At 69.7% G+C, this 115,343-nt stretch carries 85 protein-coding genes and 10 pseudogenes (1 of these 95 running past the window's edge); 40 read left to right on the top strand and 55 right to left on the bottom strand.

Annotation, left to right across the window (positions count from 1 at the left end; all coding sequences use genetic code 11):
- The 4 genes from ACIHCQ_RS34515 to ACIHCQ_RS34500 form a co-directional block, all read right to left on the bottom strand.
- Positions 1-645, bottom strand: the 5' portion of a protein-coding gene (locus ACIHCQ_RS34515; RefSeq protein WP_399671580.1) for an AlkA N-terminal domain-containing protein. 804 nt of this gene lie to the left of the window's left edge; the window shows 645 of its 1,449 coding nt (coding positions 1-645); its start codon is at positions 643-645; its stop codon lies off the left edge, out of view.
- A 68-nt stretch (positions 646-713) separates the two neighbouring features.
- Positions 714-1,949, bottom strand: coding sequence for an NAD(P)/FAD-dependent oxidoreductase (locus tag ACIHCQ_RS34510; protein WP_399671577.1), 1,236 nt, complete (start codon positions 1,947-1,949; stop codon positions 714-716).
- Entirely contained in the window at positions 1,946-3,385 is a 1,440-nt protein-coding gene (locus ACIHCQ_RS34505) for an FAD-dependent oxidoreductase (RefSeq protein WP_399671573.1), read from the bottom strand. Before ACIHCQ_RS34505 ends, ACIHCQ_RS34510 begins: the two co-directional genes overlap by 4 nt.
- The gene (locus tag ACIHCQ_RS34500; protein ID WP_399671570.1) at positions 3,382-4,860 is read right to left on the bottom strand and encodes an FGGY family carbohydrate kinase; all 1,479 of its coding nucleotides are present in this window, start codon (positions 4,858-4,860) and stop codon (positions 3,382-3,384) included. Before ACIHCQ_RS34500 ends, ACIHCQ_RS34505 begins: the two co-directional genes overlap by 4 nt.
- Before the next feature lie 321 nt (positions 4,861-5,181).
- On the opposite strand from ACIHCQ_RS34500, the gene ACIHCQ_RS34495 reads away from it, so the two are divergent.
- The 3 genes from ACIHCQ_RS34495 to ACIHCQ_RS34485 all read left to right on the top strand — a co-directional run bounded on the left by ACIHCQ_RS34495 (position 5,182) and on the right by ACIHCQ_RS34485 (position 8,758).
- On the top strand, positions 5,182-6,180 hold the full coding sequence (locus ACIHCQ_RS34495; protein ID WP_399671567.1) for a hypothetical protein: 999 nt from the start codon (positions 5,182-5,184) through the stop codon (positions 6,178-6,180).
- Between the two features lie 112 nt (positions 6,181-6,292).
- Entirely contained in the window at positions 6,293-7,822 is a 1,530-nt protein-coding gene (locus tag ACIHCQ_RS34490) for an amino acid permease (RefSeq protein ID WP_399671564.1), read from the top strand.
- 144 nt (positions 7,823-7,966) lie between these two features.
- Positions 7,967-8,758 (top strand): SDR family NAD(P)-dependent oxidoreductase, encoded by a 792-nt coding sequence (locus tag ACIHCQ_RS34485; RefSeq protein ID WP_399671561.1) that lies wholly within the window; start codon positions 7,967-7,969, stop codon positions 8,756-8,758.
- On the opposite strand, the gene ACIHCQ_RS34480 is transcribed toward ACIHCQ_RS34485, so the two are convergent.
- On the bottom strand, positions 8,755-10,134 hold the full coding sequence (locus ACIHCQ_RS34480; RefSeq protein ID WP_399671558.1) for a hypothetical protein: 1,380 nt from the start codon (positions 10,132-10,134) through the stop codon (positions 8,755-8,757). The genes ACIHCQ_RS34485 and ACIHCQ_RS34480 overlap by 4 nt on opposite strands.
- A 502-nt stretch (positions 10,135-10,636) precedes the next feature.
- On the opposite strand from ACIHCQ_RS34480, the pseudogene ACIHCQ_RS34475 reads away from it, so the two are divergent.
- Positions 10,637-10,810, top strand: a pseudogene (locus ACIHCQ_RS34475) (hypothetical protein); the annotation flags it as partial.
- Positions 10,811-10,941: 131 nt separating this feature from the next.
- Here ACIHCQ_RS34475 and ACIHCQ_RS34470 read toward each other — a convergent pair.
- Positions 10,942-11,736: a hypothetical protein gene (locus tag ACIHCQ_RS34470; protein WP_399671555.1), complete on the bottom strand. Its 795-nt coding sequence runs from the start codon at positions 11,734-11,736 to the stop codon at positions 10,942-10,944.
- A gap of 6 nt (positions 11,737-11,742) precedes the next feature.
- Positions 11,743-15,471, bottom strand: coding sequence for an HPC2 multi-domain protein (locus ACIHCQ_RS34465; protein WP_399671552.1), 3,729 nt, complete (start codon positions 15,469-15,471; stop codon positions 11,743-11,745).
- Between the two features lie 186 nt (positions 15,472-15,657).
- On the opposite strand from ACIHCQ_RS34465, the gene ACIHCQ_RS34460 reads away from it, so the two are divergent.
- Together ACIHCQ_RS34460 and ACIHCQ_RS34455 are read left to right on the top strand one after the other, a co-directional pair.
- The gene (locus ACIHCQ_RS34460) at positions 15,658-16,521 is read left to right on the top strand and encodes a hypothetical protein (RefSeq protein WP_399671549.1); all 864 of its coding nucleotides are present in this window, start codon (positions 15,658-15,660) and stop codon (positions 16,519-16,521) included.
- A gap of 145 nt (positions 16,522-16,666) precedes the next feature.
- A pseudogene (locus ACIHCQ_RS34455) lies at positions 16,667-16,842 on the top strand (nucleotidyltransferase family protein); the annotation flags it as partial.
- Here ACIHCQ_RS34455 and ACIHCQ_RS34450 read toward each other — a convergent pair.
- Positions 16,836-16,922: pseudogene (locus tag ACIHCQ_RS34450) on the bottom strand (short-chain dehydrogenase); the annotation flags it as partial. The pseudogenes ACIHCQ_RS34455 and ACIHCQ_RS34450 sit on opposite strands and share 7 nt — an antisense overlap.
- Positions 16,923-17,029: 107 nt before the next feature.
- Here ACIHCQ_RS34450 and ACIHCQ_RS34445 point away from each other — a divergent pair.
- The gene (locus ACIHCQ_RS34445; protein ID WP_399671546.1) at positions 17,030-17,869 is read left to right on the top strand and encodes an alpha/beta fold hydrolase; all 840 of its coding nucleotides are present in this window, start codon (positions 17,030-17,032) and stop codon (positions 17,867-17,869) included.
- An 86-nt stretch (positions 17,870-17,955) separates the two neighbouring features.
- On the opposite strand, the gene ACIHCQ_RS34440 is transcribed toward ACIHCQ_RS34445, so the two are convergent.
- From ACIHCQ_RS34440 to ACIHCQ_RS34430, 3 genes and pseudogenes are all read right to left on the bottom strand, one after another.
- Entirely contained in the window at positions 17,956-18,294 is a 339-nt protein-coding gene (locus ACIHCQ_RS34440; protein WP_399671543.1) for a hypothetical protein, read from the bottom strand.
- 599 nt (positions 18,295-18,893) lie between these two features.
- Positions 18,894-19,853, bottom strand: coding sequence for an alpha/beta hydrolase (locus ACIHCQ_RS34435; protein WP_399671540.1), 960 nt, complete (start codon positions 19,851-19,853; stop codon positions 18,894-18,896).
- Positions 19,854-19,872: 19 nt separating this feature from the next.
- Positions 19,873-20,169: pseudogene (locus ACIHCQ_RS34430) on the bottom strand (sensor histidine kinase); the annotation flags it as partial.
- On the opposite strand from ACIHCQ_RS34430, the pseudogene ACIHCQ_RS34425 reads away from it, so the two are divergent.
- From ACIHCQ_RS34425 to ACIHCQ_RS34415, 3 genes and pseudogenes are all read left to right on the top strand, one after another.
- Positions 20,162-20,755: pseudogene (locus tag ACIHCQ_RS34425) on the top strand (oxidoreductase); the annotation flags it as partial. The pseudogenes ACIHCQ_RS34430 and ACIHCQ_RS34425 overlap by 8 nt on opposite strands.
- 10 nt (positions 20,756-20,765) lie before the next feature.
- Positions 20,766-21,167: an FMN-binding protein gene (locus ACIHCQ_RS34420; protein WP_399671537.1), complete on the top strand. Its 402-nt coding sequence runs from the start codon at positions 20,766-20,768 to the stop codon at positions 21,165-21,167.
- A gap of 4 nt (positions 21,168-21,171) precedes the next feature.
- Positions 21,172-21,900, top strand: a complete 729-nt coding sequence (locus ACIHCQ_RS34415) for an FAD:protein FMN transferase (protein WP_399671534.1) — start codon at positions 21,172-21,174, stop codon at positions 21,898-21,900.
- 9 nt (positions 21,901-21,909) lie between these two features.
- On the opposite strand, the gene ACIHCQ_RS34410 is transcribed toward ACIHCQ_RS34415, so the two are convergent.
- Positions 21,910-22,338 carry an ATP-binding protein gene (locus tag ACIHCQ_RS34410; RefSeq protein ID WP_399671531.1) on the bottom strand — a complete coding sequence of 143 codons (429 nt, stop codon included), beginning with the start codon at positions 22,336-22,338 and terminating at the stop codon, positions 21,910-21,912.
- A 321-nt stretch (positions 22,339-22,659) separates the two neighbouring features.
- On the opposite strand from ACIHCQ_RS34410, the gene ACIHCQ_RS34405 reads away from it, so the two are divergent.
- The 9 genes from ACIHCQ_RS34405 to ACIHCQ_RS34365 all read left to right on the top strand — a co-directional run bounded on the left by ACIHCQ_RS34405 (position 22,660) and on the right by ACIHCQ_RS34365 (position 34,554).
- Positions 22,660-23,490, top strand: a complete 831-nt coding sequence (locus ACIHCQ_RS34405; RefSeq protein ID WP_399671528.1) for a helix-turn-helix domain-containing protein — start codon at positions 22,660-22,662, stop codon at positions 23,488-23,490.
- Positions 23,487-23,678: a DUF397 domain-containing protein gene (locus tag ACIHCQ_RS34400; protein ID WP_399671526.1), complete on the top strand. Its 192-nt coding sequence runs from the start codon at positions 23,487-23,489 to the stop codon at positions 23,676-23,678. Before ACIHCQ_RS34405 ends, ACIHCQ_RS34400 begins: the two co-directional genes overlap by 4 nt.
- 181 nt (positions 23,679-23,859) lie before the next feature.
- A complete protein-coding gene (locus ACIHCQ_RS34395; protein ID WP_399671523.1) occupies positions 23,860-27,615 on the top strand; it encodes an HPC2 multi-domain protein in 3,756 nt (1,251 codons plus the stop codon).
- A 22-nt stretch (positions 27,616-27,637) separates the two neighbouring features.
- Positions 27,638-28,051, top strand: a complete 414-nt coding sequence (locus ACIHCQ_RS34390) for a hypothetical protein (RefSeq protein WP_399671520.1) — start codon at positions 27,638-27,640, stop codon at positions 28,049-28,051.
- Positions 28,052-28,601: 550 nt separating this feature from the next.
- Positions 28,602-29,831 carry an MFS transporter gene (locus ACIHCQ_RS34385; RefSeq protein ID WP_399671517.1) on the top strand — a complete coding sequence of 410 codons (1,230 nt, stop codon included), beginning with the start codon at positions 28,602-28,604 and terminating at the stop codon, positions 29,829-29,831.
- Between the two features lie 65 nt (positions 29,832-29,896).
- Positions 29,897-31,708, top strand: coding sequence for a S9 family peptidase (locus ACIHCQ_RS34380; protein WP_399671637.1), 1,812 nt, complete (start codon positions 29,897-29,899; stop codon positions 31,706-31,708).
- A complete protein-coding gene (locus ACIHCQ_RS34375) occupies positions 31,683-31,808 on the top strand; it encodes a hypothetical protein (RefSeq protein WP_399671514.1) in 126 nt (41 codons plus the stop codon). The genes ACIHCQ_RS34380 and ACIHCQ_RS34375 overlap by 26 nt, the downstream gene beginning before the upstream one ends.
- A gap of 86 nt (positions 31,809-31,894) precedes the next feature.
- Positions 31,895-33,889: a RiPP maturation radical SAM C-methyltransferase gene (locus ACIHCQ_RS34370; protein WP_399671511.1), complete on the top strand. Its 1,995-nt coding sequence runs from the start codon at positions 31,895-31,897 to the stop codon at positions 33,887-33,889.
- Complete coding sequence (locus ACIHCQ_RS34365; protein WP_399671508.1) at positions 33,889-34,554, top strand: DUF5825 family protein; 666 nt, start codon at positions 33,889-33,891, stop codon at positions 34,552-34,554. Before ACIHCQ_RS34370 ends, ACIHCQ_RS34365 begins: the two co-directional genes overlap by 1 nt.
- 13 nt (positions 34,555-34,567) lie before the next feature.
- Here the strand turns inward: ACIHCQ_RS34365 and ACIHCQ_RS34360 are convergent, their stop codons facing one another.
- From ACIHCQ_RS34360 to ACIHCQ_RS34260, 21 genes are read right to left on the bottom strand one after another with little or no spacing between them, the layout of a single operon-like run.
- Positions 34,568-34,918 (bottom strand): hypothetical protein, encoded by a 351-nt coding sequence (locus ACIHCQ_RS34360; protein WP_399671505.1) that lies wholly within the window; start codon positions 34,916-34,918, stop codon positions 34,568-34,570.
- Positions 34,899-37,019, bottom strand: a complete 2,121-nt coding sequence (locus tag ACIHCQ_RS34355) for an ATP-binding protein (protein WP_399671502.1) — start codon at positions 37,017-37,019, stop codon at positions 34,899-34,901. Before ACIHCQ_RS34355 ends, ACIHCQ_RS34360 begins: the two co-directional genes overlap by 20 nt.
- 15 nt (positions 37,020-37,034) lie before the next feature.
- On the bottom strand, positions 37,035-38,780 hold the full coding sequence (locus ACIHCQ_RS34350) for a hypothetical protein (protein ID WP_399671499.1): 1,746 nt from the start codon (positions 38,778-38,780) through the stop codon (positions 37,035-37,037).
- On the bottom strand, positions 38,777-39,334 hold the full coding sequence (locus tag ACIHCQ_RS34345; RefSeq protein ID WP_399671496.1) for a hypothetical protein: 558 nt from the start codon (positions 39,332-39,334) through the stop codon (positions 38,777-38,779). The genes ACIHCQ_RS34350 and ACIHCQ_RS34345 overlap by 4 nt, the downstream gene beginning before the upstream one ends.
- A 2-nt stretch (positions 39,335-39,336) precedes the next feature.
- Complete coding sequence (locus tag ACIHCQ_RS34340) at positions 39,337-40,476, bottom strand: hypothetical protein (RefSeq protein ID WP_399671493.1); 1,140 nt, start codon at positions 40,474-40,476, stop codon at positions 39,337-39,339.
- Positions 40,473-42,494 carry a hypothetical protein gene (locus ACIHCQ_RS34335; RefSeq protein WP_399671490.1) on the bottom strand — a complete coding sequence of 674 codons (2,022 nt, stop codon included), beginning with the start codon at positions 42,492-42,494 and terminating at the stop codon, positions 40,473-40,475. The genes ACIHCQ_RS34340 and ACIHCQ_RS34335 overlap by 4 nt, the downstream gene beginning before the upstream one ends.
- Positions 42,495-42,496: 2 nt before the next feature.
- Positions 42,497-43,825, bottom strand: coding sequence for a hypothetical protein (locus ACIHCQ_RS34330; RefSeq protein WP_399671487.1), 1,329 nt, complete (start codon positions 43,823-43,825; stop codon positions 42,497-42,499).
- 12 nt (positions 43,826-43,837) lie between these two features.
- Entirely contained in the window at positions 43,838-45,820 is a 1,983-nt protein-coding gene (locus ACIHCQ_RS34325) for a phage tail protein (protein WP_399671485.1), read from the bottom strand.
- On the bottom strand, positions 45,817-47,871 hold the full coding sequence (locus ACIHCQ_RS34320; RefSeq protein WP_399671482.1) for a putative baseplate assembly protein: 2,055 nt from the start codon (positions 47,869-47,871) through the stop codon (positions 45,817-45,819). Before ACIHCQ_RS34320 ends, ACIHCQ_RS34325 begins: the two co-directional genes overlap by 4 nt.
- On the bottom strand, positions 47,868-49,865 hold the full coding sequence (locus tag ACIHCQ_RS34315) for a putative baseplate assembly protein (RefSeq protein ID WP_399671479.1): 1,998 nt from the start codon (positions 49,863-49,865) through the stop codon (positions 47,868-47,870). Before ACIHCQ_RS34315 ends, ACIHCQ_RS34320 begins: the two co-directional genes overlap by 4 nt.
- Positions 49,862-50,275 carry a GPW/gp25 family protein gene (locus ACIHCQ_RS34310; RefSeq protein ID WP_399671476.1) on the bottom strand — a complete coding sequence of 138 codons (414 nt, stop codon included), beginning with the start codon at positions 50,273-50,275 and terminating at the stop codon, positions 49,862-49,864. Before ACIHCQ_RS34310 ends, ACIHCQ_RS34315 begins: the two co-directional genes overlap by 4 nt.
- The gene (locus ACIHCQ_RS34305) at positions 50,272-50,973 is read right to left on the bottom strand and encodes a phage baseplate assembly protein V (protein WP_399671473.1); all 702 of its coding nucleotides are present in this window, start codon (positions 50,971-50,973) and stop codon (positions 50,272-50,274) included. Before ACIHCQ_RS34305 ends, ACIHCQ_RS34310 begins: the two co-directional genes overlap by 4 nt.
- Positions 50,970-52,151 (bottom strand): phage late control D family protein, encoded by a 1,182-nt coding sequence (locus tag ACIHCQ_RS34300; RefSeq protein WP_399671469.1) that lies wholly within the window; start codon positions 52,149-52,151, stop codon positions 50,970-50,972. The genes ACIHCQ_RS34305 and ACIHCQ_RS34300 overlap by 4 nt, the downstream gene beginning before the upstream one ends.
- 10 nt (positions 52,152-52,161) lie before the next feature.
- Positions 52,162-52,833 carry a LysM peptidoglycan-binding domain-containing protein gene (locus tag ACIHCQ_RS34295; protein WP_399671466.1) on the bottom strand — a complete coding sequence of 224 codons (672 nt, stop codon included), beginning with the start codon at positions 52,831-52,833 and terminating at the stop codon, positions 52,162-52,164.
- Positions 52,830-53,015, bottom strand: a complete 186-nt coding sequence (locus tag ACIHCQ_RS34290) for a putative phage tail protein (protein ID WP_399671463.1) — start codon at positions 53,013-53,015, stop codon at positions 52,830-52,832. Before ACIHCQ_RS34290 ends, ACIHCQ_RS34295 begins: the two co-directional genes overlap by 4 nt.
- 5 nt (positions 53,016-53,020) lie before the next feature.
- A complete protein-coding gene (locus ACIHCQ_RS34285) occupies positions 53,021-53,551 on the bottom strand; it encodes a phage tail protein (RefSeq protein WP_399671460.1) in 531 nt (176 codons plus the stop codon).
- Positions 53,548-55,041 carry a phage tail sheath family protein gene (locus tag ACIHCQ_RS34280; protein ID WP_399671457.1) on the bottom strand — a complete coding sequence of 498 codons (1,494 nt, stop codon included), beginning with the start codon at positions 55,039-55,041 and terminating at the stop codon, positions 53,548-53,550. Before ACIHCQ_RS34280 ends, ACIHCQ_RS34285 begins: the two co-directional genes overlap by 4 nt.
- A 1-nt stretch (position 55,042) precedes the next feature.
- The gene (locus ACIHCQ_RS34275; RefSeq protein ID WP_399671454.1) at positions 55,043-55,498 is read right to left on the bottom strand and encodes a phage tail protein; all 456 of its coding nucleotides are present in this window, start codon (positions 55,496-55,498) and stop codon (positions 55,043-55,045) included.
- A 43-nt stretch (positions 55,499-55,541) separates the two neighbouring features.
- Positions 55,542-57,797 carry a phage tail sheath family protein gene (locus tag ACIHCQ_RS34270; RefSeq protein WP_399671451.1) on the bottom strand — a complete coding sequence of 752 codons (2,256 nt, stop codon included), beginning with the start codon at positions 57,795-57,797 and terminating at the stop codon, positions 55,542-55,544.
- A 10-nt stretch (positions 57,798-57,807) separates the two neighbouring features.
- Positions 57,808-58,536 carry a carboxypeptidase-like regulatory domain-containing protein gene (locus ACIHCQ_RS34265; RefSeq protein WP_399671448.1) on the bottom strand — a complete coding sequence of 243 codons (729 nt, stop codon included), beginning with the start codon at positions 58,534-58,536 and terminating at the stop codon, positions 57,808-57,810.
- On the bottom strand, positions 58,533-59,111 hold the full coding sequence (locus ACIHCQ_RS34260) for a DUF4255 domain-containing protein (protein WP_399671445.1): 579 nt from the start codon (positions 59,109-59,111) through the stop codon (positions 58,533-58,535). The genes ACIHCQ_RS34265 and ACIHCQ_RS34260 overlap by 4 nt, the downstream gene beginning before the upstream one ends.
- Before the next feature lie 186 nt (positions 59,112-59,297).
- On the opposite strand from ACIHCQ_RS34260, the gene ACIHCQ_RS34255 reads away from it, so the two are divergent.
- Both ACIHCQ_RS34255 and ACIHCQ_RS34250 read left to right on the top strand, forming a co-directional pair.
- Positions 59,298-59,507 (top strand): hypothetical protein, encoded by a 210-nt coding sequence (locus ACIHCQ_RS34255; RefSeq protein ID WP_399671442.1) that lies wholly within the window; start codon positions 59,298-59,300, stop codon positions 59,505-59,507.
- 148 nt (positions 59,508-59,655) lie between these two features.
- Positions 59,656-60,408, top strand: coding sequence for a BTAD domain-containing putative transcriptional regulator (locus ACIHCQ_RS34250; protein WP_399671439.1), 753 nt, complete (start codon positions 59,656-59,658; stop codon positions 60,406-60,408).
- 63 nt (positions 60,409-60,471) lie between these two features.
- Here ACIHCQ_RS34250 and ACIHCQ_RS34245 read toward each other — a convergent pair whose 3' ends face one another.
- Positions 60,472-61,473, bottom strand: coding sequence for a LacI family DNA-binding transcriptional regulator (locus tag ACIHCQ_RS34245; protein ID WP_399671436.1), 1,002 nt, complete (start codon positions 61,471-61,473; stop codon positions 60,472-60,474).
- Between the two features lie 157 nt (positions 61,474-61,630).
- Here ACIHCQ_RS34245 and ACIHCQ_RS34240 point away from each other — a divergent pair, with 157 nt between their 5' ends.
- Together ACIHCQ_RS34240 and ACIHCQ_RS34235 are read left to right on the top strand one after the other, a co-directional pair.
- Positions 61,631-62,305, top strand: coding sequence for a protein-L-isoaspartate(D-aspartate) O-methyltransferase (locus tag ACIHCQ_RS34240; protein WP_399671434.1), 675 nt, complete (start codon positions 61,631-61,633; stop codon positions 62,303-62,305).
- A complete protein-coding gene (locus ACIHCQ_RS34235) occupies positions 62,295-62,996 on the top strand; it encodes a DUF429 domain-containing protein (RefSeq protein WP_399671431.1) in 702 nt (233 codons plus the stop codon). The genes ACIHCQ_RS34240 and ACIHCQ_RS34235 overlap by 11 nt, the downstream gene beginning before the upstream one ends.
- Before the next feature lie 88 nt (positions 62,997-63,084).
- On the opposite strand, the pseudogene ACIHCQ_RS34230 reads toward ACIHCQ_RS34235, so the two are convergent.
- The 5 genes and pseudogenes from ACIHCQ_RS34230 to ACIHCQ_RS34210 all read right to left on the bottom strand — a co-directional run.
- Positions 63,085-63,362: pseudogene (locus tag ACIHCQ_RS34230) on the bottom strand (adenylyl cyclase); the annotation flags it as partial.
- Positions 63,363-63,450: 88 nt separating this feature from the next.
- Positions 63,451-67,659, bottom strand: coding sequence for a caspase family protein (locus tag ACIHCQ_RS34225; RefSeq protein ID WP_399671428.1), 4,209 nt, complete (start codon positions 67,657-67,659; stop codon positions 63,451-63,453).
- Positions 67,656-68,564, bottom strand: coding sequence for an antibiotic ABC transporter ATP-binding protein (locus ACIHCQ_RS34220; RefSeq protein ID WP_399671425.1), 909 nt, complete (start codon positions 68,562-68,564; stop codon positions 67,656-67,658). The genes ACIHCQ_RS34225 and ACIHCQ_RS34220 overlap by 4 nt, the downstream gene beginning before the upstream one ends.
- A gap of 229 nt (positions 68,565-68,793) precedes the next feature.
- Positions 68,794-69,504, bottom strand: a complete 711-nt coding sequence (locus ACIHCQ_RS34215; protein WP_399671422.1) for a hypothetical protein — start codon at positions 69,502-69,504, stop codon at positions 68,794-68,796.
- The gene (locus tag ACIHCQ_RS34210; protein WP_399671418.1) at positions 69,504-70,388 is read right to left on the bottom strand and encodes a hypothetical protein; all 885 of its coding nucleotides are present in this window, start codon (positions 70,386-70,388) and stop codon (positions 69,504-69,506) included. Before ACIHCQ_RS34210 ends, ACIHCQ_RS34215 begins: the two co-directional genes overlap by 1 nt.
- Positions 70,389-70,987: 599 nt before the next feature.
- On the opposite strand from ACIHCQ_RS34210, the gene ACIHCQ_RS34205 reads away from it, so the two are divergent.
- On the top strand, positions 70,988-71,149 hold the full coding sequence (locus ACIHCQ_RS34205; protein WP_399671414.1) for a hypothetical protein: 162 nt from the start codon (positions 70,988-70,990) through the stop codon (positions 71,147-71,149).
- A 95-nt stretch (positions 71,150-71,244) separates the two neighbouring features.
- Here ACIHCQ_RS34205 and ligA read toward each other — a convergent pair whose 3' ends face one another.
- Entirely contained in the window at positions 71,245-73,329 is a 2,085-nt protein-coding gene (ligA, locus tag ACIHCQ_RS34200; protein WP_399671411.1) for an NAD-dependent DNA ligase LigA, read from the bottom strand.
- Between the two features lie 374 nt (positions 73,330-73,703).
- Here ligA and ACIHCQ_RS34195 point away from each other — a divergent pair, with 374 nt between their 5' ends.
- Together ACIHCQ_RS34195 and ACIHCQ_RS34190 are read left to right on the top strand one after the other, a co-directional pair.
- Entirely contained in the window at positions 73,704-74,696 is a 993-nt protein-coding gene (locus tag ACIHCQ_RS34195) for a polysaccharide lyase family 1 protein (RefSeq protein ID WP_399671409.1), read from the top strand.
- 341 nt (positions 74,697-75,037) lie between these two features.
- Positions 75,038-75,865 (top strand): endo alpha-1,4 polygalactosaminidase, encoded by an 828-nt coding sequence (locus ACIHCQ_RS34190; protein ID WP_399671634.1) that lies wholly within the window; start codon positions 75,038-75,040, stop codon positions 75,863-75,865.
- Positions 75,866-75,966: 101 nt separating this feature from the next.
- Here the strand turns inward: ACIHCQ_RS34190 and ACIHCQ_RS34185 are convergent, their stop codons facing one another.
- Positions 75,967-76,443: a hypothetical protein gene (locus ACIHCQ_RS34185; protein WP_399671406.1), complete on the bottom strand. Its 477-nt coding sequence runs from the start codon at positions 76,441-76,443 to the stop codon at positions 75,967-75,969.
- 261 nt (positions 76,444-76,704) lie between these two features.
- Positions 76,705-78,621, bottom strand: a complete 1,917-nt coding sequence (locus ACIHCQ_RS34180; RefSeq protein WP_399671403.1) for an FUSC family protein — start codon at positions 78,619-78,621, stop codon at positions 76,705-76,707.
- Between the two features lie 408 nt (positions 78,622-79,029).
- On the opposite strand from ACIHCQ_RS34180, the gene ACIHCQ_RS34175 reads away from it, so the two are divergent.
- Both ACIHCQ_RS34175 and ACIHCQ_RS34170 read left to right on the top strand, forming a co-directional pair.
- The gene (locus ACIHCQ_RS34175; RefSeq protein ID WP_399671401.1) at positions 79,030-80,547 is read left to right on the top strand and encodes a hypothetical protein; all 1,518 of its coding nucleotides are present in this window, start codon (positions 79,030-79,032) and stop codon (positions 80,545-80,547) included.
- A gap of 196 nt (positions 80,548-80,743) precedes the next feature.
- On the top strand, positions 80,744-81,289 hold the full coding sequence (locus tag ACIHCQ_RS34170; protein WP_399671398.1) for a tellurite resistance TerB family protein: 546 nt from the start codon (positions 80,744-80,746) through the stop codon (positions 81,287-81,289).
- 321 nt (positions 81,290-81,610) lie between these two features.
- Here the strand turns inward: ACIHCQ_RS34170 and ACIHCQ_RS34165 are convergent, their stop codons facing one another.
- Entirely contained in the window at positions 81,611-83,185 is a 1,575-nt protein-coding gene (locus ACIHCQ_RS34165; RefSeq protein WP_399671395.1) for a carbohydrate-binding protein, read from the bottom strand.
- Between the two features lie 352 nt (positions 83,186-83,537).
- Between ACIHCQ_RS34165 and ACIHCQ_RS34160 the strand changes: the two genes are divergently transcribed.
- The 5 genes and pseudogenes from ACIHCQ_RS34160 to ACIHCQ_RS34140 all read left to right on the top strand — a co-directional run.
- Positions 83,538-84,989, top strand: coding sequence for a hypothetical protein (locus ACIHCQ_RS34160; RefSeq protein WP_399671391.1), 1,452 nt, complete (start codon positions 83,538-83,540; stop codon positions 84,987-84,989).
- Positions 84,990-85,050: 61 nt separating this feature from the next.
- Positions 85,051-86,313 carry an AAA family ATPase gene (locus ACIHCQ_RS34155; RefSeq protein ID WP_399671389.1) on the top strand — a complete coding sequence of 421 codons (1,263 nt, stop codon included), beginning with the start codon at positions 85,051-85,053 and terminating at the stop codon, positions 86,311-86,313.
- Positions 86,310-87,551 carry a VWA-like domain-containing protein gene (locus ACIHCQ_RS34150; RefSeq protein ID WP_399671387.1) on the top strand — a complete coding sequence of 414 codons (1,242 nt, stop codon included), beginning with the start codon at positions 86,310-86,312 and terminating at the stop codon, positions 87,549-87,551. The genes ACIHCQ_RS34155 and ACIHCQ_RS34150 overlap by 4 nt, the downstream gene beginning before the upstream one ends.
- A gap of 322 nt (positions 87,552-87,873) precedes the next feature.
- Entirely contained in the window at positions 87,874-91,803 is a 3,930-nt protein-coding gene (locus ACIHCQ_RS34145; RefSeq protein ID WP_399671384.1) for a glycoside hydrolase family 2 TIM barrel-domain containing protein, read from the top strand.
- A 92-nt stretch (positions 91,804-91,895) separates the two neighbouring features.
- Positions 91,896-92,349 (top strand): annotated as a pseudogene (locus ACIHCQ_RS34140) (TSUP family transporter); the annotation flags it as partial.
- 14 nt (positions 92,350-92,363) lie between these two features.
- Here ACIHCQ_RS34140 and ACIHCQ_RS34135 read toward each other — a convergent pair.
- A complete protein-coding gene (locus ACIHCQ_RS34135; protein ID WP_399671382.1) occupies positions 92,364-92,642 on the bottom strand; it encodes a metal-sensitive transcriptional regulator in 279 nt (92 codons plus the stop codon).
- A gap of 93 nt (positions 92,643-92,735) precedes the next feature.
- Between ACIHCQ_RS34135 and ACIHCQ_RS34130 the strand changes: the two genes are divergently transcribed.
- Positions 92,736-93,317 (top strand): rhodanese-like domain-containing protein, encoded by a 582-nt coding sequence (locus ACIHCQ_RS34130; RefSeq protein WP_399671379.1) that lies wholly within the window; start codon positions 92,736-92,738, stop codon positions 93,315-93,317.
- A 72-nt stretch (positions 93,318-93,389) separates the two neighbouring features.
- Here ACIHCQ_RS34130 and ACIHCQ_RS34125 read toward each other — a convergent pair whose 3' ends face one another.
- The 4 genes from ACIHCQ_RS34125 to ACIHCQ_RS34110 all read right to left on the bottom strand — a co-directional run bounded on the left by ACIHCQ_RS34125 (position 93,390) and on the right by ACIHCQ_RS34110 (position 98,368).
- A complete protein-coding gene (locus ACIHCQ_RS34125; RefSeq protein ID WP_399671376.1) occupies positions 93,390-93,515 on the bottom strand; it encodes a hypothetical protein in 126 nt (41 codons plus the stop codon).
- A gap of 36 nt (positions 93,516-93,551) precedes the next feature.
- Positions 93,552-94,241 carry a CAP domain-containing protein gene (locus tag ACIHCQ_RS34120; RefSeq protein ID WP_399671373.1) on the bottom strand — a complete coding sequence of 230 codons (690 nt, stop codon included), beginning with the start codon at positions 94,239-94,241 and terminating at the stop codon, positions 93,552-93,554.
- Positions 94,242-94,754: 513 nt separating this feature from the next.
- On the bottom strand, positions 94,755-95,846 hold the full coding sequence (locus tag ACIHCQ_RS34115) for a sugar ABC transporter substrate-binding protein (protein ID WP_399671370.1): 1,092 nt from the start codon (positions 95,844-95,846) through the stop codon (positions 94,755-94,757).
- Positions 95,843-98,368 carry a SpoIIE family protein phosphatase gene (locus ACIHCQ_RS34110; RefSeq protein ID WP_399671367.1) on the bottom strand — a complete coding sequence of 842 codons (2,526 nt, stop codon included), beginning with the start codon at positions 98,366-98,368 and terminating at the stop codon, positions 95,843-95,845. Before ACIHCQ_RS34110 ends, ACIHCQ_RS34115 begins: the two co-directional genes overlap by 4 nt.
- 750 nt (positions 98,369-99,118) lie before the next feature.
- Here ACIHCQ_RS34110 and ACIHCQ_RS34105 point away from each other — a divergent pair.
- From ACIHCQ_RS34105 to ACIHCQ_RS34095, 3 genes are read left to right on the top strand one after another with little or no spacing between them, the layout of a single operon-like run.
- On the top strand, positions 99,119-100,207 hold the full coding sequence (locus ACIHCQ_RS34105) for a sugar ABC transporter substrate-binding protein (RefSeq protein ID WP_399671364.1): 1,089 nt from the start codon (positions 99,119-99,121) through the stop codon (positions 100,205-100,207).
- A 39-nt stretch (positions 100,208-100,246) separates the two neighbouring features.
- Positions 100,247-101,029, top strand: coding sequence for an ATP-binding cassette domain-containing protein (locus ACIHCQ_RS34100; RefSeq protein WP_399671361.1), 783 nt, complete (start codon positions 100,247-100,249; stop codon positions 101,027-101,029).
- Positions 101,030-101,034: 5 nt separating this feature from the next.
- Positions 101,035-102,306, top strand: coding sequence for a sugar ABC transporter permease (locus tag ACIHCQ_RS34095; RefSeq protein ID WP_399671358.1), 1,272 nt, complete (start codon positions 101,035-101,037; stop codon positions 102,304-102,306).
- Positions 102,307-102,360: 54 nt separating this feature from the next.
- On the opposite strand, the gene ACIHCQ_RS34090 is transcribed toward ACIHCQ_RS34095, so the two are convergent.
- The 4 genes and pseudogenes from ACIHCQ_RS34090 to ACIHCQ_RS34075 form a co-directional block, all read right to left on the bottom strand.
- On the bottom strand, positions 102,361-102,735 hold the full coding sequence (locus tag ACIHCQ_RS34090; protein WP_399671355.1) for a DoxX family protein: 375 nt from the start codon (positions 102,733-102,735) through the stop codon (positions 102,361-102,363).
- Positions 102,736-102,972: 237 nt separating this feature from the next.
- A pseudogene (locus tag ACIHCQ_RS34085) lies at positions 102,973-103,365 on the bottom strand (pectate lyase); the annotation flags it as partial.
- A 321-nt stretch (positions 103,366-103,686) separates the two neighbouring features.
- Entirely contained in the window at positions 103,687-105,360 is a 1,674-nt protein-coding gene (locus ACIHCQ_RS34080; RefSeq protein ID WP_399671631.1) for a hypothetical protein, read from the bottom strand.
- 111 nt (positions 105,361-105,471) lie between these two features.
- A pseudogene (locus ACIHCQ_RS34075) lies at positions 105,472-105,588 on the bottom strand (MmcQ/YjbR family DNA-binding protein); the annotation flags it as partial.
- A gap of 126 nt (positions 105,589-105,714) precedes the next feature.
- Here ACIHCQ_RS34075 and ACIHCQ_RS34070 point away from each other — a divergent pair.
- Together ACIHCQ_RS34070 and ACIHCQ_RS34065 are read left to right on the top strand one after the other, a co-directional pair.
- A complete protein-coding gene (locus ACIHCQ_RS34070; RefSeq protein WP_399671352.1) occupies positions 105,715-107,718 on the top strand; it encodes a DUF4139 domain-containing protein in 2,004 nt (667 codons plus the stop codon).
- Between the two features lie 8 nt (positions 107,719-107,726).
- Complete coding sequence (locus ACIHCQ_RS34065) at positions 107,727-109,289, top strand: DUF4139 domain-containing protein (protein ID WP_399671350.1); 1,563 nt, start codon at positions 107,727-107,729, stop codon at positions 109,287-109,289.
- Between the two features lie 194 nt (positions 109,290-109,483).
- On the opposite strand, the gene ACIHCQ_RS34060 is transcribed toward ACIHCQ_RS34065, so the two are convergent.
- Complete coding sequence (locus ACIHCQ_RS34060) at positions 109,484-109,729, bottom strand: hypothetical protein (protein ID WP_399671347.1); 246 nt, start codon at positions 109,727-109,729, stop codon at positions 109,484-109,486.
- A gap of 538 nt (positions 109,730-110,267) precedes the next feature.
- On the opposite strand from ACIHCQ_RS34060, the gene katG reads away from it, so the two are divergent.
- On the top strand, positions 110,268-112,457 hold the full coding sequence (katG, locus tag ACIHCQ_RS34055) for a catalase/peroxidase HPI (RefSeq protein WP_399671344.1): 2,190 nt from the start codon (positions 110,268-110,270) through the stop codon (positions 112,455-112,457).
- A gap of 1,267 nt (positions 112,458-113,724) precedes the next feature.
- On the opposite strand, the gene ACIHCQ_RS34050 is transcribed toward katG, so the two are convergent.
- On the bottom strand, positions 113,725-114,267 hold the full coding sequence (locus ACIHCQ_RS34050) for a GNAT family N-acetyltransferase (RefSeq protein ID WP_399671341.1): 543 nt from the start codon (positions 114,265-114,267) through the stop codon (positions 113,725-113,727).
- Between the two features lie 56 nt (positions 114,268-114,323).
- Positions 114,324-114,823, bottom strand: a pseudogene (locus ACIHCQ_RS34045) (transposase); the annotation flags it as partial.
- Positions 114,824-115,343 lie beyond the last annotated feature (520 nt).

Below are 115,343 nucleotides of genomic sequence, written 5' to 3'. Positions count from 1 at the left end.
ACCCCGGTACGCCAGCCGCAGTGGCACTCCCGCTGCCGCGCCGGGTGCTACGGAGCCGAAGCGTGAGGCCCGCCCCGGCCGGGCGGAGCGGAGTTCGCTGGGGGTGGCCGCGTAGATCTCGCGGATGGTGTCGTTGAACTGCCGTACGCTCGCGAATCCCGCCGCGAAGGCAACCTCCGCCGTCTGCATGGTCGTGGTCTGGAGCAGTACGCGCGCGGTGTGGCCGCGCTGGGCCCGCGCCAGGGCGATCGGGCCCGCGCCGAGTTCGGCGTTGAGCTGCCGCTGCACCTGCCGGGCGCTGTAGCCCAGCCGGTGGGCCAGGCCCGCGACGCCCTCCCGGTCCACGATTCCGTCGCCGATCAACCGCATCGCGCGCCCGACGACATCGGCGCGGGCGTTCCACTCGGCGGAGCCCGGCACGGCGTCGGGGCGGCAGCGGCGGCAGGCCCGGAAGCCCCCGCTCTGGGCCGCCGCGGCCGTCCGGTAGAACGACACGTTCTGGCGCTTGGGGGTGATCGCGGGGCAGCTCGGGCGGCAGTAGATCCCGGTGGTGGAGACGGCGAAGAAGAACACGCCGTCGAACCTGGCGTCCCGGCTGCACACCGCCTCGTACCTGCTGTCCTGCCTGGTGTCCTCGCTCGTCATACGGCCAGTATGGGCACCTTGCCGACGGCGCGGCTGGCGGAAATCGGACGCGACATTCCGCTGAGCTCTCAGTACGCAGTGATCGTCACCGGGCCGCCGCCCGGGTCCGTCCTGCCCGTCCAGTCGGCGCGCAGATGCAGCGCCCGGCCCGGCAGCGCCGTACGCGGCGAGGGCTGCCGGTGCAGCACCCTGCCGTCCTGACTGACCACGAGGAGGGGGAGGGCGAGCGGCTCGGACGTACGCAGGATGAACCGGCCGCGCAGCGGGCGGGGGCCGTCCGGGGCCACGCGGTTCGGCGCCACCCACCGCAGCGGTCCCTCGCCCCGTACCGGCAGACCCGGGCCCGGCCACGCTTCCCCCGCGAGGTGGCGCTCCACCCGGCCGGCGGCGCACCGGCCCTCCTCGGCGGCCGTGGACGCCGACTCGACTCCGTGGAGCAGGTTGCCGACGGCGAAGACGCCGGGCTCCGCCGTACGGAACGCGGCGTCGACCGACGGGCCGCGGGTGCCGGGGTCGAGCGGAATGGAGCCGCGCCGGGCCAGTTCATGGTCGGGGATCCAGTCGCCCGTGAACACGATCGTGTCGCAGCCGATGGTCGTCGTCCTGCCGTCGCGGTGCCGCAGCGCGACCCCGGTCAGCCTGGACCGGCCCGCCAGGTCGCTCACGGTGGTGTCGGTGAGCAGCGGGACAGGGGGTCTCAGGCCGCTCAGTCGGTGGGACGGCTGGTCAGTGACCATGGCGGCGACCTCGACGCCGCCCGCCCGCAGCGTACGCACCGCGGAGAAGGCGATGGGCTCGGCGCCGACGACGACGGCGCGGCTGCCGACCCGCTGCCCGTACAGATGGACCGCCTGCTGGAGCTCCCCCGTGGTGAACACCCCCGCGGGCCGCGTGCCGGGCACCAGCCGGGCGCTGCGCGGGCGTTCACGGGCTCCGGTGGCAAGGACGACGGCCCGCGCGGTGATCCGCTCCAGACCCGCCGGTCCTGTGGTCTCCAGGGTGCGCGGGCCTGCCCAGCCCGTGACGGTGACGCCGGTACGCAGGTCCGCTCCGGCGCGCAGCGCTTCGGCGGCGAGGTGGGTGGCGTACCGCGGGCCGCTCATCGGGCGGCGCAGGTCCAGGTCTCGCAGGCCGAAACCGCCGTGGTGGCAGTGGCGCGGGACGCCGCCCGGGTGCTGCTCGCGTTCGATGACCTCGACCCGGCGGCGGCGCGTACCCTCCGCGGCCAGCCGGGCGGCAGCCGCGAGACCTGCCGGGCCCGCGCCGACGATCAGGACGTCGACCGTACGCGTGAGGCGGGTCATCGCCGTGCCTCGCGTGCCTGCGGTACTTCGCGCGCCTCGAACAGTTCGCGTACCGCCGGGCCGCAGTAGAAGCCCTGGCAGCGCCCGCCGCCCGCCCGCGTACGGCGGCGGAGTCCGTCGAGCGAGCCCGGCGGGATCGTGGCGGCCAGGGCGTCGCGGATCTCGCCTCGGGAGACCCGTTCGCAGTGGCAGACGAGCGTGCCGTACTCGGGATCGGCGGCGATGAGATCGGCGCGCTGGTACGGCCGTGGGAACGCCTCCCCCAGGTTCGGCATCCGTACGGGCTCCAGCTCGCGCGCCGGGCCCAGGTCGAGCCCCGCGTCCGCCAGCAGTCCGGTCACATACGCGGCGATCGCCATCGAGGCGGTCAGCCCGGTGGAGCGGATGGAGCCGACGGCGACGTACCGCTGTTCCGGGCGCGACCGGATCCGGTAGTCGTCGTGCTCGGTGGCGGCGCGCAGACCCGCGTAGACGGCGGTGATCTCCTCGTCGAGCAGCTCCGGCAGGATCCGGCGCCCCTTCTGCCTGAGGAGGTCGAGTCCTTCGGCGGTCGACGCGGTGGCTTGTTTGTCGTCCAGGTCTTCGGCGGTCGGGCCGAGCAGCACATTGCCGTACACGGTCGGCGCGACCAGCACTCCCTTGCCGAGCGCGGTCGGCACCGGCAGCAGGATGTGGCGGACGAGTTCGCGGGCGAGCTTGTCGAAGACGATGAGCTGGCCGCGGCGCGGGGTGACGGTGAAATCCGTGTGGCCGAGCTCCCGGTCGAGTTCGTCGGCGTACAGACCGGCGGCATTGACGAGGTAGCGACCGCGCAGCGGGCCGCGACTGGTGGCGATTTCGTGGTGGGCGCCGCCGGTCACGCCTGTCACGCCGGTGACCCGGCCGACCCGGCAGTTCAGATGCAGGCCGACGCCGCCGCGGACGGCCTGGGTGGCGTACGCGAGTGTCGTCGTCCAGGGGCAGATGATGCTCTCGCCCGGGACATGGAGCGCGCCGAGCGCGCCCGGACCGAGGTGCGGTTCACGCTCGCGCACCTCGTCCGCGCCGATCAGCCGCGCGTCGTGGTAGCCGTTGCGTTCGGCCTTGGCGGCGAGGCCGGGGAGCGCGGCGAGCTGTTCGCGGTCCCAGGCGACGAGGAGCGCGCCGAGCGGTTCGACGGGGATGCCCGTCTCGGCGGCGTACGCGGCGAGCCGGCGCTGTCCGTCGCGTACGAGCCGGGATTCGAGGGAGCCGGGGACGGCGTCGAAGCCGGTGTGCAGGATCGCCGTGTTCGCCTTCGACGTGCCGTTGCCGACGTCGTCGGACGCGTCCACGAGGGCGGTACGCAGGCGGTGGCGGGCGAGTTCGCGGGCGATGGCCGAGCCGACCACGCCCGCGCCGACGACGATCACGTCGTGGAGCGTGTCCGGCAGCGTCCCGGTGGTCGTGACGGTCACGGTGCTCCCGGGGGCGTACGGTCCAGCAGCGCGGCCACCTCGGCACGGAAGCGCCCGAGGCGCTCGGCCGCCGCCGTCGCGCTGATCCGCGGCTCGTAGACGGCGGCCGGTTTCCAGGGCGGCAGTACCTGCTCCGCCGTCAGCCCCGGGTCGATGCCGAGCCGTGCCACGGCGGCCACGCCCAGCGCGGTCGCGTCGGGCAGCGCCGATACCTCGACGGGCAGTTGGAGCAGATCGGCCTGGGTCTGCATCAGCAGCGCCGAGCGGGTAAGACCGCCGTCGACCCGCAGGGTGGTGAGCGGCGCGCCGAGGTCGGCGGCCACCGCGTCGGTGAGCGCGACCACCTGAGCGGCGATGCCTTCGCACAGGGCGCGCACCAGCTGTCCGGGGCCGGTGTCCAGGCCGAGGCCGGTCAGCGAGCCGCGCAGATCGCCGCGCCACCAGGGGGCGGCGAGTCCGGCGAGGGCCGGTACGAAGGTGACGCCGCCGCTGTCGGGGACGGCGGAGCCGACCGGGTCCAGGTCGGCGGCGCCGGAGATCACTCCGAGGTCGGTGAGCCAGCGGACCGCGGAGGCGGCCGTGTAGACCTGTCCGTCGAGGCAGTAGCTGGTGTGGCCGCCGAGCCGCCAGGCGACACAGCTGACCAGGCCACTCTTGGTACGGCGCGGCCGGGGGCCGGTCTGGGCGAGGAGGAACGCGCCGGTGCCGTACGTGCACTTGGCGGCGCCGGGTTCGGTGACGCTCTGGGCGAACAGGGCGGCCTGCTGGTCGACCAGCAGCCCGGTGAGCGGAATCCCGGGGCCTCCGGAGCCTCCCGGACTTCCCGAGTGACCGAATGCGGTGGTGATGCCGACCGGGGCGTCGGCGGCCACGACCTCCGGCAGCTGCTCGTCGGCCAGGCCGAAGATGTCGAGCGCCCGCGGCGACCACGCCACCCGGTCGAGGTCGAGCAGCTGGGTGCGCCCCGCGGTCGCCGCGTCCGTGACGAACGCACCGGTCAGCCGGTGGATCAGCCAGGCGTCGCTGGTGGTGACGACCCCGTCCCGGGTGAGCTCGCGGCGTATCCACGCCATTTTGGGCGCGGCGAAGTACGGGTCGAGGGGCAGCCCGGTCAGCTGCCTCAGGTCCTCGGCGTGCGGGGCGAGTTCCGCGCAGAGCGCTTCGGTCCGGCGGTCCTGCCAGACGATCGCGTCGGTCAGCGGCCGGCCCGTCGCGGGATCCCAGGCGAGGACCGTCTCGCCCTGGTTGGCGAGGCCCACGGCGGCGACCGGCTCTCCGGCCTCGGCCAGGGCCTGGCGTCCGGCGTCGATGACCGAGGAGAGCAGTACGGCCGGGTCGACCTCCACCCGGCCTCCTGGGCCGTAGCGGGGGTGCACCGGCGCGGAGCCGGTGCCGATCACGCCCCGCTCGGGGCAGACGACGAGCGCCTTCGTACCGGAGGTGCCCTGGTCGACGGCGAGCACAGGGCCTGTCATCGGGCCACCCCGCAGTTCGGATAGGAAGGTTCAGGAAGATCTGGCAGAAAGGTCCAGGAAGATCGCTCACGGATGCGTGGAGCAGGGTACACGCCGCCATCAAGGGTCTTCCCCGGCGCGCCTCCTCGCCCTATTCGTAACTGACATCTCATCACTTCCTTGCCGTCACTCTGTGGTTGGGTAAGATCAGCAAAATTCGACCATGCGTACGGCGCCAAACCAACGGTGCCGACCTACCCCCACCGTCCCAAGAGGACCCATGAAAATCACGATGCGGCGTAAGCGCCGCAGCAGACCGGGGACGGGAGCGGCGGCGGGCTGATGTCCCACGACGACTTCCGCCCGCTGTACCACCCCGCGGGTCACGACAACGAACTGCGCACCGCCATGCAGGACCTGCGCACCGGCCGCTGGGTGTCGATGCGGAACCTGCTGGCCGCCACCACCGACTTGACGCTGTGGACCCAGCGGACCCAGGTGCTCGCGGCGGTGGCCGCCGGTTCCGACGCGGTGCAGGCCTGGCGTACCGAGGAGCCGCGCTCCCTCGCCGCGATCGTGATGTACTGCCGGGTCCTGGTGGAGCGGGCGCTGCGCGCCCACCGCGAGAGGCACCGGCGCACCGAGGAGCTCTGGCACGAAGCCTGGGAGGCGTGCCGTATCGCCGCGCACCAGGCTCCGGACGATCCGGTGCCGTGGGTGTGCCTGCTGGCGCTGGCCCAGCTCGACGAGAAGCAGCGGATGGACGAGCACCGGTTGCCGCCGCCCGGCCCGATGCTGTTCCCCGGCCCGTGGGGTCTGCTGGCGGAGGCCGACAAACGCGATCCGTACAACCGCGAGGCGTACCACCGGATGCTGCAGTTCGTCTACGCGCGCAGGCCCGGCGGGCAGGTCTCGGAGGCGGTCAACTTCGTACAGTGGGCGGCGTCCTCGGCGCCCCCCGGTTCGCCGCTCCTGGCGCTTCCCCTGCATGTGCGGGTGGAGCGCTACCGCCGGGAGCGCGGGAACGAGAAGGCGCTGGACCTCCACTGGGTGACCGACGACGCGGCCCGGGACGCCGGGCGCGCTCTGCGCTTCTGGTTCGACCGGGTGCCCGACCCGGCCGGTGGTTCGCTGCTGGATCTCAACTACCTGGCGCACGCCCTGTGGGGTTCGCTCCAGTTCCCCGAGGCCGCGCCCGTGTTCGAGGCGCTCGGCCCGTACTTCACCACCTTGCCGTGGGCGTACCGCACAGTCGGCCCCAGTGACGCGGGGTCGGCGGAAGATGTGTTCCTCCGCGCGCGTGGGCGCTGCCTGGCCGCCGCGCAGGGTGCCGGTCCCTGACTCCGGTACGCCCGTACTTCCCTGTCCTGAGCACCTGCGCGCACCCGCGCTTCTCCCGCTCGTACGTCCCTGTCCCCTCAGTGCATCACCCTTTCCCCCCGGAGGTTCTTTGATGTCCATATCCCCGCCGAAATGGTCGAGTTCGGAAAAGGCTCCACCCAAGGACGAGGAGGAACGGCTACGGGAACTGGGCTATCAGCCCGTTCTGGCGCGCCGCATGGGAAGCTTCGGCAACTTCGCCATCAGCTTCTCTGTCATCTCCATCCTGTCCGGATGCATGACCCTGTACGGCTTCGGGCTGAACACCGGCGGCCCCGCGGTGATGCTGTGGGGCTGGCTGGGCGTCGGCCTGTTCGTCCTCTGCATCGGCATGGCGCTGGCAGAGGTGACGAGCGCGTACCCCACATCGGGCGCGCTCTACTACATGGCGCACCAGCTCGGCGGCCGTAAGTGGGGCTGGTACACCGGCTGGCTGAATCTTCTCGGCCTGCTCGGGGCCATCGCCGGTATCGACTACGGCTGCGCCCTGTTCACCGGCGCTTTCCTGAATCTGCAGTGGGGTTTCGATCCCACACCCGGCTCCACCATGATCATCTTCATGTGCATTCTGCTGGTGCACGCCACCCTGAACCTCTTCGGGGTACGGCTGGTCTCCGTGCTCAACTCGGTCAGCGTGTGGTGGCACCTGGGCGGCGTCGCCGTGATCGTCGGCGCGCTGGTCATCGTGCCCGACAACCACCAGTCCCCCGAGTTCGTCTTCGGTGAGTTCGTCAACAACACCGGCTGGGACAGTCCCATCTATGTGGCCGCGATCGGCCTGCTGCTCGCGCAGTACACCTTCTCCGGGTACGACGCCTCCGCGCACCTGTCGGAGGAGACCTCCAACGCCTCTGTCTCCGCCGCTCGCGGAATCGTGCGCTCCATCTGGGTCTCCTGGATCGCCGGTTTCGCCCTGCTGGCCGGTCTGACCTTCGCCATCCAGGATTACGCCGGCACCGTGGGCAGCACGACCGGCGTGCCGCCCGCGCAGATCCTGCTCGACGCGCTCGGCGAGGGCGGCGCGAAGGCGCTGCTGCTCGTCGTGATCGTGGCGCAGCTGTTCTGCGGCAACGCGGAGGTGGCCGCGGCCAGCCGTATGGTGTTCGCGTTCAGCCGGGACAACGCGCTGCCCGGCTCGGCGCTGTGGCGGAAGGTCAGCCGCTCCACCCAGACCCCCGTCAACGCGGTGTGGCTGTCGGTGATCTTCGCCTGCCTGCTGGCGCTGCCGTCCCTGTACTCGATGACCGCCTACAACGCGGTGGTCGCGATCAACGTCATCGGCATCACCCCCGCGTACGCGATCCCGATCTATCTGAAGCTGCGCGCCGGGGACCGCTTCGTGCCCGGCCCGTGGAGTCTGGGCCGCTGGAGCAAGCCGATCGGCTGGGTGGCTGTGGTGTGGGTGGCCTTCCTGACCGTGCTGTTCTGTCTGCCGCAGACGAGCCCGGTGACGGTCGACACGATGAACTACGCCTCGGTCGCGCTGGTCACGGTGCTGACGCTGGCCACGGTGTGGTGGTTTGTGGCACGCCGCTCGTACTCCACGCCGTCGTCGTACGGAAACGCCCGTGAGCAGGCGGAGATCGCGGATCAGATCGTCTGACGCGACGCGGGTCAGCGCAGGTCAGCGCTGGTCAGCACGTTTCAGCGCGCTTCAAGGGGCCCGTCTACGGACGGGCCCCTATGCTGTAGTCGGCGCGTTGTCCAGCCTTGACACCAACTGAGGCCCAACCGTAGCTTTCGGTGCATGGACAGGACCATCGGTCACATACAAGAACGGGTGGTGGGTATGGCTCCCAGGCAGATCGTGGTGTCGGGCGGCGGTACGGGCATCGGGCTCGCCGTGGCCGAGTCGTTCGCCGCGGACGGCGACAAGGTCATCATTCTCGGCCGCCGCGAAGAGGTTCTGCGCGCGGCGGCCGAGAAGCTCAACGCCGCCCATGGGGAAGCCACGGTGACCTGGTGCGCGGCGGATCTGTCCGAGCCCGAACAGGTGCGCGGCGCGGCGCGGTTCATCACCGACCGCACCGACACCGTGGACGTACTGGTGACCAACGCGGGCGGCAATGTCGCGTCCTCGCACGACGGCTCACTCGAATCCATCGCCGACGGCTACCGCCGTAACTTCGCGGCGAACGTGCTGACTTCGGTCCTCCTGACGGAGGCGCTGCTCCCCCGGGTCCGCCGCCCGGGCGGCAGGATCATCCATCTGTCCTCGATCGCAGCGCTGCGTGGCCCCGGTTCCTACGGCGGGGCCAAGGCCGCGGTCAACACGTACACCTTCGAGCTGGCGCAGCGGCTCGGCGCGGAGGGGATCACGGTCAACGCCGTGGCGCCCGGGTTCGTCGCCGACACGGAGTTCTTCGGCGACCGCGCCACGGAGGAGTTCGTCGCCTCGCGGGTGAAGCAGAGCTTGACGGGCCAGGCGGGCCGCCCTGCGGAGATCGCGGCGATGGTCCGGTACGTCGCCTCGCCCGAGGCGACGTATCTCACGGCCCAAATCCTCCACATCAACGGCGGGGCGGCGCTGGGCCGCTAGGGCGCTCGGCGGGGGCTGGGTTTGCCCTCATCACGTACGAGTTGGCGTATGAGTTGCCGTACCTCTCTCACGTGTCGATGGCGTCGGTATGGGCTCAGCGATTGGTACAGAACTTGGAGAGCTTGCCTGGCCCGGCTGGAGTTGAGGTGGGCGTAGTGGTCGACGCACTCTCGGCAGTGACTGATGGCCGCGTCGACGGCTCCGGTGGCGAGCAGCACCTCGGCGAGTTTCGCATGGGTGATGGCGATGGCTCTGTGGTGTTCGGGCGTGCGGCTGTGCAGGCAGGACGTCAAAGCGTCGACGGCGCCGTGCTGGTCGCCGAGGATGAGCAGGGTTTCGGCACGATGGTGGTGCAGAGCGGATACCAGCTCGAGGGAAGCGGAGGAGGCCTCCGGGATGCTGTCCATGGCCTGTGCTGGTTCGGCGGCGGCGAGGTCCGCCATGGCCCGGCTTCGTTGATTGCCGCGGGCGAGGGCGACGGCCCGGGTGGCGTGCAGGAAGGCTCGCACGTGCGGAGGAGTGTCGGGGCCGGAGGCATCCAGGGCAGCCTGAGCCCATTGCGTCGCGTGCGCCACATGGTCGAGTTGGTGTGCCAGCGAACTCAAGGCCCCAAGAGTGACCGCCCAGGTGGTCCGGTCGTGGGCCTGTCGGGCGAGGTCCAGCGCAACGCGGTGGTACTGGTAGGCCAGGTTGGGCAGGTGCGCGTCGACCGTCATGCGCCCCAGTCGGTGGGCCAGGTGGGCGACCGCTCCGAGTCCGGCTCCTTCGATGGTGTCCGGGGAGGTGCGTACGGTCCCCTGCAGCAAAGGACCGACCTCGTCGGTGATGTAGTGCACCAGGCAGGTTCTCGCATGTCCTCCGCCGTATCTCTCGGTCAGGTCGGCGAAGACCTCGGCCATGGCGGCCACACGCCGGGCCGTCGCGCCGGGCAAGCCGGCTCCTGGCCGTGGCGGCTCGGTGTCGTCCCACACCACTGCCTGCGGTGTCATGGTGATGAACACCGTCCGGTTGATCACCGCGCGGCGGGCCGGTTCGGTGTCGGCCTGGCACAGGGCGAGCAGCCGCTGCACCGGGTCGGAGACGGCCGGCGGGACACGGTGCAGGGGGTCGGCGCGGTGATTCCGGACCAGGCCGGTTTCCGCGGCGGTGACGGTGCGTCCGATTCGGATGCTGAGTGCCTGGGCCACAAGATCGGGTACGGGACGGCGAGGACGTGAACCGTCCAGCCAGTGGGCCACGGCGGTGCGGTCGTAGCGCAGTCGCAGGCCGTTCTTGGAACCCAGGGCGTTGACCGCTCGCGCCAGTTCGCCGGCGCTCCAGTCGGCTTCTGTGAGGAGCGCGGCTAGTTGGTCATTGGGGAGTCGTCTGGCCGCCATGGCGGTGTGCCATCCCATGTGATCGCGTGGCGTGCTCGTGCTCGTGCTGTGGTGAGAGACATACCCGCCAGTTGCTCAGCAGTGAGGAGGCGCCGCCTGATCCGGCCACGTGCCGGTGCGCGGTCGGCATGACGTCGTACCAGTACAGGCGCGCGGGGGGTGAGTGACACGAGGGCCTTGACTGGCGGCATACGGGCCGAGTGGCGATCCGCGACGCGCCGGTGCAGCTCGCGATGGTTCCGACCGCCATTTGGCTGGGGACTCGAAGGCTTTCGGCCGCCCTGGGCGCCGCCAGGGAGAACGTCCGGAAATGACACACGGATGGGCGCCGTGCCACGTAGCGACCTGGGGTCGGCCACCCCAGGTGGAGCTCTGCCAGACCGCGCTGGGCGAGAATCAGGACTACGGGTGGAGACGAGGCCAATTGACTCTCACAGACCGTTGTCAAGGACTGACCGAGGAGAACGATGTACGAGGCCTACTACGAGAGCGTGTCCCCCCGGCCGCGGACCACCTGACGGATCTGGTGCCCGGCGACACGGTGTGGGTGAACCTGGACCACGGCCAGCAGGGAATCGGCTCGCAGTCGTGCGGTCCGGGTGTGCTGCCTCAGCACCAACTCCACGCCGGGCCGACGGAGTTCTCATTCACCTTCGCTCCCTTGGAAGGTGCGTGACCGGCACGGTCATCACGCCACAGGCGGCCGGGCGGCTCTTCAGCCGCCCGGCCGCGGTCGCTTCGTGCGTGGGTTTCGCACCCCGCTCACCCCGCTCACCCCGCTCACCCCGCGTACCCCGCTCACCCCGCTCACCCCGCACCGTGCCCGGCGAACTCCGCCACGTGCGTGACCACGCCGTTCGCGATGACCGTAATCGTCCGTCGGCCGGGCAGATCCACGTACGGGCAGCCGTCCGGCCCTTCCCGCAGCGTCGCCGACTCGTCGCCCGGCGCGATCCACAACAGCGCGCCCGAGCGCAGCCAGTCGGTCAGTTCGAAGTCGTACTGCGAGACCCGGGGGACATCCCAGTCCCAGCCGTTCTCGGCTCCGTCCTCATAGACCGGATAGGTGTTGCTGCCCCAGAGATTGACCAGCTCGACGTTCTCGGGCGGCGGCCCGAAGTAGCTGATCGCCCAGCCGGTGTGCCTGCCGACCGGTACCTCGCCGAGCACCGCCCGGACGCCGGGGCTGTTGAGGATCCGTGGCACCACGAACGGCACCTCGGGGCCGGGAACGACGGCGAACGGCGGGTGCTCCACCGGATCCGACAGCCGCATCGCGCCCGTCATGGCGAGCCAGGTGGGCGGGAGCACATCCGGCGGACGGCGGGCGGGGTTCAGGTACTCCCAGAACCATGAGTCCAGGCCGACGGTGTCGATCGGCCAGCGCACCGGCACACCGCTGTGCGGACACCGGGCGACGGTGATCTCGGGCTGCGAATCCTCGTACCACCGGGAGATCTCGGCGATCCGGGCCCGGAGCCGAAGCGCTTCATCCATCCGGCCGGCCCGGTAACTTTCGCGTGCTTGCTCCCGCAGCCGGTTGCCTTCGGCCATCAGCCGGGCTCTCTCGGTGGTGTAGTCGTCGGTGCGGTCGTTGGACATGCGGCGTCAGCCGGCCTCTCCTGCCGGTGGATTCCACGGTTTCGGGTCAATCTTCAGCTCCGTCTCAGCGTAGACGAACCGCATGGGCTGGCCGGGCGCGAACCGGACCAGACCCTCCGAACCACCGCGCTTGTGCTGAGCCACCAGCTTGTCGCGCATCTCCCGCTCCTTGGGATTCTTTGGATTCCAACGCACGACTGCCCCGTGCATCACGCCGAACTCTCCTTCCTTCATGTCTTTGAGGATCTGATTGAATGCGCGCTGCGACAATTCGGAGCCGTCCTGGTCGCGGATGTCGTACAGATCGTGATCGCCGGCGATTGGTTTGAGCGGCCCGCCGGCCGTGTCATATCCGTGAACAATGTAATTGATCACCACAAAGCGGCCGGGACCCTCCGGCTTCTTGCTGAGCCTGCGCATCTTTGCTCCGTAATCTTCCCGCTCTTTGGCCCGGAATTCGCGCCGATCGAGAGCCGCAGCCTGGTTCTTCTTGTTCAGACCACGCAGCCTGGGCGCCGGCGGCGGGTCAACGAAGAAGCCGACCAGACCCTTCTTCTCCGGCGGCACGCCAAGCCAGACATCAGCGCGGTTGACGGTCTTGGCCTTGATGTTCACCGGCTTGTACAGGGCACCGCGTTCGAGGTGCCGAACCGAGTCCGGGTTGGTCGGCCGGACCTCGATAATCACTTTGCGATGGTCGGCAAAGTGCTGGAACACCTCCTGGTTCTTCAGCAGAATGCCGTAGTCCGCTCTGGCCCTCTTCGCGGTGAGCTGAGTGTTTTCTTCCGGGCTCTTCTTCGTGGGGTTGACGGACGCCACAAAGTGGACGACGCGGGTGATGCCTTGGACGCGGTCGACGACGACGGTCAGACCCGTCAGGCGGTGGCGGCGGCGGATTCCCGGCAGCCGGGTCTCGATCTCCTCGACGGGCAGGCCGGTCTTGACGAGGGCGTGGGTGTCGCGCAGGGCGGCGCTCAGGATGCGGTCGAAGTCCTGCTCCTGGCGGCGGTCCTTGCGTGGCTCGCGTTTTGTCGGCGGCCGGGGCTGTCGTGGTTTTTTGGGTTTGCGGGTGGTCTGGCGGCGCTTGGGTTTGGGGGTTGCCCCGGTCTTCGGCTTCTTCTTCGGCTTGGGCTTGGGCTTGGGCTTGATTTTGGCCCAGAGTTTTTTGACGAGGCCGACGATTTTGTCGATGACCCAGTCGATGGCGCGGTTGACGGGTTTGGTGAGGGCCTGGACGATTTGTTTGACTTTGGCGGCGATGCCGCCGATGCCCAGGAGGGCGGCGAGGAAGCCCAGCAGTACGGGGATGGAGCGGGCGAGGGCGCGTTCGATGAGGGCGGGTGCGCCGCCGCTGCCGCCTCGGGCGATGGCGATAATCGCGTCGAGGACGGCGTTGACGAATTCGAAGATCTGGCGGGCCTGGGTCACGATGAACGTGACGATGTCGATGATCAGCTTGACCGCGCGGACGAACGCGGAGGCAGGGTTGAGCAGCGAGAGGACCCACATGATCCCGGCTTGGATGATGGTGGGGGTCACATAGGCGATGACCTTGTCGATCAGTTCCCTGCGCAGATCGCCGACGCGGGTCTTGAGGTCCTCCCACATACCGGCGACGCCCTGTTTGCGGACCTGGGCGACCAGCGGCACCGCCGTCTCGGCCGCCGCCACCGCCTGTGCCGGTACTTTGCGGGTGAGGCGGGTGCGGATGTTGTTCCAGGTCACGCCGAGCAGGGAGGCGAGCATGGACACGATGCCCTGGGTGTCGAATTTCGCGGGGAGTTGCAGTCCTGCCTCGGTGGTGCGGCCCAGGAGCCAGGACATGATGCCCTGTTGCAGGTGCCGGCCGATGTTGCGCAGGAACTGCCGCAGACCCGCCCCCACGGCCGTGACGAGGTTGCGGAGGAACCCGATCGGATCCTTCAGGATCAGGAGTACTGCCTGCCCGGCTTTGGCCAGCACGGCAAGCAGGAGGCGTTTGAGTTCGAGGATGGTGTTGATGACGGCCTTGACCGCGTCGACGGCCTTGGCCACCAGGCCCTTGTTCTTCTCCTTCTCCGCGGCGATTTCGTCGTCGACGGATTTGAGGGCGTCGGTGTATTTGGTGGCCAGCGTGTCGACCAGAGCGGTGCCCTTGTCATCGACGGACTGGGTGAGTTCATCGAACTTGTCACTGAACTCGGCCGCTGCCTCGCGGCCGATGGTGCGCAGTTCGGCGGGGAGTTTGTCAACGGCGGTGTGGAGTTCGGTGCGGCCCTGGGCGATACGGCGCTTGGCCCGGTTGAGTTCGGTGCCGATGGTGGTGGCGACGTCGGAGATGACCTGCCGCATCCGGCGGATGTAGTTGTCGCGGGCCTGGGTGAAGATGGTGTCGGCCTCGGCGGGCAGCCCGGCGAACAAGTCCTTCGCCCACCGCAACTTGCCGACCGCACCGGAGTAGCGGCGGTCTTTGTATTCCTCCATTTTGCGCTGGTGCTCGGCGGTGAACGCGTCCCGCGCCAGTTTCTCGCCCCGGGTGAACTGATCCTCGACCAGCTTGTCCAGCCCGTCCAGGATGGCCTCGACATCCTGTTTCATGGTGTCGAAGACGCCCTGCAGGAGTGTGGTGACCTGCGCCCGTTTCTCCTCATCGCGGCTCTTGGCGCCGGTTTTGCCCGCGCCGACCTGCTGCCCGGTCCGCACCCGCTGAGCGCCCATCGCACCCATCGCGGCCGTACCCAGCCGCTTGGCCTGGGCGGTGGCGGTACGCAGCTCGGTCGTCTCGTGTTTACGCATCTGGCCGGGTGCGGTGGCGGAGTGGCGTTCAGCGGTCTTCTTCTCGCCCAGTGCTGTGGTGAAAGCCGGTTCGTTGGACTTCTTCAACTGTGGTTCGGTGACCTGCGCGTCCGACATCTGGCGCTCGACCTGGGCAGGTCCTGCGGACAGGTCGGTGGCCGCAGGCGGCAGCCTGTCGGGCACCGCGCCGGCCGGATCCGGGGCCCCAGGCGTGCCTGGTGGCCGGTCGCCGGTGAGCGGTACGACTTTCTTGGGCACCGCAGCTGATGTGTCCGGAGGCGCGGCGGTGGTGGTGGCGATCTGTTCGGCCGAGTCAGCTTTGCCCTGGCCGACCTGCCCTTGCACTTCTGCCTGGACTTCTTCGGCTTTGCCGGAGTCGGCGAACTTGTCCGCCTCATCAAGGTTCTTCGGGGCCTTGTCGGCGATCGCTTTCTCGACCGCCTTGATGAACGCGTCCTTGTCGAACTCCTTGGGTTTGGCCTCGTTCATCTTCTCCGCGTTGGCGGTCTTGCCCTGAGCCTCTTCATCGTCCTTGGGCGGCAGGGCCGCGTCCTGCGCCGCGACCGCTTCCGTCCGCGGTGGGGGATGCGAGGTCGCCAGCGTCCGTTTCTTGCGCCCCACGTCCTTCTTCAACGCAGTGAACTTCGGATCCGCGTTCGGCCCTGGCCGGGCCTTGACGTCCTGCTTCTCACCGGAAGCCGGTGCCGCTGGGCCGGCTTCCGTCCTGTCCGCTTTCGCGGCTGCCGCCGCTACGGCACTATTGCCGACCATGTCCTGCGCCCCGGGCGGCACCGGCCTCCGTCCGCCCGCCAGCACGGCCCCCACCACCGCGTTCGACGCCAGCACCTGAGGACGTACGGGACTGGGAGCCTCCGGCCGCTCCTTCACCGGCGCGACGACCGGCGCGACGGCCGGCGTCGACACCGCCGGCCGCAACGCGAAGGCCTTCGGCGCTGGCATCGAACGCCACCCCCTCCACGGCACATCGGCGGCGACAGGAACACACCGTGCCTGCACGGGCGTGGCCAGAACGTCACCCCGGTATTCCCCCAAGCGTCTCCATGCACAACAGCCTCTGCAAAGAGCAGTCGGCGTGTTCAGCTGGTCGCAGGGCGGTTCCGGAATCGGCGCGAGAGGGAACGTGTGATGGACCACGCACAGTCGAAGGGCTCAGGGGGCAGGACCCGGTTCGACGACACCTACAACCAGCCGGACCCGCGGGCGTACTTCCATGCACTGGGGCCCTGGGAATACCAGACCCCTCACCATGCTCAGGGCATCTTCCGGCGCATGCTCACAGCCTGCGAGCCCACACACCGCGCCGCAGATCCGGCCACGGTGCTGGACATCTGCTGCTCGTACGGCATCAACGCCGCCCTCCTCAACCATGAACTCACCTGGAACGACCTGTATGCCCACTACACCTCGCCGCAGGCCACCGCGCTGACCACCGCCGAGCTGATCGAATGGGACCGGGCCTATTACGCAGCCCATCGGCGCCCCGATCCGGCCCGCGTCATCGGACTCGACGTCGCGCCCCACGCCGTCTCCTACGCACACGCCGTCGGCCTGCTGGACGAGGCATTCGCCGAGAACCTGGAGGCCGCGCCTGCCACCCCAGCCCTGCTCCGCGCCGCACGCCCAACCCGCCTGATCACCATCACCGGCGGAGCCAGCTTCCTGTCCCCCCGCACCTTCCAGCCGCTCCTGAACTGCGCCCACGGCCCGGTGTGGGTCGCCGCGTTCGTGCTGCGCACCGGCTCCTACCGCCCCATTGCCGAATGCCTGGAGTCGTACGGCCTGAGCACCGAGAAAGCCGCCGACACCTTCCCGCAACGCCGTTTCACCAGCGAGCAGGAGCAGCAGTACGCCGTCGACGCGGTGACCTCGGCGGGCGAGGACCCGCTCGGCAAGGAGACCCAGGGCTACTTCCACACCACGCTGTACCTGTCACGTCCCGCAACAGACGCGGCAAAGGTTCCGCTGGCCGCTCTGGTGCAGTCTCCCTGACAGGCTTCCGTCGATCGTCAAGATCATGTGTGTTTCCCGGGCCGGGCAGGTCGACGGTGAACAGTGCAGGTCGCATGTCAGCAGTACTTTCGGTTGGCGAGGCGGGTCCGGTCCGACCCGGGGCGAGCTGTGGTAGGCAGGGCGGATGATCAGCCGACTCCCCCTCGACCAGCAACTCGCCTCTCTGCGCGCGGTGCTGTCCCGTAACGACGTTGGGATCTGCCCGGGTGGTATGTGACGGCAGGATGTCTGTTTCAGACCGTGTGGAACGTGGTCACGGGCAGGCCGCCGACCAGCAGCGACAGCCGTTCGCACGACATCGCCGACAGGACGTTGAGGATCGCTCCGCCGCCGTTGGCGGCCAGGACGGGCGCGAAGGCCCGGACCACGCTCAGCGTTCCGACACACCAACCGCTCCCTGACCGCACCCAGTGGTGGCCTGGTATCGGCGTCGGACAGTCGGTTATTCGGTTGCTCCGGTTCGAGCCGCGCTGAAAATATCGCGGCCATGCCTATCTTCTCCGCGCACGATGGAACAGACCTCGCTTACCACGTGTTCGGGGACGGTGCACCGCTGATCTGCCTGCCGGGCGGCCCCCTGCAGGATTCCGTCTACCTCGGGGAACTGGGCGGCCTGTCAGCCCATCGGCAGCTGATTCTGCTGGACCTTCGGGGCACCGGCCGGTCCGCCACCCCACAAGACGCGGCTTCCTACCGCTGCGACCGGCTCGTCGACGATGTAGAGGCTCTGCGTGAGCACCTCGGCCTCGGCAGGATGGACCTGCTGGGGCACTCCGCCGGCACGAACATTGCGGTGCAGTACGTGGCCCAACGCCCGGAGCGTGTCGACAAGCTGGTGCTGATCACGCCGAGCCCCAGTGCCGTCGCCATCGAGACGACCGGCGAGACCCGGCGGGAGACCGCGCGACTACGCAAGGACGAACCGTGGTTCGCAGACGCCTTCGCAGCCCTGGAAGCCATCACGTCCGGCCAGGCCACGGACGACAGCTGGCAGGCCATCGCGCCGTTCTTCTACGGCCGTTGGGACGCTGCCGCGCAGGCCCACAAGGCTGCCGAGGGCCGACAGCAGAACCAGGAAGCCGCAGCAGTCTTCGGTGCCGAGGGCGCCTTCGACCCGGACGCCACTCGCGCCGCGCTGGGCGGCTTCACAGCACCCGCCCTGCTGGTCGCGGGCGAGGTGGACCTGAATTCGTGCGCCCCTGTGGTCGCTGAGTACGCGGAGTTGTTTCCGAACGCCACGCTCGTCGTTCAGCCGGGCGCGGGCCACTTTCCGTGGCTCGATGACGCGGACCAGTTCGTTGGGACTGTTGCGGAGTTCCTGGGCTGAAGGCGGCTTCGAAGCTAGCTGGCTGCTGACTACAGGCAACAGTGCGCCGTGTGCGTCAACACGATCGGCACGGCTACCCCCTGTCGTCAGAGCACGGACAGAGGCCGGTCCGGAGCCAGGTGGTTGGCGATCGACACCAAGACGTTGGTGCTGGCATTCGGGGTGGTGCTGCCGGGCCCCTGGGTCGCCACCGTAGCGATCGCGATCTTCTTGGACGGCAGATAGGCGACGGTCCCCTCATAGCCGGCGAATGACGGATTCTGCAGGATCCAGGTGTTCTGCACGGCCAGTCCCAAGGCGAAGGAAGTATTCGGCGAGATTCTGGAGACGGGTGCAATCTGCACTTTGTGTGACTCCGGTGTCAGCAACTTCCCCTCGCCGATTGCCGCGAAGGACTTCGCCATGTCCTGCAGCGATGCCGTCATCACCGCTCCCGGCGCCAGTGTCCACGAAGGATCCCAGTACGTGGAATCCTCGAATACGCCACCGGCGCGGGAGCGCTGCAAGCGCTGCGGCTCGTCGGACCTACCGAGAACGGCGTAGCCCGCTATTCCTGGCAGGCCATCCCCAAGGCCATCGGCTACTACGCCGGAGCCGGACGGCAGCCGATGAGCCACCTGTACCTGCCCTACAACGGCTGGACCCCGCTGATCACCGGCGTCCAGAGCGGCTAGATCGTCACCATCCAGGTGGAGATCGCCGGACAGTACCGCTTCAGCTGCTGGGTCCACGGACGCTGGAGTGTCCCCTTGTTCGGACCCCTCAACGACCTGGCCTGCGCCGATACCGGTCAGATGGCCGGGGTGGGAAGGGTGTGCTACACGCGCGCCGGGGGCACGCTCATGCGCTACGACCTGTTGAACGTCGCGGCCCCGATCGCCATCGCGCGGGACGCCGAGAAGTTCGTCGTCTACCGGACCCAGACCGATCAGGGCCCGGATGTGGGATGCGTGTACCTGCACGAGTCCGGGGACCTCGTAACCTGGAACCCGGTCACCGGCAAGCCTGATCGCCGAGAGTGGCGTCAGTGTTTGGCCGGCGGGGCGGGGTTTGGCTCCGCGGCCCGCTTCACATGGCGCGCGATGAGGGCATAGACCTGCCGGGCCTTCTCGGCGTCCTTGCCGTCGTACCCGTGGTCGGCTTGGGGTACGTCGTAGTGCTCGACCAGCGCGCCGGCCTGGCGCAGGCGCTCGGCGTAGCGCGTTCCTTCCGCCTTGAGGAGGTCGAACTCCGCCGTGATGACCAGAGCCGGGGCGATTCCCTTGAGATCCGCGACGTCCGCCGGGTTACCGGGCGAGACCAGGCGGTCGGCACGCTCCCGCGGGTCCGGCACGTATGCGCTGTCGAAGACCTCTGCCATCCATGGGCGCAGCATCGGCTTGGGGATGGCGGCGCGTTTGTCCTTGGCGTTTGTCGCGAGGTCGAGCGGGGGGTAGTGCAGGACCTGGAGGCCGATCAGCGGTCCGCCCTGCTCCAGGGACTGGCGCGCCACGGCTGCGGCGAGACCGCCTCCGGCGCTCTGACCGCCCACGGAAAGCCGACTGCCGTCCCAGCCGTGCTCGGCGCCGTGCGAGGCGATCCACCGGACGACCTCGAAGGCCTGGTGGGGTGGGGCGGGGAACCGGTGTTGCGGGGCGAGGGCATAGTCGACGTTGATCACGGCCACGCCCGCCTCCGCGGCGAGATACCGGCAGATCGGGTCGTCCATCTCCGTCAGTGGCATGACGTAGCCGCCGCCGTGGAAGTCGACGTGGACCGGCGGAGGTTGGCCCCCGGTATCGGCGGCGGGCATATGGACCACGACCCTGGCCGGGGCGACCGAGGTCGGTACCGTCAGCTCGCGCGCGTTCCGCGGAAACTCCGGAAAGCGGTCGAGCGAAGAAGCCTTGCTGCCACGTCCAGTGCCTCGTTGGGCCGCCAGGACAGCACGTTGCATCGTCTTGGCGACGAGGGAAGCCACCGCCGGCCGGGCCAGAATGGACACGCGGCTCCGTTCTAAATCATCAGGTTTCCTGTTGATCGATGCGGGCGACGTTAGCACGGAGCAGCTCCAAGGGAACCCCCTCCCGGTCCGTCCGGGCTCCCCGGCTCAGCGGGATGCTGATGGTGAAGGTTGTCGAGCCGGGCCGACTGGTCAGCTCGATCGTGCCGTCGTGGGCCGCCACCAGTGACTGCACCACCGCCAGACCCAGGCCGCTGCCGCCGCGGTCGCGACTGCGGGCCTTGTCGACCCGGTAGAAACGGTCGAAGATCCGGCCCTGGTCGGCGGCCGGAATACCGGGACCGGAGTCGATGGACCGGCTGCCCGCGCGGGCCGGCCAGTTCTTTCTGTGGCGGTTCTTGACCCGGGACCGCTGGTGGCAGGCCAACCCGTTCTCGCTGTCGGCCGCGCCGGACGGCCGTACGCTCCGGCTCACCGTGAAGACGGCGGGCGACGGCACCGCGGCCCTGCGGCACCTGAAGGTGGGCACGCGGGTCTTCGCCGAGGGGCCCTACGGCGCCTTCACCACCCTGCACCGCACCCGCCCCGAGGCTGTGCTCATCGCCGGCGGCGTCGGCATCACCCCGATCCGGGCCCTGCTGGAGGAAGTGCACGGGCACGTGGTGCTCATCTACCGGGTGGCCTCGGAGCGGGACGCGGTCCTCTACGAGGAGCTGCAGGAACTCGCCTACGCCAAGCATGCGGAGCTGCACCTGGTGACGGGACCGGCCACCCCCGACAAGCTGGCGCCGCTCGAACTCACGCGACTGGTGCCGGACATCGCCGACCGGGACGTGTTCGTGTGCGGACCGCCCGGCATGACGAATGCGGTACTCGGCAGCCTGCGCGAGCTGAGGGTGCCAAAGCCGCAGATCCACTTCGAACGCTTCAGCCTGGCGGGATGAGAGAGACACGATGAAACGAGTACTGCCTGTTCTGGTCCTGACCGTCGCGGGACTGATCCCGGTGTGGCGCTACGCACCGTCGCACGACACGACGTCCACCACGGAGGTTGCCGCACCCGCCTCGACGCCTTCCTCGTCCTCGTCGGGTGCCTCGACCCAGGTCGTCGCGGGTTCGACGGTCGACACCGAGAAGGGCGCCGTGCAGGCCGAGGTGACCTTCGAGGACGCCAAGATCAGCTCCGTACGCATGCTCAAGCAGCCGAACCACCCGCAAACCACAGCCGCCGTGCCGACACTGATCGAGGAGACGCTCACGGCACAGAGCGCCGACATCGACGCGGTGTCCGGCGCCACCATCACCAGCGAGGGATACGTCGAGTCCCTCCAGGCCGCCATCGACGCGAAGGGCTAGTGAGGTGCGGCGCGTCGAGCACATCATGGGCTTCCCTGTCTCGGTCCTGATAGACGACGGGGACATCGCCGCGGACGCCGCGGCGGACCGTGTCTTCGCGTGGCTGCGCGAGGTGGACGAGCGATTCAGCCCCTTCCGCTCCGACAGCGAGGTGTCTCGGCTGGACCGGGCCGAACTCGAACCCCACGAGCTCAGCCCGGACCTGGTCGAGGTTCTCGACCTGTGCGAGCACTACCGGCTCGCGAGCCGTGGTGCCTTCCAGGCGCGGCTGCCGGGCCGCGGCCTCGATCCGTGCGCGGTGGTCAAGGGATGGTCGGTGCAGCGGGCGGCGGAGCGGCTGACGGCGGAGGGGACGGCGAAGTTCTGCCTCAACGCCGGTGGTGACGTGGCGACGGGCGGCGGGCCGTGGCGCGTTGGCGTGCGCCACCCTGAGCAGGCCGACCAGCTGTGTGTGGTGCTGGACGTCTCCGACAGCGCGGTGGCGACATCGGCGCGGTACGAGCGGGGTGACCACATCGTCGACGGGCGCACCGGCCGTCCGGCGAGCGGGCTGCTGAGTGTGACCGTGGTGGCACCGACGCTGACCGAGGCGGACGCGACGGCGACGGCGGCGTTCGCGATGGGCGCGGAGGGTGTCGAGTGGGCCGCCGCGCGGGAGGGTTGCGAGGTGTTCGCGGTGGACTCCGCGCGCCGCGCCTTCCGTACGCCGGGGCTCCCTGTCGTACGGCAGTAGACGACGTTCTTACTCCGGCTTCCGTGGTCTGCGAGGCGGTACCGTCAACTCGGCCCAGACGGTCTTGCCCACGGCAAGGGTGTCCACAGCCCAACGCGCCGCCAGCGCCTCCACGATGAGCAGCCCACGCCCGAACTGATCACCGGATGTGGCCGCCCTGGGCTCGGGAACGCGCTCGCCCTTCGGGTCGGTCACCGCCACGCGGAACACGGCCTCGGTAAGGAACGTCTCGACCCGGAAGAGCCGTTCGCGGAGGCATCCGTGCAAGAGCGCGTTGGTGCACAGCTCGCTCGTCAGCAGGGCCGCGTCACCGGCGAGTTCAGGATGCCCCCAGTCGGTGACGAGTTGGACGACACGCCTGCGGGCCAGGGGGATGTTCTGCAGGTATGGGGTGTAGCTGACTACGTCGTACTTGGCGTCGCTGTCGTGTTCGGACATGGACACGCACCTCCTCGTGCGGGTCGGTTTCCCGCACGGGCGAGGCGTCAATGGCGGTGGCATGCCGCGCCCGACCGGGGCAGGACGAGGCAGCGCACTTCCACCAACAGGTGCCACGGTGCGAGCGGTTCGCTACCGAACGTAAGCAGTTGCCCACTCCGAGAGCAAGTCGTCTGAGGAATATGTTCCCCAATAGTGTGACGTGGCCTCTGATAAGGGCGGAATCCTGCAACACTGTTCGTCGGTCAGCAGGAGGTGGTTATGCGGACGTCAGGAGCGCACGAGGGAGGCAACCGAGCTTCCACGGTGCTTGGTCGCAGGTTGGGCGGCGAACTGCAGCGTTTGCGCGTCGCGGCCGGTAAGACGCAGCAACAGGCTGCGGAGACGCTGAGCGCGACGGCGACGAAGGTCGTCAAGATGGAGCGTGGCTGGGTTCCCATGCGGGATCCGGACATCAAGGCTCTGTGTCAGTTCTATGGAGTGGACGATGCCAATGTCGTCGGTCAGATGCTGGACCTGGCGAAGGCGGACCGGGAACGGCGCAAGGTGAAGGGCTGGTGGAACGAGACCCAGATGCCTGCCACGCAGGTCGAATACATCGCCGTGGAGGACGCGGCGCTCAAGGTCAGGCAGTGGCAACTGGCGATCATCCCGGGCCTGTTCCAGACGCCCGAATATACGCGCGCCATGGCGGTGGCTGACATCTCCTGGGACAACATCGACCGGATCGAGGACATCGTCGCGGGACGAGCACAGCGGCAGGCGCGGCTGCATGAAGACGAACCCCTGCGGATTCACGCCGTAATCTGGGAAGCTGCACTTCGGCAAATGATGGGCGGCCCGGGTGTGATGGGCCGACAACTCGCTCATCTGTGTCATCTGGCGGAACTGCCCAATGTTCAGATCCAGGTGCTGCCTTTCAGGGCGGGAGGTCACCCGTGCATCTGTGGGTCCTTCAACATCCTCTCGTTCGGGGACGACGGGGCGGTGGATGTCGTGCACATGGACGTCCTTCGGTCCACGATCTGGATCGAGAACGCAACGGAAAGCGCCGTGTACGCGACACTCTTCGACCAACTGGCCAGGACCAGCCTGTCGCCCTACGACTCAGCGGAGTTCATCGACAGCGTCCGGAAGGAAATGAGCGAATGACAGCGTTCCGATTCAGCAAGTCGAGCTACAGCGCCACGGCTGGCGAGTGCGTCGAGGTGGCCCTCAATGTCCCCGGCACCGTCGCCGTCCGCGACTCCAAGGAGCCTGCGAGTCCCGTCCTCCGTGTTGTGCCAGAGAGTTGGGTGCGCTTCCTCGCGCTTGCCGGACGTATGTCGACGCGAGCGTGACGCCGACGTGACGCTGGGATCGCGGAGCTCTGACGCGGCGGATGGCATCGTGTTTCAGTCCCGATGGTAGGTGCGTCACCTGCCGGGAGCGCGTCATGCCCCGCCTGACGATCAGAGGACGCGACGGATGCCTCCGCCAGCGAAAGCCCCCAGGCCACTGTCATCCGCCTCGGCTCTGGCGATGGCGCTACCGGCGACGGACACGCGGCGGCTGGACGAGGCCAACACCTGGCGTGGCAGCGAGCGAACCTCACGTCCGGGTACGGCCGGCGCGGGCGTGACGCTGCCCCTGGTGGGAAACGCCGCGACAACGGCGACATTGAACAGCCTGCCGCCGGGTGTGCCGGGGTTACCTGGGCAGGGGTTCTTGGCCGGGCAGGGGACGGTAGGCAACGCGGCGGTCGCGAGTGGTGCCGTCGCCGCACCTCGGGGGCCGGTGGCGCCTGGCGCGAAAAAACCCACAGCGGCGGTGCCTCGGCCTGGTGCGGTCAAGGCAAAGGCGCCGACCGCACCGGCCCCCGAGAAGCAGGGCCGGGCGGACCAACCTGCCGAGCAGCAGCCCGAGAAGACCAAGGGCAAGGGCAAGGGCAAGGCGGATGCGGCTGCTACGCGCCGGTCGCCCGGGGCTGATCCGAAGTTTCAGGCGTTGAAGAAGGATGTGGCCACCAAGAAGCGGGTGGTGGGCACAACTCATCCGCCCGCCCGGACCGAGGCGGTGGCGGCGCAGGCGGCGGCAGTCCCGCCCGCCGATGACCAGGAGGCGCGGGGCAAGGCGGCGCATGCCGAGGACATGGATGCCGCTCAGCCCAAGGAGTTCAACAAAGAGGCCTTCGTCGCGGCGGTGGAGAAGGCGATCGCCGACCGTGCGCCCAAGAACCTTGACGAGGCCGACAAGTTCGGTGACTCGGGCAAGGCGGAGGAGGTCAAGCAGGAGGTCCAGGGCAAGGTCGGCGAAGGCAAACAAACCTCGGCGCAGGAAATCGCCGACACCACCGCACAACCGCCACAGCCCGCGCCCGACGCCAAGCCCGTGGTGGCGATGGAGCCCGACCGGCCACCGGGCAAACCCGCCGGGCCCAACGCGAACCAGGCGGTGCCCGACACACTGCCCACCTCGGCCACCGACATGTCCGCCGGACCCGAGCAGGTCGACCGGCAAATGGCCGACGCGAAGGTCACCGAACCACAGTTGGCCCGCTCCAATGAGCCGACATTCAAGGCCGCACTCGCCGACAAGAAGACGATGGACGAGCACTCGGCGACAGCCCCCGCCAAGCTGCGCGGCGCCGAGGCTCAGGAAATCAAGTCGGTCAAGAACAACGCGGCCGCACTCGGGCCACCCGCAATGACGTCCATGGCCGGTACGCGGATCGCGGCCGGGCAGCAGGTCGCGGCGGGCAAATCCAGGGCCAAGGGCAGCGACGAGGAGAAGCGGACCACCGTCACCGCGCTGCTGCAGAAGGTCTTCGACAAGACCAAAACCGACGTCGAAAAGATCCTGTCCGACCTGGACACGACGGTCGACTCCGACTTCACCCGGGAAGAGAAGCTGGCCCGCGAGAAGTTCACCCGCGAGCACACCCAGGGGATGGAGGACTACAAGGACCGGCGCTACTCCGGGGTTTTGGGGAAGGGCCGCTGGGTCAAGGACCTGTTCGCCGACCTGCCCGAGGAAGCCAACCGCATCTACGAGCGGGCCAAGGCCAACTACCTCACCGCGATGCGGCAGGTGATCACCGGCATCGCCGGCACCGTGGAACGTGAACTGCGCCGGGCCAAGGACCGTATCGCCGAGGGTCGGAAGGAGCTCAAGGCGGCAGTGGACAAGCTGCCCAAAGACCTCCAGGCCATCGGCCGGCAGGCCGCCGGAGAGTTCGCCGACAAGTTCGACGAGCTGCGCGACACCGTCAACGACAAGGGCACCGAACTCGTCGACACCCTCGCCACGAAGTACACCGAAGCGGTCCAGGAAGTCGACAAGGAAATCGCCGCGGAGAAGGAGAAGAACAAGGGGCTGGTGTCCAAGGCCAAGGATGCGGTCGCCGGCGCGATCAAGGCCATCATGGAGCTCAAAGAACTGCTGATGGGCGTGTTGAGCAAGGCAGTTCAGGCGATCGGGATGATCCTCACCGACCCGATCGGGTTCCTCGGCAAGCTCGTCACCGCCGTGGGCGGCGGACTGGAACTGTTCAAGAAGAACATCGACAAACACATGCAGCAGGGCGCGCTCACCTGGCTGCTGGGCACCGGCTCCTCCGCAGGCGTGCAGATCCCGGCCAAGTTCGACGTCCGCGGGATCCTGCTCATGATCGCCTCCCTGCTCGGGATCAGCTGGGCAAACATCCGCTCCCGCATCGCGCGCAAGGTGCCCGACAAGGCCGTGACCGCCGCCGAGACCTCCGTGCCGCTGGTCTCCGCGGTCAAACGCCAGGGCGTCGCCGGCGCCTGGGACGACCTCAAGACCCGGGTCGGCGACCTGAAAAAGGACCTTGTCGACCGGCTGATCAAATACCTGACGCCCACCATCGTCATCGCGGGCATCACCTGGATCCTCTCCCTCCTCAACCCAGCATCGGCCTTCATCCGCGCCTGCAAAATGATCATCGACATCGTCCGGTTCATCGTCACCCAGGCACGCCAGATCATCGACTTCGTCAACGCCGTCCTCGACGCGGTCATCGCCATCGCCCGCGGCGGCGCCAGCGGCGTCCCCGCCATGGTCGAACAAGCCCTCGCCCGCGCCATCCCCGTACTCATCGGCGCCCTCGCAGCCATCCTCGGCATCGGCGGCATCGCCGGCAAAGTCCGCCAGATCTTCCAGCAACTCGCCCGACCCGTAAACCGCGCCATCGACTGGGTCATCGACAAAATCACCGGCCTCATCAAAAAACTCTGGGCCAAAATCAAACCCAAACCCAAGAAGAAGCGCGAGAAGAAGTCCAAGCCGAAGACCGGCGCAACGACCCGCAGGCCCAAACGTCGCCAGCCCCCACACACACGCAAACCCAGGAAACCCGGGAAGCCCAGGGGAGCCGACGGCCCGGGGAACAACAAGTCAGGAAAGCGTCAGGACACTGCGGGTCAGCGGGTCAAGCGGCCCACGGTTCACGTCCCGTTCCAGATGGCCGGCGAATCTCACACTCTGACATTCAAGCCGAGCGGCACTGATCTCGCCATCACCATGGCTTCGCAGGAACTCCCCCTGACGAAGAAGTTCCAACAGGCCCACACCAGCATCGACAATTTCAAGCACTACATGAGCTCGATCGAGGATCCCACGGTCAAGGAACTGTACGAGATGGAACTGCTGCCCAAAATAATCCAGTTCCAGGCTCCCGCAGTCTCGCGCTTCAAAAAGATCTACGAGGATACTTTCCCCAAGGAGGCGCACGGCGTACCTCTGGGGAAAGCCGGGGAGAAGAGAGCGGCGGATCGCGTACGGCCGCTCATCACTCAGGCGGAGCAACTACTGGACGACATCAAGAAGTGGGCGGCCACCACGGGCATTCAGGACCTCAGCGCGGAGGAGTTCGACAAAGCCGTCCGAACCAAGGGTGGCGAGATCTGGCTGGCTGTCCATGCAGAACGGAAGGCCAAGGTGGAAGAGGTCATATCGACATTCGACTACAAGGGTGAGCCCATACAGTACCGGGGCAGCCTAAAATCTCGCTGGAAGGGACCGCACAAGGGTAAGGTCAGGTTCGACCCGCAGGACTTCGATGTAGACATGTATGTGATACACACTGAGGATTTCGAAAGGATCGAAAGGTCAAACCCGACCAGGGTGCAGGCCGGCAAGGTATTTCCGTCCGTACGCGACACCCCAGAGTTGGTGATCCTTACGCGGAACATCAAGCAAGCGCTAATAAAAGCACTGCCCGGCGTTGCCCGCGTCGGAGATTCAGATGTGGTACTGCGCAAGGTTCCACCGCAGTGACGACAAGACGAGGAAGCCACACGTGCCCGCGCTCACAGTTCTTCATTTCAGCGTCCGAAGCGAGGCGGACTCTTCACTCGAGAGCCTTGGGGGAAAGGTCTCCCAGGCCATCGGTTCCGAGCTCCGCGAGGGAGATTACCATAAAATACCGGCATTTAAGGGCAGCCTTCTGGGAATGAATGTCGGACTGTATAAATGGGGCAAGGCAGGTGAAGGAGTAGTCTTCCGATTTGAGGGGGAGGTAGAAGATCCCATTTTCCTGGAGTCACCTCAGGGCGACCTCAATGAAATAACTTCTCTGGACATAAGCCAACCGATGGCTGATCTTTTGACGACTCTCACCGGCTTCTCCTGGAGAGTGCCGAACTCCGCCGACATCCAATTCGACAGGCTCTACGGCCAGGAAGTCGAGAAGCGGTTCTCCGAGGATCTGTGACCCGTCGGAGCCGACGGCGACACACTGAACCACTTGGTCCGACGCGGCCTGCGCGAGATCCAGTACCGCAGCGACCTCACCGACGGCTGCGTCGACTGTCTGGTGTCGACTGTCTGGTGCTGGGTGGCGGGCCTGCGGGCCTATGCGGCTCGCGCGCATCCGCGCTCGATGGCACATTTCCGGCCAATGGTCGCTCCATTTCCCGTTCGCTTTCGTGACCGGGCACGGTCGGTCCAGCGATTGTTTTCCGCCAACAGTGGTCCGGGCAAACGGTTTCTATGTCCGGACTCGGTAGGGATTATGGGCGTCACGCGGAATGATCACAGTGCAATTTGGCTATTCCCGAGCAACCTTCCATCGGGCGCTCCATGCATCGAATCCAGCCGCGCGAGGACACCTCTTGTGGCTCGTGTCGAGGCGTGGCTAGGATCCCGCTCGTCTCGATTCCTACACACTTTCCGCACGGTTTGACCAACCGGTGAGGTGACTGGGCGTGGAACGGCCTGCGTTATCCGAAAGACCGGCCCGGCCGCTGCCGTCGGCCAGGGACATGCGGCTCTTCTGGTGGGCGAGTGCTGCCGACGCGGTCGGAAGTCAGGCGTCGGGGGTTGTTCTGCCGCTGCTGCTCCTGGGGCTCGGTTACTCGCCGGCGATGGTGGGGCTGATCGCGGGTGTGTCCACCGTGGCGGGACTCGTGTTGGGTCCCCTTGCCGCGGTTCCGGCCGATCGTGGGGCGCGTAAGCAGGTGATGTTCTGGTCCGCGGTGGTGTCGGCGCTGGCCATGGTGTCCGTGGCGGTGTCCGTGGTCGGCGGGCGTCCGTCGGTTCTGTTTCTTCTCGGAGCGGTGCTGGTCGAGAGGTTCGCCACGACCTGTTACGAGGCTGCCGCGGCGGGGACGGTCGTGCTCATCTGCCCGCCCGGGGAGGAGTCCCGGGCCGTGGCGCGGCTGGGGGCGGCCGACCAGGGGGCGTTGGTGCTCGGGCCGGCGCTGGGCGGAGTGCTCTACCAGCTGGGCCGCGCCCTGCCGTTCCTCGCCGACGCCGTCTCGTATGCCGTCGCCGCGGTATGCGTACGGGCGATGCGGTCCGACCTGAAGGCCCCGGAGGAGCCGGGGCGGTCCGAGGAGCCGGAGGGGGCCGAGGTGCCGCGCGACCGGGTCTCGCTCGTCGGCGAGTTGGTTGCGGGCCTTGCGCTCGTACGGGCCTCGTCCTTTCTGCGGCTGGTCCTGGTGTGGACCACCACCGTCAACGGCGTTGTGGTCGCCCTGTATTACGGGGCCGTCTTCACTCTGCAGAAGTACGGAGACGGGGGCGCGCGAATGGGCCTGGTGCTGGCGATCTCCGGCGCCGCCGGGCTCGTCGGGTCGCTGGCCGCGCCCCGGGTCGCCGCGCGCGTCGGGCCGCCCAGGCTGCTCATCGCGGTGTCCTGGGCGCTCGTCCCGCTCGCGGCCGGGCTGGCTGCGGCCTCGGGAGCGCTGGCGTACGGCGTGCTGTTCGGGACGCTCTGCCTGCTCATGCCGCTTGCGGTGGTGGTGCTCCAGGCCCGGGCCATCCAGATGACCGCGCCCGGGCTGCAGGCCCGCACCGGGGCGGTCCTGGCGACCGCCGCCGGTGGAGCCGCCGCGCTGGCGCCGGTGCTGGCCGGGGTGTTCGCGGCCCGCTCCGGTACCGCCGCACCCGCCCTGGGGTGCGCCGTACTGCTGGCTGCGCTCGCCCTCCACACCACCTGGCGGAGCGCCCGGGGCACCGTCTTCGCGGATGTCGCGGAGGAAGCCCTGTGACCGCCTCGCGATTCCAGGTCTATCGGGCCGCCCTACCGGAGGTGTGCGCCACCGATCCCGACCGGATGGTGTTCACCGCCGACTCGGGCGGCCGCTGCGAGGTGTTCACCTGGGACGCCGCCACCGGCCGGGCCCGCCAGGTCACCGACCGCCCCGGCGGCACCCTGCACGGCGCGATCGACCCGGACGCCCGGGTGTGGTGGTTCGACGAGGACGAACACGGTGCGGGCCGCTGGTGGTTCCAGCCCTTCGGTGGCGGTCACGACCGTCCCGGACTCATCGGTGTGCCGACGGCCGGCCCGCGCGGCCTGGCCGTGAGCGACACGGGGGCGGTCGCCATGGGCCTCGGGGACGACCGCACGACCACCGTTCACTTCGGACCGCGCGGCGGCCCGGCCCGCGAGGTGACCCGCGTCGACGGGCACGTCACCCTGTCCGGCATCACCCCCGCCGGGCACCTTCTGGCGATCAGCGGCGCGGCGGGTTCCGCGCGCGCCGTGACCGTACTGGCGGCGGACGGCACCGTACGCGCGGTGCTGCCCGGCGACGGGACGCACGGCAGGCTCTGGTCGCTGGGCTTCGCGCCCACCGGGGACCGCGACGAACTGCTGCTCGTCCGGGAGGAAGAGGACCGTTATCTGCCGGCGAGCTGGCGGCCCGAGACCGGTGTCGTCACCCACGACTGGTGCGCTTTCGACACGGAGATCACCGCCCGCTGGCACCCCGACGGACAGAGCGTCCTGATCCGCCAGGACCGGCACGGCCGCTCCACGCTGCATCGCGCCCGGCTCGCCGACCGTACGCTCACCCGGGTGCCGACCCGGCCCGGCAGCCTGCTGGACGCCGCTCCCCGGGCCGGCGAAGACATCCACTACCTCTGGACCGACACCGCCCACGCACCCCTCATGTACTCCACCGGGGGGATCCCCCTGCCACCGCTCGGTACCGTCTCCGGACATGTCCCCGGAGAGCACCGGGACATATGGACGCCCGGCCCCGAAGGGCCGGTCCATACCCTGCTGAGCCTGCCCGAAGGGCGTACGGGACCGGTGCCCGCGGTGTTCCTGGTGCATGGCGGGCCCGCCGACCACGACCGCGACGCCTATGACGGAGTGGTGCACTCCCTGGTGGCCTCCGGGTTCGCCGTCGCTCGCGTCAACTACCGCGGCTCCACCAGTTACGGACCGCGCTGGCGGCGGGCGTTCGGCGCGGGCGTCGGGCTCGCCCAGGTCCAGGACCTGGCAGCGGTCCGCGCGGACCTGGTGGGCCGTGGGCTGATCCGCGCCGACGAGGTCGGGCTGTGGGGCACCTCCTGGGGCGGCTATCTCGTACTCCTCGCTCTCGGCACCCGTCCCGGCCTGTGGCAGGCGGGCGTCGCCGTGAAGCCCGTCGCCGACTGCGCGGCCGCGTACCGGACCTCCACGCCCGCCCTGCGCAGCCTGGACGAGCGGCTGTTCGGCGGCACACCGGACGAGGTGCCCGAGCGGTACGCGCGCAGCTCCCCGATCCGTTACGCCGCCGCCGTCCGGGCGCCCCTCCTTGTCGTCGCCGCCACCCATGACGTCAAGTGCCCTCCGGGGCAGGTCCGTGGCTATCTCGACGCTCTGCGCGAGGCAGGCGTACGGCACGAGTCGATGTGGCTGGAGACGGGCCACGACGGTTACGAGGGCGGTGACCACGTCAACGTACTGCGCCGCGCCGTGGTCTTTCTCGACCGCGAGCTGCGCGGTACCGCCGCCACCACCCCCCAGACGTCCCGCTCCGCCCGGAGAGGGAGTCCCGGCCAGGTCCGCAAGGCACCACCGGCCGGGACAAGCAACGCCGAACGCACCATGGAAAGGAGAACCAGTCATGCAGAAGGACATCATCCAGAATGACCCGCTCGCGGGTGACGAGGAGAGCCGCAAGCCGAAGATCGGCATCACCGTCACCATTCCGTTCCGCAACGCCGAGGACACGGGCGCGGAAGAGGAGTGAGCCAGCCGGCCGGCCCGGCGAAGTGCCGCCGGGCCGGCCGGCCCGCCCGCGACGACGGCCGATCCCCCATCCTCCGAGGAGTCGACATGCGTGTACTGCTGGTCAATATGCCCTGGTCCCCGATCGACCTTCCCTCGCTGGCGCTCGGGATCATCAAACGCAGCGTCGACGCACGCGTCCCGGGCGCCAGTGCCGAGGTTCTGCACGCCAACCTCGAATTCACAGACTGGATCACCGAACGGACCGAATTCACCGCTGACGACTACGAGTACTACGCGCTCTCCTCCTATTTCATGGGATGCGGCGACTGGGTATTCTCCTCCGCGCTCTACGACGATCCGATGTGGCGCGACGATGAGTTCCTGAAGGTGATGACCGGGAAACTGAAGAAGTCCCGGATGCAGATGACCCGGGACCTGCACCGGGTGGTACCGGAGTTCGTGGAAATGATCGCCGAGCGGATCGTCGCGTCCGCACCCGATGTGGTCGGCTTCACCTCCACCTTCCAGCAGAACACCGCTGCCCTGGCCGCCGCCCGCCAGGTGAAGCGACTCGCCCCGCACATCGTGACCGTCATGGGCGGCGCCAACTGCGATGCCGAGCAGGGTGCCGCCGTCCACCGCAACTTCCCGTTCGTCGACTACGTGATACGGGGCGAGGGCGAGGCCGCCTTCCCCCAGCTGCTGACCGCGCTCGGCGACGGCTCGGACGTCACGGCGGTGTCCGGGCTGTGCCATCGCGCCGCCGACGGTTCGAGCACCGTCAACCCGATGGCCACCAGTCCACTGCCGCCTGCCACCATCCTGCCGCCCGACTACAGCGGCTACTTCGAACGTCTCGCCGCGTCCATCGCGCGCAACTGGGTCGAACCGAAGCTGGTCGTGGAGGGCGCCCGGGGCTGCTGGTGGGGAGAGAAACACCACTGCACCTTCTGCGGGCTCAACGGTTCCTTCATGCAGTACCGCTCCAAGAGCCCCGACGCCTTCTACGAAGAGATCATGGATCTCGCCCGCCGCCACCGGGTCCTCGACATGTATCTCGTGGACAACATCCTCGACATGGGCTACCTCACCACCGTGCTGCCCCGCATCATCGACAGCGGATACGACCTGCGGTTGCATATCGAGATCAAGGCCAATATGCGCCGCTCCCAGCTCCGTACGCTCTCCGACGCCGGAATGATCTACGTCCAGCCGGGCATCGAAAGCCTCAACAACCGGGTCCTCGACCTGATGGACAAGGGCGTCAGCGGCTGCCAGAACGTCCGCATGCTCCGCGACGGGGCGGAGACCGGCCTGTCCGTGGCCTGGAACTATCTGCACGGTTTCCCGGGCGAAACCGCCGAGGACTACGAGCCGGTGATCGAGCAACTGCCCGCCCTGGAGCACCTCGACCCGCCCGTGGACCTCTCCGCCCGAATCGCCATCGAACGCTTCAGCCCCTACTTCAATCGCCCCGAACTCGGCTTCTCCGGACTGCGGCCCGAAGAGCACTACCGATTCACCTACGACCTGCCGGAGAGTGAGCTGTACGACCTCGCGTACGTCTTCGAAGCCCCCGCCCGGGGTATCGGGGAGCCGACGGTCACCGCCCTCAACGACGGGCTCCGCGCATGGAAGAAGCACCACGCCGACGCCCGGCTCACCCAGGCCGACCTCGGTGACCGGATCGTCCTGGTCAGCAGGCGCACGGCCTTCACCTGGCGGACGCTGGAACTGACCGATCCGTTCGAACTCGCCGTCTTCCGGCTCCTCGACCAGCCGCACGCCGTCCCCGCCCTCACCCGCAAGGCCGCCGAGAAGGTCCCCGGCGCCGCCCGTGACGAGGACGGAGTCCAGCAGCTGCTGGACTCCTGGCGCGGCCTCGGTCTGGTCTTCACCGACTGCGGGCAGTACGTCCACCTCGCGCCGCCTGCCGTGAACGAGGACCTGATGCGCCTCGACTTCATGCGCCACACCTATGCGGAGCCCGACGAAGCCGCTCCGCAGGAGAGCGCCGCACAGCCCACCGCCACACAACCGACCGCCGCACAGCCGGCCGTCGCCGCCACCGCCGAGACCCTGACCGCGGGAGCACGCTGATGAACATCACCGCCACCGCGCCGCCCGCCGTCCGTGCCTGGCGCGACTACGACCCCGACGTCTGCACCCTGCCCGGCATGTACCTGGGCGAGCTCGCCCAGGCCGGCCCCATCGAGGAGGAGACCGATCGGCTGTGGAAGCTCGGCGCGCGCCGTGTCCACCTGCCCGGCACCATCGATCTCACCGACACAGCAGACCCCGGCACCGCCGCCCGGACTGTGCGCTCCCTCAGCCTTGTCCGCGACCTGACGGCCCGTGCCGTACTCGTCGAGTGGAACCTGCGGCTGGACACGGCCGCCGGGGACGCCTGGCAGCTGCTCAACCATCTCCAGCCACCGCAGCGGATCGACGGGCCGGCCGATGGGTCCGACGCGCTCCGGGCCTGGCGGCGCGGGCATTACCTCTGCAAGTGTCTGTGGCGCAAGGGACCCGGCTTCGTGCAGATACGCGACCGCCGCTGGGGCGAACTGCGCCGCTTCACCGCTGACGAGCCCGAGTACGAGGAGGTCATCGAGCGCCTGGCGTACGGTGCTCCGGCGGAGTCCGTCCCGGCGGAGGTCCTCGCCGACTTCCGGGGCGAGCAACTCGTCCTCGACGTCGGCGAGCTCGCCTGGTGGCTGCCGTACCGTGTCAGCCGCTGGCTCCAGGAATCCATGGTGATCTGAGACGACGACACGTTCACTTACCGGTGGGGCACTCCGGCTTCGGTGACACGATCACCGTCAGTGGGCGCGCCGGCGGCGGTGCGACCGGGACCGCCTGCAGCGCCGCTTTGGCTACGGCTGCGTTGCCCGTCTGGTCCTGGGCGGCCCCCGACATCGGTGCCCCGGAGATCAGCGGCTTCGCCTGGACGCTCTGCGCCACCACGGCGTTGCTCATCGCAGCCGGGACCACGACCTCCGGCTTCCCCTGGCGGGCGGCCGTCGCCGCCTCCTGAGGCCGCGCGGGCGGTACGGGTGCCACCAACCGGTGGAGCGAGAGCGGAGGTTCCGTGGGCAGCATGTCGGTGTCACCCCTGTGATCCGTCATCGAGCAGATGGGCGTGCGGGCCAAGTTCGGACGGGCGGAGCAGCCGGGCCTCGCGCTGAAACTGGCGGGTTACGCCGCGCACGACGTGCCGCATGCCGATCGCCTCCGCGCCGCCGTCCGCCGCGGAGAGCGCGGCGGTGCGGGCGGCGGCGGCGATGCCCGCGCCCGTCATGTCCAGGCGGGCCAGGACGTCCAGGTCCACGTCGGGGGCGAGCGGGGCCTCCTCCGGGAAGGCGAGGTGCCACAGCCTGCGGCGTTCGGGGACGGCCGGGCGGGGGAAGTGCACGACGAAGTGGAAGCGGCGCGTGAACGCCGGGTCGATGTTGTCCTTGAGGTTGCTCGTCAGGAGCACCAGCCCGTCGCTGGCCTCCAGGCGCTGCAGCAGATAGCCGACCTCCAGGTTGGCGTACCGGTCCGTGCCGTGCTTGACCTCGCCGCGCTTGCCGAACAGGGCGTCGGCCTCGTCGAACAACAGCACCGCGTGGCTCTCCTCGGCCTGCCGGAACGCTTCCTCCATGTTCTTCTCCGTCTCCCCCACCCATTTGGAGACTACCTGCGAGAGGTCCACCTTCAGCAGCTCCAGTCCGAGCATGCCGGTGACGATCTCCGCGGACATCGTCTTGCCGGTACCGGGCTCGCCGGTGAACAGCGCCTTCACCCCGCCGTGCGCCGAACGCCGGGCGAACCCCCACGCCTCGGCGACCCGTGGCCACGCCCGGCAGGCCGACGCGATCTCCAGGATCTGGCGGAACTGCACATCGGGCAGGACCAGATCGTCGACCGTACGCCGGGGCACGATCGAGTGGACGCTGCTGCCACCGCGCCCCCTGGTCACCGTGGCGATGGCGGGTTGGACATGGTCCGCGACCGGCTCCGGCTGACCGTTGCCCGCGAGGCGCGCCCCGGCGCCCGCGACCGAGGCCACGGCGCGCAGTTCGCCGCCGCTCATCCGGTACCGGATGGCAAGGTCCTCCAGGAGCGCTCCGTTCAGGTCGGGGAGCGCGGTCGACCACATCTCCCGCCGGTCGCTCAAGTCCGGTACAGGGACGGTGAGTTCGGCGTATGCCCGCGCGGCCAGCAGACCCGGAGGGCGCCACGGCCTGAGGCCCGTCAGGCACACCGGCGCCCGGGAGCGGAGCAGTACGGCGGAGACCGCTTCGGCCTGCTGCCGATGCGCATCGCCGTGCAGGTCGTCGGTGGGGATCCACAGCACGGTGCCCAGCGCGGCGGCCGTCCGCAGGTCGGCCTCGGGGTCGGATGTCAGCGTCCGCAGCGGTGTTCCCGCCGCGCGGGCCAGTGCCTGTACGGCGTCGAGCTGGCCGTCGGGCGGGCATCCCCACAGCCCGGCCAGGTCGATGTCGCCCGAGCCCAGTGCGTGGCCCAGTCGGGTGAGCCGGTCCGAGGACAGATACGGGGAGAGCACGCGCGGTTCCGGCTGTACGACCTCGCCGGGGTCGTGGCCGAGGAGGCCGACGTCTGCGCCCCAGCCGAGCAGGAAGTCCAGCACCCCCGGCCCGGGGACCAGTTCCTGGGCGAGTTCGACCGCGGCCTCGCCGTGCGCGCGCAGCAGGCCGTAGCGGCGCAGTGGCCCGGCCGGGCCGAGGGAGCGGCGCCGGGCCAGCCGCTCCGCCGCGTTGTCGGCGCCGACCGTCACCAGCAGTTCCACGCAGGGCAGCCGCCGGTTGAGGTTGTCCACGATGTACGCGTAGATCCGCTCGTAGCCCCGGTCCAGTTCGGGCGCGGCGGCCAGCAGCAGCGCGTCCTGGTCCGCGCGGGTCAGGCCGAATCGGGTGGCGAGCGCGTCCAGCGGCAGGGTGACGCCCTGAGCCGCGGCCTGGCGCCGCAGGTCGCGTTCGGCTTCCGGCTCCGGCTGCTTCGGTACGTATGACTCGGCCATGGTGTCGGTGAAGGCGTGCACCTCGCCGAGCAGTACATCGACTTGTTCGTCGGTCACGCAGTACGGCGTGAGGTCGGGGCGCGTGAGCAGCCCGGCGATCCGCGACTGCCGTTCGACGGCGGCTCGCAGCGCCCGGTGTACGTCGGCCAGCCGGATCCGCAAGTGTTCCACCGCTGGTTCACTCACGCCGCCCGTGCCGCCCATGCCACTCACCCCGCCTCACCCGCCCGCGAAGGTCAGGGTCCGGCCGCCCAGCCACACCACGTCGGGAACGTCGGCGAGCAGTCCGCCGCGCAGCAGATCCGTGTGGCGCCGGCCCAGCGGGATACGTACCCGGACGGCCGCGTGTTCGAACCGGACGGTGGCGTCCAGGTCGGCGAACCGGCTCAGGGCGAGCAGTGGATCAGGGGTCTCCCGGTCGCGCCAGAGTGTCCAGGCGATGGTGCTCAGGCCCAGTGCCGCGGCCAGGGTGACGGTGCGTTCCAGGCCGCCGTCCTGTGCGAGCGGTGCCGCCCTGCGCTCAACAACCAGGGCGGTGACCAGGTCGGCGAGGCGTGAGGTGTGGCCGGGCAGTTCCGCGGCGAGCCGCACGTCCACTCGCGCGTCCGGGGCTGTCCACAGGGGGGTACGCCAGGGCAGGCGCGCCACCGGATCGCCGCGCAGCGGCCGGAGTCCGGTCATGAACGGCACGTCCGCCGCGGCCAGTTCGCGCAGGGATCCGGGTGGCAGGGGGCCGTCGCAGATCAGCACGGGTGGCCGCCCGCAGGCCTGCCAGTACGGCAGCAGTTCCGGGATACCGGCGCCCCAGGCGATCGGGAACATGCCCTGCGCGTCGACGAGGAGTAACCGGTCCTCTGCCCCGGTGATCAGGAGGGGCGCGGCGGGGTCGTGCCCGCGGCACACCGAGAGCCCCAGGACGCCGTCCAGCACGGGGAGCGCGGGAGCGGCGAGGCGCGCGAAGTCGGTGAGCCGGTCCTCCGGTACGCGTGTGCCGAGCCCGGCGAAGGCGGCCGCGGCCTCGCTGTCCTGTTCGGTGCGGTGCCAGCCGCGGCCGGTCACGCCCAGGACCTTGTACGCCAGCGCTGCCGCGAACAGGGGTGCCTCTTCGGCGAGTTCGAGGCCGGCCAGAGCGGGTCCGATCGCGTCGAGGTACCCGATCCGCGCCAGCGGCCCGGCGAGCAGGAAAGGCAGCGCGGACCACACCCGTACCTCGCCTGTCGTACGGGGTACGACGGCACTGTCAACTGGCGGGCGCGGCTCCGCAGCGGCCTCACCGGACCCGTCGGGCAGGGAGTGCGCGAGGCGGACGACGTCCTCCCGGGCCGCCGATGTCACGTACTCAGTGAGGAGCCGGGTCAGGGCCTCGATGTCACCGTCCGGAACGTCTGTGGGCGGACGCCCGCGCAGTACGGCGGGCAGCAACTCGGCCGGCGTGCCCGGGGAGGCGCGCGCGGCGAGCTCCGCGAGCAGCCGCCCGGCCGTCGCGTCATCGGCGCCGAGCAGGGCCAGCAGATAGACCCGGACCGAGTCGTCCGGGAGGAGGGCGAGGAGCGCGTCCAGTTCGTTCCGCTCGGCGAGTTCGGCGAAGAGCGCGGCGACCGACGGCGCGGACCACCCGTACTCCGCCGCCGCGAAAGACTCCGCGAAGGACTCCTCGAACGACTCCGCGCCAACGGCGGACGCGTCGGCGGGGATCTCCACCATCGACATCGGCGCGAAGTGGACCTCGACGGGTCTGCCCGCCCGGACGGTGACGGTCACCGGCTCGGTGATCTCCACATCCGGCCCGTCGCCTTCCAGCTGCTCCGCGAAGTGATCCGCCAGCAACTGCGGGAGGGTGTCGATCACTTCGTCCACCAGGCCGCGTGGATCGGGTCCCCAGCTCCACCCGCCGCGGCGGACCACTGTCACGGTGCACTGGTGCACCGTGATCTCTCCGGTGGTCCGCGCGGTGGGCGTGCTCACAGCACCTTCGCCTTCTCCAGACGGCCCGCCCAGCCGCCCACGAGTACCAGCACCCCGTGCTCGCTCGCCGCGGCGAGGGTCACCGGCAGCGTCACCTCGGTCGCCCCGGCGACGATCTCTCCGGCGAGCACATGGGTGTCCTGCTCGTCGGAGATCAGCGCGACCACTTTGAGCAGGCGGTTCGTGGCGACGGGCACGGTGATGGTGAGGCCGTCCGCCGCCAGTTTCAGCCCGTCCTTCCACGTCGCCAGGCGCAGCAGCGTGGGTTTGGGCTTGGGGGTGGGTTCGGCCGTCATCTCGACCCCGTAGGCCAGCGGATCGGCGAGGGCGCCCGGTTCGTCGTCGGCTGCCGCCACGGCGAGTTCCCTGGCGTTCAGCGGAACGGTCGCGGTTCTGCCCGCACCGAGGGAGACGCGCAGCGGCAGCGCGAGTCCGACGAGCGAGGCGACTTCGGGCACGGCGCTCGCACCGCCGGGCCGGGCGCTCGCGCCGGTCAGGGCCAGTGCGCCCACGACATGGCCGGTGTCGGTCGCGTACACCACGGAAAGAGCCATCGTCAGCCACCACCGTTCGTCGCCGCGACCGTTGCCAGGACGAGGAAGTCGACCGTGCCCGGCCGTTCGACGACCTCAGGCGGGGCCACCGAAAGGTCGTACAGCCGCGCCCGGCAGCGGATCCGCCTGTCCCTGTCCACGGTGGCCTCCACCGGGCTGTACAGCGTCGTGTCCGCCGGGGTCGGCGGCACGCGCGGGGTGAGATGGACATGTACGACGACCCGGCCGTCGGCGACCTGTTCCGGGCTGACGCCGGAGGGCAGCGGCAGCAGCATGCCGTCGGTGGCCGTCCCGGATGTGACCAGTGTGGTGCCCGCCGAGATCCGGCCGCTGAAGCTGCCCTCGATGGTCAGGTTGCCGTTGGCCGCCACGGTCATCAGCGGGGCGATGGTGCCGCCGCCCTGGTACAGGCCGAAGACCATGCTGGGCGGGTCGCCGCCGGACAGCATGATCACCGGTCCGCCCTCCTGGACGGCCGGGCTCGTACGCAGGGTCAGCGCCCCGGACCGGGCCGAGACGGTGTCCGCGCGGACACCGGCGAAGCGCACCGCGACCCCGCGCGCCTTGGTCTCGATGCCGCTGAAGTGGCCGTCCGTCCATCGGACATAGCCGAGCAGGACGAGCCAGCGGGCCGGTGGGTCGGCCGGTGGAGCGCCGATCGCGGGCGGCTGCTGGTCGGCAACCAGCAGCTCGTCGCCGAGGCGTCCGAAGAGGACCTGGTACGACTCCTCCACCCGGGTCTTCGTGGCGGTGCCCGCGCACGAGTCCGGCCGGGCGGACGTGGCCGGTTCCCGGTCGGCCGCGGTGAGGAAGACCGGGTAGGGGTCGTCCGTCGGCTGGTCCGCGCCGTTGACCTCTTCGAAGCCGCTCTCGCGCAGGACGACCGGTTCGGTGAGGACCACCTCGCGGCCGGTCCCGTCGACGGCGATCCCCGGCGCGACGCTCACTTCGACATAGCGGGCGTTCGTCGCCGGGTCGGTGCGGTTCGCGGTGACCAGGCCGAGGCCTTCGGCGATGCCCCACTCGTGCAGGTGCCGTGCGTGCCGGGTGGCCAGTCCGCGTGTGTACTCCACCGTGGCCGACAGGTCCGCGGCGGCCAGTACCTGGCCCTCGTGGAAGGCGGGGCGCAGGGGGCCGGTCATGGCGTCTCACCGGGCTTCTGGGTCCGGGGAGACCGGCTGCTTCGCTTGGCCGGTGGCGGTTTGGCGGGCGCGGCCTCTGGTCCCTGCGGTGCGCCTTGTTCCTGCGGTGTGCCTCGTTCCTGCGGTGCGCCTTCGAGCTCCGCGAGGCGGGACCCGAGCCGTTCCGGAACTTGCTCCTCCAGGCGGCTCACCTGTGACTGGGCGGTGCCCAGTTGCGCGCGCAGGCCCTCCAGGACGGCGGTCAGATCGGCTACTTGAGTCCTGAGCATGCCCAGTTCCTGCATGCTGTCGGTCACTTCGCTGGGCGTGGTGTAGACCTGCTCGTGGAGTGCCTTGGGCGGCGTCTCCCCGGGTGCCGGGGTGAGCAGCAGGGACAGCATCTCCTCCAGGTCGCCGGTGCGCGGCCAGTCGCCGAGCAGCCCGGCGGCGTACGGTCGCGATACCGGGCCCTGCGCCAGGATGTCCGGCTTCCGGTGGCACGGCAGTGGCTGGGAGCAGACGCGCTCGGCCAGTTCGCGCAGCCGGTAGAGCTTGGGCAGCCACTCGCCGTACGCCGATCCGCCCGGCAGCACCTGTTCGCGGGTGGCGGAGCAGATTCGTACGACGTCGCAGCCGTCCAGTTCCACATAGGCGAGCAGGACATCGGTGTCGGTGCAGTCGTTGCACGGCGGGTTCAGCGTGGCGCATGCCGCGTCGGTCACGAACCGGCGTACCGCGAGGGAGAGCCTCGCGGCGGCCTCCGCGAGCTGCCCCAGGTCGGCGATCGTCGTCCGCTCCACACTGTCCGGCGGTGGGGGTGGCAGGAGCGGCGGGACGTCGATGGAGGCGACGTCCGCGCGCAGCGCGCAGTCGGCGAGCCCGGTGGCCTGGTCGAGCCGGCCGAGGAGCCACTCGCGCATCAGGCCGAGGTCGGCGCGGAACTCCACCCGCAGCGCGTGGCTGAGCGGTGTGCCCTGGGCCAGCATGCGCACTTCGAGTTGCGCGTCCGGGTCTCCCCGTTCGGGTACGACCCGGGCCGCGGTCTCGGTGACGACGGCGCGGGCGATCGTACGGCGCAGCGGGTCCGGCCACGCCGCCTTCATGTCGGCGGCGGCGAGGCGGGCACAGGCCGCGCCCAGCACACGGCGGGCGTCCTGGATGCCGGCGATGTCCCCGTGGTCCTTGGTCAGTTGGGCCTGTCCGGCCGCGTCGTAGGTGTCGTACCGGGCGATGGCACTGGCCAGTGCGCGTACGTGGTCGGTCATCTCGGGGACCGTCTGCGGCGCGGGCGGCCCTTCTCCGCCCGCGTTGTCGCGCAGCCACTTGAGGCCGACGACGTACCGCTTGGCGTCGTTGGTGTCGAAGCCGATGGTCCGGCCTGTGGAGAGCGACGCGGCGAACATGGCGTCGAGGTAGTGCCCGAGCCGCCTGTCGCGTGTGCGGGCCTGGTCGGCCCGCCCGGGATTGCCGAGGTTCGCGAGGAGTGTGGTGCCGGGATTGTGACGGTGGTCCTCGAATTCGCCGTGCTTGACGAGGAATCGGAACCCTTCCTGGATCCGGGACGGCACACACCCCGGCGAGGGGCAGGGCTCCTCCGTGGCATACGGTGCCACCGGCTCGACGGAGAGCTCCTGGTATCGCACGAAGAGGCCGTAGCGGCGCTCACCGTCGTCGTCGCAGGGGTCGCCGCAGTCCACGCCGAGGCCGCTGATGCGCTGTTCCCGCACCAGTGCCGACACATCGACCCGTTCAGTGCAGGGCACCACGATGTCGTTGCCCGCGCAGTCGAATGCGTGTCCGGGGTGGACCGCCACGGTGCCGCCACCGCAGGGGTCGCAGGTGACGCCGAGGCCGCAGACGACGCCCGGCCCGGACAGAGAGCGGTTGTGCAGTCTGCCCTTCGCCGTCACATAGTCGACCAGCAGGCCGAGATCGTCCTCCGTCAGCAGTTGGCCGGCGAAAAAGCGGGGGCGTACGAAGGTGGAGGTGCGGGTGGCGTCACCACCGCAGCCGCAGCCGCAGCCGCAGTCTGTTCCCATGATCAGCGCTCCTTCACAAAGAACCAGCTCTCGAAGACGTCTCCGCCCGAGCCGGTGCCGGACGTCCAGGGCCCGATGCCGGACGGCGGGAGGTCACAGCCGCGCCGCCTGTCCGACTCGGTTGTCTCGGCGTCGATGGTCGGTACGCGTCCGCCGACGTGGGTGCCGTCGACCGGGCGGCAGCAGCGGTCGAGGATGAACGCGGCACGGACGGTGATCATCACGCGGTCGCCGTCCTGAAGCGTCTCGCGCGTGGTCTGGCGGTAGCGGAATCGCTTGGTGAACCTGCTTGATTCGGTGGCCGGTTCAGTGGCTGGTTCTGCGGTGGTTTCAGCGGTTTCGGTGGCGGAATGGTCGGCCGGTTCGGCGAATGTGCCGCCCATGTACCAGGTGGAGGCGTTGCGGCCGCTGCCGCCCTCGATCACCTGGACTTCCACCACGCCGCGCTGCAGCGTGTCGGACCGGACACCGGCGGAGAACCGCACGACGAGCCCGCCGTCCTCGTCCTGAGTGCCGAGCAGGGCCTTGGCCTCGTCGATGGTGTAGGTGTGTCCGTGGATCCAGTTGATGCCGGTGATCACCGTGGGCAGGTGCCTGCCGAACGGACGGCGGATGTTCATGTGGATCTGGTCCTTGCGGACCGGCTCGTACCAGTCCACGCAGTCGATCCTGGCCAGCCACAGCACCTTGTGCTCACACCGGGAACAGCAGGTGTCGCAACGGTCGTCCATGGGCGGCTCACACCCGGTGACGCGTACCGTGTAGCACTCCTCCGTCCAGCCGTGCTCGCAGTCGGAGGTCTCCGCGCAGGCGTCGTTGTAGACGGCGCGGGTGGGTTCGACGGGCCGCTCGGCGTACTCGATGCCGATCCAGACTGTGTCCGTGTCCCGTTCGTCCCGCGGCAGCGCCTTCCACAGGTCGATCACGCAGCCGCCACGCACCACGACCTCGTTGCCGTCGCAGTCCACGGCGAGACCAGGGGTGATCTTGACTTCGGCCTTGCGCCGTCTGTGCTCCGTACCCTCCTGTTCCGAGTGTTCGGACTGTTCCGACTGTTCCGACTGTTCCGACTGCGCGGACTCCTCGGCCACCACTGACTCGTCGGCGTCCGGCGGGCAGTCCTTGTCGTGACGCCGCGCCGGTTCTACGTACAGGCCGCACACCACCCCGTAGCCCAGCACGCCGCGCATACGCAGTTTCAATTTCTCGCGGAAGTACTCCTGTTCACGCTGGAAGTCCCTGGCACCCAGCATCTGGCCGTGGAAATACCGCAGCCTGCGCAGTGGCGGCGCGTCGAACGCCCCCGTCGATTCCGTCCCTGTCTCCGTCATCGCACTGTCCTCTCACCACACTCGCGTATGCACACCGACGGCGGAGACGACTCCCACCCCGACACCTCGGCGCGATCCTTTTGGTCCTGGCCTGAGCACCCCGTCGCGGTTCAGCCGCAACGGGCGTTCGCCGCCCAGCACGGGCGGCGGCAGCGGGACGAACGCGGTGTCCACACCGACCGTGGACCGCGAGCCGACCACGAACCCCGCGCCACCGGTCCGTACCGACCCCACCGTGTGCGCGGGCGCCTGCCGCTCCACCAGCCGCCGCAGCGCGCTCTCGTCCGCCGCACCGGCGGGCAGGAGCACCCGGAACCGGTGCGCGTGCGCGGTGAGCGGGTCGCTGTCCGGCGTGCCGAACGCACGCAGGGGCGCCGCGCCCAGTTCCGAGCCGCCGACCCGGAACCGGCTCGCCGAGCGGCTGAACAGCCGTACGGAGCCGAGACCCGGCTTCCCCAGGCCCCCGCCGACGGCCTCGCGCAGTTGCGCCCAGCGGCGGTCCTTCGCCAGCTCGTCGATCACCGGGGCCACCCCGAACACGATGCGTACCGCTTCCCGCAGCGCCCATGGTGTGCCGCGGCGCCGGTACAGCTCCGGGGCCGCGGCCAGCAGCGTGCGCCGGGTCTTCGCGTCCCAGCCGACCTCGAACGACAGGCCCAGCAGACCGGCCAGCCACGGCAGCACCCGGTCCGGGACACCGGCCGGGTCGAGCAGCGCCGGATAGCGCTCGATGACCCGGTCGAGATCGGCGAGCGAGGAGTCGAACAGCGACAGGAAGCGCTCGGTGAAGTCGTCGGCCGCGGGGTCCTGGCGGAAGGCCGGGGGCAGCAGATCGGCGCTGGTCGCCCGGGGGAAGTCGAGCCGGATCCGGCGTACGACCGGGGTCGCGCCGCCGTCGCCCGACAGCCGAAGGCGCAGCCGCAGGAAGCGGCCGGGCGGCTGGTCGACAAGAAAGTCCGTGGCTCCCGGGGCCGATGCCTGCCAGTCGGTGGCGTCGTAGCGGCCGTCCTCGGAGACCACGATCTGCACGGCGACCGCCGTACCGGTGGGCACGTCGGCGTCCACGCGGATGCGGTGCCAGCGGCAGCGCGAGATGCCGCTGTCGATCAGGGTGGTGACATAGGACCCGCTGGTCACATAGGGGGTGGTCGCCGGTGGTGGGGTCTGGCGTGGCAGGCCCTGCCAGGTGTGGCAGGTGGTCACGGCAGCGGCGTCCGGGCCCTTCTCGCGCAGGCAGAACCCGTCCTCGTCCGCTGATGTGAGCGTGCTCGGCGGCAGGGCCGCGGCCAGTTCTTCCGTGGTCGCTGTACGGAACCGGCGGTCGCAGCCGCCCTGGTAGATCCTCAGCCGGTCACCGTCGTCGGTGAGCAGCCATATCGTCCGGTCGGGCCCGGTGCGCAGACCGATGATCTCGCCCCGGGCGCCGGTGCGGATGACTCCGCGGAAGGCGCCCGCCGCGTCGTACCGGCGCAGATCCGTGGTGCCCTGACAGGCCACCAGGATCTCGTCGTCGGGGGCCGGTGCGGCCCAGCGCGGTCGCCTGACCCTGATCACACCGGCGAGCTGCTCGCCCTCGCGTCGCCACACCAGGACCCGGTCCGGCTCCACGACGGCCAGCCGGTGTCCGCGCGCGGCGACGGAGAAGGGCTCGCGCAGCAGGCCGGGGTCGCAATCAGCAGGCCATACGGGGGTCCAGCCGCCGCTGCACACGTCGCGGCGCAGCAGCCGTGGCCCGTCGGGACCGTCGGGGACGAGCAGGTACCAGGCGCACGGCCCGCATCCCGGCGCCAGGCGGCGGTCGGGGAACCACGGCAGCAGCTGGTCCCTGGAGGGGCCTTCCGGCGCGGAGCCCCGGTAGGCCAGCCGGATGCCGGCCGGGTCCTCGAAGCCGACGATGCCGCCTGCCCCCGGCTCGTCGCCCTCGCCGGTGAGCTCGTCCCAGCCGACGTAGGCGTCCAGCAGGCGGAAGGTCGCGTTCTGTGGTGCGCACGTCATGGCCGGTCTCCTACGGGGATCAGCAGCGGGCGCTCCGGCCAGACGAGCGTGTGGGGCCCGATCGCGTGGTCGGTGCAGGGCGGCAGCCGTACTCCGTCGACGGTGAGCGAGAGCTGCGACACGGCCAGGACTCCGTCGACGGCCAGCAGCCGCCGGACCAGCGCCGCGTGCCGCAGCGCGCCGCCGAACGGCCAGCCCGCGCCGTTCTCCCCGCCGCTCAGCGGATCCAGATAGCCGCGCACCGCGTCGCCGGCCCTGGCCAGGACAGCGGCGCGGTCGTGGTCCGCGTCGAGGGTGACCCATGACTCCACGGCGACCCGCCGGTAGCGCGCGGGGGCGGCGACCACCGTGACCCCGGCGGGGGCGACCTCGCGGGTCAGGAAGTCGGCGACGGCGCGCAGTGTCGCGGCGGTGGGCATGGGCGGTTCGCCGGTCTCGTCGCCCGGCGCCACGGCCGGTACGACAAGGACTCCAACCACGCCGGGGATCGGCACGCCCGCGAATTCGGGGTGCAGGCCGGGCACGCCCTGGGCCCGGGCCACCGACGCCCCCGGGGCGCGCGTGGCCAGCAGGCCGTAGTCCGCCGGTGCCACGGCCCGGCCGCGGGCGCGCAGTTCGCCGACTCCGCGGCGGATCGTGTCGGCGTCGGACTCGGCGTCCGTTCCTCCCGAGGCCGGGAAGGGGTTGTTGACGCCGATGACGAACGGCAGCGCGGTCACCACCCCGTTGACGGCCCCGGCGCGTACGGCGCCGTTGCTGCCGCCGCCCACGCGGTACCTGAGGGCACGGACGTTACGGAAGCCGGGCGGCACGGCAGCGCCGTTGACGCCGTCCCCGAAGGTCACTTCGCCCACCTCGTGGTCCACGGTGAACACCCGGTCGTCGGCGCCGTACGCGGCCAGGCTCTCCACCTCCTGCCACCGGTACGAGGAGCCGACCGAAGTACCGAACACATCGCCGCCCGTGTCGTCGTCGACCTCGATGACCACGGATCCGGTGAGGATGGGCAGCTGACTCAGCCTCATGCGCCGGCGGCCCGTCGCCCCGGGGTCCTGGATCGGTTGCAGCGGTTCGTCCCTGACCGTGCGGGCGGCCGTGGCGGCGACCGTGTTGAGCCTCAGTCCGGACAGCACCGGCGCCGCTCCGGTGAAGGCCCCGTGCGCGATCCGCAGGCGCAGCCAGCGCAGCGGGGGCCCCGGCCGGAAACCGGACGGGCTGCCCGGCTCCCACGAGCGCGGTACCCGCAGCTCGACGGTCCCACTGGCGCGCAGCCCGGCCGTGGAGTCGCGCATCAGCTCGGCGCGTACGAGCCGGGTGCCGTCCAGCACGTCCCAGCGCAGCAGCGGCGGGGGCACCAGTGATGCCGGACCGAGTGATGCCGGACCGCCGGAGCCCGCGGGCGCGGGCGGTGCGGCGACGACCACGAAGCCCAGGGACAGCCGCGGGTAAGCGGCGGCTGTTCCGGCGAGTCCGATCCACAGGCCGTTGCCGGGCTCGGGGTCCCTGCCGAACGGCGCGAACGGGCGGCTCGGCCCGGACGGCCCCAGCGGCAGGGACTCCAGCGTTCCCGACTCCTGTACGGCGAGCGTGCCGAGCGTGGCCGGTGTGGCGTACAGGTCCTGGTCGGTCTCGTAGATCACCTGCCCCGACGGGCTCGACGCCGCGCTCTGGAAACCGGCAGGGACGAGCACGGAGGCGCCGTCCGGCGGGTTCACGGTGAACTCGAGCAGCGTGGCCGCCGCACCGGCCGGGCGGCGTCGCACGCCCGCCGTCGCCAGATGCTCGGCGAGTACCTTCTCCGGCAGCCGGTTGACGCGGCTGAGTACGGGTTCGACCTGGGTGCCGAAGAGGCGTACGAGCGCGACGCCCGCGTCCTGGCGGTCGGGGTCGGTCCAGTCGGGGGTGTATCCGGCGATCCGGCCGCGTACGTCGGCGCGTACCGCCTCACGGGTCGCTTCGGTCAGCTCCGGCTGGACGCCGGACGGTCCGGGGCCGGGTACGAGCTTGCCCTCGGCCTGCGCGTCCCGCTCCCACCACACATCGCCGGTCATGCCAGCCCCTCCCCCGGCTCGACGGCGGCCACGATCCGGATACGGACCGCCCGCAGGACAGGCAGTTCACCGGCGCGCAGCTCCACCTCGTGGCAGTCCTCGCCCGCGTCGGCCCCGTCGAGGCCGATCGCCACACCGGCGACGTCCGCGAGGTCTCCCAGCGTTCGCTGTGCGGCCCGCAGCAGGGCGGAGGGCCGCAGCGGTTCCCCGAACGGCCAGCCGTTCTCCTCCTCGCCGCCGGCGAGCGGGTCGAGGAAGCGGCGCAGCGCCGCGGTGAGCACGGCGGACACGCGGGTGCGGTCGGCCGGGTTGCCCGACAGGTCGACGCGCAGCGTCACATCGCGGTAGGCGGGAGCGCGGACGAAGACCTCGGAGGTGAGGAGCCGCGCGGAGTCCAGGCGGGCGGCGACCGCACACAGCATGCCCGGGTCGGGCCGTGGCGCGACGACGAAGTCCTCACGGGTGAAGTCGTCCCGTGGGACGGCGGGGACAATGTGGACGGTCACCGCGCCGGGCACCGTGTCGCACGGGAAGCCGGGGTGCTCGCCGAGGGACGCGTACGCGCGGGCGACGGCGACGCCCGGTGTCGTACGGGCGAGGGTGACGAAGTCGTCGGCGGTGACCGCGCGGGTCACTTCCCCCAGGGACGAGGCCGCGCGCTGTCGCGCCGCGGGGATCGTTTCCGGGTCCTGGCCGCCCTCGGCCGGTACGAGGTTGGCGGCGGAGATCGCGCCCTGCTCCGGCGGGGAGTCCCAGAGCGGAAGCCAGTTCCCGGTGAGTCCGCCGTTGCCGGCCCGGCCGCCGCCGAGCACGTAGTCGACGGTCACGTACTCGTCGTTCACGTAGCCGTCGGTCACGTAGCCGTCGGTCAGGTCCGGGTCGGGGCGGGGAATGCGGCCGGTGAGTCCGTCGCCGAACACGATCGCGCCCTCTTCCCGGTCGATGAGGAAGATCCGGTCGGCCGGCGCGCCGAAGGTGAAGTCCGGGACCGGCCGCCACTCGTCCCCCGCCAGGCGCACGGTCGCCTCCAGCAGGAGGTCGGCGGCTTCCGGCAGGACGAGGTGCTGACCGGGCAGCTTGAGCCACGCCCTGATCTGCTCCGCCAGCTCGGTGCCGCGCGCGGTGCGCCGAAGGCGGTGGTGCGCGGCGGATACGTTGACGGCGAGCCGGTGGAGGCGGGGCGGGGCCGCGTACGTGGCGGCCGGGGTCGACAGCAGCAGTCCGGTGTCGCGGGTGGACCAGCCGGCCGGCGGGTGCAGCCGGACGACGCCGGACCGTCGCAGCCCGGCCGTACCGTCCTCGACCTTCTCGAAGTCGCCCGCGATGTCTTCGGCGTCGGGCCGGAACCAGGACCAGGTCAGGTTCGCGGGAGGCGGCACATTGGCGGTCGCCCCAGGCAGCCACGACGGCGCGGACGCGGCCGGCGCGGCCAGCTCGAAGAGCAGGCTGATCGGGCCGGGCGCGGGCAGCGCCCCGGTGAACGGCAGGGTGAAACGGGCCTGGGCGGGCGCGCCGTCGCTCGCCAGGAGCGCGACGCCCCGGCCCGCCCGCAGGTCCGCCGTACGGTCGCGGTCGGTCCACACGGTGGCCTCACCGCCCTCGGCGAGCGGGAAGACGGCGACGTCGTCGTCGAGGCTGAAGACGACGCGCCCCATGGGGTCCCGGGACAGCGCCGTCCCGGCGGGAACGACAGGGACGGCGGCCGTGCCTGCCTGGGCGGCCAGCCGCAGCACCGTGGCCGCGGGCCTGGCGGGGCGCGGAGCGTCGAGGCCGAGCAGCCGCAGTACGGCGACCACCAGCGTGTCCGGCGCCTGGTCCAGCCAGTACAGCCGCTGTTCCAGGAGGTAGGCGAACAGCTCAAGGAGGGTGACACCGGGGTCGGCGGGCGCGTGCAGGGTCCACGTACCGTCCGATTCGGCGGGGATCCGGCGGCGGATGGCCGCCATCATGTCGTCCCAGGTGAGGTCGTCCAGTTTGGGCGCGGGCACCGTCACGGCGTCCTCCCTGTGAGACCGGTGAGGCCGACGTAGAAGGGGAACACCAGGTTCGCCTTGGTGTTGCTGCGCCGGATGCGGTAGACGATCGAGACGGTGACCCGTGACTCGTCGGCCGGGTCGGCCTCCGCGCGGACCTCCTCCAGCTCCACCCTGGGCTCGTGGGTGCGAACGGCCTCGGCGATCGAGTTCTCCAGGTCACGCAGGTTCTGCACGCTGCCGGGCGCGAACACCAGCTCCTGTGCCCGGGTGCCGAATCCGGGCCGCATGACCCGCTCGCCGGTGCCGGTGAGCAGCAGCGCGCGCAGACAGTGCTCGATGCTCTGCTCGCCGACGGCGTAGCCGAGCCGCCCGGATTCGTCGGGCAGGATCGGGAACCGCCAGCCGGTTCCGAGGAATTCCTCGCTCATGCCGTCCTCGCCTTCTTCGCCAGCACGGCGGGCGTGAGCGGCGGGGCCGGCGGGCCGGTCGGCCCGGCGGCGGACGGGTGGGTGTGCGCGTTGAACGCCTGGAGCAGCGCGTTGCCGAGCACGAGCGGCTCAGTGGCTCCGGCGCCGAGCTCGATGTTGGCGGAATCGACCGTGACCTTCGGTGCCTTGAGGGTGATTTCGCCCTGCGCGGTCACGGTCACGCTCCCGCCCTCGGCCGCCGTGATCCGGATTTCCTTGCCCTGGTCGTCCAGCTCCACCACGTGTCCGGCGGCGGACTTGATCCGTACGGCGGCCTTGGACTCCGTGTCGTCGAGGAGCACCTCGTGACCGTGTTTCGTCCGGATGATCTTCTGGTCCCGTCCGTCGGTGCGGGCGGTCGGCGGCTTGTCCGCGCCGTTGTACAGACCGCCCAGGACGATCGGGAACCGCATGTCCCCGTGGACGAAGGCGACGAGCACCTCGTCGCCCTTCTCCGGGACGAACACCGAGCCGTAGCCGTTGCCCGCGTACAGCTGACCGACCCGGCACCAGTCGGTCACCGTGGTCTGGTCGAACCACGGGAACTGGAGCTTGACCCGGCCCTCGTCGTCGCCGTCGTTCTCCACTACGAGCGCTTCCACGACGCCGTAGTACCGCTTGTCCGTGGAGCGGGCGCGTGGCGTGGTCCTGGTGCTCACTTGTCCCCCTGATGGATCCGCCGTGCGGTGAACTGGGTGAAGAAACCGCTGGTGTTGAGGGTGTGCTCGACCCGCTTGACGAAGTACGTGCCGGAGAACCGCTGCCCGAGGCCGTAGATCTCCAGGTTGTCGCCGGGCCGCAGTTCGGGGAGTCCCGCCACCCGGCCGGTGCCCGTGATGAACTCGTACGCACGCTCGCGCAGCAGGCTGATCGCCAGTTCGCGGGCCTCCTGGTCGCTGCTGACCGGTGCGTCGACCAGGACGTCCTGGCGGCCCCCCAGCGTGGACTCGGCGGCCTCAGGACCGCTCTGCCCGTCTGCCGTGTTCTGCCCGGCCGGCAGGTTCTCGGCGGTCGCGGTGAACGCGATCGGCTGTTTGGTACGGGGGTCCCAGCCGCGCACGGTGAGCTTGCCGACCTGCTGGGACACCGTCAGCGTCGGCGTGAACTCCAGCAGGTTGGGGATCAGCCCCTCGGGCTGGTTGGTGGGTCCGGTGGACAGTCCCGGCGCGTAGGCCAGCCGGTACACCCGGATCGGGCGGCCGTCGCGGCCGTCCGTCGGTTTGATGAAGTACAACGTGTCCTCGCCGGACTGCGGGTCGGGCAGGATGTAGCAGTCGAAGTCGAGCCGCTTGGCCCGTTCCAGCAGGAAACTCGCGTCGTCCTGGTTCTTCTGCACCACCCGGTCGTGGGTCGGCCCTTCCCTGGTGACCTCGATCCGCAGGTGGTTGCGCTGGGCGATCTGCTCCGCGATCCGCCAGTCGGGCAGATCGCGGTAGATCTTGACTTCGTTCTCTGTGGGCTTGCGGTCCTTGAGCCGCAGCAGCCCGTCCACCCCGCTGACCTGGATGGTGGGGGACGCGCTGTCGGTGAACTTCGGGCTGAGCGTGGAGATGGTGCCGGTGGCGACGGTGAGCAGCTTGTCGGCGTAGCCGAGCCGGACCGAGACCCGGCCGCCGAGCTTGAGCTGCGGCGAGTCGCTGTGCTTGAACTTCAGATTGACGTCGTCCCAGTTGTTCAGCGTGAGGTCGAAGCCGGACATCTCGTCGATGTCCCGGTTCACCTTGACGTCGATGATGTCGTTCTTGGTGCTCGGATCCATTTGCAGGCCCTCGATATGGACCTCGAACTCGGGCGCGTACCGGTCGGGGGAGGCCACTTCCGGCGTGGGGGCGCTCATCGCGCGCTCCTCACGGCAGCCGGGGCACGGTCAGCACCCGGCCCGGCCGCAGGTCCCGGGGATCGCTGATCCCGTTGGCGCGCGCCAGTTCCCGCCAGGCGTCGGGCCGCCGGTAGAGCGCGGCGGAGATGGAGCTGAGCGTGTCGCCGCGGCGCACCACGTAGCTCTTCTCCACCGTGGGCGAGGAGCGCGGCGTGCCGGCGACCTGTGCGGCGGCCGTACGGAACTCCTTGAGCGACAGGTCGAGCATGGCCCGCAGGGGGACACCGTCCGGCCGGAACAGCTGGTAGTTGACGTCCAGCTTCTCCACGACGCCGGTGAAGACCTCTTCGTCCCAGACGAACCGGACGATCGGCGGCGCGTGTTCGCGGCTGTCGGGGCGCAGCAGGTTGCGCAGCGCGTCGACGTAGGCGGTGCGGACGTTCTCCAGGGTGTCGGAGGTGTCGACCAGCGCCTGGACGGTGAGGGTCTCCGTGCCGCCTCGGACGTACTGCAGTGGCGGTGTCTCCAGGCCGGGGATGGTGATCTCGGCGAACGTGTTGGACTTGCTGAGCTTGTAGTCGGTCGGGTTGAACCGCAGCGGGATCCGCCGCTTCCGCTCGTCGGCGATCACCGGGCGGACGATCTCCAGCCGGGCCTGGGCTCCTGCCTGGCGGGCGAAGGACACGGGCGTCACGCTCACGGCCGGTCCTCCCCGTCGCCGAAGCCGCGTTCGGCCGCGGTGTGCTTGGCCCGGGCGCACTCGTCCTCGTACAGCTTCGCCCAGGCCTGGATGTGCTTGTTGAACAGGCGGGTGAAGACCGCGCCGTCGTCGCCGTCCACTTGCATGCGGACTTCGAGGTTGTGAATGGTCACCTTCGGCACGCCGGTCACCTTCCTCCTTGGTTCAGTCGCTCCGCGGCGAACAGCGCGTTCGCCGCGGTGTCCTGCAGGACTTTCGTCAGCCCCTCGTGCGCGATCTCCAGCGACTCGATGGCGATCGCGTTCTGCTCGGCGTGCAGGTCCGGGCCGCTCCACTTGGCGGCGAGCCCGCCGTGGAACGCCCACGCCGCACCGGGCACCCCGTCCGGGCCGAGGACGATCACCGCGCCGTCGCGGCGGGCGCCGAGCGAGTCGGCGAGTCCGGCCTGGTACCAGGCCCACAGCCCCGGGTCACGTACCACTCCGCGCTTGAGGGTGATCCGGTTCCACGAGTGGCGCAGCGGCAGTTGGTGGACGGAGTCGTTGCGTCCGCCCTCCGGGTAGCTCGTCACCTCCAGCTGCGCGCCGAGCCCGGCGACTTCCTGGAACGCGCCGGAGGCGACCAGCGGCAGCAGCAGTGCCTGCGCGGGCGGCAGATACGCGTCGCCGGGGTCGAGGGTGACGAGGAAGCGATACTTCGGCAGCGGATCCAGGGTCATGCCTCGATCACCTCCAGGCCGCGGTCCTGGCCGAGTACGAGACGCAGCCGGATGAATTCCATGGGGACGGCCGGGGCGACCTCCAGCTCGCAGACCAGCTGCCCCGGGTCCTGTTCGGGCGGGTTGTTGGTGTCGTCGCACACCACCCGGAACGCCTGATCGGGCCGTGCGCCGGCGAGCGCGCCGGCCCGGAAGGCCGACAGCAGCACCGAGGTCAGCGCCCGTACCAACGTCAGGCGCAGCTCGGGCGAGTTGACGTCGAACACCAGGGGGCTCGCCACCCGCCGGATCGCGCGCACCAGCAGGTGCAGCAGTCTGCGGTGCGCGATGTAGCGGGTGCGGGGGTCGGCGGACAGGGTGCGTCCGCCCCACACCGTGAGCCCTCGGCCGCGGGTGCACCGGATCAGGTCGATGCCCGCGTCGAACAGCCGGACCTGTTGCGGCTCGGGGAATTCGGCCCCCAGGTCGACGGCCTCCAGGATGGTGGCGTTGGCGGGGGTGTGGTGTGCTCCGCGTTCGCCGTCCAGCCGGGCGATCACGCCCAGGACATGCCCGGACGACGGGACGGTCCGCAGTGTGGGCCCGTCGGGTGTGCGCAGCGGTGGATGGTAGACGGCCGCGGTGCTCAGCAGCTGGTTGTCGCCCCCCGCGGCCAGTGACTCCGCCCAGTCCACCGCTTCGTCGACGGAGGACAGCCGCGGCGGTACGTCCAGGACGACGAGGCGGTCGAGCAGCGGAGCCACGGTCCGCAGCAGTTCCAGCACCATGTCGGTGTGCGTGGTGCCGGACAGGTCCGTACCGAGGTCCGGCAGGGCCAGCAGGGCCGGTTCCGGAAGGTCGGCCTGTGCCGCCACGGCGTCGGAGTACTCGCGCTGCCCCGGCGCCGTGTCGGTGCCGCCCAGGAGCGTCAGATCCCAGGCCATCGAGATGGGGCCCGGCGCTCCCGGCGGCGGTGCGGGCCGGTCGGGGATCAGCCGGATGAAGCGGGACCCGGCCAGCCGGTCGGCCACTTCGGCGACCGGCAGGCCGGCGAACGTCTCGGGCGGCTCGCCGGGCACCATGACCCGTACGCTCACCGTCGGCGGTCCGGCGACCGTACTGGCCTGGAAGCGAATGGCGACGCGCACGCCGTTGCTCCAGGCTCCCGGGCTGGTGGCGACCACCTGATAGCGGGCGGCGGAGAATCCGCCCACGTCGCCGACCGTCCACTGGGTGCGGGCGGTGGCGGCCGGCCCGGACACGCGCAGCACCCAGGCCGTCCGGCCGCCGTTCTCGAAGAAGCCGCGCAGTGCGTACGGCGCGGCGAAGGCGCCGGACGGCGGGCCGAAGGCGTCCACGGCGTCGTTCCAGTTCTCCACCCGTACCGGCGTGGAGACAGGGCCCCGGCGGAACCGGCCGAGGAACGCCGCCACGTCGGTGCGCAGCGGTTCCGCGTCCGGGCCACGGGATGCGGACGTCAGGGTTACGCCGGGGAGCGCTTCGCCGGCCATGTCAGGCGTCGATCTCCAGCTTTTCGACCGCCAGTACGAGCGTCTCCATGGCGATCTCATTCTTGGTCGAACTGAGCGTCGGGCCGGTGTACTTGGTCGGCCAGCCGCGGTCGAAGTTCCAGCGCATGGCTTCCTGGCGGTTCTCGTCCAGCATCACGATCGAGCCGGACGCGCGCCGTACCTTGCCGTTGAGCGCTTCGGTCACCCAGTTCCAGAAGCCGACATGGCCGGTGATGCCGCGTTTGAAGGTGAGGTTGGTGAACTTCTTCAGCCCCGGGATCTTGCGGACGGTGATGTCCTCGCTCCCGTTGCGGTACTCGATCGGCGGGATTTCCAGCTCAAGCCCGCTGACCTCGGTGAAGGAGCCGCTCACCGCGACGCCGTCGTCACTGACGTTGGTCACGATGATCTGGAAGTTGTAGGACGCGTACGGATCGTCCCTGGTTACGGGTGGCATGGTGCCCCCTCCTCAGTCGGGTGCGCAGGCGAGAGTCGGGTGCTCAGGCGAGCTGGGTCTCGCGGGTCTTCTGCTGGATTCGGAAGATCACAAACTCGGCCGGGAAGACCGGCGCGACGCCGATGACACAGATGAGCCGGCCGTTGGCCAGGTCGTCCTCGGTCATCGTGGTGCGGTCGCAGGCGACGAAAAACGCCTCGTCGGCGGTCGTGCCGGCGAGCGCGCCGCTACGCCAGACCGTGGTGAGAAAATTGGTGACCGTCTGGCGGACCAGGGCCCACAGCGCCTCGTCGTTGGGCTCGAAGACCACCCACTGGGTGCCCTCGTCGATCGACTCCTCCAGGAAGAGGAACAGCCGCCGGACGTTGATGTACTTCCACGAGCTGTCCGAGGACAGCGTGCGCGCGCCCCACACCCGGTGGCCGAGGCCGGGGAAGAACCGCAGCGCGTTGATCCCCTTGGGGTTCAGCAGATCCTGGTGCCGTTTGGTGATGTCCTGGGCGATGCCGTCGGTCTGCCGGATGCCCCGGATGACCACGTTGGCCGGCGCCTTGTGCACGCCCCGCTCGACGTCCACGCGCGCGTAGATCCCCGCCATGTGACCGGACGGCGGCACCTCGACGTCGCGGTTGGTCGACGGGTCGCGGGTAACGAGCCACGGGTAGTAGAGCGCCGCGTACTTGGTGTCGAACGGCTCACGGAACGCCTGGATGCCTTCGAGGTCCAGGCCGTCGCGCGGGTCGAGGATCGCGAACCGGTCCTTGAGGAGCTCGCAGTGGGTGACCAGGGCCGATTCGACCGTGCCCGACCACATGCCGGGCACCGCGCAGACGGCGACCTCGTCGATGTCCTCCAGCGCGACGATTCCGGTGCGCCGGCCGCTGCCGCCGTCTGTTCCGACGAAGTCGGCCACGGTCAGGCTGCCGGCCGCGTCGTCCCCGTCCGTCAGCGTCAGCCAGGAGCCGACCGCGGGCACGGGGAACTGTGTGGGATCGGTGGACAGGCCGGTCAGCGCCGTGGCCCGGACCAGCTGCGAGCGGCTCTCCAGAGCGGCCGTCAGGTTCGCCGGGGTGTCGCCGGAGAGCCGGAGGTTGCCGAATGTCTCGGTCACCGCCGCGCCGCCCGGATCCGTGAACCGGGTGGAGACCTCGGCCTCGATCAGATGGATCCGGTCGGTCTCGAAGTACGTCCCGGGCGCGGCCCGGTCGAAGGTGACAAGGTCCCCGTCGATCGCGTCGACGGTCACGGCGGTCAGGGTGGTGCCGTTGTCGAGCTGGACGACCGCGCCCTGGTACAGCCGGCCGGCGCCGCCGACCCGCAGCTTCGACCCGTCCGGCGCGATGTTGCCCCGGCGCACGCGGCGCACCGTGAGTCCGGTGTCCCACGCAGCGTGGGTCGTGTCCGCCGGGAAGGTCAGCGTGACCTTTCCGTCCGCCGGCTCGCTCGCCTGGACCTCGAACCGGCGGGGGCCGATCTGCACCCAGCCGGCACCGGGGGCGAGCCCGGTCACCTCGGCCACCTCTACCGTTTGGCTGTCCGCGGCGGCGTCCGCGACGAGCCGGGTGATGAACAGCGCGCCCTCCTGCGGATCGGGCAGCACCGGCAGCGCGGCGCCGGCCATCGGCTGGATGCGGACCTGGACGGCCCCGCCCCACGAGCCGGGGCTCACGGCGGACAGCCGCAGCGTCTCTTCGGTGCCGCGGTTCCCGACCTGGACGTAGTCTCCGCGGGTCGTACGGACCGCGGCGGACAGGGGCAGGTCCAGCGTGATCCGGCGGGCGGTCATGTCGTAGCCGGTGACCGCAGCGGTGTGGATCTCCTCCCGGTCGTCGCCCCGGAAGATCTTGATCTGCTGTCCTACGCCGGTGAAGCCGATCAGGTGGCCGAGCTGCACGCTCGTCGCACCCCGCGCGGCGTCACCGGCGATACGGCTCACCAGCCCGCTGCCCAGCACACCGGACGCCGGCGTGGCCTGCCCGGCGGCGACCCGCTTGATGTACAGCCGCTGGCCGCCGTTGTCGAAGAAGCCCTTGACGGCCAGTGGGAACAGCCACCAGCGTCCGCCTTCGTCGGGGTTGTTCGCCCAGGCGTCGCGGATGGCGGGCTCGGGCTCCGGCAGGAACCCGCCGAAGGTGTTCTGGAACTCCAGGAAGTTCGTCACCAGTTTGGGCTTGCCTGTATACGGGCCGCGAGCGGTGACCCCGACCATGCCGGCCGTGCTCGTACTCACCCCCGCAATGGGCCGCGGTCCCGCATCGATCTCCTCGATGTAGACCCCGGGGCTCAGATACTCGGGCATGGATGGCTCCTCACTGCTCACGGATCTCGATGACGTGCGGGCGCTCGGTGTCCTGGGGCAGCTGTACGACCAGCTCCCCGGTCCGGCCCGGCCGTTCGGAGGCCTGCAGGCGGAACGTCTCCTCGACGGCGTCCTCGCCGGCCTTCTCGCCCGCCCACCGCAGGGCGAGCCGGAAGGCGCCCGTGGCGTCGGACAGGGTGCGTTCGTGCCACGGCGTCGGGTCGTCGTAGTTCGCCTGTCCCCGGGCCTCGACGAGCGCGTTCGCGATGGGCGTCCGGGTGGACGCGTCGAGGACGACCCCGTGGACCGTGCGCAGGCCCGGCGGATAGGGGAAGGAGACGCTCGGCAGGAGTCTGACCAGCCTGGGGACGGTCGTCTCGGCCGGCGGGTGGGTGTCGTCGTACGGGTACACCAGGAACTCGACGCCGGTGAGAGCGGCCGAGAACGGCTCGCCGTCGGCCGGGTACAGCGGCTGGTAGCCGGGGGCCGCGAAGCGGGCCCGGTGGCGTTCCGGCAGGGCCGTCCGCGGTTCGCTGCGCCTGCCCAGCCCCGGAAAGGCCATGGCCGCGCTGGGCGTGCGTACGGCCCTGTTGTCCAGGGGCAGCCAGCCGCCGTCCTCGAACCGGTCCAGCTGGATCTCCACGCCCACGGTACGCACTCGCCTGGCGTAGTCGTCGAACGGCACGAACCAGGCCGGGCTGTAGGTCGTCGACCGGGCGAGCGGGAGAAAGGCGTTCACAGTGTCGCCGTCCCGTCGATGGTCCGGCTCTGCACGGGCCGTACCGCCGTCTCGACGGCCGAGTCCAGGCTGACGACACGGACCTCGTAGTTCAGCGAGAGCCGGTACGGCTTCTGAATCGCGTACCAGATCCAGGATTTCTGATCGAGGGTCAGCGGCGTCAGGGTGAGGTGCAGCGAGTCGGTGCTCGCCGCCAGGCTGCCGGTCAGCTGGACGCCGTCGAGGATCGCGTCGTCGTAGAAGGTCTGCAGAGCGCGGCCGAGCATCCGGTGCTGGGTCATCTGGTCGCCGCCCCAGGGGGTGACCAGGTACCGCAGCAGCAGGGCCATCGGCGGCTTGCGGGTCGTCAGCGGTCCGGGCGGCAGGGAGCGCACCGGCGGCCGGTTGCGCGACGTCGGGTCCTCGGCGATCTCGTAGAGGAACACGGTGAGTTTGGGGGGCGGTGTCTGCACCGTCTCGGAGAGGTCGTTGAGTTCCGCGATCGGCGGTTCGACCTGGCTCAGCCCGCGCAGGGACTGCGTCAGGGCGCCCACGATGACCGTCGAGACATCGGCGATCACACCGAAGTCACCCATTCGAAGCCCCCCTCGGCTCGGCACGCGCTGAAGACGTACACCGGAAGGATGCAGAATCCCCTGTGATCAGGCCGCAACTCACCCGTCACACCGGCGTCACCAGCGCGTCCTGGTGCCGCGCGATGACGCCAACGGTCACGGAGCGACAACGCCCGGGTGACATCAGTGAGGAACACTTGGTCGTTCATGGAGACCCCCAGGGAGACCCCTTCACCGCGGTCCGGTGTCCTGATACTCCGGGTGTGGGTGGAAGGCGGCAGAGCGGATGGCTTCCGCGCACGCATCATCCAGACGGTCGACGGGGAGCAGGCGCCCCCCACCGCCGCGAGCGAGGCCGTCGACGTCCTCAGGGCGGTGCGTACGTGGCTGGATGAGCTACTGGAACCGGGCGGGTGACGATGCCGTGACGTTCCGGTGATTCCCTTTTGACGCCCCTCGGGCTAAGAGTCGACCGTGCGATCACGTTTTACTCGCAACGTGGCTTCGAGAGTCTCGGGAAAGCACCGAAGATCGCCGGGGCCGGCATCGTCCGGGGGGGCGCCAAATGAACGGACAATCACATGTCATTACCTTGAGGCTGCTCAAGGGTTTCGCACTGTCGATCAGCCATACACGCGTGCCGGTCTGCTCCAGCACCCAACGGCTCCTGGCGTTCCTGGCTTTGCAGGACATCCCGCGGTCCCGGGCTTATGTGGCCGGAATTCTCTGGCCCGACGTCACGACGTCACGCGCCAACGCGAACCTGAGATCATCTCTATGGAGAGCGACGCGAACCGGCTATCCGATCATCGAGGCGTCCCCGCAGGAAATGGCCATTTCCAAGGACATCTCCGTGGACCTGCACGAGGCGGTGGCACGCGCGCACCGGCTGCTCGACAACTCGCGCCCGTGCGACGACATCCTCAACATGCAGACGCTGGCGGACCTGTCGACGGATCTGCTGCCGGAGTGGCCGGAAAACGATTGGATGCTGATCGAGCAGGAGCAATATCATCAACTCCGGCTCTACGCCTTGGAAGCGATGACCGAGCGACTGACGGCGGCGCGGCGCCACGGTGAGGCCGTCGCCGCCGGACTCGCCGCCGTACGGGCGGAGCCCTTACGAGAAAGCGCCCATCGCGTACTGGTGAAGGCGCATTTGGCCGCCGGCAACAGAGGTGCGGCTTTGCGCCAATACGAACAGTGCCGCCATGTCCTGCGGGAAGAACTGGGCCTGGAGCCCTCTCCGTCACTGAGAGCCATTCTGCCGCCACGCACCGAACACAATGGGCAGCCACGGCTTCAGCCCAGCACTTAGCTCAAGAGCGAATCAAGAGTAAATCAGAGTGAATCAGAGTGAATTCGGAACGTGTCGAACGTGTCAGACCACTGCGCCGGTGGAACGACGAATCCGCAGTTCAACGGGGAGGGTCTCGGAATCGATGTCCTCGTCGCCGCCCATGACGCGGCCGAGCGCCTCGCCCGCGATCCGGCCCAGCCTCTCCCGTGGAATCGCCACTGTCGTCAGCGGCGGTGCGGAGAATCTGGCCATGTCTATTTCGTCGAAGCCGGTCAGTGACATGTCCTCGGGAACCCGCACGCCCAGTTCGCAGAAGCTGGCGAGCACACCGAGCGCGATGAAGTCGTTGTACGCGATGACGGCAGTGACCCCGCTCTCCAGTGCGGCGGGGGCCGCCGCGTATCCGTCGTCGGCGGTCGATCCGCAGGCGATCGAGGACACTTCGAGGCCGAATGCCCGCGCCCCTGACAGGGCGCGCAGCCGCTCGCCGTTGGCCCAGGACGCCTCGGGTCCGGAGAGAAAGACCGCCTTGCGGTGGCCGAGCTGAGCCAGATGCCGGCAGATGGCAAGCATCCCGTCGAAGAAGTCCGCGGTGATCGAGTGCAGGGCGAGCCCCGGCACGGGCCGGTTGATGACCACCATCGGGACGCCGCGTCCGACGAGCGCGGCCAGGTCGGTCCGGGGCATGCGGGGCGAGCAGAGCAGCAGCCCGTCGGAGTACCGGATCAAGTCCTCGGCGAGCTCGCGCTCGGCGCCCGGGTCCTCGTCCGAGTCCATCACGACGACTCGGGTGCCACCCGCCCTGGCCGTGGCGGAGAGCGGCTTGATCAGCTCGCTGAAGTGCGCGTTGGACAGGTCGGGGACGAGAACACCGATGGTCCCTGTACGCCCGCGCGCCAGGCCCTGAGCGGTTGCGCTGGGTCGGTAACGGAGCTCCCGGATCGCCGACTTGACCCGCGCGGCCAGTACGGGGTCGACCGTGTCCACGCCGTTCAGCACTCGGGAGACGGTCGCCAACGACGCCCCCGACACCCGGGCGACATCGGCGATCGTGACTTTCTTGGTGCGCTTCGAGACCTTCACCGCGCCACTTCCCTTCGGCGTCGCCGACCCGGCCGGGAAACCGGTCTGTCGCCGGGAAAGCAGCAGGGCCTGAGGCTACCCGAGCCCTGCGGACGTCGAGACGGGAGGCTCAGCACAGGGGCCTGCGTCCGGTTAACCTGAACGGGAGGCTGACGCAATGACCCACCCCAGTCCGGAGCTCACCCCTGAGGACCTGGTGAGGGCTGCCCGTGCCGCCGGGGTGACGGATGAGCGCCTGCTGCGGGCCTTGCGCGTCACCCCGCGCTCCGCATTCGTCCCCGCCGCACACCGCGCCTGGGCATACGCGGACGTACCGATTCCCATCAGCCACGGCCAGGTGACGACACAGCCCTCGCTCGTCGCCATGATGGTCGACGCACTCGGCCTCACCGGGAGTGAGCGCGTCCTGGAGATCGGCACCGGCTACGGCTTCCAGACCGCGCTGCTGGCCCGCCTTGCGGCGTATGTCGTGAGCGTCGAGCGGTGGCCGGACATGGCGGAGAAGGCCCGGGCCAACCTCTCCCACCAGGGCGTCGAGAACATCGAGCTCGTCGTCGGCGACGGCACCCTCGGCATGGCCGCCCGCGCGCCGTACGACGCCGTCATCGTGTGTGCCGCCTTCCCCCGGGTGCCGCCGCCGCTGATCGAGCAGCTGCGGATCGGCGGCCGTCTGGTCCAGCCGATCGGCCCGGGCGGCCAGGAGGAGGTCGAGGTGTACGAGCGGACGGCCGACGGTCTCGTGCGCCGCGGGATGGTCGTACCGGCCCGCTTCGTCCGCCTGTACGGGGACTACGCGTACCCGCCGACGGCCCCGTTCGGGGATGCCGGCTGACATGGTGGCGGTCCTCGGCGTCGACGCGTGCCCGGCGGGGTGGGTGGCGGTCGAGCTCCGAGACGCCCGATTCGCGGGAGCGCGCCTGGGCGCCTCCCTTCACTCCCTGCTGCGCGAGGCGGTCCGGAGCGGCGTCGGGGTCGTAGCCGTGGACATGCCGCTGGGTCTCCTCGATACGGGGTGGCGGTCCGCGGACACTGAGGCGGCGGCCCTGCTGGGCCGGCTGAGGGGCAGTGTCTTCCGGGTGCCACCGCGCGCGGTGTGGCAGGAGGAGCACTACGAGTCGGCGAGCCGCCGATGCCGGGCACTCACCGGAGCCGGGCTGAGCCGCCAGAGCTGGGGCCTCGCCACGAAACTCCGCGAGGCGAACAGCTGCTTGGCGGAAGCCGGCGGCGAGCGCCTCTACGAAGTGCACCCCGAGGTCTCGTTCTGGGCGCTGGCGGGGAACAGACAGCTCCCGCACCGCAAGAAGAGCTGGGCGGGGCAGATGGCCCGGCGCGCGCTCCTCGATGCCGCCGGCGTCGTCATCCCCGACGAGTTGGGGGACGTGGGGCGCGTACCACCGGACGACGTACTCGACGCGGCGGCTGCGGCGTGGAGCGCACAGCGGATCGCCGAGGGTCGCGCGCGGACCCTGCCGGACCCGCCGCAGTACGACCGCGGGGGCAGACCGATCGCGATCTGGTACTGACATCGCCGGATGCCCCGGAGACTCCACAGTCTCGCCTTGGGGTGCGGGCGCCTTCGTACGTCCATGGTCAGGCTGTGCGACAACACGCCACCGCGCGCACGTCGGCAAGAGCCCGGGGCCACCTCGTCCTCGTCCACGAGGGTCTCCAGCTCAAGGAAGGTCCCGTCGAGCTCTGGGACGCGGACGAGCGTGGCGGGCATCCGCCGACCCCGAGCCTCGAAGTCGTAGTTCGGCACCGCTTTTCGAAGGCGATCACCGGCACGTAGCCGAGCCCCTTCAGCATCGCGTGCACCGCCCGCGGATCGGCTACCGCGTCTCATGCTCGGGCTTCGATCCCGACGCCTCATCGACCTTGGCACCCTTGAAGGCCGGGGCGCCCGACCGCGCGGAACTTGGCCTTCTCCAGGACCGGGATAAAGCGTGGGCTCTTGATCACGACCGCGGACAGACCGTACTAACGGTAGGGACGGTAGGAGCCGCGGGCGCTGTGCGGTCTGCCCGTACGCTCCAGCACGATCACCTCGTACCCCGCTCCGACGACGAGTTCGCCGTTGGGGCCGATGGCGACGGCGCGTGGTGCGAGCGGTAGCTCGATGCGTTGCAGAAGCCGGGCGGACGTCAGGTCCCAGACTCGCACCGAGTCACCGACGGCGGTGACGGCGACCTGCGTGCCGTCGATGAGTCCGGTGGTGACGCAGTGAACCCACTCGCGGCCCGTGTCCAGCTGGAAGGCCATCCGCCCGGTGGAGAGATCCCACACATGGGTGCCTGTGTCGGCCGTTCCGGTGATCCCGATGGGGTGGCCGTCGATGAATGCGCAGGCCAGGGCGCTTACTTGGTCCGTGCATCCGTGCAGTCGTCCGCGAGCGGTACGGGTCACCAGGTCCCAGATGATCACCGTGTTCACGCTAGAGGGATGTTCTTGGTCCTCCTTGTGCATTGTCTGCACCGTGGATGGTGCTCGCTGGGCGGTCAGGGCGATCACCGAGTCACCTGAGGACGCGCAGGCCACCGCCGTGATGTCGGCGGGATGTTGGCAGAGCCAACCGAGTGCATCACCAGTGGACATGTCCAACAGGGGGACGGAGCCCTCCGCATCACGCGTGCGTTGTGTGCCTCCGATCATGGCGACCGGAGCGCCGTTCATGACGGTGCATGCTGCGACGGGCCTGTGGTCGTCAACCGTGAATGTGCGGAGCTGCGTTGCTGTGGCGAGATCCCATACCCGGATCTGGCCGTCATAGTCGGTGCTGACGGCTACTGGGGTCCCGTTGACGATGGCGCATCCCGTGGACTTCACCCAGTTGGTGTGACCTGTGAGGCACGCGATCGCTGTTCCTGCGGTCAGATCCCACATGCGCACCGTGTGGTCGTAGCTGCCTGTGACAGCCACTGGGTTCCCATTGACGACGGCGCAAGCGACGGCGTGGACGCTGCTCGTATGACCTGCCGGCCCTCTGGCCGACTCGGTCTCGGTCATTTCCCACATGCGCAGTCCGCTCTCGTCGCTGGAGGTGAGGACTACGGGTACACCTTCCGTGGCCGCGCAGGCGATGCCGTTCACCCAGCCGGTCTGGCCATTGAGCTCGTTGAGGAGCCTTCCGCTCGGCAGCTCCCGGACCTCGACGGCGCCGTCGCTGTAACCAATGACAGCGACCTGCCGCCGTCCCCGGCTGGTGCAGGTCAGTGCCGTGACATCGCCTGTACGCACGGCGAAACGAGAGGTGATGGCGCGTGAGTTGAGATCCCACAGTTCCACGATGCCGTCGGCGGTACTGGTGACCGCGATGGGGGAACCGTCGAGCATCACGCAGTCAACCGCACACATCTGCGCATACCTGCTGGCTACCATTTGGTGCCACGTTTTGTCCCGGCCGTCCCACAGTGCCAGACCCTCGTAGGGTTGGATCGTCACAATGAGCGGCGCTCCATCCGTCTCTACGCATCCGATGCCAAAGTCTGTGACTTCCCCAGGCCGTTTGCTGCGCTGGGAATCGCCTTCCGAGATCTGGTGAAGTTCATGGGACCGCAGGTCCAGGAACCAGACAGCGCCGCTGTAGCCGTAGCAGGCGACTGTCTCCGACCCCTCGAACTGCGTACAGGCCATTGCCTCCACTACGTCGTCGCCAACGCTGATCCGGGAGATCGACGCTCCCGTGGAAAGGTCCCATACGCGCACCGAGTGATCGTCGCTGCTGCTGACCGCGATGGGGCGGCCGTCCAGCACGGTGCTGACCACCGCGACCACGTTCTCGGAGTGCCCGTCCAGCGGATCCCGCCGAGCCCCCGTAGCCAGGTCCCAGACCTCGATGCGCCGACGTCCGCCGGCCAGGGCGATGGGGTGCCCGTCGACAACGGCGCAAGCCACGCCCGTCGCCGAGCCCTCCCGGAGCACGAAACGGAACGCCGTGCTCGTCTGGCTCGCCGTCGCCCACCGGGGCCGCCACGTCAGGTGCCGTTCGAGCTGTTCCCGGTGCCCCTCGGCCCGGAACCGGGCGGCGTCCACCGAGAGGATCTGCGCCCGTTCGTGGGACGACGCGCGGCGGTACAGGTGTGCCGACGTCCGGTACATCGCCCGGACCAGCTTGGCCCTGGGCGAGACCACCGCCTCCAGCGCCGGAAGGAGCACGTCCGGATCGGCGTGGACCAGCAGGTCCGCGTCCTCGACCAACTGGTCCAGCTCCCGCGCCGCAGCGGCGTGTCCCGGCAGGTGGGCCAAGACATAGGGGTGGGCGCGGGACCAGTCACGGGTGCCGTCCGGGCCGATCGGGACCGTACGCAGGAGCGTGTGCGTGAAGCGCCGTTGGTTCTCCAGGTCGCGGCGAGGGTTGCGCAGATGCTCGGCCAGGGCCTCGTGGAAGAGCCGGAACACCGACCGGTCACCGTCGACCGGCACCTCCACGACGTACGCGCCCGCGTGGTGGAAGAGCCAGTCGACGTCCTCGTCCGTGCAGGACACACCGGACAGGGCGGTTGCGAGCGGTACCCACAGGGAGTCCCACGGCAGGCCCTCGCCCTCCGCGTAGGCGAGCGGGGCGAGGAGGCGGCGGACCTTTGGTTCGTGGTCGCCGTACTGGGCCAGGTACGCGTCGAAGGCCTGGCCCGCCTCCGACGGAAGGCGGGACTCCCAGTCGGGAACGGCGGTATCCACGACCAGGTCACCGTGGGCCAGAGCCCGGGCGGTCATGCGCGCGACGAGAAAGGAGCCGCGGGCGCGCCGGGCGACCGCGTCGGCCAGCCGGTCGGCCTCGTCCACGTCCGCGAGCAGCCGCCGGGCATACTGCGATATGTCGTCGTGGCCTGTGTACGCGGGTGCGTCCAGGTCGATCAACTCGACCGCGCTGCCGATGTTGGCGACCGGGCCCCGGCGAGTGCCGACGAGCAATCGCACGTGGGGCAGGGCGGAGAGCGGTCGCAGCAATTCCCGGGCGATGCGGCGTGGTTCGGTACCGCTGACTCCCGTACCGGCTTCGTCCAGGGCGTCGATCAGCACGGTGACGGTGCCGACCCGGTCCGCCAACGCGGCCAGCAATCCCTGGCAGGTGTCGGCCGGTACGTCCAAGCCGGCCGCCAGGCGGGCGGTGAGCGCCTCCAGCGTCGTGCCACGGGCGTGTACGGCGAGGGTCACGCAGCCCGCCGGTGGGCGTACGTGGTCCGGGCTGCCGGGCCGTCGTGCCGGGTCCGGGTCGGCCAGGGCCAGCAGCCGTCCGAGGACCGCTGACTTGCCCGAACCCGGCCCGCCCGTGACCAGCCGGGCGCGGCCGTCGTGCTGGGGCTGCCGCAGCCAGGCGGCGAGGACGGCCAGGGCCTGGAGCCTGCCAGTGAAGTAATCGCCCTTCTCGCTCGCGTACTCCACGCCGCGACCGCGGGGGTCGAAATGGGCGGTCCATTCCCGGGCGGCCTGGAGGTCCATCAGTTCGGGTGGCAACCCCGGCCGGTACCCGGGGTTGGGGAAGAACGGCGGCGGCACTCGTACATCCGTGGCGCTGCACCGCGCGCTCTGGTGCGGGTGGTGCTCGCGCAGGTAGGTGTCGATCCGACCGGTCAGCTCGACCGGGTCCAGGTACGGCTGGCGCATGCCGGCCCGGCTCATCTTCAGGGCATGTTCGAGGGCCGCCACGAAGGCGTGGTCCACGGCCTGCTCCCGGGCCCGGGCAGCGGCCAGCAGCCACGGGCCCTCGTCGTCCTCCCCGCGCAGGTCGGTGAGGTCGTGCGTGACAATGGCCATCTCGGCCGTACCGGCTCCCGCATAGCAGGTGTCCACCATCAACAGGACGTGGCGGACGGGAGACGACGCGAGCAGACCCGCAAGGTCGGCCGACTTCACGCACGTGCCTGTGGGTCGCTCGATTCGGCTGTCGTGGCACATCAGGTAGTGGCCCCGCAACTTCGGGTGCCGCAGTCCGTGGCCCGCGTAGTAGAGGACGAGTACGTCCTCCTCGGAGCGCTCCGGATGGGTCAGCCACTCCTCCAGGTCGCGGACCAGGTCCCGAGCGCGGGGGTCATGAACCAGGTGGGGCAGGATGCGGGTGTAGCCCATGCCCTCGAACAGCTCGGCCACCCGGGCGACGTCCTCGTCGACGCCGGTCAGATCCTCCAGCTGCGGCTCGTCCGGATAGCGGTGCGTGCCCGCCGCGAACAGGAAGCGCTTTGCAGTGCTCACCGGGCCAGCCCTTCGGCCACGGCCCGGCCGGTCTCGACGGCGGTCAGGTACGCCGTCATGTCGTGCATGGTCACGCCGTTGTGCACCAGGTGGTCCTGGACATCCGGGCCGAACCGGGTACGCAGATCGCGTACAAGAGCGACGACGTCGCCCGCGTCCGCGATGTTGTGCCACCGCCGCACGGACTTCGGCCAGACTCCCACACCCTCGTACGGCGCCGGTTCGAGGCGGTCGAACGTGAGGTGCCGGATCCCGAGCGGGGAGCCCAGGGTGACGAACGTGCCGATCCGCCAGTGTGGCTGCGGACTGTGCGCGAGTGCCTCGTATGCCACGATCGACCCCAGCGAGTGTCCGACGACAACCTGCGTGTCCTCGTCGAGGAGTTCCATCACCCGGGCTCGTACGGCGCTGCGGAGATCCGGCTCCTCGAAGTAGCGTCGGACCTGCTTGAGGCTGGCGATGAGCAGCGAGTCCGAGACTGCCTTGAAGAAACGCGAGCGGGTGAGCGCGTCCAAAGCCTGCTGGACGACAACGAGGGTCAGCGGCCGTGAGGCTGCGTAGCCGAGTATGCCGCGCGATGTCTCCGACGGGCCGAGGACCGTGGGTTCGGTCCGTGCGGCCTCCTCCCACCAGGCCAGGAGTAGCTCGGTCTCAAGCCCCTGGGCCACATCCGCTGCCGAGTGGTGAGGCAGCGCGCCGCGAGCCGCCCGGCGCCGGAACAGATCACCGTAGCCGACACACGCCACATCACCGGGAGCCAGCATTGGCATGCGCTCGGCCAGGGCTGAGTCCTGCCTCAGCGCCAGGTTCAGGCCGCCACGCAGCGCCGGCTCCACGACGGGCAACAGCGTTTCGGCGGTCTCCAGTTGCTGTCCCACACCGTGCACCACCACCACACGAGCCATCGGGCCCTCCCTGTACTCACGGTCCCGAACAGCCTATTCCGCCTCGTGGATCCCCACAGCAGCCACGATGCGGAATGACTTCGGAATGTACTCCAAAGGGGATGAAGCGGAGGCAGCGGCCTGACCATAAGTCAGGTCGAAGGCTGACCGGCGGCAGCGCGGGGCCCACGGCAAAATGGATGCTGCCGGTCAGGCTGGAGGATGACAACCGAGTTGTACTGAGTGGGGGTCACCACGGCCTGCCCCGACGGCTCGGGTCGAAGGGACCAAATCCCAAGTCACGCATGTGCTGGAACCGCCGGCTCGTCGTCATGTACCACTGGCCCAGGATGGCGATCACGACCAGTGCGCCGACGGTGCACACCGCGATCGTTTCGAACGCCCCGCCTTGCAGGTACACCCACACCCCGAGGCCGACGACCACGAAGAGCCACCACCTCAGCCACACGAAGTAAATGTTGGTGCGGGCGAAGGCGAGCTGATGGACGGCCAGTACTCCCATCGCGACGACCCAGTGCCGGCTCTCGGTGACCGCCAGCCACCCGAGCAGGCAGAACGAGCCGAGGAAGAACCAGATGAAGAAGACAAACCGCACCAGGAAGGCAAGCAGCGCACTGCGCACCATGACGTTCTTGGGCTGCGGGCGCTTCTTCCGCCACAGCAGGAAGGTCGGAGACCACCTGACCGGCTGGAACAACGCGGGCTTCACCTCCTCCTCGTCGGTGGCGGTGTTGTAGACGATGACCTCGTAGCCATCGCGCTTCCGCCAGCGGAAGACCGCAGTCGGAGGTGCCGCGTTCAGGTAGTGGAAGATCTTGGCTGTTCCCTGCAGCTCACGGGGGTTGCCCTGGGTGACGAGGTACAGCCCGAAGGTGCCAACGAAGATGATCCTCGCCGTGAACCACGCGGCGCTGAGCAGGAGGTCGAGTGAAGTGTCCATCAGGCGAGCAGCAACTCGACCAAGTCCGGCAGGTCCATCGGGTCGAACGGGTCACTCGGGTCGACGGGCAGGCTGGTGACCACTTCGCCGATGATCCGGGCGGCCCGTGAATCGCTGTCTCTCAAGGCTTCCGCCAGTGCGGCGCCACCCGCGATGGCGAGCGCCCACGCGGCGAGCTTCTTGCCTTCCTGCCGTCCGGTGGGCGGGGCGCGCAGACCACCCGCTATCGCCATCGCCGTCAGCAGCGCGCCACCGCGGCGGGGATCGGCCAAGTCGTCGAACAACGTGACCATCGCCGAGGAGAACGACTTGTTGGCCACGGCGCGCGCGAACACCTCGGCGGCGGGCTTGCGCTCGTCTCGCGCTCGTTCCACGAGCGCCGCGAGCCGGGGTGAGGTGATCTGGGCGAGCTCGCCCTGCCAGCCCGGCGGCAGCTTCTTGGCGGTGACCACCGGCCACAGCGAGAAGACGATCAGGTCGAGGAGGATCTGCTCGGGCACCGGCTTGTCCGGCGGAGCGCCGGGCCGGGCCAGGTAGCCGATGATGCCGGCGACGACGAGGCGCCGGACCGCGTCCTTGCGCCGCTCGTTCTCGGGACCGGAGTCGTCCAGCCCGGCACGCACGAGGTCGATCTGCCGGAGGTACGTGGCGCCCGCCCGGCCGCCGGTGTGCTCGACCATCCCGCGGTAGTGCGCCGCGATGTGGTCGACCCACAACCGCAGTGCGAGCAGGTCCAGCGGTCGTCGGTCGTCCTTGTGGTGATAGTGGATCTGCCCGGTGAATGTGCCGGCCTGCACCACCGGGCCGATGACGACGGTGCCGTCAGTGATCTGGTTGCGCACCACTTCCGGCTTCGGGGTCGCCTCGTCCACGCCATCACCCATCCCTCACCTTCGACGCGGGCTCGACCCGGTCCAGGTTAGCCAGCGAGCAAACGTCGGCGGAACCCGAACGCCGAAATCCGGCCTGCCCCGCGACACGCCAGGTGGGTGCCGGCGGCAGCCGGGCAGGCCAGTACGGCGAAAGTGAACCGTACTGGCCTTGAAGGCGGCGCGCTCCTGTGATCGGAGTCGCCTCCGGCAAGAGCACCGCCGACAACTCGCCTCGGCCGGAGCCGATGTGGTCCTCGACAGCCTCGAAGACCTCCCGCAACTCCTGAGCACGATCACCACAACAACCCGCAGCCGCGACTGAAGGGCGCAGCGAAGCGCCCCCACCTTCAGACTTGAGTTCTAGCGGTCATCGCAACACCCGACCTCCGGGGAGGGCAGTACGGGTGTCTTGTCGGACGCTTACGCGCCCTGCGCGTCGCTCTCACGACAGGGGTTGCCCTCTGCCGGGGTCACGCGGCCGCAGCCGGTGAGTGCGAGCAGGAGCGTGGGACGGTGACCCGGGCGCTGCGCACAGCCGGCCGTGGACGACAGATCACGCACGGGTCCTGGCGGAAGGTTCGGGTGCCGGTCTCGTCGGCGAGGCGGCCACCGTGGTGACCGCGATCGCGGTCACCACGGCGTCGCTGGAGATGTGCTTGAGGGCCTGGCAGGGATACTGCGGCTTCGAACTCAGCGCAACGCTGGACGAGTTGGAGGAGCATCGCCAGTTCATGTCCCTGCACCTCATGGGATTGGCACACGCAACGGAGTAGCCGTATCAGGCAGCAGAGACCAGCACGCGCTTGCCCTTGACCCGTGTCGTCATCTCGGTCCCGGTCGAGGGAGTGCGATGGAAGCAGTTTTCCCTTCAGTCCTCTTGGCCCAGGAGGCCGGCCACCAGGTCGGCGAACTCGTCCGGGGTGACAATCTTTGTGCCCAGTTGTTCGGCTTTCTCTCGCTTGGATCCGGCGTTCTCACCGGCGACGAGGAGCGAGGTGCGCTTGGAGATGCTGGAGGAGGACTTGCCTCCGGCGGACTCGATGAGCTCGTTCATCTGGTTGCGGGAGAGCTTCTCCAGCGCTCCGGTCATGGCACCGGTGACCACCACTGTCATCCCGTCCAGCGGGCCCGCCCCGACCGTGGGCGTGGCGGCAGCGTCGCCATCATCGGTCGGTGGGACTGCGCCGGGCTCGGTCATGTTGACGCCTGCGGCGATGAGCTTGTCGATGAGAGGGGCGAGCTCTGTGAGCTCGCGCTCGATGACCGGGGCCTTCTCCGAGCCGATGCCCTCCACCCGCTGGACCGCCTCCGCGTCAGCAGCGCGCAGCGCCTCCATCGTCGCGAAGTAGCGGGCGATACGACGCGACATGGAGCGGCCGGTGCCTCGCACGCCGAGCGCGGCCAGGACGCGGGAGAGCGGCTGCCCTTTTGCCTGTGCGATCGCGGCCAGGAGATTGTCGGTGCTGGTCTGCCCCATTCGGTCGAGTTCCAGGAGCTGTTCGCGGGTGAGGGTGAACAGGTCGGCGAAGTCGGCGATGAGCCCGGCGTCGACGAGCTGGATGACGCGGGTCGCGCCGAGGCCTTCGATGTCGAGTTGGTCGCGTCCGACGGCGTACGAGATGGAGGCGACGATGCGGCAGTTGCGTCCCCGCACACACCGCCAGCGCTGTTCGGAGGTGTCGATGTCGGAGCCGCACTGCGGGCACACTTCGGGGAACGCGATCGGCTGTTCGTTCCCGGTGCGCAGGTGGGCGACGGGGGCTTCGACGCGCGGGATGATGTCCCCCGCCTTGTAGACCATCACGTGGTCGCCGATGCGCAGGTCGCGGCGGGTGATGTCGGCGGGGTTGTGCAGGGTCGCGTAGGTGACGGTCGAGCCGTCGATCTCCACCGGTTCCAGGACGGCGCGGGGCGCGATCGTGCCGGTCCGGCCGACATTCCATTCCACGTCCAGCAGCCTGGTTATCTTCTCGACCGCGGGCAGCTTCCACGCGATCGCCCACCGCGGCGCCCTGGAGCCCGACCCCGCGTCCTGCTGGTCCTGGGCGGCATCCGCCTTGATGACAATCCCGTCGATTCCGAAGGGCAACTCGGCGCGCAGCGCGGCGATCTCGTCCACCCGGGCCTGTACCGCCTCGACGGCTGTCACGGTGCGGGGCGGGACGGCGGTGTCCGCCGCGGTGTGCACTCCGAGGCCGGCCGCCAGATCGAGGACCTTGCTGTGCGGCAGCTCGGTCAAGGACACGGCCAGGTCGTCGCCGGAGCCGGGCAGCGGCAGGGCCGCGTACGCGAAGAAGGTCATCTCCACCGTGTACGTGCGGTCCTTCGCCCGCACGCTCCCCGCGGCCGCGCTGCGCGGGTTCGCGAAAGGTGTCCCACCGTGCTCGACGCGCATGGTGTTGGCCCGCTCGAACTGCTCGGCGGTCATCAGGACCTCGCCCCGCACCTCGACCGTCACCGGCTCGGCCAGACGATCCGGAAGGCCCGCGATCATGCCGATCGCGTGCGAGACGTCTTCACCCGCGACTCCGTCGCCCCGGGTGATGAGCCGCGCGAGACGGCCCTGCTCGTAGCGGGCGGCGACGGCCAGGCCGTCCAGCTTCGGTTCGACGCTCCACTGCTCGACCGGGCGGCCTATGCGCCGCTCCAGCGACGCGGCCCATGTCGCGAACTCGTCGGTGGAGAAGACATTGTCCAGCGACAGCATCGGCACCGTATGGGGTACGTCCCCGACCACGGCCCCGCCGGCGACCTTGCCGGTCGGCGTGTCGGCCAGGACCTCGTCGGGGTGCGCCTCCTCGTATGCGGCGATACCGCGGACCAGGCGGTCGTACGCGTCGTCGTCCAGCGCGCTCTCGCCCGTCGCGTAGTACGCGGCGGCGGCCTTCGTCGCGGTCTCGATCGCCTCGGCGTACGCGGCGCCATCGGTAAGTGCGTCAGCGTGTGTCGTCATGGCTTCATCCTGCCGCCCACCACTGACAACGGTGGTGGGCGGCGCCGCCCAGGAGCCCCGTGCGGGGCCGCCCGGTCCCCCGTACGGGCCCCCGCATCGGCCGAAATTCCGCGCCTTTATGGCATACCGACGGATATATGGACCGTCGGCGAGTATGCCATTGGCGCATGAGGATGCCCACCCAATAATTCCCGGCGTTGTGCTTGTGACGAGTATTGACGGTGTGGTTACAGCTGCGTAATCTCCTGATTCGGTAAGCGCTTACTGTGCAGGCGCTCCTAAACTCGCGCGATGCGTGCAGATGGTTGCTGCTTTCCGTACCGGAAGCATCGACTCGCCGCCCGAGGTTGATTGCCGAATTCGAAGGGAGCACGATGTTCTCGTTGTCCCGTTCGCAGAACGCAGGCGCCATGACAGGGATTCTCATGGCCTTGGTGGTTGCGGTCTTACCAGCTGGCGAGACCGCGTCCGCCGCACCCCGGGCCGACAGTCCTGTCGGCTTCGCCGCCGTGAACGCCCTCGGCACCAACGGAACGACCGGCGGCGCTGCCGGACCGACCGTGACAGCCACCACCGCCGATCAGTTCCTGCAGTACATCGACACCACGGGGCCGCTCGTCATCCGTCTGCAAGGAACCATCAACATCACCAGCAAGCAGGGCGTTCGCCCGAACAAGACCATCCTCGGTGTGGACACGTCAGCCGTCATCAACGGCGGCGGGCTGGACTTCTACCGCTCCAGCAACGTGATCGTCCGCAACATCCGGTTCACCAACGCGGAGGACGACGCCATCAACATCGGACAGGAGTCGCATCACATCTGGATCGATCACAACGAGTTCTCGGGCGCGATCGACGGATCGGTGGACATCGTACGGGCGGCGGACTACGTCACGGTGTCGTGGAACTGGTTCCGCGGCTCGGACAAGTCGATGCTGATCGGGCACTCGGACGGCAACGCCGGTCAGGATACCGGCCGTCTGAAAACGACGATCCATCACAACTATTTCGACGGATCCAAGCAACGCCATCCCCGCGTTCGATTCGCCGAACCCGTCCACGTCTACAACAATTACTTCCGTGCGAACGGAGCGTACGGCATCGCGTCCACAATGAACGCCGGCGTCCTGGCCGAGGGCAATTACTTCGAATCGGTCAAGAATCCGTGCTACTCCGCCGGCGGATATGCCGACTCAGGCCCGGGGCGACTGGTGCAGCGCGGCGATACGTTCAGCGGATCCGGAGTGTGCGAGGTGAACGGTTCGGTTTCGGAGCCCAGGAACCACTACGCCTACACGCTTGACTCCCCGGCCGATGTACCCGCTCTTGTCCGCCAAGGCGTCGGAGTCGGAAAAACCGGCGCATAGTCTGTCCCTGCCGCGCCTATGCCGTAGAAGCCGTGGGCTTTCAGCCCGTCGTACGAGTCGCCGCCGTCGACCTTGCGCAGGGCGGGAGGTGCGCGGCAAGCAGGATGTCCGGCTGCTGCGACATCTGGCTGTACGTGTCCGGTCCGGTCACCCTCTCCGTCGGCCGCGCCAAGTGGAGTGGCCAGAACGTCGACTTCTGGCACGGCGCGACATGGCGGGACCCGCGGTACCGGGGCCGACTGCTCGGAGACCGCGCGGCGGTCGTACGCTCAGACCTTCAGGAACCTCCCCAGCACCACGGCGGTCGCCGTACCGACAGCTCCCCGTTCCCGAAAGGCCTCATGAACCGCGCGACCCGTCTGCGGACGCTGATCCTCGCCTTCGCCCTTCCCCTCCTGCTGTCGTCCGCCTGTTCGCACCCGGCACCGTCGCCGGAGTCGTCGCCGGAGTCGCCGGAGTCGTCGGGAGGATCACGCTGGCAGCCGAAGCCCGGCAGCGCCTGGCAGTGGCAGCTCGACGGCCGGGTCGACCCCACCGTCGACGTACCCGTCTACGACATCGACGGCTTCGAGAACGACGCCGCGACTGTCCGCCGACTCCACGACGACGGCCGCAAGGTCATCTGCTATCTCAACGCGGGTGCGTGGGAATCCTTCCGTCCCGACCACAAGGACTTCCCCGACTCCGTCCTCGGCGGCCCGAACGGATGGGAGGGCGAACGCTGGCTGGACGTCCGCCGTATCAGCACGCTCCGGCCCCTGATGGCCAAGCGCATGGACATCTGCCGCGAGCGCGGCTTCGACGCCGTCGAGCCCGATCTGCTGGACGGCTATCTCAACGACACCGGTTTCCCGCTGACCGCCGCACACCAGCTCACGTACAACCGCATGATCGCGCACCTCGCGCACGAGCGCGACCTGTCGGTGGGACTGAAGAATGATCTTCCCCAAGTACCGCAGTTGGTCGATGACTTCGACTTCGCCGTTAATGAGGAGTGCGCGCAGTACGACGACTGCGCGGCGCTGACACCGTTTGTGAAGGCCGGCAAGGCGGTCTTCCACGTCGAGTACGCACTCCCGGTCGACAAGTTCTGCGCACAGACCCGGCGGCTGGGGTTCAGCTCGATGCGCAAGAAACTCGATCTCGGGGTGTGGCGCCAGCCCTGCTGAGCAACGACTTCGGGGGGCGAGTCAATCCGACCACGGTGTGCTGATACTGGGTGCAAGTCGGCTGCGGGCCATCGCCCCGCCTTTCCCCCGAGTCGCGGCGGTCATGCGTCGGCCTGCGCTCGGGCGCGGCGCTCGGCCACGAAGCCGCCCGCCACCGCCAGCACAACAGCGCCCACACCGAACCCGACGATGAGTGCGTTCATCCAGGCGTAGATATCGCTGCTCGGGTAAGTGGTGCCGTCGTCCAGAACGCAGTCGAACCCCAGCGGCAGGTAGGACGGCTGCTGTCCGAACAGGTGCTCCATGGTGCTCGGCGGAACGTCGCGGCACGAGTGCGAGGGAGTCGAATCCGCGCCGGACTGGGAGTCGTGCTCCTCGAACTGGACCATGCCGAGCCCCAAGACGCAGAGGCCGACAGCTGCTGCCGCCGCCATACCGACGCACCAGCGCAGTAGGTCCACGGACCAGTCCGTACGGCGTCCGGGCAGGGCGACGGAGATGAGCTTGACGGCTACGGCAATGAGCCAGACGGGGACAGCGAAGAGAGCCGGGTACATCAGCAGGGCGAACACGAACACGAGTCAGTCACCTTCCACATGCGTATGGCGCGGTCGAGTTCACGGGTCAGGGCGTGTCCGCCCCGGAAGAAGACCCTCTCAGGCGCCACCTCCCGCGTCCCGCTTGGGCGGTCCATGGTGCACTGGTAGGCCGCCTCAGACACCGCCAAGTCCCAAGCTTCAAGGCCCACTTGCCGACACGGCGCGACACGACTGTCCGACCGGTCGCCCCGGTCGGACAGTCGTGTCGCGCCGTGTCGCGTCGCGTCGCGTCGCGTCGCGTCAGCGACTGGTCACCTCCCGGATACGGTGCAGTTCGGCGACCACATCCGCGAGCGTCTCGCACTTCACGGTGGCGGTCAGCTCCGGCGGGGGCCGCTCGCCCCGCCCGTCCAGCGCGTCGGCGATGGCCGCCATCGCCGACGCGACCTCGCGCGCCTCACGCTGCGACGGGCGGACGGCACCGTGCTCCATGCGCACCGCACAGGCCGTCACCGCGTCCACGATCCGCTCCGCCGCGGCGACGAGCGGGGCCCAGTCCGTGTTCCGGGCACCCTGGGCCGGCAGCTCGGCCGCCACCGTGTCGGCGGTGGTCCTGGCCTCGCCGAGCGCCCGGTACGCGGCCCGGCGCAACGCCATCCGCTCATCGGTCCGCTCCCCTGCCGGGGCGTTGAGTACGTGCCCGAGGTAGGCCTCCGTGTGCCGCAGGGCAGCCGCCAGCCGGTGCCCGACCCGGGCGCCCGGGTCGGCCAGCAGCGGCAGATGGCCGACGATGAGCACGATGGCGCAGGCGATGGCGGTGTCGATGAGCCGGCTGCCGGTGGCCCCGGTGTCGCCGCCCACCCAGACGAAGGACAGCACAAGAACGGTGACCACGGCGGTCTGCATCGCGTAGTGCCGACTCGCGACCGGCACCAGCGCGCCGGCGGCGGTGGCCACGACTGCGGGCCACCACTCGCCCCCGTACACCGCCGTGAACACGGTGGCCGCCGCCGCGAAGACCAGGACGCCCAGTGCCGTCCCGGCGAAACGGTTCGCCGTGCGCGAGAACAGCGGACCCAGATCCGGCTTCACCAGGAACGCCGCCGTCGCCGGAAGCCAGTACCAGTGTTCGGGGCGCAGTGCCAGTGCCACCGCCGCGCTCGCCGTCACGCACATCGCGACCCTGGCCCCGTACCGTCGCCCGGGCGCACTGAGCGCCCGGCGGCGGATCGGCGGCGGCGCCACCGACCTCACCTCGGCCGGGCTCGACACCCGCGGCTCCGTACGGCCGAACGCCACCGCCGCGCTCAGCACCGCCCGGTCGAACGCGGCGCGCGCGGCAGTGCTCCCCTCCGGTGCGGGCAGCGCCCCCGGCGGCGTATTGGTGCGGATCGCGGCCGCCAGCCGCCGCGGTCCCTCGGCGACGCGCGGCGGCAGGGGCCGTGCCTCCCACAGCAGCGCCACCCCCGCCTCGCACAGCGCGGTGGCAGCCGCGTAACGCTCGGTGAGCAGCAACTCGCCTGCCGTGACCCGGTACCGCAGCAGGCGGTGCAGGCGCAACGCTTCGTCCGCCCTGTCCATCGCCGCCGTGAGCCGGCGCCGGGCCGGTACGGCGCCGGGCCCGCCGACCGCCGTCAGCGCGTCGGCGAGCGCATCGAACACCGCGGCCAGCGCCGCCCGCTCGCCGTCCAGCGCTCCGCCCACGGGGCGCGGCGGCCGCAGCACAAGGCGTAGCAGAAGCAGCCACGCGGCCCCGCCGAGGAAGCACAGCGCCTTGAACCAGGGCGCGCCCGGCAGCGGCATGCCCATGCCGATGGATGTGGTGACCATCAGCTGCATCCCGGCCGTCGAGCTCACCGGTCCTGTCACGCTCACGGCGCCCGACACGAGTCCGACCGCGAACATGGCGAGCAGCGCCCACCAGCCGCCCGCCAGTTCGGCGTACGCCGCACCGGCCAGCAGCCCCGTCGCTCCCGCGAGCGCCGGCAGTCCCACATGCACGATGCCGGTACGCCGCGTGCCCGGCCGGTCGTTCACACCGGCGAGCATGGCGCCCAACGCTGCGGGAACGCCCGCCTCCGGCCGCCCTGCGGCGATCCCCGCCCCCAGGAGCGGGCCGGCCGCGAGCGCCGCACGCACCACCGCGCCCCACGGCATGGGCACCTTCTGCCATCGCAAGGGGTGGGCAAGCCAGGCCGGCAGGTCACGCGGAGACAACAAGGGCGTCCTCGGGCAGTTCGGTGTGGGAGCCGGGAGGACGCCATCGGCCGGCGGCTGCCAACAAGAATACGTGCGACACGGGGTTACGCCCGCCGCCACGGATCATGTGCGGGTGATGTACGGAGGAGCGGGCGACGGCCCCGCTCCGCCGGGCATCCTCCCGGCCCGGATGACGCCTCCCGTCCGTGCCGCTGCTCGATGGCCACACGGCGTTGTGTGGCGTCCGGTTCCGTCCACTGAGCGATGTAGCGCTGAGCCAGATCCTGCGGATCGACCTCGATCATGTGGAACTCCTTGCGGGTAGGTCGCTTCGCACCAGATCCTGCGGCCCACAGCGAAGGCCGACAATTCCCGGCGAGGAATCAGGAATGAGTCGCTGTCAGCGCCCGGGTAACGTACGGGCGCATGACCGAACGTGCTCTCGATCTGCTGCGGCGGCAGCCGCACCTGGCCGAACTGGCCGCGTATCCCTTCGCGTTCGATCTGCGGCGGGCGGACCACGTCGAGAAGGTGCGGCTGGCCTCGGGGGCGGCGCCTCTGGAACCGATAGCCGGGGACGACACGGGTGCCACGTACTTCGTGTGCCCCGACGGCGCCGTGCTGTACGCGTCGTCCGACGGCATGGCGGGGCTCGTCGGCGTCGGTGTGGAGGAGGCACTGGATGTGCTGACCGGGCTGCCGCACTGGCAGAACTACGTGGGTCTCTCCCCCGATGACGGCGAAGAGCGGATCCTCGCGGAGATCGAGGACACCGAGAGCTGGATCCGGGAGACGTACGGATCCGAACTGGACGCGGACCGGGCATATTTGCGCACCGCGCTCGGCCTGCCGGAGCGCTCACCCGTCGAGCTGGTCGCCCTGCTCTACGACGCCCTGCTGCGGACAGAGCCGGATCACCTGCTGCTCAACGCCGAGGAAGGCCTGGCCTACATGCCCTTGGCACCTCATCCGAGTACGCCACTGAGGGATGTCGTGCTCGCCACGGGACGGACAGACCTCTACGTGATGCGGGCCGACAGGGCCGCCTGGGAGGAGGTGACCTCGGAACCGGTACGCGTGGCAACGGTGCTGCGTGCCGCGCAGTACGACCGCCGCCCCGGTGACCTTCCGGTGCTGCGCTGCCTGTTGCGACACCAGGCCGCGATCGCAGGCACCGATGTGGGCGGGGGTGAGGAGTTGCGGCTAGCGGCTTTCCTGGTCGCCCGGCACGGGCTGGCGGAGGATCTGCCGCTGTTGCACGCGGCACGCGAGGCGAGCGCGTACACCCTGTCCGAGCCGCTCCCTCAGCCTGCCGCGGCCACCGGATGGGCGCACGGGCCGGACGACGACCGCTTCGGTCGGGAGCCCGTGGACGAGCCGGAGTTCACCTGGATCAGACTGGGCCGCCGCCAGGGACGTACAGAGCATGTACGCGTCGCACTGATCCGCATGCTGGACGACACCGGACCGGACGCGGAACGGCTGGGCGCGCTCAGCCGTGAGCTGGAGCTGCTCGGCGATTTCGGGCAGGCCGCGCGGGCGCAGCGTAACGTCGTGTCGCTGCAGGTCACGATGTGGGACCGGGCCGCGGCGGGCCACACCCTGGCCCGGCTGGAGCGGAGGTCGGGTGACCTCACGGCGGCGTGGCGTGCCCTGGGGCGGGTGCGTGTCGCGCTCGGCCTCGACGCGCCCGCGACGGCCGCCGTCGAACCGGCCGCCGACACCACCGCGGCGCAGTGGCACCGGCGCGGCCTCGGCCGGATGATCGCCGAGGAGCATCTGCGACTCGTCCTCGGCGCCGTCGAGTCGGGGGATGCGGGCCTCGCCCGCCAGGCCATGGCCTGCTCCAAGAGCCTCCTCCAACTGATCGGTGAGGAGTCCCGCAAGAGGATCAGCCCGTTGTCCACGGAAGCGAAGTGGGCTGTGGCACGTCTCAAGAAGTAGCACGACACGTGCGGTCGGCGATCGAGGAGGTCCTCGCCCGTAACGAGAGCGACTACCTGCCGCACACGACGACGGCGTCCTCATGGGTGATCCCCTCCGACGCAGTCCAGCGGAACCAGTCACGCCGTGCGGTCGTTGGCATGACAGACAAGCGGATGACGATCAGAACGACATAGGCAGAACCGAGGTGGCACAAGTGGCGATGTGGGATCGGATCAAGGATCAGGCCAAGGGGCTCCAGCAGTCCCAGGGCGCGCGGGGATCCGGCGCGTCCGGCACCAGTTCGCGGTCCGCCGGTGGATCGCGCGCTCAGCTGGTGAGCTCGCTGAAGTCGCAGCTCACTTCCTTGAAGACCGAGCTGAAGAGCGGCGCGTACCGGGACGCGAGCATGGCGATGTGCGCGCTGGTGGCCGCTGCGGACGGTCAGGTGGACGCGGCCGAGCGGCAGCAGGTCGAGACACTGATCCTCAATAATGACGTGCTGCAGAACTTCCCGGCGGACCAGTTGCGTCAGCGGTTCAACAAGCATGCCGACCAGCTGGTGAGCAACTTCCAGCACGGGAAGGCGGAGGCGATGAAGGAGATCGCCAAGGCTGCCAAGAAGCCGGTCGAGGCCAGGGCCGTGATCCAGACAGGCATCGTGATCGCCGGTGCCGACGGCTATATCGCTCCGGCCGAGCAGCAGGTCATCCATGAGGCCTGTGCGGCCCTCGGCCTCTCCCCCGCCGAATTCGCCCTGTAGCACGGTAGTCGTCGGGGTTGTCGAGCGCCTCGTCGGCTGAGCCCTCCTGCCGTCGCCGCGGTCGTGCCGGCGCAGCCGCGCCCGGCGCGTCGGCGGCCGACCCGGCCAAGACACCCATACGGGTGCGTCGCCGGCAGCCGGGCGGAAAACCGCGGGAACCGACGGCGCAGCGACGTAGGGCGGCCGCCGGTCGCCCTGTCGCTGCGCGTCGTTCCCGTGGCCGACACTGATCGCCCACCATCACCCCCCGACCATCGCCGAGCGCATCGAATCAAGGCCCTGTACGGACACGCTCGGCGACGGGGTCGGTTACGGGGTCGGTTACGGCGTTGTCAGATTGCCGCCGAACGTCACGGCGAGGCGGCCATCCGCGGCGAAGGACCATTTCAGGGCGCCGCTGTACGAGGAGCACCGGGACCCGTTCGAGCCGGACCAGAACTGGTTCGAGCTGTCGGTGTTGCCGATGACCCTGTCGTTCGTCCCGCTGCTGCTGCGGCACGAGACGTTGTTCCGGAACACTGAGGTGCCGCCGTCGAACGTGTAGTTGCGCTCGCTGTTGTCGATGCTGATGTTGTCCGATATCGACATCGTGCCGAGGTTCCTGTTGTAGGTGAACCCGTGCTTGCCGTTGCCGTAGGCGATGTTGCGCCGGATGACGTGGTTGACCCCGATGTCCTCGCCGCCGAGCTTGTAGCCGTTGCGGTCACCGTTCCCGGCCTGGGAGCCGTCGGAGAGGGTGCCGTTGTTGTAGGCGAGGGAGTCCTCGATGGTCACGGCGCCGATGGGTCCCGTGTCGGTCTTGGTGTAGAGGTCCCAGCCATCATCGATGTTGTTGTGGGCCACGGCGTAGCGGAAGACGTTCCCGGGACCGGAGGTGAGCTTCGCGGCGAAACCGTCGGCGTCCTCACCGTCGGAGTCGGCGTTGTCGTGCGACTCCGCGCTCAGGATCAGGTTGTTGGACGGCCACTGGTTGCTGGGGGTGCTGGAGAGCATCCGCGAGAGCTGCAGCCCCGTGTCTCGGTTGAAGCGCGTCACCGTGCGCTCGAAGATGTTGTTGCTGCCGCCGACGAAGATCCCGTTGTCACCGGCACGCTCGACGACAAGGCCCTTGACGTGCCAGAACGACCCGTTCACGGCGAGCCCGCGGTTCGCCGGGTCCTCACTCTGGGCTGAGAAGTTCAGTACCGGAGTCTCACCCGGGTAGGCGGACAGTTCCGTGCGGTCACTTGAGCTGCCGTTCTTGCCCGCCGGGATGGTGACCGTCTGCGAGAAGCGGTAGGTCCCGCCGCGTACGTAGATCGTCCCACCGGGGGTGATGCGGGTGATCGCCGAGGCGAGCGTCGTCGGGGCCGACACCGTTCCAGCCGCGCTCTCGCTGCCGTTCGGCGCCACATACAGCGCGGAGCCCGACGGCGGCGGGGTGTCGCCGCCCACCTCGACATCGAGGTAGTCGACGTTGGGCAGGCCGGCGGAGGTGGTGGGGCTGAGCCGGATGGTGTTGCTGCCCGCCGTCACCGGCACCGTGAGCGTCTGCGTCACCCACGTACCCCACGTCCCGGTGCTCTCGAACGACGCCGACGGGGCGGCCGAGCCGTTCACCGTGACGTTTGCGGGCCGTGCGGTGGTGGCTCCGTTGGCGAAGCCGACCTTCAGTGTCGCCGTGCCTGCGGTGGGGGCGTTCACGGTGAACTGCGCGTAGGCGCCTACCGCGTTGTTGCTGTTGCAGAATCCGCTGCCGGAGTAGCCCGCCCAGTCGGAGTCGACGGTGCCGGTACAGACCGCCGGGGAGCTTTCGGCCTCATACCGGGTGGACGCGGCCTGCGCCGTGGTGCCGGACAGCGCGACGAGCGCGCCGGACAGCAGGCTGATGCACGCGATGACGGGTCTCAGTTGCATCGATTCTCTCCAGGGGGTCGGACAGCGGGTGCCGCATCCGGACAGGGAAAGCGCTTTCTTCGGACGATAGGTGTTTGCCGTGAACGCGTCAATGGACCTGTCCTTGATAATTTTTCATGGATATGAACGACTGGAATCAGGGCCACACCGTGAAGTCCTCGTGCGCGCAGCGGAGTTGAGGGCCGCCGCCGCGAACGACCCGCAGTCCGTGCGCTCCGCGTTCGCCGACAGAGCACGGGTGGTGCTCCGACCGAAGCACCTGGCGGTTCGGACACAGGAGCGATACGATCACCGCGATGATGACTCATTCTGTTAACAGATTGGGGGTCCCCTCCGCGCAAGGTGAGTGCTGATGCTCACTCAGACCGCGAAGAGGGATTCCCGCCCTTCCTTCTGGCTGCGCGTGCGTAAGTTCGCCGTGCCGCCGTCCATGATCGAGACTGCGACCGCCCGCCGTTGTGTCGGTGACTGGGCGGGCGCGTGCGCCGCCGCAGGCATCGATGTCGATCTCAACCTTCGTTCCGTGGCGCGTACTCATGGCCAGGAACTCGCAGCCCAGGTCCGGGCCGATCTCCGTCATTTGGCGCCCGACCTGTTGCGCTGGCATATGCCGAGGATCGCTCCCAACGGGCTGCTGCGCCCAGGTCTGTCCATCGCTCTGGCTCGATACGACGCTGCGGGGCGTATCGGCGCAGGCCCGGTGCATCTCGTGGCCCGGACCCCGCCGGCCTGGGCGGATGCCGGTCAGCGGATCAGCCTCGCGCTGTGGGACGGATCCCACTCCGAGGCCGCCGCCTCCTGTCATCCGCACCCCCATCCCAACCAGCGGTTCCGCCTCGACCTGCACCGTCACCTGTGGGACGCGCGCAGAACCGATGAGCTACGGATCCGGTCCGGGGCCGACCGGCACCCGGAGCTGCTGGACCCGGAGCTGCTGGGGACGGAGCTGCTGGGGACGGAGCTGCTGGGGACGGACGTGCTGGGGACGGTGCCGCAGGGGTACCGCTGCGCCGTTGACCGGTGGGCGGCCGAGGCGGGGATTCTGCTCCACGCCCAAGGGCCGTCCACCGAAGGGCGGTCCACCACCACCGTCGCCGTGCGGTTCGGAGCCCGGCATCGGCTGCTCCTGGACCTCGTCGCGGACGAGCACCGTCTCGGGCCGCCCGCTGTGCGGATCGCGGCGGCGTCCACAGACGGTGGCGCCTCCGCGCCGCCGGTCCTGCCCGACGCGGCGACCTGGGTGCTGCCCGACCTGGAACTGATCCACGCCGGTTCGATCGAGGTCGATCAGCTGCACCCGCTGGTCGCCTCGGCACTGGTCCCGGATCATTCGCCGACCGGTCCGCCCCGGACTCCGGACGGGGCAGGACAACCACGCCTCGTGGAGTGCCGGGGAGCTCAACACCGGATCGGCCTGGTCGACGGGGTACTGGCCCCGCTGGACCACGAACCCGCCGAGATCCGGCGGGAGGAACTGCTGGCCGCACTGACCGGTACTCCGCTTCCCTGCCTGCAGGCCATCGACAAGGCGCACCGTCATCCGGACTGCCTCGCCGGCGTCCGCGAACGCCTGGACCATGGCGACATCGCCGGTGCGCTGGCCGTCGTCGAGGGCCTGCTGGGCCCCGACGTACTGCTGCGCAGCGGTGCTCTGCGGGACGAACTGGAGGCGGCCGCGCTACGGCGGATCACCTACGGGCTGTACAGGGCAGGTCTGATCGAACCCGGACCTGGCCGCATCCGCCCGGATCGCCGCCGTCCCCGTGACCGCCGCTCCCACTCGCGCCACGCGACCTCTCGCTGACCCGGGGGGCCTCCGTCCCCCGCACCCACTCGGCTCTCCACGAACCCATAGGTGATCACACATGCCCACATGCACCCCGTTCGCTGCCACCGGCACCCCCGCCGGCCCGGCCCACGCCTCCCAGCTCGACGTCGCAGGCGAGTTGCTGACCCTGCTGCGCGACGCCACCACCGAACCGCGCCCCGACACACAACTGGAAGCCCTGACTCTGGCCGTGGCCGCCGACCTGCCCGTACTCCTGTGGGGTGAGCCGGGGATCGGCAAGACCGCGGCCCTCACACAGCTTGCCGCCGCCCTGGACCTCCCGCTGACCACAGTGATCGCCAGTGTGCACGAGCCGTCCGACTTCTCGGGCCTGCCCATCGTCGGAGACGATCCCGCGGAACAGGGTGTCCCGATGGCCCCGCCAGACTGGGCCGTACGACTGGTACGGGCCGGCCGAGGGCTGCTGTTCCTGGACGAGCTGTCCACCGCGCCACCGGCCGTTCAGGCCGCCCTGCTCCGCCTCGTGCTCGAACGGCGGATCGGCTCCCTCCAACTGCCGCCCGGGGTCCGGATCGTGGCTGCCGCCAATCCGCGATCCTCGGCGGCCGACGGCTGGGAACTGAGCCCGCCTCTGGCCAACCGGTTCGTTCATCTTCAGTGGATCCACGACCACGAGGTGGTGGTACGCGGCCTCGGTGGGACCTGGCCCCGGGCAACCCTGCCACGACTCGACCCGGAGAAGTTGTCCGAGGCCGTGGGCTTCGCCCGCCGCGCGGTGTGCGGACTCCTCGCCGCCCGCCCCAAACTCGTACACCAACTGCCCAGCAATGAAACGCGCCGGGGCGGCCCCTGGCCGTCACCCCGAAGCTGGGAGATGACCCTGTGCCTGACCGCCTTCGCGACCGCGGCCGGCTCCTCCCGTGAAGTACTTTCCCTGCTGGTCAGGGGCACCGTAGGAGACGGTCCGGGGCTGGAGCTGCTGGCGAGCCTGGACCGGATGGACCTGCCGGATCCCGAGGTGCTGCTCGCCGACCCCGCAGGTGCCACCCTGCCCGAGCGGGGAGATCTACGCCAAGCCGTGCTCGACGGTGTGGTGGCCGCGGTCCGCAAGCGCCCGGAGAAGTCCCGCTGGGACGCGGCGTGGGCGATCCTGGTACGGGCGGTGGAGACCGGAGCCCCGGACCTGGTGGTCGTCCCCGCGACCACCCTCGCCACGCTGCGCCACGAGGACTGGGACGTTCCGCCGTCGATCGAACAACTCGCCGGAGCGGTGTCCCTGTCCCGGCGGGCAGACCACGCGGCGGCCCGGGTCGCGGCCACCGCGCAGGCCGGCCGGTGATCCCGGGCGCACCGGGGACACTGGACCTCGACAAGCTCTTCGCCGCCCGACTGCACGCCGTTCGGGTCCGGCCGTACTTGGCGACGGCCCTGTTCGCCCTGCACACCGTCGAGTCGCGGCTGGTACCGACGATGGCCGTCGACCGGCACTGGCGGTGCTACGTCTCGCCGGCGTTCGTGGACCGCACACCGGTGGAGGAGCTGGCCGGAGTATGGGTGCACGAGGTGTCGCATCTGCTGCGCGACCACCACGGACGCAGTGACCGGGTCGCGCGGGAGCGCGGGCTGACCGGCCCGGGGGAACGGCTGCGTATGAACATCGCCGCGGACTGCGAGATCAACGACGATGTGTTCGGCGACGGTCTTGTCCGGCCCGAAGGTGCTGTCCAGCCGGTGTCCTTGGGGCTTCCCGAGGGGGAGCTCATGGAGGACTACCTGCGCCAGTTCCGGCTCGGGCCGCATACGCAGAGCATGACCTGGCTGGACTGCGGCAGCGGCGCCGACGGACTGGAACGGGAGTGGGAACTGGGACCGGACGGCGCGCACGGCCTCAGCGAGCAGGAACGGGACGCGGTCCGGTTCCGGGTGGCGCAGGGCATCACCGGCCGTCCGGGAAGCGCCTCGCAGGGGTGGCAGCGGTGGGCGGAGGAGGCGTTCCACCCGCCGCAGCAGTGGCGGGAGTTGCTGGGAGCGGCAGTCCGCTCGGCGACCTCCGGCGCCGGCGCGGGCGAGGACTACACCTACGGCCGGCCGTCGCGGCGCTCGGCCGGGGTGCCCGGCGTTGTTCTGCCGAGCCTGCGGCGCAGGCCGCCCCGGGTCTCCGTAGTCATCGACACATCCGGCTCGGTCAGCGACACCGAACTGGGCAGCGCTCTCCTCGAAGTTGCCGCGATCTCCCGTGCCGTGGGCGGCCGTCGCGACCTGATCTCCGTGCTGCCGTGCGACGCAGCTGCCGGGATCGTGCACCCGCTGTGCCATGCCCAGGGAATACCGCTGGTGGGCGGCGGGGGTACGGATCTGCGCACGGGCTTCGCCAAGGCGCTCCGAACGCAGCCCCGCCCCGATGTCATCGTGGTCCTGACCGACGGCCAGACGCCCTGGCCGAGCACACGGCCACCGTGCCGGACGGTGGTGGGTCTGTTCCCCCGGCAGCATGCGGCCCGGTCGTGGGACGAGGACGATCCCGATTACGTCCCGGACTCACCGCCCGCGTGGGCACGAGTGGTTGCCATCGGGTAGACCCAGCACACCAGGTGACGGTCCATCAACCCGCTGCCATCCCCACCTACTTGTCCATCAGGATCGCACAAAGTTCGACAGGAATATTGCTTCGGTTGTGTTCGAGTCCTAGGGTGAGCCTGGCTCGGCGGCTGGGCAACCCCCGTTGCGCTGAGCGTTGAAGCGCTTCAACTGTACGTCCGCACGGCGCGCCACTTTATCAATACCGAACAGGATCTGACGCGCCTCAGTCCGTGCAGTGCGCCGATGGTGCCGTGCCGCTTGGTGGGGTTCCTTCCGTGTGCGTGCCCGCGGCTGGGTCGCCCCGAGGAAGGCCACGGTCATGCCGCACTCATATCCGTCTCCCGCCGATCGGTCAGTCCGCCCCGAGCGGTTCGTCAGTCGCCGTCGTCTCCTTGAGGGCGGAGCCGCCGTCCTTGGCGCGCTCGCCCTGTCCGCGCCTTCCGCCGCGGCGCGCGCGGCCGGCCGACGGGAGGCGGCGGACGGCTATCCGGAGTGGAACAACAACATCGGCGTCTTCCAGCTGGGTGCCGAGCCGCCGCACACCACGCTGATGCCGTACGCGGACGTCAGGCAGGCGCTGGCCGGGAACCGTACGCGCTCGCCGTACCGGCTGAGCCTCGACGGGAAGTGGAAGTTCGCCTACGCCGATCGCCCCGACGACCGGGACACCGACTTCTACCGCACCGACGTCGACGACACCGCCTGGGACACCATCCCCGTTCCCTCCACTTGGCAGCTGCACGGCTACGACTTCCCGATCTACGTCAACATCACCTACCCGTGGTGGGGTCCCAACGGCCTGGGCGAGGAGGCGCAGCCGCCGTTCGCCCCGACCCGTTACAACCCCGTGGGCCAGTACCGGCGTACCTTCACGGTCCCCGGGAACTGGGCAGGGCGGCGGACGTTCCTGCACTTCGAGGGCGTCAAGTCCGCCCACTACGTATGGATCAACGGGGAGTTGGTCGGCTACCGCGAGGACTCCTTCACCCCCGCGGAGTACGACATCACCCCGCACCTCAAGCCCGGCGCCAACCAGATCGCGGTGGAGGTGTACCGCTACTCCGACGGCGACTGGCTGGAGGACCAGGACATGATCCGGCTGAGCGGAATCTTCCGTTCGGTCTACCTGTTCTCCACTCCGGCCGTGCACCTGCGTGACTTCAAGCTCGACACCCCGCTGAGCGACGGTTACACGGCAGCGGAACTGTCGGTCACCGCGGATGTGCGCGCCTACGGCGACGGCGGCGGGCGGTACACCGTCGAGACCCAGCTCTACGACGCGCGCGGGCATGCCGTCTGGCCCCGGCCGCTGCAACAACCCGTCGACCTCGGCTCCGCCCCGGCCGGCGCGGATGTGACCGTACGGGCCGCCAGAGCTGTGCCCGCGGCGAAGCTCTGGTCGGCCGAGCACCCGAATCTCTATACCGCCGTGCTGCGGCTGCGCGACCCGGCGGGAAGGGTGATCGAGACCCTCTCGCACAGGGTCGGCTTCCGCGAGTTCGCGCTCAAGGAAGGGCTGATGCGTATCAACGGCAAGCCCGTCTCCTTCCGGGGCACGAACCGGCACGAGATGCACCCCGACCGCGGCATGGCGCTCACCCGCGCGGACATGGTCGAGGACATCGAGGTCATCAAGCGGATGAACATGAACACCGTCCGTACCTCGCATTACCCCAACAACCCGCTGTGGATGGAACTCGCCGACGAGTACGGCCTGTATCTCGTGGACGAGGCCAACGTCGAGACCCACGGCATCCGCGGCGAGTATCCGGGCAACCACGCCGACTGGACCGAGGCGTGCGTGGCCCGTGCCCAGAACATGGTCCACCGCGACAAGAACCACGCCTCGGTCGTCATCTGGTCGCTCGGCAACGAGGCCGGCGGCGGCAGCACGTTCGTCGCCATGCGCGACTGGATCCGCTCCTACGACCCGACCCGCGTCATCCAGTACGAGGGCGACGACCGCCCGGCGATCAGCGACATCCGCTCGGAGATGTACGACAGCCCCGCGCGCGTCGAGCAGCGGGCGCTGGACACAGCCGACACCCGGCCGTACGTCATGATCGAGTACTCCCACGCGATGGGGAACTCGAACGGCAACTTCAAGAAGTACTGGGACGTCATCCGCCGCCACGACGTGCTCCAGGGCGGCTGGATCTGGGACTTCATGGACCAGTCGCTGAGCTGGCCCACCCCGACGCGCAAGCTGTTCACCGAGGCCGGACCGGGCAAGGTGCGCGGCGAGATCCTCGCCCCCAGCGGCACCTTCCACCGCGACAAGGGAATCTACGGCGGCACCGTCTTCGCCCGGGACACCGGTCTCGACATCACCGGCTCCCTGACGCTGGAGGCGTGGGTCACCCCGCACGTCACCGGTGGCCACCAGCCCATCGTCGCCAAGGGGGACACCCAGTACGCCCTGAAGCAGACGAACAAGAACCTGGAGTTCTTCATCCACGGCGGCGGCCAGTGGATCACCGCGAGCTGGGCAGTGCCGGACGGCTGGACCGGCACAGAGCACCACATCGCGGGCGTCTTCGACGCGGCGGCGGGCACGCTCACCCTCTACGTCGACGGCGCGGCGAAGGCCACCCGGACCACCACCCAGCGGCCCAGCAGCAACACCGCACCTCTCGCGCTCGCCACCGACGCCGACAACTGGACCCGGGAGTTCAGCGGCACCATCCGGCGGGCGCGCGTCTACGCCCGCGCCCTGACCACGGCCGAGCTCGCGTCGAACGGGCGCGGACCCGGCGACGACGGCGTGCGGTTCTGGTTCGACGCCGCCACCGTCGGTTTCACCCAGAAGCGGCCGGACGAGCGGACCTTCTTCGCGTACGGCGGCGACTGGGGCGACAACCCCAACGACGGGAACTTCGTCGCGGACGGCATCGTCACCGCCGACCGTGGACACACCGGCAAGGCCGCTGAGGTCAAGCAGGTCTACCAGGCGATCAACGCCGCATCCGCCTCCGGCGGCGACGCCCTCACCTCCGGAGCGGTCACCCTCACCAACGAGTACCTGTTCACCAACCTCCGCGAGTTCGACGGCAGCTGGGCCCTCGTCGCCGACGGTGAGGTCGTACGGCGCGGGAGGCTGACCCGCGCCCAGCTGGACGTCGCGCCGCTGTCCAGCAAGGAGATCACCGTCCCCTTCAGGCTGCCGGACAACCCGTCGCCGGGCGCGGAGTACTTCCTGCAGCTGTCGTTCACCACCAGCGAGCCCACGAAGTGGGCGAAGGCCGGCTTCGAGGTGGCCAAGCAGCAGCTCGCCGTCGACGCCGGCAGTCCGGCCGTGACGCCCGTGCCGCTGGAGAGCGTGCCGACGCTGAGATACGACGACGGCGACAGGTCCGTCACGGTGCGGGGCAGGGGCTTCTCCGTCACCGTCGACAAGAGCAGCGGGATCATCACGTCGTACGAGGCCGGTGGTATCCGGCTGATCACCTCGGGGCCCGCGCCGAACTTCTGGCGGGCGCCGACCGACAACGACAAGGGCAACGGGCAGCCGACGCGCAATCAGACGTGGCGCGACGCCGGCGTCAACCGGAAGGTGACGGCCGTGAGCGTGCGCGGGCTGCGCGACAAGGCCGTCGAGATCACGGTGAGCGGCACGCTGCCGACCACCGTCGAGTCCACGTACACCACTACGTACACGGTCTTCGGCAACGGCGAGATCGAGGTCGGCAACACCCTGCACCCGGGCGCGGCGACCCTGCCCTACATCCCGGAGGTCGGCACCCTGCTGTTCCTGCCGAGCCGCCTCGATCGCCTGCATTACTACGGCCGTGGCCCGGAGGAGAACCACTGGGACCGCAACAGCGGCACCGACGTGGGTCTGTACTCGGGGACGGTCTCCGGGCAGTGGACCCCCTACATCCGCCCGCAGGAGAACGGCAACAAGACCGACGTCCGCTGGGTCGCCCTGACCGACCGCGGCGGCCGGGGGCTGCTCGCCTCCGGCGAGCCGCTGCTGGAAGTCAACGCCTCGCACTTCACCCCGGAGGACCTGTCGGTCGGGGCGCGCCACGACTACCAGCTCACGCCGCGCGACGCGGTCGTGCTGCGGCTGAACCACCGGCAGATGGGCGTGGGCGGCGACAACAGCTGGGGCGCGCACACGCACAACGAGTTCAAGCTCTTCGCCGACCGCGACTACTCCTACACCTACCGGCTGCGGCCGTTGACCGACGTCGACGAGGCAATGGCGGCCTCGCGCCGGCCCACGGCGACGGAGTTCTCCGGATAGGGCACTGCGGCCGGGGCGCCCCCACCCACCCACCACCAGCGGCGGCCGGACCTACTCCGCCCGGACCCGGAGGAAGCCCTCCGGGTCCGGGCGTCCGGGGGAAAGCCGGCGCCGCGTTCGCCGCCGCCGGCCTGATCCCCGCAGCCGTGGCCGGAGCCGCCGCCACCGGCCGGGCGGGGCCGGTGAAGGCCGCGGGCACCGGGGCAGGCCCGGTAGCCCTGACGGGACTGCTCGGCGTTGGCGGCGGATTCCTCGCCACCCCCGGCCCCGGTCACGGTCCTGGCCTTCGAGATGCAGGCCGCCATCGGCACCAGCCTGCTGGTCATCACCGCCGACTCGCCGGCGTCCCTGACAACCCGCTCCGGTAGCGCGGCCGACCTGGACTGGGCCGTGACCGGCCCTTTCACCGGAGCGGCGATTTTCGGCGCGTGGGACGGCAAGTGTCTCGCCTCGAAGGTCGCCGGGCGGCTGCTCCGGCTGTTCGCAGCCGTGTTGCCGGCCGTGACCGCCGTGGCCGCCCTGGTGCTCGTCGACGCCGTCGTATGACAGGTCCCCGCCGCTCAGGCCAGGGACAGAAACAGCTTCTCCAGCCGGGCCCGCATCTGGTCCCGGTCGCCGGACGCCTGGCCGCCCTCCGCCATGCAGTGCTGCAGCCCGGTCGCGATGATCGCGAAACCCGCCCGGTCCAGCGCCCGCGAGACAGCGGCCAGTTGCGTGATGACGTCCTCGCAGTCCCGACCCTCCTCGATCATCTTGATGATCCCGGCGATCTGACCCTGGGCCCGGCGCAGCCGGTTGAGCACCGACTTCAGTTCGGCAGCCGCCATGTTCAGCTCCATGGCTCCTCCTCCATCAATCATCAATACCCGGGGGGGTATCGTATCGTGCTCGGAGCGAACCACCCCGTCCCCGCGAAAGGACACCACCTGCTCATGAGCACCCTCACCGCCGTCGTTCCCGCCCAGGCCGCCCCCCGCCTGGGCCAGTACACCGTCATCGACGTCCGCACCCCCGGCGAATACGCCGCCGGCCACGTTCCCGGCGCCCACAACATCCCCCTCGACCACCTCCAAACCGCGCTGCCCACCCTCAAGGCCGCCGCCACCCGCGGCGACCTGCTCATGGTCTGCGCCTCCGGCAACCGCTCCACCACCGCCTGCACCGAACTCGCCGCCGCCGGCATCCCCGCCACCACACTCACCGGCGGCACCACCGCCTGGGCCGACCAGGGCCACGCTCTCCACCACCCTGAAGGCGCGGCCACCACATGGGCGATGGAGCGCCAGGTCCGCCTCGCCGCCGGCTCCCTCGTCGTCCTCGGACTCGCCGCCGGGGCCCGCTACCGGCCCGCCCGCTGGCTCTCCGCCGCCATCGGCGCCGGCCTCGTCTTCTCCGCCGCCACCAACACCTGCGGCATGGCGGCCGTACTCGCCAAGCTGCCCCACAACCAGCCCCGCACCACCGACCTCAACGCCACCCTCGACGCCCTGCAGCAGCAGTCGGACCAGGCGTAGCCCCCTTGCACCTGCGGCGAAAGGTGCGGAATCCCGCGTTCTATGCCCGACGGGACGGCAGTTGGGCTCCGGTCACTTGCCTGCGGGCGGGTCGGACTCTCCGTGGCAGATCACCTCGCCGCCGGACGGGCCGCCCGAGCCGATGGCCCAGGCCGCCCTGCCCGGCGGGGAGGCACCCCGCAGTCGCGTGGTGGTCATCACGCAGCAGCCGGGCACGGCCATCCTCGTCGAACGCTATCGGGCCGCTCCGAAGTCCTGCGTCCAGTAATTGCCGGGCTGTGCGAGGCCGACGCCGATCTCCTTGAACGCACAGTTGAGGATGTTGTCCTTATGACCGGGGCTGGACATCCAGCCCGCCATGACGCTCTCGGGTGTGGCATACCCGGCCGCGACGTTCTCGCCGTAGGTGCTCCAGCTGTAGCCGGCGCCTGTGATCCGGTCGCCCGGAGATGATCCGCCGGAGCCCGTGTGCGACATGTTCTGGTGGTCAGCCATGTCCTTGCTGTGATCCTGAGCGGCTTTCGTCAGTTTCGCGTTCACGGCCAGCGGTGCGCATCCGGCCTTGGCTCGCTCGCTGTTGACGAGTTCCGCTATACGGGCCGAAGCCCCGGATACCGCAGGGGTCGACGAGGGAGCGGGGGCCGAGGCGGCGGGAGCAGCGGGGGCCGAGGGCGCGGCGGTTTCCGGGGCGCTCGGAGCCGCGGTGGGTGTCTGCGACGCCCCCGCACTCGGCTTCGCGCCCGTCCTGGCCCCCGTCCACGGATGGCTGAAGGCCGCGTTCTCCCCGACGTCGTGGAACTGGCTGCCCGTGTTCTCCGGCTGGTCCACACAGGCCAAGGCCGCGGAGGGCACGCCCACGGCGCCTATGGCGAAGGCGGCGATGATTATCTTCCGGTGGTGCTTCTGCCTGCGGTGCTTCCTCATGCGTGACCTCGCTCGATGATCGCGGAGCGCCCCTGGCGCGGCCGGCTCGGTCCGCGCCCTGCGCCTGAGCTGCGGGGCCGCCTTGTTGGCCGTCATTCTTGGACCGCCACGCAGGCGAGGCAATGAGCGTCAGTACTACCTCGCCTCGTAGCACCGGGTGGCTCTTGCGATGGGCGCGCGGGCGTGCTGGTCCGACTGCCGGATCTCGCCGGAAACCCTGTCGCTCCGTCAGAAGCCCTTACTCGCTCAACGAACAGGCGAAAGCAGCGAGTGGACCCAATGCCATCAAAATCCCGTGTGAGGCATGTCTGCACCAAGACGGACAAGTCCTATATGTCGCCCCGCTGTCGTCTACTACTCAGCGACCCTAGGAGCGGAAGTCGCTATGACGGATGTCACGAGACCGACAGGACGGGCGGGAGCGGGGCGTCCCCTCGGTGCGACGTCGACGTGCCGCTCATGGTGGTTCCGCGCACACAGGGCCCGAGAACTATGGTGTCGGCCTGGACCCACTCAACGGGACCCCCCTGTGAGTCCGGCCTTGTCGCAAGCGGGCCGCAGCTCCCGGGTGCAGATCTGGTCGATGGTGTAGACGCTGTCCTTGACGAGCGTCTGCTGGATGTTGCCGACCGTCACCGCGCTCGGAGGAAGCAGGACAGACGGGATCTGCTTGGTGGTGGGGCTGTCGGTCGTCGTCGTGGCGACATCGCGGAGATCCTCGCCCCGCCCCAGCGCGACGGCCATGGCGGCGGCTGCGGCGGCCTCCGTCCTGAAAGGTTTGTACACCGTCATGTACTGCTCGCCCTTGATGATCCGCTGCACCGCGTCAAGGTCGGCGTCCTGGCCGGTGACAGGAGGCAGCTCCCTGACATGGGCGCTCTTGAGCGCGGAGATGACGCCTGCGGCTATGGCGTCGTTGGCCGCCAGGACGCCGCCGATCCGGTCCGGACCCAGCGCCACAATGGCAGCGGACATGTTGGCGTGGGCGTTCTCCGCGCTCCAGCCCTGGGTGTCGTACGACCTGCCAATCTTCACCTTGCCTGTGAGGACGGACAGCGCGCCGCTCCTGTACCACGCCGCGTTGGGGCTGGTCGGATCGCCGTTCATCATGACGACGTTCCCGGCCTTCGCCTTGTCGCCCATGGCCTTCAGGAGCGCCTCGCCCTGGAGCCTGCCGACCTGCGCACCGTCGAAACTGACATAGCCGGAGACCGGGCCTTCGGCGAGCCGGTCATAGGCGACGACCGGTACAGCCGCCTCGTGCGCCTCCTGGATCGAGGAGCGGAGCGCCCTGGTGTCGGTGGCGTCGAGGATCAGGACCCTGGCCCCCTTGGTGATCATGGAGATCATCTGTTGCCGCTGCCTCGTCGCGTCGTTCTCAGCGTTGGCGTACTCCATGGTGCAGCGGGGACACAGCTTCTTCAGCCGCTCCTCGATCAGCGGCTTGTCCGAATGCTCCCAGCGGGGGACCGCTTTACTCGGGAGCAGCAGGCCGACCGTGAAGCTGTCCGTGTCGGCCTCGTCGTCTCCTCCGCAGGCGGCCAGGGACATTGCCATGACTCCCGCGACGAGCGCCGCGATGACGTGCCTCGTACGGGTCCTCATAGCAGACCCCCTCGTTCCGTTCGGGCCGTTCGGGACCCCGAGTCCGCGGGCTCCGGATCCCGCCGCGGCACAACGATCTCGCTCCACACCTGCTTGCCGCCGGCCACCGGGACCGAGCCGAAGGACTCCGACATCGCTTCGACCAGCAGCAGGCCTCGGCCGCCGGTCGCCTCCCAGTCCACGATCACCGGCTTGGCGGGCGCACGCGGCGAAGAGTCGCTCACGCGGATTCGCACCCGGTCCCCGCGGAGCACCAAGTCGACGCGCACCGGACCCTGGGTGTGCACCAGGGCGTTGGTGACCAGTTCGGACACGACCAGCAGCACCGCGTCGGCTGCCTCTTCGACCTTCCACCGACGCAGAGTGCGCGCGGTGAAACGGCGGGCATGCATGACGGCGTCGGGCAGCCGCCACACCGCCCAACCAGCCCGTATCGGCCGGGTCTTCATGCCGTCGTAGCGCAGCAGCAACAGCGCCACATCGTCCTCACGACGGCCGATGTCGCCGAGCAGTTCGTCGGCCATCCGCCCCGGATTCGCCGGATCGGCCGCGGCGAGCGCGGCGCACGTCCGCTGCATACCCTCGTCCAGGGGCAGGTCGGCGGCCTCGACCAGGCCGTCGGTGAGCAGGACGAGCACCGTGCCGGGAGCGAGTGCCACCGCGGTCATGGGAAACTCCGCCTCCGCGAGAATGCCCAGCGGAAGGCCGCCCTCGACCTGCACCTCCTCGGTACTGCCGTCGGGATGGCGTACCAGCGGTGAGAGGTGCCCGGCCCGGACGAACAGGGCGTTGCCCTCCTCCATGTCCAGTTCGGCATAGCAGCAGGTGGCGAACAGATCGGTCTCCATACCGACGAGGAGGCGGTTGGCACGTGAGACGACCACGTCGGGCGGGTGGCCCTCCACCGCGTATGCCCTGACCGCGGTACGCATCTGGCCCATGATCGTCGCGGCTCCGGCACTGTGTCCTTGCACATCACCGATGACCAGCGCCATCCGATCCTCGGAGAGGGCGATGACGTCGTACCAGTCGCCGCCCACCTGCAACCCGCGCCTGGCGGGCAGATAGCGGGCGACTGCCGTCCCCCCGGGCAGCTCGGGGAGGCGCCGGGGCAGCAGACTGCGCTGCAGCATCGTCGCGAGTTCCTGCTCGGCGTCGTGCGCGTGCGCACGCTTGAGTGCCTGCCCGACCAGCGCCGCTGTGGCGGTCAGCAGGAACCGCTCCTCAGGGACGAATTCGTGCGGCTGATCCCAGCCGACCAGGCACACACCGGCGAGCCGGCCCTTGGCAGGGAGAGGCAGGACGGCCAGACCTCCGGTGCCGATGCCTGCGAGTCCGGGTTCGAGGGCTGTGCCGGCGGGCCACAGATCCATACGTCCGTCCCGCAGAGCCATCTGAATGGTGGGCAGGGCGCTGATCGGTACGTCGGGCCACTCCGAACGCCACATCTCCGGCCAGGCGGCGGGCTGCGGCGGATCAACCACGGTGATCACGAGCCGGTCGTCCCGCAACTCGGCGAGCGCCACCCGGTCGGCGACCAGCGGCTCACGCAGCGCGGTGACCATCACTCGACTGACGTCATGAACTGATTCGGCATCGTCGAGCGCGGCAGTCAGCCACTGGATCCTGGAAACGTCGTCGGCGCCCCAGCGCTGGACCGAGGTCGCCGTCACCACGCCCAGCACCTGCTTCGGCCGGTCGTCGGCGCCCGCGACCACCCGGCAACTCAGGCTCAGCCAGCGCATTTCACCAGTGGGGCGGCGGACACGGAACTCCAACTCCCGGCGGCCGAAGGTCTGGGTGGACGGCTCCAGGACCGCCATCAGCGCATGCATGTCCTCCGGGAGGGCATGCGCGAGCAGGGTGTCCGCCTTGCCGTCGAAGTCCTCCGGCGTGATGCCGACCAGTTCGAGCAGAGTCCCGTCCGCCTCGATCAGGCCGGTGTCCGGTACCAGGACAAAAGAGCCGACGCGCAGACTCCGCAGGGCGGGACCCAGCAGCGACGGCGGCGCGGGTCGGCCCGTCCCGGCCTCCAGCATGTCGGCAATCGCTTCGGCGTACCGCTCCAGGAAGCGCCGTTGCTCGGCCTCGAAGCCGTCCGCGGAACCCCCCATGACGACGAGGCAGCCCAGCCGCCTGCCCTCTGTCCCCAGTGGCAGCGCACCGAGCGACGCCTCCGCTCGCGGCGGCGTCGTCCCACCCTCGGAGTAGGAGGCGAGTGCCGCGGGGTTCAGCCACAGAGGCCGGCCGGTGCGGAAGGCGTGCGCCGCGGGTGAGCCACCGGACAGGGGCAACCGCTCCGGCAGCTGGAAAGTGGCGTATCCAGCCGTTTCCACCAACCGAAGCTCTTCATTTCCGGCCCCGCGCGCATAGACCGCTGCCAGCGCCGCTCCGGCGAACGTCAGGGCCCAAGCGCTCACGGCGGCCTCTGGCACCGGAGACGGTGAACCGGTGTCTGCGGCGCCGACCTCGGATGCCCGGAGCTGCGTGACTCCGGCCCGGGCGCGGCCGTCATGAGGCATGTCCGCAACCACCTCCCGTCCATGCCGCTGGTGCCGACAAGATCGGGACACTACAACCAGAATCGCACATACGGGCCAACCAGACATATCAACCTGAATATCCACCTGATTGCCATCGGTGGCCCCGGCCCGGGGCCACCGGTCTTCGCGCGCCGGGCCGAGCACGGGGTGCGCTCGGGGCACGCTCGGGCGCGAGCCGAACACCGATGGGCCGCTGCGTTCGCAGATCGCCACAGCCGGTGTCACACTTACGACGTGGTCGTCTGTTGGCCGCTGGACCTGCAGTACGCGTGGCATGGCGAGGAAGCCGGGTATCGCCATACTCGATGAGAGAGCCGCCGATGCCGGGCTTGTCGGGCCAAGGCCCCTGTCGCCGGGACGGCCGAGGCCGCTCCGCGACCGCCAGAGCTGCAACCGCGTGTGAAGGAAGGGACCGGTGTTCGCCCCCATCGCCAGGCTGACGTGGCCACCTGGCTCAACGCGGCCTGCGCCGTCGCGCCGCGTCACACGGTGGCCCGGCCGAGCCGCACACGGACCTCTTGACGCCGCGATGCACGCGCGTCATTTCCCCACGCGCGCACCGCTCCGGCCGAACCCGACGGGAGAGGCAGGCGTCGCCCCGCTGGTCCCCCACCAACTGGTGTACGCCGATGGGACGCAACACCTGGGCCTCATCCCGGTGAAGGCCGGTCACGGGTACTCGTGAGCGCCCCTCGCCACGCGAGGTGAAGGACAAGGGAGGTCTCTCACATGAAGGCCTGCATACGGGACGCGGCCATCGCCATGACCGTGGTCTCGACGGCCGTTGCTCTCGCGGCCTGCGGGTCGGGCGCCGGGAACAACTCCGGCGCGGGAAACACGCCTGAGATCGGTCTGCTGCTGCCGGACGCCACCACGGCTCGCTGGGAGACACAGGACAGGCCCTTGCTGGAGAAGAAGATCAAGGAACTGTGCGACGACTGCAGGGTCGAGCATGCCAATGCCAGGGGCGATGTGGCCGCTCAACAGCAACAGATGGACGCCATGATCAGCAAGGGCGTGGATTCGATGGTGCTCGTGGCTGTGGACGCCAGATCGCTCGGCTCCACCGTCAAGAAGGCGCACGACGCGGACATCCCGGTGATCGCCTACGACCGCCTTGCCGAGGGCCCGATCGCGGGTTATGTCACCTTCGACGGTGAGGAGGTCGGCAGGCTCCAGGGCAGGGCGCTGCTGCAGGCCATGGGTGACAGGGCGGATGGCAACCAGATCGTCATGATGAACGGCGACCCCAGCGACCCCAACGCGATCGCGTTCAAGAAGGGCGCGCTGTCCGTGCTCAACGAGAAAGTGAAGATCGGCAAATCCTATGACACACCCCAGTGGAGGGCGGAGACCGCGAACATGAACATGTCCGGAGCCATCTCCGCCCTCGGCGCCGGCAATATCGACGGCGTCTACGCAGCCAACGACGGCCTCGCCGCCGGCAGCATCTCCGCCCTCAAAGGAAACAAGGTCAACCCGCTGCCCCCCGTCACCGGGCAGGACGCCGAACTCGGAGCCTTGCGGCGTATTGTCGGCGGCGATCAGTACATGACCGTCTACAAGCCCTTCGGACCTGAGGCTTCCGCCGGTGCCGCCATGGCCGTGGCCGCGGCCCGCGATGAAAGCCTCGACCGGGTTGCCACGAGCAAGGTGACGACCCCCCGCGGGATGGTGGTTTCGGCCGTCTTGCTCACCCCCGTGTCCGTGACCGTCGACAACATCAAGGACACCTTGGTGAAGGACGGCGTGTACACGATCCAGCAGATCTGCACCCCCCAACTCGGGACCGCCTGCAAGCAGGCCGGGCTGACCTGACAGGCCGGTTGCGACCAGGTCCGGGCCCCGGGGAAGGAGATGGTTTCCGTGCCGGCTCCCCCCTTGCTGGCGCTGCACGGCGTGTGCAAGCGCTTCGGTGTCGTCGAGGTCCTCACAGACATCGAGCTGGAGATCCACGCCGGCCAGGTCGTCGCTCTTCTGGGCGACAACGGGGCCGGCAAATCCACCCTGGTCAAAGTGATCTCCGGCGTCACCCCCGCGGACAAGGGCGCCATCGAGTGGGAGGGCCGACCGGTCCACATCAGGCGCCCCCACGACGCCCGGGACCTCGGCATCGCCACCGTCTACCAGGACCTCGCGCTGTGCGCGAACCTCGACGTCGTAGGCAATCTGTTCCTCGGACGGGAAATCCGCAGATTCGGGTTCCTCGACGAGATGGAGATGGAGCGCCGCACCAGACACCTGTTGGAACGCCTGACCAGGAGAATCCCCGATCTGCGCGCCCCCGTCGTCTCACTGTCCAGCGGCCAGCGGCAGACGGTCGCCATCGCTCGCTCGCTCCTCGGCGGCCCGCGGGTCCTCCTCCTGGACGAACCGACCGCGGCTCTGGGATTCGAGCAGACCGCCGAGGTCCTGGACCTCGTCGACGAGCTCCGTGACCGCGGCGTGGGAGTACTGCTCATCAGCCACAACATGGGCGATGTCAAAGCTCTGGCGGACCGGGCCGCTGTGCTCCGGCTCGGTCGTAACAACGGCTTCTTCGACGTGAACACCTCGCCTCAGGAACAGATCATCTCCTCCATCACCGGCGCCACGGAAAACGTGCCCCGCCGGCCCGCCTCCCGGGAGGCGGGATGGTGAAAGGGATGCGCAACATGGCGGACAACACGCGGGCCGAAGCCACCGCACCCGACGCCGAGGCCCGTCAACCGCACCGCGGGCGGGCCATCGCCCGTGCCGTGGAGAGCAGGGTCGCCGTCTTCCGGCACAAGGTGAGAGCCGGTGAACTGGGCTCGCTCCCCGTCGTCCTCGTCCTCGCCGCGGTCTGGATCACCTTCCAGGCCCTCAACGAGAACTTCCTCTCACCCCGGAACCTGTCCAATCTCAGCGTGGACATCGTGGGCACGGGTCTGATCGCGGTCGGCATCGTCTTCGTGCTCTTGCTCGGTGAACTCGACCTGTCGGTCGGCTCGATCAGCGGCCTCGCGGCGGCTGCCTTCGCCGTTCTGAATGTGAACAACGGTGTGCCGGAATGGCTTGCCGTCATCGTCGCGGTGCTCGCGGGTACCGCGGCGGGAACCATCCAAGGCTTCTCCTTCGCCAGGACCCGGGTGCCTGCGTTCGTCGTCACACTCGCGGGGCTGCTCACCTGGAACGGCCTCATGCTCTACATCCTCGGGACCAGCGGCACTGTCAACCTCGACGAGAACGGGCTCGTCGCCAAGCTGACCAGCTATTACTTCACCAACGACGGCGTCGCCTACGGCGTGGCGGCGATCGGCGCGGGCATGGTGTTCCTGGTGTCCTACCAGGGCATGCAGCGCCGCAAGGCAGTCAGCATGCCACACCGCTCGCTCCGGGGAATCGCGGTGCGCACGGGAGTACTCGCGGTGATCGCGTTCGCCACCGCGTATCTGCTCAACCGTTTCCAGGGTCTGCCGCTCGCGCTCCTGATCTTCCTCGTGGTGGTGGCCGGCCTCGACATCGTTCTCCGCCGTACGCACTACGGGCGGCAGGTCTACGCACTCGGCGGCGGTGTCGAGGCCGCCCGTCGCGCCAGCCTGAGTGTGACGCGGGTGCAGACCGCGGTGCTCGCGGTCTCGGGCACCATGGCCGCGGTCGGCGGCCTGTTCCTGGCCTCGCGCATCACCTCGGTGAGCCAGAGTTCAGGCTCGGGTGTCCTGCTGCTCAATGCCATCGCGGCAGCCGTCATCGGTGGCACCAGCCTGTTCGGAGGACGCGGTACCACCTGGTCCGCGGTGCTCGGCATACTGATCATCCAGTCGATCGCCTCAGGGATGGCGATCACGGACACCCCCGCTGCCGTCCAGTTCATCATCACGGGCGGGGTGCTCTTCGCCGCGGTGGTCATCGACTCACTGTCGCGACGCTCGCAGGAGGCACATGGTCGGGCTTGACGCGTCCGCGGGCGGACACGCTCGCGACGGCAGGGGGCGGGCGGCGGCGGCAGATCAGCGGCAGGTGGAGCGGGCGACGTTCCTCGCCCAGAGGACCAACGGGACCTGGAGCGGTAGCCGTCCCAGGGCCGCCGCACGCTGTGATGTCGGCCGGTGGCGCCAGTCGTACGCCATTTTCACGCTCGCCGGGAACACCGTCACGAAGAAGCCCGCCGCGGCGAGAGCACTCACCCGGCGGGTCCGTGGCAGAGCGATCCCGGCCGCGAGCACCAGTTCGGCGACGCCGCTCACCCTCGTCCATGTTCGCGGCTCGCCCGGCAGCGAGCGCGGCACGATCTCATCGAACTGGCGAGGAGCGAGAAAGTGCGCCGCGCCCGCGCTTGCGAGCAGCCCGGCCAGCAGACGGGCGGAGCGGTCGGGCTCGGACACGGGGCCTCCTGGGGTTGGCTCGCGGACACAGTCAATCACTACCCACGGGTTAGGCCGAAGGGGTGCGGCGGGGACCCGTCCGGGACCCTGACGGTCCGAGACCGGGGGCCGCATCTGACGGCCCCCGTTTCGGTGATCAGCAGCGGGTGGCGGTCACGGCGTGGATGCCGAGTGCCTTACTGCTGCACGGCGGCTTCGGGGGATGCCGGTCCCGGACGGAGGGGCTGGACCGTGCCGCTACCCGGCGTAGGTCTCGCACTCGGCGATCTTCGGCGTGCCGGTCGAGCCGGTGATCTCGAAGGTGATCTTGTGCAGCGAGGTCCGGGGGAAAGCAATGACGCCCGCCCCGCTGCCGGAGGTCAGGACGGCGCCGGTGTCGCCGTTGACGACCCTCCAGGATCCGATACCACCTGCGGAGCCTGACGCCTCCCTGATGTTCATCTTGGACACTGCGGTAGCGGAGCCCCACTTGATCGAGATGGAACCGGTCGAACCGGCCGGCGACCAGTAGGTGCTCATGTCACCGTCCCGCACATTGCCGTAGCTCGTCCCGCCGGCCTTGCCGGAGCCGTCGGAGTCGGCCCCGATGCTGAGGTTGGTCCCGCTGTGCTGGGTCGGTCCCGGCGTGGGGGCACGAGATCCTCAAGGCCGCCCCGACTCCGGGCGGTAATCACCCGCGAATAACCGGCCACCACCAGTACCGGCGGGCGGCCGGCCTGCCCAAAGCCCAGCGGAATGTCCGCCGGCGGGAACCACAGGTCGCACTGGGCCGGCTCGCCGGGCTGATACGCCGAGCGGGCACCGGCCAACGCCCGCCGCCGACCTTCCGTAAGAGCCGCAGCGGCCTCACGACGACGTGTCGCGCGGCCCCCATCGGGGTCACCCAAGCACGCAGCTCCCCCGCGGCTGGCGGCGGAGCTGCGACACAGCATCGGTTCGCGCTGTCACGGATCATCCGGAGCAGGAGCCGCCCTGCGCGCCCGCGGTGTCGAGGCGACAGAAGCACGACACCTCGATGGGGACGTCCGCGAGTGCGGTGGCGACGACGAGTTGCTGGGCCACGATGCCGGCTTCACCCGTCTTGCCCAGCCGGACGAGGCACTCATGGAAGCCGTGGAGGGCCCAGACGTTTCCAGGATGCTGCGAGGATCTGGGCAGGGTGTCATCGAGCCCGAGGTCGGCCCGGTAGACGGCCTCGGCCTCCTCGACGCGGCCCTGCTCCAGCAGGAGCGCCCCGTACGCGTGACGAGTGGGCTGCATCCAGCCCCACGGTTCGTCGTAGGGAAGGCTGTCGTCGAGCTCGATGGAGCGCTCCAGGGATGCGAACGCCAGGTCGTACTCGCCCCTGCGATACTCGAGCTCGCCGTCGAGCATGGCCGAGGCGACGGCCAGAATGTCCCGGCACGTGTTGTTGAACAGCGTCCGTGTCTCGGGAACGCGTTCCACCGCACGGCCGAACCGCTCTCGTTCGGCCTCGGCCTCGGCAATCGCCCCGGTAGCCGAGTACGCCACTCCGCGCGCGTAGCGCAGCATCGCTGTGGTGACGCAGTACAGCTTCGGGTCGGGCGGCATCGGCAACGCGAGGATGTCCGCCCACCGGCCGAACCGAATCAGCACGTGAACCCGCATGGCGAGGAACCCCTCCAGCCAGTCGGCCATGGGCGGGCTCTCCACGCGCAGCAGTTCCTCGGGAATGGACGCCTCGAGTTGCGCGGCCGTCTCCAGTGCCGTCCTGGACTGGCCGAGGAACATCGCGCCGTAAATCTTGAAATGGTAATTGTGCGAGCGGTACAGCGTGTAGAAATTCATCGCGCCGGCCCATTGCAGATACTTCTCGTCCGCCTTGATCGCATCACTGTTGCCGGACACGACCCGCCGGTAGTCCCCGCACAGCACGTCGAGGTGTGAGGGCATGTGGTGCAGGTGCCCCGCGTCCGGCACCAGTCCCGGCAGCCGGTCGGCGACCGCGAGGGCCTTCTCCGGTGCCGGCGACATCTCCATCAGGTGAATGTACATATGCAGGACGCCCGGATGATCGGCGCCGGTCTCGCTCGGCAGCGCGCGGTCGAGGACGGCCTTCGCCTCCAGCGTGCGGGCACCGGGCGCGGGCTCGCCCGTACGCAGGTCCCACAGCTGCCACGGAGTGAGGTTCATCAGCGCGTCCGCGTAGAGCGTGGCAACGTCCGGGTCGTCGGGCGCGAGTTCGTGCACGGCGCGCATGGCCGCGGCGTAGGGCTCGTTCCAGATCGAACAGTCCTCCGCGGCGCGCGAGGAGGGATAGCGCTTGCGCAGCGCCTCGATGAGCGCGCGCTCAGTCGGCGTGGCCCCGTCGCGCAGCGCGTGAGCCCGTTCGACGGCGGCGTGCGTCTGTTCCACCGTGCGCCGCAGATCGACGTCGTCGAAGAATTCCCAGGGCTTGTTGTAGTTGGGGCCCAGGGCGTACGCGACACCCCAGTACGCCATCGCGCAATCAGGATCCGCGGCAGCCGCCGATTCGAAGCAGGTGACCGCCTCTTCGTGATTGAACGCGTAGGCCCACACCAGACCGCGGTCGAACCAGCGCTGCGCTTCCGGCGAACGAGTCGACACGGGCCGGGTGAAGGTCCCAAGGTCGAAGTAGTCCATGAGGATCTCCTGCAGAGGGGTACGACTCCACGACAGCCGACGTCCAGTGCGTAGGCGTCGGCCACAAGGCCTTCCAGCCAGCCTAGGCGTCGAGAAGCCCCTCGTCGGCCCGACGGCCATCGATGTCTTTTCGTCGGGCAGGGTCAGGAACATCTTCCCGGTGACCCGGAAGGTGGGCATGGACCAAGCCTCCTTCTCGGTGTCTCCGGCAGGGCGAGGCAAGCTCACGGCCTTCGTCGGAGGCGCTCATGCCGCGCCCGTACGACGGGCCACTGACATCGGGACTCGACGCGGATGCGCGGACGGCTCAGGCGTAGGCTTCGCTCAGCATGGACGCGATGGGGGGCGGAGCGCATGGCGGCTGAGACAGCACAGAGGTGGGGGTCGACCCTCGATTCGGTCGTGGTGTACGCGCAGGGCGCGGTCTGCCGCCGCCTGGCCCGGGGCAGCGTGCCGTCGGACGGCCGGGTGCGGGTGACGGGACTGCCCCGCTCGCTGGCCCCGGGCTCACTGCGGGCCCGTGTCCTGCGCGCCCCCTGGGTGCGCGTCACCGAGGCCCGGGTGGACGTCGAGGCCGAACCGCTCGGCATCAGCGTGCCCGGCGAGTTGCGGCGAGAGGTCGAGCGGCTGCGCGACGAGTACGCGGCGGCGCGGGGACGCCGGGACCGGCAGCTGAGCCTGATCGAGGAGGTCAGGGCTCTGCACCCGGTCCCGCCGGCCCGCAGGCGCGAGGACCCGCACCGCCGCACCCCGGTCGACGCGTGGCTGGAACTCGCCGACTTCGTCGACGAGCGGCTGACGGGACTGCACACCCGCCTCGTTGAGCTGGAGGAGGCGCTGCGCCGCGTCGAGCACGAGCTCACCGTCGCCACGGACAGGCTCGCCCGCGCCTCCACCGACGCACCGTCAGCGCACGTGGAGACCACGGTCTCCGCGGTCGTGACCCTCGACGGCACCAGTGACGCGGACGTGGAGCTGGAGCTGGAATACGGAGTGCCGGGCGCCGTCTGGGTGCCGGCCTACCGTCTCGCCCACCGTCAGGGCGACGGCACCGGCCGTCTGGTGCTGCGCGCTTCGGTCGCCCAGCGCACCGGGGAGGACTGGACCGGCGTGCGGATCGCCCTGGCCACCGCCGACCTGCTGCGCCGCACCGACCTGCCGAGGCTCCGCTCGATCCGGATCGGACGCCGTCAGCCCGCCCCCACGCCTTCTGGCTGGCGCGAGCCCCCGGCGGGGCTCGCCGACCTGTTCACCGGGTACGAGGCGGCCGGCCCTCGCCCTGCCACGACCGCCGTACCTGCGGCTGTCGTGGCAGGCTCCGCGCCCGTGGCTACCGCGGGCGACTTCGCATCCGGTCCCGTTCCGCCACTGCCGCCCGCTGCTCAGCCGGTCCGGTCGCGACCGGGCGGCAGGCCGCGTACCGGCGGCGGGTCCTTCGCGGGGCCTCCCGCCGCCATGGCACCGGCGGCTCCTGGCCGGGCTGCGCCACCACCGCCTCCGGCACCGGCACCGGCGGCCGGTCCTCCGCAGCCGAGCGGTGCCGAGCTCGACTACGCCGCCCTCGTCCTGTGCGGCCCCGACGAGCAGGGCGGTCGCAGAGGCAGGCTGTTTCCCGGCTCTCCCTTCGACGCGTTGGCGGCCGAGTACCGTCGCCGCGCCGAAGCGGTGGCCGCGCTGCCGCTGCCCGGACACGCCGTGCGGCCCCGCGAGTCGGCGGGTTCCTTCGACCACCGCTTCGATGCCACCGCCCGCGCCGACATTCCGTCGGACGGCACCTGGCACACCATCACCGTCGCCGAGATTCCGGTCGGTCTGCGCACCGAGTACCTCTGCGTGCCGTCCGTGGACCAGACCGTGTACGCGACGTTGGTACTCTCCAACGCCACCGACCAGGCTCTGCTGGCCGGCCCGGTGGAGGTCACCGTCGACGACGACTTCCTGCTGACCTCAGCACTGCCCACGCTCGCCCCCGGCGGTGTCCGCCGGGTGGGGCTCGGGCCGGCCGAGGGCATCCGGGTCACCCGCCGTACGAACCTGCGCGAGTCGACCTCGGGCCTGCGCAACAACACCACCGTGCTCGACCACCGCGTCCACCTGGAGCTGGCCAATCGGCTCGCGAGGCCCGTCACCGTCGAGGTCCGCGAGCGGGTGCCGGTCACCTCCGAAGCGGACGTCCGGATCGAGGAGCGGGCCGACTGGACGGCACCCGAGGACGGCACGGGGCCCGAGCACCATGCCCCGGGGACCCGCGTCTGGCGGGTGGACCTGCCCGCCGGCGGCACCGCCGCCCTCGACGGCGGCTACGAGATCCGCATCCCGGCCGGCAAGGCCCTGGCCGGCGGAAACCGCAGGAGCTGACACACGCCATGTCCACGGCACCGAAGCCGATCGCCCTCCCCGTCACCGCCGTCACCTGCCTGGAGGACCGCGCCCACATCGAGCGCGCTGTCGTGCTTGACCTGGAGGCCGGGGTCCAGCGGCTGCGTCTCGGGCCGGTCAGTGCCCTGGCCGTCGACCGTACCCTCCATGCCGAGCTGACCGCCGATCATCCCGCGACCGTGCTGGACGTGCGGATCGTCCGCACCTGGACGCCGCGCGGGCCGCTGCCGTCCGCCGACGACGACTCCGCGCTGCGCCACCGAGCGCACACCATCGAAGAGGAGCAGCTCGCCCTGGGGCAGCGACGCGATCGGCTGCATGCCCGCCTCGACCTGCTCGGCCGCCTCGCCGCCGATCTGCTGCGGGACATCGGCGAAGGCGCCGGCTCCGGGGAGAGCGAAGGGCCCCGCTGGGCCCGCGAACTGGACCGGGTGGACGAAGAGCGCGACTCGTACGGCGAGCAACTCCGCACCGTGGAAGCCCGGCTGGCCGCCCTCGCTGTCGAACTCGGTGAGGCCCAGCAGGCCATGGACCTCTCCGAGAGAGAGCCCGCCGAGCTGGTCGGTCATATCGAGCTGACCGTGGAGGCCGCGGTCGCCGGGCCGGTCCGGCTGCGCCTGAGCCACCTCACCCCCTGTGCGCTGTGGCGGCCCGCCTACCGGGCCGTGCTCGACGGGGAGTCTCTGACGCTGGAGACCGACGCGATGGTCTGGCAGCGCACCGGCGAGGACTGGTCGGACGTACGGCTGACGTTCTCGACGGCCCGGTCCGCGTCGGCCACCGATCCACCGCGGCTGGGCGAGGACCGGCTGACGCTCAAGGAGCGCTCCGCGGCGGAGCGCCGCACGGTCGACGTCGAACTGCGCGAGGAGGAGATCGGGGACCTCGGCCCCGCCCCGGTGCTCGGCCTGCCAGGGGTGGACGACGGCGGCGAGGCACGGGTGCTGAACTCCCCCGCGCCGGTCTCCGTGCCCGGAGACGGCCGCGCCCACCGGGTGCCGCTCTCCGTCTTCACCACGGCCGCGAGCAGCGAGTACGCCTGCTCACCCGAGCTGTCCCCGCTGGTCACCCAGGTGGTGCGGTTGGACAACCTGTCCGGCCATGTGCTGCTCGCCGGGCCCGTGGACCTGGTCCGCGGCAGCGGATTCAGCGGCCGCGGCACGCTGGACTTCACCGCCCTCGGCGCCCCTGTCGAGCTCGCCTTCGGCAGCTGCGACGACCACCGGGTGGTCCGGCAGGCCGAGGAGTCCCGCGACTCCGCCGGAATCATGCAGCGGACCGTGGTCACCCGCACGGTCCGGCTGCACCTGTCCCGGTTCTCCGCCCCCGGGGAGCACGGCGAACGGGTGGTCGTCCTGCGAGAGCGGATTCCGGTCTCCGAAACCTCGGCGGTGGAGGTACACCTGCGCAAGGAAGCCTGCTCCCCGGCGCCCGACGTGGTCGACGCCGAAGGCATCGCCCGCTGGGACGTCACCCTCCCGCCCGGCAGCCGCCGCACGGTCACCCTGGTCTACGAGCTGTCGGCGAGCGCCAAAGTCGCCGGGCTCTGAGCTCGGCGGTCCGCTGCACGCATGCCGCATCGCTGTCGGGATCAACGTCGAGGGCGAGCTGGTGCTGAGGCCCCCAGTCGCTCGGCCAGGCCGCGCGACTGGCGGGAGCCGGCACCGCAGCTCCACATCGTGCCCGCACAGCGCAACTCGGACAGCGGCTCCCTGGAGAAGGCGGGCATCGCCGAGCTCCGCCATTACTCCCTCCGCCCTGCGCCGACGCGGCACCTCGACAGCAGTGGTGCATCGGGTAGTACGGATACCGCGGTCCGGGCGACTACCGAAGCGACGGTCTCCAGACCGAAGTGATCGTTACCGAAGAAGCAGTAGCGGACCAGGTCGATACTGCGGCGGTGCTCGCGTACGGCGTGAACGTCGTGTACGTCGTACCGGGTGAACTCGCCGGCCACGCAGATCAGCCTCGGGGGCACCCTGGCCGTCATAACGCTCGCCTCCTGGCTCCTGCCGAGTCCCTCGACTTCCCCCTCTGGGCCCCAAGGCGTGCGTGGGGGTCGTAGCGCTTGGCACGGCCTGCGGTGGATAGCTCTGACTCGCCGTCGACGACGTCCGCGACGACACGCCGCTGGGAGGAACTCCATAAGGGCGGTGGGCCTGCTGGGGCGGGCGATGCTGCGTATGCCGGACAGGGCCGGCCTCAGCCACGTTGTGGCGGCGGGCGTCGGACGATGACCAGACGTTTGGCCCACATGCCGGAATCAGAAATTTGACTGCTTGTTACGCCGGGGTGCTCTGCGTGTTCTCGTAGCGGCGCGGTCTGCGGTGCGCGACCATACGGACGCCGACACACGCTCGATCATCGGCGTCGTTCGTGAGGACAGGTTCTCGCCGGCCCCTAGCCCCGCGTTGACCGCCGCGGGTCTGGTCAGTGCTCGACACCAGAAAAGCAAACAGCCTCAAGAGCAAGCAGCCAGCAGCCAGCAGCCAGCAGAAGGAAACACCGAGACAGGAAGAAGGACGGACGTGTCCGGCAGCGAAAGCGAGAACCCGGTAATCCCCTCCCCGACCCCTACGCCGACCCGGCCCAGGACGAACCGGGACTGGTGGCCGAATCAGCTGGACCTTCAGGTTCTCCACCAGCACTCGCCCCGGTCCAATCCGATGGGCGAGGACTTCAACTATGCGGAAGAGCTCAATACCCTCGACCTCGACGCGCTGAAGCAGGACGTCTTCGAGGTGATGACGACGTCCCAGGACTGGTGGCCTGCCGACTACGGCCACTACGGGCCGCTCTTCATCCGGATGAGTTGGCATGCCGCGGGAACGTACCGCACAGCCGATGGCCGGGGCGGTGGCGGCTCCGGCGCTCAGCGCTTTGCCCCCCTCAACAGTTGGCCGGACAACGCGAGCCTCGACAAGGCACGCCGTTTGCTCTGGCCGGTCAAGCAGAAGTACGGCCGGAAAATCTCCTGGGCCGACCTTCTGGTCTTCGCCGGCAACTGTGCCATGGAATCGATGGGGTTCAAGACGTTCGGATTCGGCTTCGGGCGAGAGGACATCTGGGACCCCGAGGAAATCTTCTGGGGGCCCGAAGACACCTGGCTCGGAGATGAGCGCTACAGCGGCGACAGGGAACTCGCCGGTCCTTTCGGTGCCGTGCAGATGGGCCTTATCTACGTCAATCCGGAGGGGCCCAACGGTAACCCGGATCCGATGGCTGCCGCCAGGGACATTCGCGAGACGTTCGGGCGTATGGCGATGAATGACGAGGAGACGGTTGCGCTCATTGTCGGCGGCCACACGTTCGGCAAGTGCCATGGTGCGGTCGACCCCGAGTACATCGGTCCGGAACCCGAGGCCTGCCCCATCGAACAGCAAGGCCTCGGCTGGAGGAACACGTACGGCAGCGGCAAGGGCGCCGACGCGCTCACCAGTGGGCTTGAGGGCGCATGGACCTCGGAGCCGACGAAGTGGGACAACGGGTATCTGGACAATCTGTTCAGGTACGACTGGGAGCTGACGACGAGCCCGGCCGGTGCGAAGCAGTGGACTCCCACGGATCCCTCGGCCAAGGGCACTGTGCCTGATGCCCATGATCCGTCGAAGAGGCACGCTCCCATGATGCTGACGACGGACCTCGCGCTGAAGGTGGATCCGGTCTATGGGCCGATCGTGAAGAGCTTCCACGAGAACCCGGGCAAGCTCGCGGGAGCGTTCGCCAAGGCGTGGTACAAGCTGTTGCACCGCGACATGGGACCCGTCTCGCGCTACCTCGGCCCGTGGGTTCCCGAGCCGCAGCTGTGGCAGGACCCCGTCCCCGAGGCCGATTATGAACTGGTCGCGGACGAGGACATCGCTGCCCTCAAGGGCAGGATCCTCGCCTCGGGACTGTCCATCTCCCAGCTGGTGGCCACCGCTTGGGCGTCGGCGGCGAGCTTCCGCGGCACCGACAAGCGTGGCGGGGCCAACGGGGCACGGATTCGACTCGCGCCGCAAAGGGGCTGGGAGGTCAATGACCTGCCCGAGGTGGCCGAGGTGGTGCGGACCCTCGAGCAGATCCGGCAGGACTTCAACCTCTCACAGTCCGGCGGAACGAAGGTTTCGCTCGCTGACCTGATCGTCCTGGGCGGGTGCGCGGCCGTCGAGCAAGCGGCGAAAAACGCCGGGCACGACATCACAGTCCCGTTCGTGCCGGGACGCACGGACGCCTCGCAGGAGCAGACCGACGTGGAGTCGTTCGCCGTGCTCGAGCCCAGGGCAGATGCGTTCCGCAACTACCTCCGAGCGGGAGAGAAGCTGTCGCCGGAGACTCTCCTGCTGGACCGGGCCAACCTGTTGACGCTGACCGCTCCCGAGATGACGGTTCTGATCGGCGGCATGCGGGTACTGAACGCCAACTTCAGGCGATCCTCACATGGCGTCTTCACCCACCGGCCGGAGACATTGACCAACGACTTCTTCGTCAACTTGCTCGACATGGGCACGGAGTGGAAGGCGTCGGCCTCGGCTGAGAATGTTTTCGAAGGTCGGGATCGCGCCACGGGCGAGGTCAAGTGGAGCGCCACCGCCGTCGACCTCATCTTCGGTTCGCACTCCCAGCTCCGAGCCGCCTCGGAGGTCTACGCGTGCGAGGACGCGGAAGAGAAGTTCGTGCGTGACTTCGTGGCCGCGTGGGACAAGGTCATGATCCTCGATCGGTTCGACCTCCCCTGAGCCCGATGTCCGGTCGGCCACTCGTCGGCCGACCGGACATCCTCGGTATCCGGTCAGGGCGGTGACGAGCAGGTTCAAACTTGTCAGTGTCCGGCCCCGCCGGGAAGCAGGTATTCGGCCAGCAGGTTGCCGGCGCGGCGGGATGGCAATCCCATGTCGTGCAGGAGTTCGTCCGCTCAGTGGATGTCGTAGGGGCCGAAGCCGGTCGGCACCGGGTGGCACGATCTCGTACGCCGTGAGGCGTCAACCGGCGGAAGCTGTCCACAATCCTCGCCCTGCACTGTCGCCTCATGAGTCACCGTGGGGGCCACACGCGCCTGGGTCCAACTCCGTTCCCTCCCCCAACGTCATCGAACTGTTCGCGGAGGAACGACTGATTGCCTAACATCCACCGACAATGCCACTGCTCACCGAGCCCAGATTCGGGCGTTTCCGCTGGACACAATGCTCGTCAACGCGCCGGCCTTACACGTCCACGCTCCCGCGACAGTGGCCTGCCGTGTGACCGGCACCGAGCACCTGAATCTCTGAAAGACACCCCCATGCCTTCCAGCCGCTCCGGATACGACCGGGAGTACAAAAGAACCCTCCATCACGCCACGAGGACGCTGCCCCGTCGCGCCGACCTGGACCGCTTCGCCCACGGCGCCGCCCAGGCTCTGCCCGCCAGTGGTCCACCCACATCCAGGACTGGACCCAGCGCCGCCACCAGGACACGCTGTGCGGCTACCTGTGGGACAACGCGAACCCCTCTTGGGCAACGTCCGAGTTCCGACTGCCCCGCGCCGCTGTCCTCGCCGACCACGACACCGCCAGGCTCCTGATCATCGACCGGCCCCTGTACCTCGACGAGTTTTTCGTAGGCGCCTTGGCCCCGCAGGGTCCACGTTCGTCAGCTTGGGCGACGACAACGCCCCGTACGCACCGCTAGGGCCGTCCGCGCCGCGGCCACCGAGCCCGGCGCTTCGGGTAACGCCACCGACCGCCGTCGGACGGACCGCCACGGTCCGACGCTGACACCAGGACCCCACCGCCTATGGAATCTCAACCCCAAGCCCTGATCACCCTCACGTACAGCCGCGGCGTCGGGATCGTCGCTGTTGAGCCAGGACATGGTGCGCTCGACCGCCCAGCGGTGGCGGCCCGGGCGTATCGCTTTGTCGGTCGGCGAACAGGACCCACGCCTCACGCGGGACAACGTCGCTGTCCTGGCCCTCGGCCGTCCATGTCGGCTCCACGGCCCCGCCCTTGACCGTCGGGCGGCAGCCTAGCCCTTCGAGTCCGGCTTCCAGTCCTGGACGAGGAGCCCGAGCAGCACCTCGTCCAGGAACTCGCCCATCACCCAGGCCGAGGAGCGCAGCACGCCCTCGCGGACGAAGCCGTTGCGCTCGGCGGAGCGCAGCATCGCGGCGTTGTCCGACAGCGTCTCGATCTGCAGCCGCTGGAGGCCGCGCACGACGAAACCGTAGTGGCACAGCACTGCGACCACGTCGGTGCCGTAGCCCTTGCCGCGGGAGGAGGGCAGCAGCCCCAGGCCGATGTGCGCGGACCGATTGTGGTTGTCGATGCTCCACAGCGACGCGGTGCCGATCAGCGTGCCGCCCTCCAACTCCACCACGGAGAACGGAACGTGCCCCTGCTCCTTGTCGTCCACCACCAGCCGCGAGTCCTTCGAGCCGGGCGTGATCGGCCGCCACGGCCCGCCTTCGGCCCGCGAGGAGTTGACCACGTCGTCGTAGAGCTCGGCCTGCAGGATCGGGATGTCGTCCTCGTGCCGGGCCCTGAGCCCAACCTTGCTGCCTCTTAGCATCCAAGCTTTCTATCCGACCGGGCTGGCCGGCGGCAAACCAATAAGCGGTCGTCGCAGTTGGTGTAGTGGCGGTAGCAGATGAGGGCGCCGGCGATGCCGACGAAGGCCAGGAAGTGCTCGGCTTTGCGCTCGTAGCGCCTGTGCAGGCGGTGGCAGCCATTGAGGCAGGACATGGTGCGCTCGACCACCCAGCGGTGGCGGCCCAGGCGGCCGGATGTCTCCACGCCCCGGCGGCGAAGCGGGGCACGATCTGCCTGCGCCGCAGCCCAATTGTGCAGGTGGTCGAAGTCGCGGATCGGTGGGATGCCGCGCATCAGCGGGACGAGCGCTTGGCTGTCGTGGACGTCTGCGCCGGAGATACCCACCGACAGCGGCAGGCTGGCCCGGTCGCAGATGACGTGGATCTTCGACCCGTTCTTGCCGCGATCGGTCGGATTCGGCCCCGTCAAGGGCTCCCTTTGACTGCCCGGATGCTGACCGAGTCGATCGCGTACCGGGACCAGTCGACCTCGCCTGCGGCGCCCAGCCGGTCCAGCAGCACCCGGATAGTCTCCGCCTCCCCTGGAGGTCCAATTGTCCATGGCCTCCTGCTGCCGCTCCGCGGGCTGACTCGTCAGCCACGCCCGGTTTGTCGGGGGTGAGCAGGCCGAAGAAATCGTCAGGCGATTCCGGCAAGGACATACCCTCCGGCAAGATGCCACTCGTGATCACTCGCTGAGTTCGATGAGTCCTGCGCTCCCAGTACTGCACGGCTCAACCGCGGCCGCCATCTCGCCTCCACCGAACGGGGAGTCCGGCCCAGCTACTTGTGGGACCCACATGCGCCAGAACCCCGCCGCGGGTCGCCGAGAGCACGCCCGAACTACCCCGGACCGCGCAGACCATGAAGTGACCGCCGCATCGCCCCAGGTCAGCGATATACGTTGGTTTTGTGGCGAGCACTGCAACCGCCGGGTCCGGGCAGCGGATGGTGCCGACCGTCGCCGCCACTCGGGCCTGTGGTGGCCGGTGACTGGGGTCGACTTCCCTGAAGGCGGCAAGGCGGCAAGGCGACGGTGTCCGAGCACGGTTTTCAG

This window comes from Streptomyces sp. NPDC052236 (assembly GCF_044548015.1).
Classification (GTDB): domain Bacteria; phylum Actinomycetota; class Actinomycetes; order Streptomycetales; family Streptomycetaceae; genus Streptomyces.
This window is presented reverse-complemented; position numbering and strand designations above follow the sequence as displayed.

Excerpts from the sequence above, each read along its gene's own strand:
- ACIHCQ_RS34495 (WP_399671567.1), top strand. The coding sequence starts at position 5,182 with ATGTCCCACGACGACTTCCGCCCGCTGTACCACCCCGCGGGTCACGAC.
- ACIHCQ_RS34130 (WP_399671379.1), top strand. The coding sequence starts at position 92,736 with ATGAGCACCCTCACCGCCGTCGTTCCCGCCCAGGCCGCCCCCCGCCTG.
- ACIHCQ_RS34235 (WP_399671431.1), top strand. The coding sequence starts at position 62,295 with ATGCCGGCTGACATGGTGGCGGTCCTCGGCGTCGACGCGTGCCCGGCG.
- ACIHCQ_RS34485 (WP_399671561.1), top strand. The coding sequence starts at position 7,967 with ATGGACAGGACCATCGGTCACATACAAGAACGGGTGGTGGGTATGGCT.
- ACIHCQ_RS34320 (WP_399671482.1), bottom strand. The coding sequence starts at position 47,871 with ATGACCGGCGATGTGTGGTGGGAGCGGGACGCGCAGGCCGAGGGCAAG.
- ACIHCQ_RS34215 (WP_399671422.1), bottom strand. The coding sequence starts at position 69,504 with ATGGACACTTCACTCGACCTCCTGCTCAGCGCCGCGTGGTTCACGGCG.
- ACIHCQ_RS34370 (WP_399671511.1), top strand. The coding sequence starts at position 31,895 with ATGCGTGTACTGCTGGTCAATATGCCCTGGTCCCCGATCGACCTTCCC.
- ACIHCQ_RS34110 (WP_399671367.1), bottom strand. The coding sequence starts at position 98,368 with ATGCCTCATGACGGCCGCGCCCGGGCCGGAGTCACGCAGCTCCGGGCA.
- ACIHCQ_RS34065 (WP_399671350.1), top strand. The coding sequence starts at position 107,727 with ATGTCCACGGCACCGAAGCCGATCGCCCTCCCCGTCACCGCCGTCACC.
- ACIHCQ_RS34365 (WP_399671508.1), top strand. The coding sequence starts at position 33,889 with ATGAACATCACCGCCACCGCGCCGCCCGCCGTCCGTGCCTGGCGCGAC.
- ACIHCQ_RS34490 (WP_399671564.1), top strand. The coding sequence starts at position 6,293 with ATGTCCATATCCCCGCCGAAATGGTCGAGTTCGGAAAAGGCTCCACCC.
- ACIHCQ_RS34270 (WP_399671451.1), bottom strand. The coding sequence starts at position 57,797 with ATGCCCGAGTATCTGAGCCCCGGGGTCTACATCGAGGAGATCGATGCG.
- ACIHCQ_RS34165 (WP_399671395.1), bottom strand. The coding sequence starts at position 83,185 with ATGCAACTGAGACCCGTCATCGCGTGCATCAGCCTGCTGTCCGGCGCG.
- ACIHCQ_RS34400 (WP_399671526.1), top strand. The coding sequence starts at position 23,487 with ATGACAGCGTTCCGATTCAGCAAGTCGAGCTACAGCGCCACGGCTGGC.
- ACIHCQ_RS34480 (WP_399671558.1), bottom strand. The coding sequence starts at position 10,134 with ATGGCGGCCAGACGACTCCCCAATGACCAACTAGCCGCGCTCCTCACA.
- ligA (WP_399671411.1), bottom strand. The coding sequence starts at position 73,329 with ATGACGACACACGCTGACGCACTTACCGATGGCGCCGCGTACGCCGAG.
- ACIHCQ_RS34465 (WP_399671552.1), bottom strand. The coding sequence starts at position 15,471 with ATGCCAGCGCCGAAGGCCTTCGCGTTGCGGCCGGCGGTGTCGACGCCG.
- ACIHCQ_RS34080 (WP_399671631.1), bottom strand. The coding sequence starts at position 105,360 with ATGGACTACTTCGACCTTGGGACCTTCACCCGGCCCGTGTCGACTCGT.
- ACIHCQ_RS34510 (WP_399671577.1), bottom strand. The coding sequence starts at position 1,949 with ATGACCCGCCTCACGCGTACGGTCGACGTCCTGATCGTCGGCGCGGGC.
- ACIHCQ_RS34260 (WP_399671445.1), bottom strand. The coding sequence starts at position 59,111 with ATGGGTGACTTCGGTGTGATCGCCGATGTCTCGACGGTCATCGTGGGC.
- ACIHCQ_RS34250 (WP_399671439.1), top strand. The coding sequence starts at position 59,656 with ATGAACGGACAATCACATGTCATTACCTTGAGGCTGCTCAAGGGTTTC.
- ACIHCQ_RS34240 (WP_399671434.1), top strand. The coding sequence starts at position 61,631 with ATGACCCACCCCAGTCCGGAGCTCACCCCTGAGGACCTGGTGAGGGCT.
- ACIHCQ_RS34105 (WP_399671364.1), top strand. The coding sequence starts at position 99,119 with ATGAAGGCCTGCATACGGGACGCGGCCATCGCCATGACCGTGGTCTCG.
- ACIHCQ_RS34340 (WP_399671493.1), bottom strand. The coding sequence starts at position 40,476 with ATGACCGGCCCCCTGCGCCCCGCCTTCCACGAGGGCCAGGTACTGGCC.
- ACIHCQ_RS34440 (WP_399671543.1), bottom strand. The coding sequence starts at position 18,294 with ATGACGGCATCGCTGCAGGACATGGCGAAGTCCTTCGCGGCAATCGGC.
- ACIHCQ_RS34190 (WP_399671634.1), top strand. The coding sequence starts at position 75,038 with ATGAACCGCGCGACCCGTCTGCGGACGCTGATCCTCGCCTTCGCCCTT.
- ACIHCQ_RS34070 (WP_399671352.1), top strand. The coding sequence starts at position 105,715 with ATGGCGGCTGAGACAGCACAGAGGTGGGGGTCGACCCTCGATTCGGTC.
- ACIHCQ_RS34255 (WP_399671442.1), top strand. The coding sequence starts at position 59,298 with ATGGAGACCCCCAGGGAGACCCCTTCACCGCGGTCCGGTGTCCTGATA.
- ACIHCQ_RS34095 (WP_399671358.1), top strand. The coding sequence starts at position 101,035 with ATGCGCAACATGGCGGACAACACGCGGGCCGAAGCCACCGCACCCGAC.
- ACIHCQ_RS34120 (WP_399671373.1), bottom strand. The coding sequence starts at position 94,241 with ATGAGGAAGCACCGCAGGCAGAAGCACCACCGGAAGATAATCATCGCC.
- ACIHCQ_RS34115 (WP_399671370.1), bottom strand. The coding sequence starts at position 95,846 with ATGAGGACCCGTACGAGGCACGTCATCGCGGCGCTCGTCGCGGGAGTC.
- ACIHCQ_RS34310 (WP_399671476.1), bottom strand. The coding sequence starts at position 50,275 with ATGAGCGAGGAATTCCTCGGAACCGGCTGGCGGTTCCCGATCCTGCCC.
- ACIHCQ_RS34050 (WP_399671341.1), bottom strand. The coding sequence starts at position 114,267 with ATGCTAAGAGGCAGCAAGGTTGGGCTCAGGGCCCGGCACGAGGACGAC.
- ACIHCQ_RS34300 (WP_399671469.1), bottom strand. The coding sequence starts at position 52,151 with ATGAGCGCCCCCACGCCGGAAGTGGCCTCCCCCGACCGGTACGCGCCC.
- ACIHCQ_RS34335 (WP_399671490.1), bottom strand. The coding sequence starts at position 42,494 with ATGGGAACAGACTGCGGCTGCGGCTGCGGCTGCGGTGGTGACGCCACC.
- ACIHCQ_RS34220 (WP_399671425.1), bottom strand. The coding sequence starts at position 68,564 with ATGGCTCGTGTGGTGGTGGTGCACGGTGTGGGACAGCAACTGGAGACC.
- ACIHCQ_RS34060 (WP_399671347.1), bottom strand. The coding sequence starts at position 109,729 with ATGACGGCCAGGGTGCCCCCGAGGCTGATCTGCGTGGCCGGCGAGTTC.
- ACIHCQ_RS34500 (WP_399671570.1), bottom strand. The coding sequence starts at position 4,860 with ATGACAGGCCCTGTGCTCGCCGTCGACCAGGGCACCTCCGGTACGAAG.
- ACIHCQ_RS34445 (WP_399671546.1), top strand. The coding sequence starts at position 17,030 with ATGCCTATCTTCTCCGCGCACGATGGAACAGACCTCGCTTACCACGTG.
- ACIHCQ_RS34100 (WP_399671361.1), top strand. The coding sequence starts at position 100,247 with ATGGTTTCCGTGCCGGCTCCCCCCTTGCTGGCGCTGCACGGCGTGTGC.
- ACIHCQ_RS34210 (WP_399671418.1), bottom strand. The coding sequence starts at position 70,388 with ATGGGTGATGGCGTGGACGAGGCGACCCCGAAGCCGGAAGTGGTGCGC.
- ACIHCQ_RS34325 (WP_399671485.1), bottom strand. The coding sequence starts at position 45,820 with ATGACGTGCGCACCACAGAACGCGACCTTCCGCCTGCTGGACGCCTAC.
- ACIHCQ_RS34385 (WP_399671517.1), top strand. The coding sequence starts at position 28,602 with ATGCGGCTCTTCTGGTGGGCGAGTGCTGCCGACGCGGTCGGAAGTCAG.
- ACIHCQ_RS34285 (WP_399671460.1), bottom strand. The coding sequence starts at position 53,551 with ATGACCCTGGATCCGCTGCCGAAGTATCGCTTCCTCGTCACCCTCGAC.
- ACIHCQ_RS34125 (WP_399671376.1), bottom strand. The coding sequence starts at position 93,515 with ATGACCACCACGCGACTGCGGGGTGCCTCCCCGCCGGGCAGGGCGGCC.
- ACIHCQ_RS34330 (WP_399671487.1), bottom strand. The coding sequence starts at position 43,825 with ATGACGGAGACAGGGACGGAATCGACGGGGGCGTTCGACGCGCCGCCA.
- ACIHCQ_RS34160 (WP_399671391.1), top strand. The coding sequence starts at position 83,538 with ATGCTCACTCAGACCGCGAAGAGGGATTCCCGCCCTTCCTTCTGGCTG.
- ACIHCQ_RS34395 (WP_399671523.1), top strand. The coding sequence starts at position 23,860 with ATGGCGCTACCGGCGACGGACACGCGGCGGCTGGACGAGGCCAACACC.
- ACIHCQ_RS34195 (WP_399671409.1), top strand. The coding sequence starts at position 73,704 with ATGTTCTCGTTGTCCCGTTCGCAGAACGCAGGCGCCATGACAGGGATT.
- ACIHCQ_RS34380 (WP_399671637.1), top strand. The coding sequence starts at position 29,897 with ATGGTGTTCACCGCCGACTCGGGCGGCCGCTGCGAGGTGTTCACCTGG.
- ACIHCQ_RS34410 (WP_399671531.1), bottom strand. The coding sequence starts at position 22,338 with ATGTCCGAACACGACAGCGACGCCAAGTACGACGTAGTCAGCTACACC.
- ACIHCQ_RS34470 (WP_399671555.1), bottom strand. The coding sequence starts at position 11,736 with ATGTCCAACGACCGCACCGACGACTACACCACCGAGAGAGCCCGGCTG.
- ACIHCQ_RS34135 (WP_399671382.1), bottom strand. The coding sequence starts at position 92,642 with ATGGAGCTGAACATGGCGGCTGCCGAACTGAAGTCGGTGCTCAACCGG.
- ACIHCQ_RS34345 (WP_399671496.1), bottom strand. The coding sequence starts at position 39,334 with ATGGCTCTTTCCGTGGTGTACGCGACCGACACCGGCCATGTCGTGGGC.
- ACIHCQ_RS34280 (WP_399671457.1), bottom strand. The coding sequence starts at position 55,041 with ATGGCCGGCGAAGCGCTCCCCGGCGTAACCCTGACGTCCGCATCCCGT.
- ACIHCQ_RS34275 (WP_399671454.1), bottom strand. The coding sequence starts at position 55,498 with ATGCCACCCGTAACCAGGGACGATCCGTACGCGTCCTACAACTTCCAG.
- ACIHCQ_RS34145 (WP_399671384.1), top strand. The coding sequence starts at position 87,874 with ATGCCGCACTCATATCCGTCTCCCGCCGATCGGTCAGTCCGCCCCGAG.
- ACIHCQ_RS34375 (WP_399671514.1), top strand. The coding sequence starts at position 31,683 with ATGCAGAAGGACATCATCCAGAATGACCCGCTCGCGGGTGACGAGGAG.
- ACIHCQ_RS34355 (WP_399671502.1), bottom strand. The coding sequence starts at position 37,019 with ATGGGCGGCACGGGCGGCGTGAGTGAACCAGCGGTGGAACACTTGCGG.
- ACIHCQ_RS34460 (WP_399671549.1), top strand. The coding sequence starts at position 15,658 with ATGGACCACGCACAGTCGAAGGGCTCAGGGGGCAGGACCCGGTTCGAC.
- ACIHCQ_RS34175 (WP_399671401.1), top strand. The coding sequence starts at position 79,030 with ATGACCGAACGTGCTCTCGATCTGCTGCGGCGGCAGCCGCACCTGGCC.
- ACIHCQ_RS34155 (WP_399671389.1), top strand. The coding sequence starts at position 85,051 with ATGCCCACATGCACCCCGTTCGCTGCCACCGGCACCCCCGCCGGCCCG.
- ACIHCQ_RS34420 (WP_399671537.1), top strand. The coding sequence starts at position 20,766 with ATGAAACGAGTACTGCCTGTTCTGGTCCTGACCGTCGCGGGACTGATC.
- ACIHCQ_RS34360 (WP_399671505.1), bottom strand. The coding sequence starts at position 34,918 with ATGACGGATCACAGGGGTGACACCGACATGCTGCCCACGGAACCTCCG.